Origin of the sequence: Streptomyces noursei ATCC 11455 (assembly GCF_001704275.1) — a bacterium.
Classification (GTDB): domain Bacteria; phylum Actinomycetota; class Actinomycetes; order Streptomycetales; family Streptomycetaceae; genus Streptomyces; species Streptomyces noursei.
The window spans coordinates 4,106,758-4,219,299 of the sequence record NZ_CP011533.1 but is presented as its reverse complement, the minus strand read 5'-3'; the positions used below and the strand labels follow the sequence as shown (position 1 = coordinate 4,219,299).

At 72.9% G+C, this 112,542-nt stretch carries 103 protein-coding genes, 1 tRNA gene and 1 riboswitch (1 of these 105 only partly in view); of the genes, 56 read left to right on the top strand and 48 right to left on the bottom strand.

All coding sequences use genetic code 11. The features are described from left to right. Positions 1–119 precede the first annotated feature (119 nt). Positions 120–485, top strand: a complete 366-nt coding sequence (locus SNOUR_RS17590; RefSeq protein ID WP_039633976.1) for a DsrE family protein — start codon at positions 120–122, stop codon at positions 483–485. A 51-nt stretch (positions 486–536) separates the two neighbouring features. Here the strand turns inward: SNOUR_RS17590 and SNOUR_RS17585 are convergent, their stop codons facing one another. The 7 genes from SNOUR_RS17585 to SNOUR_RS17560 all read right to left on the bottom strand — a co-directional run bounded on the left by SNOUR_RS17585 (position 537) and on the right by SNOUR_RS17560 (position 5,217). Further along, on the bottom strand, positions 537–836 hold the full coding sequence (locus SNOUR_RS17585; protein WP_079142744.1) for a DUF3099 domain-containing protein: 300 nt from the start codon (positions 834–836) through the stop codon (positions 537–539). A gap of 163 nt (positions 837–999) precedes the next feature. Beyond that, a complete protein-coding gene (locus tag SNOUR_RS17580; RefSeq protein ID WP_067348157.1) occupies positions 1,000–1,287 on the bottom strand; it encodes a DUF1416 domain-containing protein in 288 nt (95 codons plus the stop codon). A gap of 45 nt (positions 1,288–1,332) precedes the next feature. Beyond that, entirely contained in the window at positions 1,333–2,178 is an 846-nt protein-coding gene (locus SNOUR_RS17575) for a sulfurtransferase (RefSeq protein WP_067348154.1), read from the bottom strand. 209 nt (positions 2,179–2,387) lie between these two features. Continuing rightward, positions 2,388–2,495, bottom strand: coding sequence for a putative leader peptide (locus SNOUR_RS49265; RefSeq protein ID WP_350309850.1), 108 nt, complete (start codon positions 2,493–2,495; stop codon positions 2,388–2,390). Between the two features lie 216 nt (positions 2,496–2,711). Next, the gene (locus SNOUR_RS17570) at positions 2,712–3,413 is read right to left on the bottom strand and encodes an LmeA family phospholipid-binding protein (protein WP_067348152.1); all 702 of its coding nucleotides are present in this window, start codon (positions 3,411–3,413) and stop codon (positions 2,712–2,714) included. Positions 3,414–3,611: 198 nt separating this feature from the next. Continuing rightward, on the bottom strand, positions 3,612–4,904 hold the full coding sequence (locus SNOUR_RS17565; protein WP_067348151.1) for a hypothetical protein: 1,293 nt from the start codon (positions 4,902–4,904) through the stop codon (positions 3,612–3,614). Between the two features lie 10 nt (positions 4,905–4,914). Then, on the bottom strand, positions 4,915–5,217 hold the full coding sequence (locus SNOUR_RS17560; protein ID WP_067358434.1) for a MoaD/ThiS family protein: 303 nt from the start codon (positions 5,215–5,217) through the stop codon (positions 4,915–4,917). 131 nt (positions 5,218–5,348) lie between these two features. Here SNOUR_RS17560 and SNOUR_RS17555 point away from each other — a divergent pair, with 131 nt between their 5' ends. The 7 genes from SNOUR_RS17555 (at position 5,349) to SNOUR_RS17520 (ending at position 15,595) form a co-directional block, all read left to right on the top strand. After that, positions 5,349–7,082, top strand: coding sequence for an ABC transporter ATP-binding protein (locus tag SNOUR_RS17555; RefSeq protein ID WP_067348149.1), 1,734 nt, complete (start codon positions 5,349–5,351; stop codon positions 7,080–7,082). Then, positions 7,079–9,112: an ABC transporter ATP-binding protein gene (locus SNOUR_RS17550; protein ID WP_099055704.1), complete on the top strand. Its 2,034-nt coding sequence runs from the start codon at positions 7,079–7,081 to the stop codon at positions 9,110–9,112. Before SNOUR_RS17555 ends, SNOUR_RS17550 begins: the two co-directional genes overlap by 4 nt. An 819-nt stretch (positions 9,113–9,931) precedes the next feature. Beyond that, positions 9,932–10,774 carry a response regulator transcription factor gene (locus tag SNOUR_RS17540; RefSeq protein ID WP_067348145.1) on the top strand — a complete coding sequence of 281 codons (843 nt, stop codon included), beginning with the start codon at positions 9,932–9,934 and terminating at the stop codon, positions 10,772–10,774. A gap of 24 nt (positions 10,775–10,798) precedes the next feature. Then, positions 10,799–11,824, top strand: a complete 1,026-nt coding sequence (locus SNOUR_RS17535; protein ID WP_067348143.1) for a LacI family DNA-binding transcriptional regulator — start codon at positions 10,799–10,801, stop codon at positions 11,822–11,824. 117 nt (positions 11,825–11,941) lie between these two features. Next, the gene (locus SNOUR_RS17530) at positions 11,942–13,060 is read left to right on the top strand and encodes a S1C family serine protease (protein ID WP_067348142.1); all 1,119 of its coding nucleotides are present in this window, start codon (positions 11,942–11,944) and stop codon (positions 13,058–13,060) included. Between the two features lie 151 nt (positions 13,061–13,211). Then, complete coding sequence (locus SNOUR_RS17525; RefSeq protein WP_067348139.1) at positions 13,212–13,952, top strand: response regulator transcription factor; 741 nt, start codon at positions 13,212–13,214, stop codon at positions 13,950–13,952. Next, complete coding sequence (locus tag SNOUR_RS17520; protein ID WP_312632616.1) at positions 13,949–15,595, top strand: ATP-binding protein; 1,647 nt, start codon at positions 13,949–13,951, stop codon at positions 15,593–15,595. The genes SNOUR_RS17525 and SNOUR_RS17520 overlap by 4 nt, the downstream gene beginning before the upstream one ends. Positions 15,596–15,615: 20 nt before the next feature. Here the strand turns inward: SNOUR_RS17520 and SNOUR_RS17515 are convergent, their stop codons facing one another. After that, entirely contained in the window at positions 15,616–17,040 is a 1,425-nt protein-coding gene (locus tag SNOUR_RS17515; RefSeq protein WP_067348136.1) for an LmeA family phospholipid-binding protein, read from the bottom strand. A 191-nt stretch (positions 17,041–17,231) separates the two neighbouring features. Here SNOUR_RS17515 and SNOUR_RS17510 point away from each other — a divergent pair, with 191 nt between their 5' ends. Then, positions 17,232–18,089: an SDR family oxidoreductase gene (locus SNOUR_RS17510; protein ID WP_067348134.1), complete on the top strand. Its 858-nt coding sequence runs from the start codon at positions 17,232–17,234 to the stop codon at positions 18,087–18,089. 241 nt (positions 18,090–18,330) lie between these two features. Here SNOUR_RS17510 and SNOUR_RS17505 read toward each other — a convergent pair whose 3' ends face one another. Then, positions 18,331–18,513 (bottom strand): hypothetical protein, encoded by a 183-nt coding sequence (locus SNOUR_RS17505; protein ID WP_067348127.1) that lies wholly within the window; start codon positions 18,511–18,513, stop codon positions 18,331–18,333. 149 nt (positions 18,514–18,662) lie between these two features. Between SNOUR_RS17505 and SNOUR_RS17500 the strand changes: the two genes are divergently transcribed. From SNOUR_RS17500 to SNOUR_RS48365, 5 genes are all read left to right on the top strand, one after another. Further along, entirely contained in the window at positions 18,663–19,430 is a 768-nt protein-coding gene (locus SNOUR_RS17500) for a helix-turn-helix domain-containing protein (RefSeq protein ID WP_079142742.1), read from the top strand. A gap of 283 nt (positions 19,431–19,713) precedes the next feature. Continuing rightward, a complete protein-coding gene (locus SNOUR_RS17495; protein WP_067348122.1) occupies positions 19,714–20,043 on the top strand; it encodes a WXG100 family type VII secretion target in 330 nt (109 codons plus the stop codon). Next, positions 20,040–21,191 (top strand): WXG100 family type VII secretion target, encoded by a 1,152-nt coding sequence (locus SNOUR_RS17490; RefSeq protein ID WP_312632615.1) that lies wholly within the window; start codon positions 20,040–20,042, stop codon positions 21,189–21,191. The genes SNOUR_RS17495 and SNOUR_RS17490 overlap by 4 nt, the downstream gene beginning before the upstream one ends. 3 nt (positions 21,192–21,194) lie before the next feature. Next, positions 21,195–21,458: a hypothetical protein gene (locus tag SNOUR_RS17485; protein WP_067348115.1), complete on the top strand. Its 264-nt coding sequence runs from the start codon at positions 21,195–21,197 to the stop codon at positions 21,456–21,458. A gap of 133 nt (positions 21,459–21,591) precedes the next feature. Further along, the gene (locus SNOUR_RS48365; RefSeq protein ID WP_312632614.1) at positions 21,592–21,720 is read left to right on the top strand and encodes a hypothetical protein; all 129 of its coding nucleotides are present in this window, start codon (positions 21,592–21,594) and stop codon (positions 21,718–21,720) included. A 101-nt stretch (positions 21,721–21,821) separates the two neighbouring features. Here SNOUR_RS48365 and SNOUR_RS17480 read toward each other — a convergent pair whose 3' ends face one another. Next, entirely contained in the window at positions 21,822–23,639 is a 1,818-nt protein-coding gene (locus SNOUR_RS17480) for a bifunctional metallophosphatase/5'-nucleotidase (RefSeq protein WP_067348112.1), read from the bottom strand. A 186-nt stretch (positions 23,640–23,825) separates the two neighbouring features. Here SNOUR_RS17480 and mshD point away from each other — a divergent pair, with 186 nt between their 5' ends. Then, entirely contained in the window at positions 23,826–24,743 is a 918-nt protein-coding gene (gene mshD / locus SNOUR_RS17475) for a mycothiol synthase (RefSeq protein ID WP_099055703.1), read from the top strand. Between the two features lie 52 nt (positions 24,744–24,795). Here the strand turns inward: mshD and SNOUR_RS17470 are convergent, their stop codons facing one another. Next, on the bottom strand, positions 24,796–25,431 hold the full coding sequence (locus tag SNOUR_RS17470) for a GNAT family N-acetyltransferase (protein ID WP_079142741.1): 636 nt from the start codon (positions 25,429–25,431) through the stop codon (positions 24,796–24,798). Positions 25,432–25,749: 318 nt separating this feature from the next. On the opposite strand from SNOUR_RS17470, the gene SNOUR_RS17465 reads away from it, so the two are divergent. From SNOUR_RS17465 to SNOUR_RS17450, 4 genes are all read left to right on the top strand, one after another. Next, positions 25,750–28,047 carry an RNA degradosome polyphosphate kinase gene (locus SNOUR_RS17465; RefSeq protein ID WP_067348098.1) on the top strand — a complete coding sequence of 766 codons (2,298 nt, stop codon included), beginning with the start codon at positions 25,750–25,752 and terminating at the stop codon, positions 28,045–28,047. Between the two features lie 133 nt (positions 28,048–28,180). Further along, entirely contained in the window at positions 28,181–29,425 is a 1,245-nt protein-coding gene (locus SNOUR_RS17460; protein WP_376738590.1) for a CHAD domain-containing protein, read from the top strand. Between the two features lie 18 nt (positions 29,426–29,443). After that, the gene (locus SNOUR_RS17455) at positions 29,444–29,929 is read left to right on the top strand and encodes an NUDIX hydrolase (RefSeq protein ID WP_079142740.1); all 486 of its coding nucleotides are present in this window, start codon (positions 29,444–29,446) and stop codon (positions 29,927–29,929) included. 48 nt (positions 29,930–29,977) lie between these two features. Next, positions 29,978–30,856: a helix-turn-helix transcriptional regulator gene (locus SNOUR_RS17450; protein ID WP_067348096.1), complete on the top strand. Its 879-nt coding sequence runs from the start codon at positions 29,978–29,980 to the stop codon at positions 30,854–30,856. 5 nt (positions 30,857–30,861) lie between these two features. Here the strand turns inward: SNOUR_RS17450 and SNOUR_RS17445 are convergent, their stop codons facing one another. Then, on the bottom strand, positions 30,862–31,725 hold the full coding sequence (locus tag SNOUR_RS17445) for a class I SAM-dependent methyltransferase (protein ID WP_067348094.1): 864 nt from the start codon (positions 31,723–31,725) through the stop codon (positions 30,862–30,864). 220 nt (positions 31,726–31,945) lie between these two features. On the opposite strand from SNOUR_RS17445, the gene mshA reads away from it, so the two are divergent. Further along, entirely contained in the window at positions 31,946–33,352 is a 1,407-nt protein-coding gene (gene mshA, locus SNOUR_RS17440; RefSeq protein ID WP_376738523.1) for a D-inositol-3-phosphate glycosyltransferase, read from the top strand. Continuing rightward, on the top strand, positions 33,345–33,878 hold the full coding sequence (locus SNOUR_RS17435; protein WP_067348085.1) for a type III secretion system chaperone family protein: 534 nt from the start codon (positions 33,345–33,347) through the stop codon (positions 33,876–33,878). The genes mshA and SNOUR_RS17435 overlap by 8 nt, the downstream gene beginning before the upstream one ends. An 18-nt stretch (positions 33,879–33,896) precedes the next feature. Here the strand turns inward: SNOUR_RS17435 and SNOUR_RS17430 are convergent, their stop codons facing one another. From SNOUR_RS17430 to SNOUR_RS17420, 3 genes are all read right to left on the bottom strand, one after another. After that, positions 33,897–35,207: an alpha/beta hydrolase family protein gene (locus tag SNOUR_RS17430; RefSeq protein ID WP_067348083.1), complete on the bottom strand. Its 1,311-nt coding sequence runs from the start codon at positions 35,205–35,207 to the stop codon at positions 33,897–33,899. A gap of 221 nt (positions 35,208–35,428) precedes the next feature. Continuing rightward, positions 35,429–35,695 (bottom strand): hypothetical protein, encoded by a 267-nt coding sequence (locus tag SNOUR_RS17425; RefSeq protein ID WP_376738522.1) that lies wholly within the window; start codon positions 35,693–35,695, stop codon positions 35,429–35,431. A 141-nt stretch (positions 35,696–35,836) separates the two neighbouring features. Then, on the bottom strand, positions 35,837–37,231 hold the full coding sequence (locus SNOUR_RS17420) for an MDR family MFS transporter (RefSeq protein WP_067348080.1): 1,395 nt from the start codon (positions 37,229–37,231) through the stop codon (positions 35,837–35,839). A gap of 243 nt (positions 37,232–37,474) precedes the next feature. On the opposite strand from SNOUR_RS17420, the gene SNOUR_RS17415 reads away from it, so the two are divergent. Next, a complete protein-coding gene (locus tag SNOUR_RS17415; protein WP_067348075.1) occupies positions 37,475–38,236 on the top strand; it encodes a phosphoglyceromutase in 762 nt (253 codons plus the stop codon). Positions 38,237–38,553: 317 nt separating this feature from the next. On the opposite strand, the gene phoU is transcribed toward SNOUR_RS17415, so the two are convergent. After that, positions 38,554–39,231 (bottom strand): phosphate signaling complex protein PhoU, encoded by a 678-nt coding sequence (gene phoU / locus SNOUR_RS17410; protein WP_067348073.1) that lies wholly within the window; start codon positions 39,229–39,231, stop codon positions 38,554–38,556. 358 nt (positions 39,232–39,589) lie between these two features. Here phoU and phoR point away from each other — a divergent pair, with 358 nt between their 5' ends. Both phoR and phoP read left to right on the top strand, forming a co-directional pair. Further along, positions 39,590–40,858, top strand: coding sequence for a two-component system sensor histidine kinase PhoR (phoR, locus tag SNOUR_RS17405; protein ID WP_067348071.1), 1,269 nt, complete (start codon positions 39,590–39,592; stop codon positions 40,856–40,858). Positions 40,859–40,863: 5 nt separating this feature from the next. Then, complete coding sequence (gene phoP, locus SNOUR_RS17400; RefSeq protein WP_466869767.1) at positions 40,864–41,535, top strand: two-component system response regulator PhoP; 672 nt, start codon at positions 40,864–40,866, stop codon at positions 41,533–41,535. A 79-nt stretch (positions 41,536–41,614) separates the two neighbouring features. Here the strand turns inward: phoP and SNOUR_RS17395 are convergent, their stop codons facing one another. Beyond that, positions 41,615–42,214 (bottom strand): copper chaperone PCu(A)C domain-containing protein, encoded by a 600-nt coding sequence (locus tag SNOUR_RS17395; RefSeq protein WP_067348069.1) that lies wholly within the window; start codon positions 42,212–42,214, stop codon positions 41,615–41,617. A 751-nt stretch (positions 42,215–42,965) separates the two neighbouring features. Between SNOUR_RS17395 and SNOUR_RS17390 the strand changes: the two genes are divergently transcribed. The 7 genes from SNOUR_RS17390 (at position 42,966) to SNOUR_RS17360 (ending at position 49,993) form a co-directional block, all read left to right on the top strand. Beyond that, a complete protein-coding gene (locus SNOUR_RS17390; protein WP_003953493.1) occupies positions 42,966–43,448 on the top strand; it encodes a CarD family transcriptional regulator in 483 nt (160 codons plus the stop codon). Positions 43,449–43,805: 357 nt separating this feature from the next. Beyond that, the gene (gene ispD, locus SNOUR_RS17385; RefSeq protein WP_067348065.1) at positions 43,806–44,552 is read left to right on the top strand and encodes a 2-C-methyl-D-erythritol 4-phosphate cytidylyltransferase; all 747 of its coding nucleotides are present in this window, start codon (positions 43,806–43,808) and stop codon (positions 44,550–44,552) included. Beyond that, positions 44,539–45,075: a 2-C-methyl-D-erythritol 2,4-cyclodiphosphate synthase gene (ispF, locus tag SNOUR_RS17380; protein WP_376738521.1), complete on the top strand. Its 537-nt coding sequence runs from the start codon at positions 44,539–44,541 to the stop codon at positions 45,073–45,075. Before ispD ends, ispF begins: the two co-directional genes overlap by 14 nt. A 141-nt stretch (positions 45,076–45,216) precedes the next feature. Continuing rightward, a complete protein-coding gene (locus tag SNOUR_RS17375; protein ID WP_067348060.1) occupies positions 45,217–45,621 on the top strand; it encodes a PPOX class F420-dependent oxidoreductase in 405 nt (134 codons plus the stop codon). 114 nt (positions 45,622–45,735) lie between these two features. Next, entirely contained in the window at positions 45,736–47,130 is a 1,395-nt protein-coding gene (cysS, locus tag SNOUR_RS17370) for a cysteine--tRNA ligase (protein ID WP_067348058.1), read from the top strand. A 151-nt stretch (positions 47,131–47,281) separates the two neighbouring features. Beyond that, a complete protein-coding gene (rlmB, locus tag SNOUR_RS17365; RefSeq protein ID WP_067348057.1) occupies positions 47,282–48,235 on the top strand; it encodes a 23S rRNA (guanosine(2251)-2'-O)-methyltransferase RlmB in 954 nt (317 codons plus the stop codon). 177 nt (positions 48,236–48,412) lie between these two features. Beyond that, positions 48,413–49,993, top strand: a complete 1,581-nt coding sequence (locus tag SNOUR_RS17360) for a DoxX family membrane protein (RefSeq protein ID WP_167739050.1) — start codon at positions 48,413–48,415, stop codon at positions 49,991–49,993. Between the two features lie 243 nt (positions 49,994–50,236). Here SNOUR_RS17360 and SNOUR_RS17355 read toward each other — a convergent pair whose 3' ends face one another. The 3 genes from SNOUR_RS17355 to SNOUR_RS17345 all read right to left on the bottom strand — a co-directional run bounded on the left by SNOUR_RS17355 (position 50,237) and on the right by SNOUR_RS17345 (position 52,880). After that, complete coding sequence (locus SNOUR_RS17355) at positions 50,237–50,965, bottom strand: nucleotidyltransferase family protein (RefSeq protein WP_067348053.1); 729 nt, start codon at positions 50,963–50,965, stop codon at positions 50,237–50,239. A 30-nt stretch (positions 50,966–50,995) separates the two neighbouring features. Beyond that, positions 50,996–51,412: a hypothetical protein gene (locus SNOUR_RS17350; protein ID WP_039633868.1), complete on the bottom strand. Its 417-nt coding sequence runs from the start codon at positions 51,410–51,412 to the stop codon at positions 50,996–50,998. Between the two features lie 337 nt (positions 51,413–51,749). After that, positions 51,750–52,880 (bottom strand): ABC transporter ATP-binding protein, encoded by a 1,131-nt coding sequence (locus SNOUR_RS17345; RefSeq protein ID WP_067348051.1) that lies wholly within the window; start codon positions 52,878–52,880, stop codon positions 51,750–51,752. A 314-nt stretch (positions 52,881–53,194) separates the two neighbouring features. Here SNOUR_RS17345 and SNOUR_RS17340 point away from each other — a divergent pair. Together SNOUR_RS17340 and SNOUR_RS17335 are read left to right on the top strand one after the other, a co-directional pair. Continuing rightward, positions 53,195–53,268: transfer RNA gene (locus tag SNOUR_RS17340), tRNA-Thr, on the top strand. Positions 53,269–53,548: 280 nt separating this feature from the next. Next, a complete protein-coding gene (locus tag SNOUR_RS17335) occupies positions 53,549–54,652 on the top strand; it encodes an aminopeptidase P family protein (RefSeq protein WP_099055702.1) in 1,104 nt (367 codons plus the stop codon). A 120-nt stretch (positions 54,653–54,772) separates the two neighbouring features. On the opposite strand, the gene SNOUR_RS17330 is transcribed toward SNOUR_RS17335, so the two are convergent. Both SNOUR_RS17330 and SNOUR_RS17325 read right to left on the bottom strand, forming a co-directional pair. Continuing rightward, positions 54,773–55,771, bottom strand: coding sequence for a zinc-binding dehydrogenase (locus tag SNOUR_RS17330; protein WP_067348046.1), 999 nt, complete (start codon positions 55,769–55,771; stop codon positions 54,773–54,775). A gap of 265 nt (positions 55,772–56,036) precedes the next feature. After that, positions 56,037–57,215 (bottom strand): FAD-dependent oxidoreductase, encoded by a 1,179-nt coding sequence (locus SNOUR_RS17325; RefSeq protein WP_067348044.1) that lies wholly within the window; start codon positions 57,213–57,215, stop codon positions 56,037–56,039. Between the two features lie 272 nt (positions 57,216–57,487). Between SNOUR_RS17325 and SNOUR_RS17320 the strand changes: the two genes are divergently transcribed. After that, on the top strand, positions 57,488–58,159 hold the full coding sequence (locus SNOUR_RS17320) for a pentapeptide repeat-containing protein (RefSeq protein WP_312632611.1): 672 nt from the start codon (positions 57,488–57,490) through the stop codon (positions 58,157–58,159). A 31-nt stretch (positions 58,160–58,190) separates the two neighbouring features. Here the strand turns inward: SNOUR_RS17320 and SNOUR_RS17315 are convergent, their stop codons facing one another. Further along, positions 58,191–58,688 carry a hypothetical protein gene (locus SNOUR_RS17315; RefSeq protein WP_039633841.1) on the bottom strand — a complete coding sequence of 166 codons (498 nt, stop codon included), beginning with the start codon at positions 58,686–58,688 and terminating at the stop codon, positions 58,191–58,193. Between the two features lie 112 nt (positions 58,689–58,800). Between SNOUR_RS17315 and SNOUR_RS17310 the strand changes: the two genes are divergently transcribed. Continuing rightward, positions 58,801–60,132: an SGNH/GDSL hydrolase family protein gene (locus SNOUR_RS17310; RefSeq protein ID WP_067348039.1), complete on the top strand. Its 1,332-nt coding sequence runs from the start codon at positions 58,801–58,803 to the stop codon at positions 60,130–60,132. Positions 60,133–60,293: 161 nt separating this feature from the next. On the opposite strand, the gene map is transcribed toward SNOUR_RS17310, so the two are convergent. Beyond that, positions 60,294–61,061, bottom strand: coding sequence for a type I methionyl aminopeptidase (gene map / locus SNOUR_RS17305; protein ID WP_067348036.1), 768 nt, complete (start codon positions 61,059–61,061; stop codon positions 60,294–60,296). Between the two features lie 134 nt (positions 61,062–61,195). Here map and SNOUR_RS17300 point away from each other — a divergent pair, with 134 nt between their 5' ends. Then, positions 61,196–61,492, top strand: coding sequence for a helix-turn-helix domain-containing protein (locus tag SNOUR_RS17300; protein WP_067348033.1), 297 nt, complete (start codon positions 61,196–61,198; stop codon positions 61,490–61,492). A 118-nt stretch (positions 61,493–61,610) separates the two neighbouring features. On the opposite strand, the gene SNOUR_RS17295 is transcribed toward SNOUR_RS17300, so the two are convergent. Further along, positions 61,611–62,186, bottom strand: a complete 576-nt coding sequence (locus SNOUR_RS17295; protein ID WP_067348031.1) for a TerD family protein — start codon at positions 62,184–62,186, stop codon at positions 61,611–61,613. Between the two features lie 270 nt (positions 62,187–62,456). Between SNOUR_RS17295 and arfB the strand changes: the two genes are divergently transcribed. After that, positions 62,457–62,885 (top strand): alternative ribosome rescue aminoacyl-tRNA hydrolase ArfB, encoded by a 429-nt coding sequence (gene arfB / locus SNOUR_RS17290; RefSeq protein ID WP_067358424.1) that lies wholly within the window; start codon positions 62,457–62,459, stop codon positions 62,883–62,885. A 99-nt stretch (positions 62,886–62,984) separates the two neighbouring features. Here arfB and SNOUR_RS17285 read toward each other — a convergent pair whose 3' ends face one another. Further along, entirely contained in the window at positions 62,985–63,599 is a 615-nt protein-coding gene (locus SNOUR_RS17285) for a flavin reductase family protein (protein ID WP_229921746.1), read from the bottom strand. A gap of 357 nt (positions 63,600–63,956) precedes the next feature. Here SNOUR_RS17285 and cdgB point away from each other — a divergent pair, with 357 nt between their 5' ends. Further along, on the top strand, positions 63,957–65,639 hold the full coding sequence (cdgB, locus tag SNOUR_RS17280; protein WP_067348030.1) for a diguanylate cyclase CdgB: 1,683 nt from the start codon (positions 63,957–63,959) through the stop codon (positions 65,637–65,639). 264 nt (positions 65,640–65,903) lie between these two features. Next, positions 65,904–66,821: a carbohydrate-binding protein gene (locus SNOUR_RS17275; RefSeq protein WP_067348028.1), complete on the top strand. Its 918-nt coding sequence runs from the start codon at positions 65,904–65,906 to the stop codon at positions 66,819–66,821. Positions 66,822–66,885: 64 nt separating this feature from the next. Here SNOUR_RS17275 and SNOUR_RS17270 read toward each other — a convergent pair whose 3' ends face one another. The 3 genes from SNOUR_RS17270 to SNOUR_RS17260 all read right to left on the bottom strand — a co-directional run bounded on the left by SNOUR_RS17270 (position 66,886) and on the right by SNOUR_RS17260 (position 70,203). Next, positions 66,886–67,815, bottom strand: coding sequence for a 1-phosphofructokinase family hexose kinase (locus SNOUR_RS17270; protein WP_067348025.1), 930 nt, complete (start codon positions 67,813–67,815; stop codon positions 66,886–66,888). Positions 67,816–68,026: 211 nt separating this feature from the next. Continuing rightward, on the bottom strand, positions 68,027–69,271 hold the full coding sequence (gene nagA, locus SNOUR_RS17265; protein WP_067348023.1) for an N-acetylglucosamine-6-phosphate deacetylase: 1,245 nt from the start codon (positions 69,269–69,271) through the stop codon (positions 68,027–68,029). Continuing rightward, entirely contained in the window at positions 69,271–70,203 is a 933-nt protein-coding gene (locus SNOUR_RS17260; protein ID WP_067348021.1) for an ROK family protein, read from the bottom strand. Before SNOUR_RS17260 ends, nagA begins: the two co-directional genes overlap by 1 nt. 347 nt (positions 70,204–70,550) lie before the next feature. Here SNOUR_RS17260 and SNOUR_RS17255 point away from each other — a divergent pair, with 347 nt between their 5' ends. From SNOUR_RS17255 to otsB, 3 genes are all read left to right on the top strand, one after another. Then, positions 70,551–71,819 (top strand): ABC transporter substrate-binding protein, encoded by a 1,269-nt coding sequence (locus SNOUR_RS17255; protein WP_067348014.1) that lies wholly within the window; start codon positions 70,551–70,553, stop codon positions 71,817–71,819. A gap of 87 nt (positions 71,820–71,906) precedes the next feature. Next, complete coding sequence (locus tag SNOUR_RS17250) at positions 71,907–72,161, top strand: DUF3263 domain-containing protein (protein WP_039633817.1); 255 nt, start codon at positions 71,907–71,909, stop codon at positions 72,159–72,161. Between the two features lie 99 nt (positions 72,162–72,260). Next, positions 72,261–73,238 (top strand): trehalose-phosphatase, encoded by a 978-nt coding sequence (gene otsB / locus SNOUR_RS17245; protein WP_067348013.1) that lies wholly within the window; start codon positions 72,261–72,263, stop codon positions 73,236–73,238. A gap of 33 nt (positions 73,239–73,271) precedes the next feature. On the opposite strand, the gene SNOUR_RS17240 is transcribed toward otsB, so the two are convergent. From SNOUR_RS17240 to SNOUR_RS17225, 4 genes are all read right to left on the bottom strand, one after another. Then, complete coding sequence (locus SNOUR_RS17240) at positions 73,272–73,961, bottom strand: hypothetical protein (protein WP_067348011.1); 690 nt, start codon at positions 73,959–73,961, stop codon at positions 73,272–73,274. Positions 73,962–74,052: 91 nt separating this feature from the next. Next, positions 74,053–75,141: a cytochrome c oxidase assembly protein gene (locus tag SNOUR_RS17235; protein ID WP_312632606.1), complete on the bottom strand. Its 1,089-nt coding sequence runs from the start codon at positions 75,139–75,141 to the stop codon at positions 74,053–74,055. Positions 75,142–75,238: 97 nt separating this feature from the next. Beyond that, positions 75,239–76,732 carry an alpha,alpha-trehalose-phosphate synthase (UDP-forming) gene (locus tag SNOUR_RS17230; protein ID WP_067348008.1) on the bottom strand — a complete coding sequence of 498 codons (1,494 nt, stop codon included), beginning with the start codon at positions 76,730–76,732 and terminating at the stop codon, positions 75,239–75,241. A gap of 49 nt (positions 76,733–76,781) precedes the next feature. Further along, positions 76,782–77,750 carry a glucosyl-3-phosphoglycerate synthase gene (locus tag SNOUR_RS17225; RefSeq protein WP_067348006.1) on the bottom strand — a complete coding sequence of 323 codons (969 nt, stop codon included), beginning with the start codon at positions 77,748–77,750 and terminating at the stop codon, positions 76,782–76,784. Between the two features lie 176 nt (positions 77,751–77,926). Next, positions 77,927–78,082, top strand: a riboswitch (SAM riboswitch). Between the two features lie 17 nt (positions 78,083–78,099). Here SNOUR_RS17225 and thrC point away from each other — a divergent pair. From thrC to groL, 4 genes are all read left to right on the top strand, one after another. Continuing rightward, a complete protein-coding gene (thrC, locus tag SNOUR_RS17220) occupies positions 78,100–79,377 on the top strand; it encodes a threonine synthase (protein WP_067348004.1) in 1,278 nt (425 codons plus the stop codon). 55 nt (positions 79,378–79,432) lie between these two features. Continuing rightward, positions 79,433–79,711 carry a MoaD/ThiS family protein gene (locus tag SNOUR_RS17215; RefSeq protein ID WP_067348001.1) on the top strand — a complete coding sequence of 93 codons (279 nt, stop codon included), beginning with the start codon at positions 79,433–79,435 and terminating at the stop codon, positions 79,709–79,711. A 467-nt stretch (positions 79,712–80,178) separates the two neighbouring features. Continuing rightward, positions 80,179–80,382 (top strand): cold-shock protein, encoded by a 204-nt coding sequence (locus SNOUR_RS17210; RefSeq protein ID WP_004986573.1) that lies wholly within the window; start codon positions 80,179–80,181, stop codon positions 80,380–80,382. Between the two features lie 478 nt (positions 80,383–80,860). Further along, entirely contained in the window at positions 80,861–82,483 is a 1,623-nt protein-coding gene (groL, locus tag SNOUR_RS17205) for a chaperonin GroEL (RefSeq protein WP_039633792.1), read from the top strand. A gap of 89 nt (positions 82,484–82,572) precedes the next feature. Here the strand turns inward: groL and SNOUR_RS17200 are convergent, their stop codons facing one another. Together SNOUR_RS17200 and SNOUR_RS17195 are read right to left on the bottom strand one after the other, a co-directional pair. Further along, positions 82,573–83,013 (bottom strand): hypothetical protein, encoded by a 441-nt coding sequence (locus SNOUR_RS17200; protein WP_312632605.1) that lies wholly within the window; start codon positions 83,011–83,013, stop codon positions 82,573–82,575. Between the two features lie 180 nt (positions 83,014–83,193). Continuing rightward, positions 83,194–83,592 carry an Ig-like domain-containing protein gene (locus SNOUR_RS17195; protein WP_067347999.1) on the bottom strand — a complete coding sequence of 133 codons (399 nt, stop codon included), beginning with the start codon at positions 83,590–83,592 and terminating at the stop codon, positions 83,194–83,196. A gap of 514 nt (positions 83,593–84,106) precedes the next feature. On the opposite strand from SNOUR_RS17195, the gene SNOUR_RS17190 reads away from it, so the two are divergent. Further along, entirely contained in the window at positions 84,107–85,060 is a 954-nt protein-coding gene (locus tag SNOUR_RS17190) for a DUF998 domain-containing protein (RefSeq protein ID WP_067347997.1), read from the top strand. A gap of 1,835 nt (positions 85,061–86,895) precedes the next feature. Here the strand turns inward: SNOUR_RS17190 and SNOUR_RS17180 are convergent. From SNOUR_RS17180 to SNOUR_RS17170, 3 genes are all read right to left on the bottom strand, one after another. Further along, on the bottom strand, positions 86,896–88,590 hold the full coding sequence (locus SNOUR_RS17180) for a PTS transporter subunit EIIC (protein ID WP_067347985.1): 1,695 nt from the start codon (positions 88,588–88,590) through the stop codon (positions 86,896–86,898). 100 nt (positions 88,591–88,690) lie between these two features. Next, positions 88,691–89,638 (bottom strand): N-acetylmuramic acid 6-phosphate etherase, encoded by a 948-nt coding sequence (murQ, locus tag SNOUR_RS17175; protein ID WP_067347983.1) that lies wholly within the window; start codon positions 89,636–89,638, stop codon positions 88,691–88,693. A gap of 271 nt (positions 89,639–89,909) precedes the next feature. Further along, the gene (locus SNOUR_RS17170) at positions 89,910–90,854 is read right to left on the bottom strand and encodes a MurR/RpiR family transcriptional regulator (protein ID WP_079142734.1); all 945 of its coding nucleotides are present in this window, start codon (positions 90,852–90,854) and stop codon (positions 89,910–89,912) included. A 130-nt stretch (positions 90,855–90,984) separates the two neighbouring features. Here SNOUR_RS17170 and SNOUR_RS17165 point away from each other — a divergent pair, with 130 nt between their 5' ends. Together SNOUR_RS17165 and SNOUR_RS17160 are read left to right on the top strand one after the other, a co-directional pair. Beyond that, a complete protein-coding gene (locus SNOUR_RS17165; RefSeq protein WP_067358418.1) occupies positions 90,985–91,347 on the top strand; it encodes a DUF8819 family protein in 363 nt (120 codons plus the stop codon). 1 nt (position 91,348) lies between these two features. Next, complete coding sequence (locus SNOUR_RS17160; RefSeq protein WP_067347981.1) at positions 91,349–91,609, top strand: DUF4031 domain-containing protein; 261 nt, start codon at positions 91,349–91,351, stop codon at positions 91,607–91,609. Positions 91,610–91,734: 125 nt separating this feature from the next. Here SNOUR_RS17160 and SNOUR_RS17155 read toward each other — a convergent pair whose 3' ends face one another. From SNOUR_RS17155 to SNOUR_RS17140, 4 genes are all read right to left on the bottom strand, one after another. Then, positions 91,735–93,135: a Cmx/CmrA family chloramphenicol efflux MFS transporter gene (locus SNOUR_RS17155; RefSeq protein ID WP_312632604.1), complete on the bottom strand. Its 1,401-nt coding sequence runs from the start codon at positions 93,133–93,135 to the stop codon at positions 91,735–91,737. Positions 93,136–93,274: 139 nt separating this feature from the next. Then, positions 93,275–93,931 carry an HD domain-containing protein gene (locus tag SNOUR_RS17150; protein ID WP_067347980.1) on the bottom strand — a complete coding sequence of 219 codons (657 nt, stop codon included), beginning with the start codon at positions 93,929–93,931 and terminating at the stop codon, positions 93,275–93,277. Positions 93,932–93,948: 17 nt separating this feature from the next. Beyond that, positions 93,949–94,806 (bottom strand): transporter substrate-binding domain-containing protein, encoded by an 858-nt coding sequence (locus tag SNOUR_RS17145; protein WP_067347977.1) that lies wholly within the window; start codon positions 94,804–94,806, stop codon positions 93,949–93,951. Between the two features lie 70 nt (positions 94,807–94,876). After that, on the bottom strand, positions 94,877–95,608 hold the full coding sequence (locus SNOUR_RS17140; protein ID WP_067347974.1) for a hypothetical protein: 732 nt from the start codon (positions 95,606–95,608) through the stop codon (positions 94,877–94,879). 44 nt (positions 95,609–95,652) lie between these two features. On the opposite strand from SNOUR_RS17140, the gene SNOUR_RS17135 reads away from it, so the two are divergent. The 4 genes from SNOUR_RS17135 (at position 95,653) to SNOUR_RS17120 (ending at position 100,180) form a co-directional block, all read left to right on the top strand. Beyond that, a complete protein-coding gene (locus SNOUR_RS17135; RefSeq protein WP_159425872.1) occupies positions 95,653–96,075 on the top strand; it encodes a hypothetical protein in 423 nt (140 codons plus the stop codon). A 351-nt stretch (positions 96,076–96,426) separates the two neighbouring features. Further along, the gene (locus SNOUR_RS17130) at positions 96,427–97,149 is read left to right on the top strand and encodes a copper homeostasis protein CutC (RefSeq protein ID WP_067347970.1); all 723 of its coding nucleotides are present in this window, start codon (positions 96,427–96,429) and stop codon (positions 97,147–97,149) included. A 245-nt stretch (positions 97,150–97,394) separates the two neighbouring features. After that, positions 97,395–99,695 carry an FG-GAP repeat domain-containing protein gene (locus SNOUR_RS17125; protein WP_067347968.1) on the top strand — a complete coding sequence of 767 codons (2,301 nt, stop codon included), beginning with the start codon at positions 97,395–97,397 and terminating at the stop codon, positions 99,693–99,695. 125 nt (positions 99,696–99,820) lie between these two features. After that, positions 99,821–100,180: an ArsR/SmtB family transcription factor gene (locus SNOUR_RS17120; RefSeq protein ID WP_067347965.1), complete on the top strand. Its 360-nt coding sequence runs from the start codon at positions 99,821–99,823 to the stop codon at positions 100,178–100,180. A gap of 30 nt (positions 100,181–100,210) precedes the next feature. Here SNOUR_RS17120 and SNOUR_RS17115 read toward each other — a convergent pair whose 3' ends face one another. Beyond that, positions 100,211–102,313 carry a HelD family protein gene (locus SNOUR_RS17115; protein ID WP_067358416.1) on the bottom strand — a complete coding sequence of 701 codons (2,103 nt, stop codon included), beginning with the start codon at positions 102,311–102,313 and terminating at the stop codon, positions 100,211–100,213. A gap of 480 nt (positions 102,314–102,793) precedes the next feature. Between SNOUR_RS17115 and SNOUR_RS17110 the strand changes: the two genes are divergently transcribed. Next, the gene (locus SNOUR_RS17110; RefSeq protein WP_067347963.1) at positions 102,794–103,003 is read left to right on the top strand and encodes a hypothetical protein; all 210 of its coding nucleotides are present in this window, start codon (positions 102,794–102,796) and stop codon (positions 103,001–103,003) included. Positions 103,004–103,243: 240 nt separating this feature from the next. Continuing rightward, on the top strand, positions 103,244–104,542 hold the full coding sequence (locus SNOUR_RS17105; RefSeq protein ID WP_067347961.1) for a glycosyltransferase 87 family protein: 1,299 nt from the start codon (positions 103,244–103,246) through the stop codon (positions 104,540–104,542). Between the two features lie 18 nt (positions 104,543–104,560). Here SNOUR_RS17105 and SNOUR_RS17100 read toward each other — a convergent pair whose 3' ends face one another. Continuing rightward, positions 104,561–106,246 carry a DNA repair helicase XPB gene (locus tag SNOUR_RS17100; RefSeq protein ID WP_067347958.1) on the bottom strand — a complete coding sequence of 562 codons (1,686 nt, stop codon included), beginning with the start codon at positions 106,244–106,246 and terminating at the stop codon, positions 104,561–104,563. Positions 106,247–106,382: 136 nt separating this feature from the next. After that, entirely contained in the window at positions 106,383–109,034 is a 2,652-nt protein-coding gene (locus SNOUR_RS17095; RefSeq protein ID WP_067347955.1) for a helicase C-terminal domain-containing protein, read from the bottom strand. Between the two features lie 163 nt (positions 109,035–109,197). On the opposite strand from SNOUR_RS17095, the gene SNOUR_RS17090 reads away from it, so the two are divergent. Then, positions 109,198–110,337, top strand: coding sequence for a hypothetical protein (locus tag SNOUR_RS17090; protein WP_067347952.1), 1,140 nt, complete (start codon positions 109,198–109,200; stop codon positions 110,335–110,337). An 89-nt stretch (positions 110,338–110,426) separates the two neighbouring features. Here the strand turns inward: SNOUR_RS17090 and SNOUR_RS17085 are convergent, their stop codons facing one another. The 3 genes from SNOUR_RS17085 to SNOUR_RS17075 all read right to left on the bottom strand — a co-directional run. Continuing rightward, on the bottom strand, positions 110,427–111,548 hold the full coding sequence (locus tag SNOUR_RS17085) for an ABC transporter substrate-binding protein (RefSeq protein WP_067347950.1): 1,122 nt from the start codon (positions 111,546–111,548) through the stop codon (positions 110,427–110,429). Between the two features lie 61 nt (positions 111,549–111,609). Continuing rightward, positions 111,610–112,440, bottom strand: coding sequence for an ABC transporter ATP-binding protein (locus SNOUR_RS17080; RefSeq protein ID WP_067358415.1), 831 nt, complete (start codon positions 112,438–112,440; stop codon positions 111,610–111,612). A gap of 71 nt (positions 112,441–112,511) precedes the next feature. Continuing rightward, a protein-coding gene (locus SNOUR_RS17075) for a FecCD family ABC transporter permease (RefSeq protein WP_067347947.1) crosses the window boundary here: on the bottom strand, positions 112,512–112,542 show its 3' portion. Its footprint extends 1,067 nt past the window's final position; 31 of the gene's 1,098 nt are visible here — the last part of the coding sequence; its start codon lies off the right edge, out of view — the gene reads right to left on this strand; its stop codon occupies positions 112,512–112,514.

Sequence of the window (112,542 nt, the reverse complement as noted above, 5' to 3'; positions counted from 1 at the left end):
AGTCTAGTCGGCGCCGTCGGGGGCGGCGCTGTGAGGTCCACCGTGGCCGTGCGTCCGGTCGTCGGACTCCCCGCAGGGCGTGCGCGCCCCGGCGGCCCGGTCGCGCCTACGCTGGGCCCATGGCGAAGAAGCTGGTGATCAAGGTGACGGCGGGCGCGGACGCGCCCGAGCGGTGCTCGCAGGCGTTCACGGTGGCGGCGGTGGCGGTGGCCAGCGGCGTCGAGGTGTCGCTGTGGCTGACCGGGGAGTCGGTGTGGTTCGCGATGCCGGGGCGGGCGGCGGAGTTCGAGCTGCCGCACGCGGCGCCGCTGCCGGAGCTGATCGACGGGATCCGCGCGGGCGGCGGGGCGATCACGGTCTGCACACAGTGCGCGGCGCGCCGCGGTATCGAGGAGAAGGACCTGATCGAGGGGGCGGGCATCGCCGGTTCCCAGCTGTTCGTCAGCGAGATCATGCCGGAGGGCGTGCAGGCGCTCGTCTACTGAAGTCGTCTACGGAAGCGGGCCGGCTGCCGGAGCGGGCCGGGCGATCGGGCGTCAGCTCCGGCGGCGGTCCTCGTCGTCGCGGTCGTCCAGCTCGCGCCACCAGCGGTCGGACTCCGGGTCACCGGACTCGTCCCACCAGCGCTCGCCCGGTTCCCGGCGGTTGCCGATGACGGCCGCGACGGGCGGGATGACCATGGCGACGACGCACATCGCGACCGCGACCGGCACGGACCACAGCCGCACCACGCTCCACGCCAGCACGAACAGCACCAGGCACACGCCCATCAGGACGAAGTACCGGCGATGGCGGCGCTGCGGCGGGGTGAGCCGGCGGTGCGCATGCGCGTACATACGTCCACGGTAAGTCCGTCGCGGCCCGGAAAGAAGCCCGGACGGGCCCTTCCGCGCCGGGGCGACACGGAGGGCCGCACCCCTCAGCCAAGGCGTCCAAACCCCTGGGGCGCGGCCCTCCGGCCGTACGGACCCGGGTCCCGGGTCCGTACGCGCGTTGCCGTCAGACGGCGATGGCGACCTCCGACAGCCCGCCCTTCTGGGCGACGACCTTGCGGTCCGCGCTGCCGCCCGGCACGAGGGCGCGCACCGTCCAGGTGCCCTCGGCCGCGTAGAAGCGGAACTGTCCGGTCGCGGAGGTGGGGACCTCGGCGGTGAACTCGCCGGTGCTGTCCAGCAGGCGGACGTAACCGGTGACGGGCTGGCCGTCGCGGGTCACGCTGCCCTGGATGGTGGTCTCACCGGGCTTGATGGTCGAGGCGTCCGGGCCGCCGGCCTGTGCTCCACACATAGCGGTACTTCCTTGAGGGGTAGGGAGGAGAGGGGGCTCTCGGGCTTACTTGTTGGCGCCGAGCTCGATCGGGACGCCGACCAGCGAGCCGTACTCGGTCCAGGAACCGTCGTAGTTCTTGACGTTGGTCTGGCCGAGCAGCTCGTGCAGCACGAACCAGGTCAGCGCGGAGCGCTCACCGATGCGGCAGTAGGCGATGGTGTCCTTCGCCAGGTCCACGGCCTCCTGCTGGTAGAGGGCGGTGAGCTCCTCGTCCGACTTGAAGGTGCCGTCGTCGTTGGCGTTCTTCGACCACGGGATGTTGCGGGCGCTGGGCACGTGGCCGGGGCGCTGCGACTGCTCCTGCGGGAGGTGCGCCGGGGCCAGCAGCTTGCCGCTGAACTCGTCGGGGGAGCGGACGTCGACCAGGTTCTTGGTGCCGATCGCGGCGACCACGTCGTCGCGGAAGGCGCGGATCGAGGTGTCCTGGGCCTGGGCCTTGTACGCGGTGGCCGGGCGGGCGGGGACCTCGGCGCCGTCGACCAGGTCGCGGGAGTCCAGCTCCCACTTCTTGCGGCCGCCGTCGAGCAGCTTGACGCTGTCGTGCCCGTAGAGCTTGAAGTACCAGTAGGCGTAGGACGCGAACCAGTTGTTGTTGCCGCCGTAGAGGACGACGGTGTCGTCGTTGGCGATGCCCTTCGCGGAGAGCAGCTTCTCGAAGCCCTCCTGGTCGACGAAGTCGCGGCGGACCGGGTCCTGGAGGTCCTTCTTCCAGTCGATCCGGACGGCGTTCTTGATGTGGTTCTTGTCGTAGGCCGAGGTGTCCTCGTCGACCTCGACGATGACGACCTTCGGGTCCTCCAGGTGGGCCTCGACCCAGTCGGCGTCTACCAGGACGTCGCTACGGCTCATGTCGTTCTCTCCTCCGGGGCAGTTGCGGGGGGGGGGGGGGGGATTGAGGGGTGCACACGGGTACGCCGGACGGCGCGGCGCGACGGGATGCGCGCGGCGCTGTGCTGGGGACACGTGAAGGGGCGCGGCCTTGGGGAGACGGCCGGCCGGGACGGTGGGTCACCCCCGCTTCCGTTGCGGAAGAGCGCGGGGAGGGAGCCAACGGCCCGTCAGACAGGGCGACAGAGCATGGCGGCGACGCGGCACAGGTCGACTGCCCGCCGCTTCGTCAGTACCGCCTGTCTCCGTGGACGGAGACCGCTCAATGCGCTCTGCATGGCACCGATCGTAGGGAGGGAGAGCGCGGCATGTCACCGGTGTGTCAAATGGCGAGATGTGATTGTCCGCGATACGGGATGCGTGTGCCGGGAAACGAGGCCGGGAGGGCCCGGCGGGGGCGCCGCCGATGAGGGGGTCTGGTTTACGGACTGGGATGTCTCAGGGTGTGGACGGGTGGCGGTCCGGTGGGGCGGTCCGCCACCCGCCGGGGCGGGTCAGCCGGTGAGCTTGACGTCGGTGCCGGACGCGGTGACCGTGATGCCCTGCGCGGTCGTGGTGACCTTCTCCAGCTTCAGGCTGCCCGGCAGCTGGTCCAGCTTCCAGCCGTGGTCGGTCTGGGCCCGCACCTTGCGCTCGCAGCCGGGGATCGCCTGGCACATCGCGGGGATGCGCTCGGCCCGCACCTGGACGGTGTCGCCGTGGACGATGTCGATCGTGCCGGTGACGTCGAACGAGCTGAGCAGCGGGATGTTGGGGGAGATCTTGACCTGGGCGCGGCCGTTCTTCTCGCCGCCGTAGGAGATCTTGACGCCGCCGCCGGCCGCGTTGGTCATGTCCGCGTAGGAGATCTCGGCCGTGGCGGTGGCCGAGGCGGCGCTCTGGATGGAGGTGTAGTCGCTGGTCAGCGCGACGTCGTGGAACTGCGCCGAGAGATGCTTGAGGGTCAGCGTGCGCCCCTCGGAACGGGCCGCCACATGGTCGAGTTCGGCGTCGACCTCGTCGAGGTTCCGCCCGGCGACCTGGGTCAGGAACGGGAAGCCCTTGATGGAGACCTCGGGCGTCGAGGTGATCCCGTTCATACTGCGGAGCTTGTCCGCGGCCTTGCTCTCGGCGAGATTGACCGCGACGCGGTCGGCCGCCACGAACAGCCCGCCGAATATCACGACGAGCACCAGCAGCACCTTCAGTGCGCGCATCGAACCACTACCCCCACTTGTGGCCGCCGGGCCGGGGTGCGTCCCGTCGGCCGATTCGTCCAATCCGGTACGCGAGCCCCCAGCCCGCGCTCCGGGAACCCTAGACGAACCGGTCGCCGGAACGGGAGCGGCGGCCGTACCGAGCGCCGAACCCTGCGCTCCGTACGGCCGCCGCGGCGCTGCGTGGCGGGCCTGGGGCTACCCCAGCGCCCGGCCCAGCACGTAGACCGCCGGGGCCGCGAGGGCCAGCGGCAGGGCGACGCCCGCGGTCATGTGGACGAACTTCGACGGGTAGTCGTAGCTGGCCACCCGCAGGCCGATCAGGGCGCAGCCGCCGGCGGCCAGGCCCAGCAGTGCCGCGGTGGCCCCCATGCCGGTCAGCTGGCCGGCCGCGATGCCGCCGCCGGCGCCGGCCAGCAGGCCGAGCACCAGGGTGAGCGGGCCGGGCAGCGGCAGCGCCCGGGCGAGCGTCGCCAGGGCGACCGCGGCGGCGCCGACCGCCACCGCGTCCGGGTCGGCGGCCAGGTGGCCGGAGGCGAGCACGGCCAGCGCGGACGAGGTCAGGCCCGCGGTCAGCGCGTACATCCGCTCGTCCGCGCTGCTGCGGTTGCGCAGCTGGAGGACGATGACCAGCAGGCACCACACGCCGAGCGTGCCGATGGCCACCAGCGGCGCGTCCTCGTGCGGGGTGGCCAGCAGACCGACGTCGGTGGCCACGCCGCCCAGGAAGGCCAGCGCGATGCCCTGGCGGGCCGGCCACATGCCGTTGAGCCGGAACCAGCCGGCGGCGGTGACGGCCTGGAGCAGCACCACCGGGACCACCAGGACCGGGCGGGCCACCGGCGCGGCCAGCGCCAGCAGCAGGGCGAGTAGCGCGGTCAGCGCGGCCGGCTGGATGCCCGGCGGGATGATCGGCGAGCGGCCCTCGGCGCGGGCGATCTGGTTGGGCTTGAGCGGCGCGGCGGGGGCGGGCGCGGCGGCCTCCGCCTCCGGGTGGCCGACCGGCACCGGCTCGACCGGCACCGGCTCGGCGGTGGCGGTGGTCCCGTGCGCGGCGCCGTGGGCACCCTGGTGCGCGCCGTGCTGCTGTGCGGCTGCCGGGACCGGGGCCGCGTAGGCGTCCGAACCGTAGGCGTCGTTCCCGTAGGCGTCCGGTCCGTAGCCGTCCTGCCCGTAGGGGGCGGCGGACTGGTGCTGCGGCTGCCCGTACGCGTCGTAGCCGTAGGGCTGCTGTGCGTGCTGCGCCTGTTGGGGATGCCGGTGCTGCGGGGCCGGTTGGGTCGGCTGCTGCGGCTGCTGCTGCATATAGGGGTCGTAGGGCTGCTGCCCGTACGGGGTGCCGTAGGCCGTCTGCGGGTCGTACCCGGGGTGCGGGGACGGGGGAGCGTAGCCGGGGGTGTCGCCGTGCGGCGGCGCCGTGGGGTGGTGGCCGGGTGACGGGTCGGTGTACGGGTCGTACGGGTTCTGGTGCTGCGGCTGGTTGTCGCTCATGACCCTCTGCTCATCCTCCGGCGAACGGCGGCAGGACCTCGACGGTGCCGCCCTGGGTCAGCGGTACCTCCGCATGATCGCGGGAGCCGACCTGGACGCCGTCCACCAGGAAGGAGCAGCGCAGCAGGACGCGGGCGAACTCCGGGTTCGCGGTGTGCGCGGTGCGCGCCGCGTCCAGTGCCTCGGCGAGCGTCGCCGCCGCGTACGGCTCCTCTGCGGCGCCGGCGGCGGCCTTGGCCGCGGCCCAGTAGCGCACGGTGCCAGTTGTTGTCACGGCGGCCTCTTCACGTCGGGGGGCTCTTGCCGCCTCCATGATGGCGTACGCGGCGGCCGGCCCGGTTCCGGGCAAGTTCGGGTAAAGAGTTTGCGGCGGTCCGGGACGATTCCTGCACGGTTCGGGGAAATTCGATTGCCGAAGGCAAGTGTTCGCATAGGCTCCGGCCTGTGTTGGTCCGACTCGCGCGGGCGCATCTGCGGCCCTACAGGCGCTCCATATCCCTGATCGTCCTGCTCCAGCTGATACAGACGCTGGCCACGCTCTATCTGCCGACCCTCAACGCCGACATCATCGACAACGGTGTCGTGGCCGGCGACACGGGCTACATCTTCCGCGTCGGCGGCTTCATGATCGCGGTGACGGTGCTCCAGATCGCCTGCGCGATCGGCGCGGTGTACTTCGGCGCCCGCACGGCCATGGCGCTGGGCCGGGACATCCGGGCCGCGGTCTTCGACCGGGTGCAGTCGTTCTCCGCCCGCGAGGTGGGGCGCTTCGGCGCGCCGTCGCTGATCACCCGCACCACCAACGACGTCCAGCAGGTCCAGATGCTGGTCCTGATGACGTTCACGATGATGGTCTCGGCGCCGATCATGTGCGTCGGCGGCATCGCCATGGCGCTCAACCAGGACGTGCCGCTGTCGGCGCTCCTCCTGGTCATCGTCCCGGTCCTCGGGATCCTCGTCTCACTGATCGTGCGTCGGATGCGTCCGCTGTTCCGCGGCGTGCAGGAGCGCATCGACACCGTCAACCGCGTGCTGCGCGAGCAGATCGCCGGCATCCGCGTCATCCGCGCCTTCGTCCGTGACCGGTACGAGCGCGAGCGGTTCGCCGGGGCCAACACCGGTCTCTACGACATCTCGATCCGCGCCGGCCGGCTGATGTCGATGATGTTCCCGCTGGTCATGCTGATCGTGAACCTCTCCAGCGTGGCCGTGGTCTGGTTCGGCGGGCTGCGCATCGACGCCAAGGAGATGGAGATCGGGGCGCTGACGGCCTTCCTCAGCTACCTGATGTACATCCTGATGTCGATCATGATGGCGACGTTCATGGTGATGATGCTGCCGCGCGCCGAGGTCTGCGCCGAGCGCATCCAGGAGGTGCTGACGACCGAGTCCAGCGTCACCCCGCCCGCCGCACCGGTCGGCACGCTGCGCCGGCACGGCGAACTGGAGCTGCGGGACGTGGAGTTCCGCTTCCCCGGCGCCGAGCAGCCGGTCCTGAAGGACATCTCCCTGACCGCCCGCCCCGGCGAGACCACCGCCGTCATCGGCTCCACCGGCTCCGGCAAGTCCACCCTCCTCGGGCTGGTGCCCCGGCTCTTCGACGCCACCGGCGGCACGGTCCTGGTCGACGGCGAGGACGTGCGCACCCTGGCCCCGGAGACGCTGGCCGCGGTGATCGGCCTGGTGCCGCAGAAGCCGTACCTCTTCTCCGGCACGGTCGCCAGCAACCTGCGGTACGGCAACCCGGACGCCACCGACGACGAGCTGTGGCACGCCCTGGAGATCGCGCAGGCCCGGGACTTCGTCGAGCGGATGGAGGGCGGCCTGCACGCGCCGATCGCGCAAGGGGGCACCAACGTCTCCGGCGGTCAGCGACAGCGCCTGGCGATCGCCCGCGCCCTGGTCCGCAAGCCGGAGATCTACCTCTTCGACGACTCCTTCTCGGCCCTGGACTACGCCACCGACGCGGCTCTGCGCGCCGCACTGGCCCGGGAGACCGACCGGGCCACCGTGGTGATCGTCGCCCAGCGGGTCTCCACGATCCGCGGCGCCGACCGGATCGTGGTCCTGGACGAGGGCCGGATCGTGGGCACCGGCACCCACGGCGAGTTGATGGCCGGCAACGAGACCTACCGGGAGATCGTGCTCTCCCAGCTCACCGAGCAGGAGGCGGCATGACCACCGCGGACAAACAGGGCTTGGCCACCGACCGGGCCCCGGGGGCGACGCCCGCCGGTGCCTCCCCGGAGGCGCCCACGTCGGCCCCCCGCCGCGGCCCGGCCCCCGGCGGCGGTCCGATGGCCCGCATGATGGGCGGCCCGATCGACAAGTCCCTGAACTTCAAGGGCTCCGGCAAGCGGCTGCTGGCCCAGATGCGGCCGGAGCGCGGCCTGATCACGGTCGCGCTGCTGCTCGGCGTGCTCAGCGTGGCGCTGACCGTCGTCGGCCCCAAGGTGCTGGGCCGGGCCACCGACCTGATCATGGCCGGCATCGTCGGCCGCGACCTGCCCGCGGGGCTGACCAAGGAGCAGGCCGCCGACCTGCTGCGGGCGCACGGCCAGGGCGGGCTCGCCGACCTGGTCGCCAGCATGCCGGTGGCCCCCGGCCCGCACACCGACTTCGGCGCGGTGGGCATGGTCCTGCTCTTCGTCGCGCTGATCTACGTCGGCTCCTCCGTCTTCGGCTTCGTCCAGGCCCGGATCGCCACCCGCGTCGTGCAGCGCACCGTCTTCCGGCTGCGCGAGCAGGTCGAGGAGAAGCTCGCCCGGCTGCCGCTGAGCTACTTCGACAAGCAGCAGCGCGGCGAGGTGCTCTCCCGCGCCACCAACGACATCGACAACATCCAGCAGACGCTCCAGCAGACCCTCAGCCAGATAGTGGCCTCGCTGCTGACGATCGTGGGCGTGCTGGGCATGATGTTCTGGATCTCCTGGCTGCTGGCCCTGGTCGCCCTGGTCACGGTGCCGGTCTCGGTCGTCGTCGCCACCAAGGTCGGCAAGCGCGCCCAGCCCCAGTTCGTCCAGCAGTGGAAGACCACCGGCAAGCTCAACGCGCACATCGAGGAGATGTACACCGGACACTCCCTGGTCAAGGTCTTCGGCCGGCAGAAGGAGTCCGCCGCGCTGTTCCGCGAGCAGAACGACGCGCTCTACTCCGCGGGCTTCAAGGCCCAGTTCATCTCCGGCATCATCCAGCCCGCGATGATGTTCATCGGCAACCTCAACTACGTCCTGGTGGCCGTGGTCGGCGGCCTGCGCGTCGCCTCCGGCGCGCTGTCCATCGGCGACGTCCAGGCGTTCGTCCAGTACAGCCGCCAGTTCAGCCAGCCGCTGACCCAGGTCGCCTCGATGGCCAACCTCGTCCAGTCCGGCGTGGCCTCCGCCGAGCGGGTCTTCGAACTCCTCGACGCCGAGGAGCAGCACCCCGACGCCGAGCGGCCCGCCCGCCCGGAGCAGGTCACCGGCCGGGTCGCCTTCGAGGGCGTCTCCTTCCGCTACGACGAGAACAAGCCGCTCATCGAGGACCTCTCGCTGTCCGTCCGCCCCGGCCAGACCGTCGCCATCGTCGGCCCGACCGGCGCCGGCAAGACCACCCTGGTCAACCTCCTGATGCGGTTCTACGAGGTCCGCGACGGCCGGATCACCCTCGACGGCGTGGACATCGCGGAGATGTCCCGTGAGGAGCTGCGCGGCCACATCGGCATGGTCCTCCAGGACACCTGGCTCTTCGGCGGCACCATCGCCGAGAACATCGCCTACGGCGCCCCCGAGGGGACCTCCCGCGACAAGGTCGTCGAGGCCGCCAGGGCCACCCACGTCGACCGCTTCGTCCGCACCCTTCCCGACGGCTACGACACCGTCATCGACGAGGAGGGCGCCAACGTCTCGGTGGGCGAGAAGCAGCTCATCACCATCGCCCGGGCCTTCCTCGCCGAGCCGGCCATCCTCGTCCTGGACGAGGCCACCAGCTCGGTCGACACCCGCACCGAGGTGCTGATCCAGCACGCCATGGCCCAACTCCGCAGCGGCCGCACCAGCTTCGTCATCGCGCACCGCCTCTCCACCATCCGGGACGCCGACGTCATCCTGGTGATGGAGAACGGCTCGATCGTCGAACAGGGCACCCACGACACCCTGTTGTCCGCGGACGGTGCCTACGCCCGCCTGTACGCGGCCCAGTTCGCGGAGGCCGTGACGGAGGCGGGGTAGCGACGCCGTGCCCCGGTGGTGCCACCGGGGCGGGGCACTGACAGCGGCCACGACATCGGGGAACGCATCCGTGCGCTCCCCGTGCTCCCCCCGGCCGTCGGCGGCCCGCCGGCGGCCGTGCGGGGCGGCCCGCCGGAGCGCGACCGGGCCGCCCGGGGAGGCGCCGACGGTGCCGGTCCGGCGGTGGCCCGGGGAGCGGGCCCGGCGGACCGCGGCGGTCGGGGCGTGGCTCTCGTGGCCGCCGGCGGTGGACCGGCCGGCGCCGCCGCCGTGGCCCCGGAGGGAGAACGTGATCACGTCCGCATGCTGGGACAACGCGGCGGCGGCGCGGCGGAGCGCGGGCCGTTCGAGGGAGCCGGTGAAGCCCTGCGCGAGGACGGAGGCGAGGCCGCTCGCGGGGCGGCGGAGGGGGTCGACGAGGGCCCGGAAGGCCCTGCCGCGAGCGGAATTCGGGGGCTGCGGGCGGCCTCGACACGGACACCGTCGGCCGTCAACAGGATCGCGCGGTGACCACTCGAAGTGATCGACGGAACACAAGAACGGGCAAAATCGGCCTCGGGTCCACAACTCAGGTGAGCTATTCTGCTGGACAAGAAGGATCCGGGCAGCGTCGCCCCCGGGTCCTTTTGTGCTTTCACGCACGCGAAGAGTGTGATCGGAAGCACCCCGTACGAAGCAGTGCCGCAGACCCCCGGCCAGGCCGGGTGGTGCCCCCGTCGCAGGGACCGAGGAGGAACCAGACGTCATGGGCAAGCGAAGCGTGCAGGACAGTGAGCCGCACAGGATGAAGCTCGTCGGAAACCGGGTAGGTGGTCGGAAGTGAGTTCGCTTCTGCTGCTGACCAATGCTCTCCAGCCGTCGACGGAGGTGCTTCCGGCGCTCGGCTTGCTGCTGCACAGCGTCCGGGTGGCCCCCGCCGAGGGCCCGGCCCTGATCGACACCCCAGGGGCCGACGTCATACTGATCGACGGCCGCCGCGATCTTCCACATGTGCGGTCCTTGTGCCAGCTGCTGCGGTCCACCGGGCCGGGCTGTCCGCTGGTGCTGGTGGTCACCGAGGGCGGGCTGGCCGCCGTCACCGCCGACTGGGGTGTCGACGACGTGATGCTGGACACGGCCGGTCCGGCCGAGGTCGAGGCGCGGCTGCGGCTGGCGATGGGCCGCCAGCAGATCACCACCGACAACGGGCCCATGGAGATCCGCACCGGCGACCTGTCGGTGGACGAGGCCACCTACAGCGCCAAGCTCAAGGGCCGGGTCCTGGACCTGACCTTCAAGGAGTTCGAGCTGCTGAAGTACCTGGCGCAGCACCCGGGCCGGGTCTTCACCCGCGCCCAGCTCCTCCAGGAGGTGTGGGGCTACGACTACTTCGGCGGTACGCGGACGGTGGACGTGCACGTCCGGCGGCTGCGCGCCAAGCTAGGCCCCGAGCACGAGTCGCTGATCGGCACGGTCCGGAACGTCGGCTACCGCTTCGTGGTACCGGAGAAGGTGGAGCGGGCGGCCGCGGAGGCCCAGGCCCAGGCGGACACCACGAAGGCGGCGAAAGCGGCGAAGCCGGTCGGGGACGGCGACGGGGGCACACGGGCCGACGGGCCGGCGTCGGTGCGTTCGTCCTCGTCGGGCGCGGGATCCACGTCCGCGCAGCCTGCCCGCCGGTAGGACCACCCGCGTAGACTGCCGCGCGTGGCCAAGGTGACGCGGGATGATGTGGCAAAACTGGCGGGGACGTCCACCGCCGTCGTCAGTTACGTCATCAACAACGGACCGAGGCCGGTCGCCCCGGCCACGCGCGAGCGGGTGCTCGCCGCCATCAAGGAGCTCGGCTACCGGCCCGACCGGGTCGCGCAGGCGATGGCGTCCCGCCGTACGGACCTCATAGGTCTGATCGTGCCGGACACCCGACAGCCGTTCTTCGCGGAGATGGCGCACGCCGTCGAACAGGCCGCCTCCGAGCGGGGCAAGATGGTGCTGGTCGGCAACGCCAACTACATCGACGAGCGCGAGGTGCACTACCTCCGCGCGTTCCTCGGGATGCGGGTGGCCGGGCTGATCCTGATCAGCCAGGGCCCCAGCGAGCACGCCGCCGCGGAGATCGAGGCGTGGGACGCCCGGGTGGTGCTGCTGCACCGCCGGCCGGACGCCATCGACGACGTCGCGGTGATGACCGACGACATCTGGGGCGCGCAGCTGGCGACCCGGCACCTCCTGGAGCACGGCCACCCCTACGTCGCCTTCCTGGGCGGCACGGAGGAGACCCCGAAGTCCGGCGACCCGGTCACCGACCACGTCGAGGGCTGGCGGCGGGCCATGCTGGAGTTCGGGCGGTCGCCGGAGGGGTGCTACTTCCAGGCGCCGTACAACCGCTACGACGCCTACCAGGTCGCGCTGCGGGTGCTGGCCGGGCCGGACCGGCCGCCGGCCATCATGTGCGCCACCGACGACCAGGCCATCGGGGTGCTGCGGGCCGCCCGCGAGCTGCGGATCGACGTCCCCGGCGAGCTGGCGGTGGCCGGCTTCGACGACGTGAAGGAAGCGGCGCTCACCGATCCGCCGCTGACGACGGTGGCCTCGGACCGGCAGGCGATGGCCCGGGCCGCGGTCGACCTGGTGCTGGACGACGGGCTGCGGGTGGTCAACTCGCGCCGCGAGCGGCTGCGGCAGTTCCCGTCGCGGCTGGTGGTGCGGCGCTCCTGCGGCTGCGGCGGCTGAGCGGGCCGCTGAACGGGGCCGCGCCGGGGGCTTCCTTATACCGGGCATACCCACTTCTGTTGGGTCTCTCAGGGCCTTCTCAGACGGTTCTCATGCAGCGGCCGCAGAGTCGTGGGCATGACCGAGAGCTACCGCCGCAGCGGCGAAGAGATGCCCCAGGACCGGCCGTACGCCTACGGCACCGAATACGGCACCGGCCACCACAGCAGCGACCACGGCGCGGACCGCGCGCGCGGCGACGTACCGCCGCCGCCCCCGTACGCGCCGGGCATGCCCGCGGCCGACGGCCCCGGCGCGGGCGAGCCGCGGCGCCGGGCCCGCCGACCGATCGCGCTGATCGCGGCGGTGGCGCTGGCCTCGGGTCTGATCGGCGGTGGCAGCGCGGCGCTGATCGCCGGTGCCACGCAGCAGGGCAGCACGTCCGGCGGCATCTCCACCCCGCTGGTCAACGCCGGGCAGAACTCCGGCGGCACCGGGGTCGCCGGGGTGGCCAAGGCGGTCAGCCCGGCCATCGTGGAGATCAAGGCGCGTACCGGGGGCGGCGAGTCCACCGGCTCCGGCGTGGTGATCACCAGCAGCGGCGAGATCATCACCAACAACCACGTGGTGGCCGGCGCGCGCCAGGTGAGCGTCACCTTCAGCGACGGCAGCAAGAAGACCGCGACGGTCGTCGGCACCGACCCGGACAAGGACCTCGCGCTGATCAAGGTCCAGGGCGCCAAGGGGCTGACGCACGCGGTGCTCGGCGACTCCAACAAGCTCGCGGTCGGCGACCCGGTCGTCGCGATCGGCTCGCCGGAGGGCCTGACCGGCTCGGTGACCAGCGGCATCGTCTCCTCGCTCAACCGTGATGTCACCGTCCCCAAGGAGGACGGCCAGGGGCAGGGCCAGGGCCAGGGCCAGGGCCAGGGCGGTCGCGGGGGCTTCGGCGGCGGCGGTGGCTGGCCGTTCGAGTTCGGCGGCAACCAGTACAACGGCGACACCGGCTCGTCCAAGACCACCTACAAGGCGATACAGACCGACGCCGCGCTCAACCCGGGCAACTCCGGCGGTGCCCTGATCAACATGCAGGGGCAGATCATCGGCATCAACTCGGCCATGTACGCGCCGGGTTCGTCGGACAGCAGCCAGGCGGGCAGCGTCGGCCTCGGCTTCGCGATCCCGATCAACACCGTCAAGGCCGACCTCGACGCGCTGCGCGGCGGCGGCAGCGGGGGCGGGAACAGCGGGGTCTGAGGGCGGCCGGCTCCGGGCCGGGCCGCCGCCGGGCGGTGGATATCCACAGGCGGTCGTCCACAGGTCGTCCGTCCGTGCGGCATCCGTGTCAGGCTGAAGCCAGCAAAGGTCCAGCCGGTCGTTCGCAATGTCATCCGAGGTAGTCACGCACATGAGCCCCGCCGAGCACGGTGATCACCCCGCCCGCATCCTCATCGTCGACGACGAGCCCGCGGTCCGCGAGGCGCTGCAGCGTTCGCTCGCCTTCGAGGGGTACGGCACCGAACAGGCCGTCGACGGCCTGGACGCGGTGGAGAAGGTCGCCGCCTACGACCCCGAACTGATCGTGCTGGACGTGCTGATGCCCCGGATGGACGGGCTGACCGCGGCCCGCCGACTGCGGGCGAGCGGGGTGACCGTACCGATCCTCATGCTGACCGCGCGGGACACCGTCGGCGACCGGGTCACCGGCCTGGACGCCGGCGCCGACGACTATCTCGTCAAGCCCTTCGAACTGGACGAACTGCTGGCCCGGATCCGCGCGCTGCTGCGCCGCAGCTCGTACGCGACGGCGGCCGGCACCGCCCGCCCGGACGAGAGCGAGCTGCTGGGCTTCGCCGATCTGCGGATGAATCTGGCCACCCGCGAGGTCACCCGCGGCGACCGCCCGGTCGAGCTGACCCGTACGGAGTTCACGCTCCTGGAGATGTTCCTGGGCCACCCCCGGCAGGTCCTCACCCGCGAGCAGATCCTCAAGGCCGTCTGGGGCTTCGACTTCGAGCCGACCTCCAACTCCCTCGACGTGTATGTGATGTACCTCCGCCGCAAGACGGAGGCGGGCGGCGAGCCGCGGCTGGTCCACACCGTGCGCGGGGTCGGCTACGTACTGCGGCTGGGGGGCGGTCCGGAATGAGCGGCACCGGCGACGTCCACGCCCCGCACGGCCGCGAGACGCACGGTCATGAGGCGCACGGTCATGAGACGCACGACGCGGGCGGCGGGGGCGCGGCGCCCCGGGCGGGCGGCTCCTTCGGCCTGACGCGGTTCCACCAACTGCCGCTGCGCTCCCGGCTGGCGCTGCTCACCGCCGTCGCGGTCGCGTTCGCGGTGGCGCTGTCGGCCGCCGCCTGCTGGCTGATCACCCGCGACCGGCTCACCGAGCAGCTCGACACCAGCCTCGGCACGGTCGAGGTGAACTCCGACTACGTCCAGGCGATCAGCGCCCGCTGCGCCGGCAGCCCGCTGAACGCCCGCTTCCTGCCCACGCCGTACACCATCCAGCTGGTCTCCGCGAGCGGTTACGTCTGCACCTCGCCCAACAAGGCACCCATCCCCGCCCAGCGCGTGGACCAGGCGGTCGCCGACGGGCGGCTGGCCAGAGCCGTCCACACCACCAAGGACGAGAACGGCGCCTCGATGCGGGTCTCGACCGTCCCCTACCGCGGCCCGGTCGCCGACGCCCAGGGGAACCGGGTGGCGATCTCGGTGGCCGCGCCGATGGACCAGGTCACCGACCCGCTCAACCAGCTCGCGCTGGTGCTGCTGGTGGTCGCCGGGGTCGGGGTGCTGGGCGCGGCGACCGCCGGCCTGTGGGTGGCACGGGCGGGCCTCAAGCCCGTCGACCGGCTGACCGCCGCCGTCGAGCACGTCGCCCGCACCCAGGACCTCACCATCCGCATCCCCACCGACGGCGAGGACGAGATCGCCCGCCTCTCCCGGTCGTTCAACGCGATGACCGCCGCGCTGGCCGCCTCCCGCGACCTCCAGCAACAGCTGATCGCCGACGCCGGCCATGAGCTGCGCACGCCCCTGACGTCCCTGCGGACCAACATCGACCTCCTGGAGCGCAGCGAGCGCTCCGGTAGGCCGATCCCGGCCGCGGACAAGGAGGCGCTGCTCGCGTCGGTCAAGGCCCAGATGGGCGAGCTGGCGGCGCTCATCGGCGACCTCCAGGTGCTCTCCCGCCCACCGGAGGCAGGAGCCGGCGACGGCGCGGCGTCCGTCCGGGTGGTCGCCCTCCACGACATCGTCGGCACCGCACTCGAACGGGCCCGGCTGCGCGGCCCCTCCCTCACCATCACCGCCGACCTCGACCCGTGGTACGTCCGTGCCGAACCGGCCGCGCTGGAGCGTGCGGTGGTCAACCTCCTCGACAACGCGGTGAAGTTCAGCCCCTCCGGCGGCACGGTCGAGGTCCGCTTGGCGGGCGGCGCGCTCACCGTCCGGGACCACGGCCCCGGCATCCCGCTCGAGGAACTCCCGCACGTCTTCGAACGCTTCTGGCGTTCCCCCTCCGCCCGCAGTCTGCCCGGCAGCGGACTGGGCCTGTCCATCGTGGCCCGCACGGCGGAGCAGGCCGGCGGCGGCGTGCGCCTGCGCAACGCCCCCGGCGGCGGTACGGAGGCCCTGCTGACCATGCCGGGTGCGCCCGCACCGCCGCCGGACATACCGGGGGCGGCCGACGGGCCGGCCGGCGAGCCGGGCGCGCCGGGCCGTCAGGCCGCGCCGGGGGACGGTGCGCAGTCGGGGGAGCAGGGGGCGCCGCCGGGCGCGTAGGCGCGGTCCGGGCGGGGCCGTTACTTCCCCTTCCCCCCGCCCTTCGCCGCGTCGCCGAACGGCAGGTTCGCGCCGGTCAGATCGACCCGGATGCCGTCGCTCTCCACGGTGATGTCGCGCAGCCGCACGTCCCCCGGCGTCTTGGGAAGCTGGAAGGAGAGCGACAGCCGGTCCGCCAGCTGGGGCTTCGTCAGGTCGGTCAGGGCGCCGAGCATCTTCGCGTCGAGGCCGACCTTCTGGAGCAGCCAGGGGTGCTCCATCACCACGTCGACGAGGTTGACCTGCATCAGCTGATGGACGAAGCGCGGCGAGCCGATCAGCTCGTGCAGCTTGTCGTCGCTGCGCAGGGCGTCGTCGATGTACTCCTTGGGGATGCCGATCCGCTGGGCGATCGCCGGGATGCTGAGCATCGACTTGACCTTGGCCGCCTGCCGGCTGAGCTCGGCGGCGCCCTTCTGGGTCAGCCGCAGGCCCTCCTCCTTGCCGGTGCCCGGGCGGTAGACCGCGACATCGCCGATGTCCAGCCGCATCTGCCCGATGTCGGTGGAGATCCCCCGCTCTCCGTTGCGCTGGATGCGCGCCTCGGCCCGCACGCGCAGGGTGTGTCCGGCGATCGGCAGCTCGCCGACCGCACGCACCCCGTTGCTCCCCATCCCGCTGAACTTGACCTGGGACGCGCCCAGTTCACGGTTCATGTCGTCGAAGGCGAGCAGCACACTGCCGTGCATCGAGCCGATGGTGGCGCCCTTGATGGCGGTCGGCAGATCGCCGTTGAGCCGGATGTCCCGGGCCGTGGCCTCCACCTTCGCCAGCGAGACCCGGTCCGCGGCGACGTCCGGGATCACCACGTCGACCTGGTCGAGCCGCTTGTCGAAGACCTGGGTGAGGAACGGGAACCCGTGGATGTCCACCTCGGGCCGGGCGTGCAGGTGCAGCGCCGTCTTCACCTGCTCCTCGGCCTTGTTCTGCGCGTACAGCACGGCGAACCGGTCGGCGAGCGCGAGGACCCCCGCGCAGGCCGTCAGCGCGACCAGCGCCTTGATGGTGCGCGGGACGGCGGCGAAGCGGCTGATGCCCCGCTTCGACTTCCGGTGGTTCGGGGGCGCCCAGGTGTCCTCGTCGCCCTCGTCGTCCGAACGCAGGCCCAGGCCCAGCGGATCGTCGCTGTGGTCCCGCTCGTTGAGGTAGGTGCGCCGCACGGGCGACGGGCCGTACCCCGCCCCGGCCTCCCGGGCGTACGCGTCGTCCGCTCTGGGTTCCGGGTCGGCGAGCGCGGCCAGATCCGCGTACGGATTGGCGGCGTCGACCGGCGGGAGCTCCCTGGTGTCGCCCTGCGGATCGTCCGGGTGCCCGGCTATGTGGGGCCGGTCACCGGCCTCGGGAGCGGAGGCGGTCGGACGGGCAGGTGGGGACGAGGGTGAAGCTATGCGTGTGGGGGTTCGCATCCGCACATCCCACCACGAGCGGGACCCAGGAGCGCAAGTCGCACCCGCGGAATGTGAGGAACGCGAAAGTCGTCCCGGCGTCCTTGGCGAAATCTTGCCGCGTCCTTGTGCCTCGCTGAACTACCGTCAATCTTCAGCGAATCTCCCGGCAGGCGTCCGCCGCCGCGCTCGCGTTCCTCTGGAGGGGCACCGTGATCGTCGTAACCGGAGCAACCGGCAATATCGGCCGCAGTCTTGTGGGCCGCCTTCTGGAGGAAGGTGTTCCGGTTCGCGCGCTCACTCGGGACCCGGCCCGCGCCGGCCTCCCCGCCCGGACCGAGGTGGTCCGCGCCGACCTCACGACGGACACCGCCCTCGTCCCGCTGCTCAGCGGTGCCGATGCCCTCTTCCTCAACCTCGCGGCCGGCGACGGCGAGTCCGCGCGGCGGCTGATCGACGCCGCCGTCGAGGCGAAGGTCCCGCGCCTGGTCTTCAACTCCTCCCTCGGGGTGACGGACACCCCCGTCGACGAGACCAACTTCATCTCCCGCTCGCACGCCGCGGTGGAGCGCGCGGTACGCGCGTCCGGCCTGGAATGGACCTTCCTGCGCGGGGGCAACTACGCCACCAACGCCCTCGGTTGGGCCCCGGCGATCCGCGGCAACGGCGTGGTGCGCGACCCGCACCCGGGCTCCCAGGGCGCGCCGATCCACGAGGCCGACCTCGCGGACGCCGCCGCCGTCGCCCTCCTGGACCGCACCGGCGCCCACGTTCACCAGGTGCACCGCCTGACCGGCCCCGAGGTGCTCACCAACGCCCAGCAGGTCGCCGCCATCGCCGAGGCCATCGGCCGCCCGGTGCGCATCGAGCAGATCCCGGAGGACGAGGCCGCCGAGGCGATGGCTGGCCCCCACCTCCCGCTGGCGGCCGCCCGCGAACTCATCGGCCTCTTCGGCCGGGCGGTGGACGCCCCCGTCTTCCCCGTCACGGACACCGTCGAACGCGTCACCGGCCACCCGGCCCGCCCCTTCGCCCAGTGGGCGCGGGACCACGCGGGCGACTTCTCCTGACGGCGGCGCTCGCACCCGGTGACGACCACGTCGTCGTCGCCTGTTCTGCCGGTGCCCACGGTGTGCCCATACACCGTGGGCACCGGCATGGCGGATAGGCCAGGCAGAAGGCGTCGGGACGGCCCGCTCTCCGATCACGACCCGTCTCGGGCGCTCCGGCAACCCCGTGTCCCCCATCAACCGCGCCACGGGACCGCATCACCGTCCAGCGGTTCGGTGCCGCGAACGGGCAGCGAGACGATCACGAGTGCGCCTCCCGAAGATGCCGGCGCAGCATGACGTTGCAGTCGGTTTCGACGCTGCGGTCGTACTCGTTCCGGGCAGTGGCGCGCCGGGCTTCGAGCTCGGCGCAACGCGCGCAGTCGGGCCGCGGGTGGTGCGGGGCGGGCCAGGGGGCCGGGACCGGGGTGAGGGGTTTCGGCATGGAGGTGTCCTTCCGTGAACCGGGGCTGTTCGTGAATCGTCGCCCGTGGGCCGATCATCGAGAGCTGATCCTGGCTGCCCATATGAGGCACTTGATGGGCAGGGAGCGGACAGTTGGGCCGTATCGGCAGTACGGTGAAGAACGCCCAAATGTCCGTGGGGAGTGCCTTGAACGCGACATTGAGGTCTGCTATGCAGGCCGCTGGTTTATCGCCCCGTCAGCTCGCCATGCGGGTCGGTGTGTCCACCAAGACCATTGAACGATGGCTGGCAGATGTCGAGCTCATACCGCATGCCCGAAATCGCGAGGATGCCGCTCAGGCGCTGGGAGTTGACGTTGAAATGCTGTGGCCGAAGTCCGTCGCGGAGAGAGTGAAGATCGGCGCTGACCGGGAGATCGTCCGTAGCTACCCGTACCGTTCGGCGTGTCCGTCCACGGTGTGGGCGGATCTGGTCGGCCGGGCGAACGACGAGCTGTTCTTCGCCGGGTACACGAACTACTTCCTTTGGACGCAACAGCCCGCGTTTGCGGCGACGTTGCGGACCAAGGTCAAGGCCGGCTGTCGAGTCCGCTTCCTGGTCGGGGATCCGGAGGGGGAGGCGGCGCGTCAGCGTGAGGCGGTGGAGGACGTCGCCCTCTCGGTTTCCGCGAGGATCAGGATGACGCTGGACGAGCTGGAGAAGATGGGCGCAGTGGAGGGACTGGAGGTGCGGACCTCCGCGGCCGTGGATGCGCCGTCGCACATCGCGCTGTCGGTCTTCCGGTTCGATGACGAAGCACTGGTCACCCCGCACCTTGCCCGTCTGGTCGGCCATGACTCACCGTTGCTGCACCTGAAGCGGTACGAGCCGGGCGGGATGTTCGACCGGTTCGCGGAGCACGCGGAGCAGCTGTGGACGGGGGCAACGGCGGTTTGACTTCGATGCCCTCGACAAGCCGAAGGAAGTGAAACAGTACGGCGCCGCTTTCCAGGAAATCTGGGATGTGGTGCTCGATGAACAGGCGTCGCGGCGCCTGAGCGCGCGGCCACGCAGAAGGCGCGGGCCCGAGGCCGGATTTAACCACGCTCGGGTATGGGCAGGGCCATGAACGTAAAGCGCACCCCAATCCCGTATTCGAAACCCGTTAAAGATCCTTTCCCCGCGGTCGCCCCCCGACGTACTCCTGGAGTCACGTAGGTGAGCGAACAGGGGGAGCGGGATGAGCGGGCAGTTCGGCGTGGAGCCGACGGCGCTGACGGATCTGGCCGGCAAGTTCGACCTTCAGGCGAAGGACCTCGACGGCCCGATCCGTTCCTTCGCCGCGACATCGGCGGAGGTCGGGGAGGCGTTCGGGATCCTCGGCGCCTGCGACGGCGCGATGCAGAAGTACCAGAAGCTGCTGAACAGCACGGTCGAGGCGCTGAGCCAGCTGCCCCAGGTGCTCACCAGCGACGCCGACCGGCTGCGGATCAACGCGTCCCAATACGCGGATGCCGACCAGGCGGCCGTCGGACACCTGCAGTCCGTGCCCCGTTACCAGGCGGTGTGACGGTGAACATCAACGGCTGGATCGACGGCAAGGTGCTGGAGATCCTCCAGGCGTTCGGGGTGGAGCTCCCGGGTGGCAACGGCGACACCCTGCGCTCCATCGCGCACGCCTGGGACTCCATGGGTAACGACCTGACCAAGGTCGTAGGGGCCCTCGACCGAGCCATCGATGGCGTCGACAAGCAGGGCTGGCACGGCGCGGCCCGCGACGCCTTCGAGAAGCACTGGCAGGACCAGAAGAAGACCATCACCGACATCGCGAAGAACTTCCACCATGTCGCGGACGGTCTGCGGGAGTTCGCCGACGAGATCGACAAGATCAACGAAGAGATCATCGACATCTGCGTCCAGATCGCCGAGATGGAAGTGCTCGGCGCCGCACTGTCCGTGTTCACCGGATTCCTCTCCGACCTCGTCGCCAATGCTGCCGTGGCCGCGAAGGTCACCAAGATCATGGACCTGGTCAAGCTGTTCACGTCGGCGGCGGAGAAGGTGGCGGCGCTGCTGGAGCGGTTCGGCGGGATGAGCGCGGAGACGGCGGCGACGCTGGAGAGGATGCTCACCGCCATCGCCCGATTCAGTGGCAAGTTCCTCGCGAAGGGTGTGGAGAGCTACGCCACGAACTTCGTGGCCGACTCTGGCAGCCAGATGCTCAACCAGGCGCTCACGGGGCAGCCGGTGACGGTGGGCAAGGATTTCGCCACCGCCAACCAGGAGGCCCTGGGCACGGCCGCGTTCACGGCGGGTGGCGCGTCGCTGGCGGAAGGTGCCAAGCTGACGGGCGCGGTCGGCAGGATGCTCAGCGGCGAAGGCCGGGCCGGCAACGCCGTCAACGGTGCACTCGGCAACATCGCCGGTGGCCTCACCACCGACGTGTGGAACGAGAAGGACGGCGGGACCACCCTGTGGGACGCGGGTACGAATGCCGCTACCGGCGCCCTCGGGAACCACGTCGGCGGCACGCTCCTCGGAAAGATGGAGCGGCACAGTCTCGGCGGAGAGAACGTCGCCGAGGGGCATGAGGTCTTTGATGTGGCGTACCGGGACGGCTTCGGAACCGGCCTCAACACGGCTATCTACTCAGGTGGCTCGGGGATCGAGTCGGATCTGCAGGACCTGGCCAAGGAAGCCCAGAAGGGGGACGAGTGACCCGTGCCGGGTGAAGTCGGTGGCCTGATTCTGGCCGGCGTCGCGCACGTCAAGCCGAACTATGACGCAGGCTGGGGCCCCGGACTGCTCCTGATCCTCGGGGTCTTCGGGGGCCTGGTCGTCTGTGCCGGTGTCGCCGTGACCAGGGCCCTCCTGCGTGTCGAGGGCGAGAAGAACTGGGTCGGCTGTGCAGTCGGGCCGGTGATCTTCGCCATGGGTCTCGCCATGACCGTCGTCGGCTTCGGCTTCTCCTTCGGGCTGCTGTGATGGGGCTGTCTGCGGCGTGATCCTTGCGGCAGTCGTGCGCATCGACCCGAATCACCCTGACCCTGGCTGGGGTTCCTTTTTCCTGGTGCTCCTTGGGGTCTTCGGGTGCCTGCTCGTGTGGGCAGGTGCCTACTTGCCCAACGGCCTCTGGCGTTTCGAAGGCGAGAAGCCCTGGCTCTTCTACGTGCTCGGGCCGGTGGTCCTCGCCATCGGCTTCGCCATCGCCGTCCCCTCCCTCTGCTTCGCCTTCCACCTGCTGTGAGGCGTGCGTCGAGCGCGGCGGCCCCGGCTGCCCGCCGTACAGGCGGACGACCGGGGCCGTAGGCATAGGGATAGGCGAGCCGAACGGCCGGCCACAGGCGGCTACTTCACCACGGTAATGCGGTCCGCCTTCGGCGGGGCCAGCGGGTCGGTCGGGGACGAGTGGGCCGTCAGGTAGGCGGTGAGGGCGTCGAGGTCCGACGGGCCGACGTACTTGTTCGTGCCCTGCTTGAGGGCGGGGAAGCCGTCGCCGCCGCCGGCCAGGAACTCGTTCATGGCGACCCGGTAGGTCTTGGCGGGGTCCAGGGCGGCGCCGTCGAGCTTGACGGAGTCGGCGACGACGCGGGCGGCGCCGGTCTTGGTCATGTCGAGGGTGTAGGTGAGGCCCCGGGAGATCTGGAGGATCTTGGGGGAAGCCTCGTTGGGGCCGCTGACCTGCTGCTGGAGGGCGGTCAGCAGCTGGGCGCCGGTCAGGTCCACGACGTTGGTCATGTTGGTGAACGGCTGGACGGTGAACGCCTCGGCGTAGGTGACGACGCCGTCGCCCTCGTCGCCCGACGCCTTGTAGGCGAGGTCGGAGCGGATGCCGCCGGGGTTCATCAGCGCGAGCTGGGCGCCGCCCTTGCCGGTGTCCTGGGTGGCCGCCAGTTGGGCGTCGGCGATGACGTCGCCCAGGGGTTCCTCGGGGGTGCCGGCGCCGCGGCCGTTGATGTCGGCGGAGATGTAGCCGACGGGCTTGTCGGCGACCGGGGCGGCCAGCTTGTTCCAGCGGGCGATCAGGGACGTCATGTCCGCGGCCTTGGGCTGGGTGCGGTCGACCACGTGGTTGGCCGCGTGCGGGCCGTGCACCGCGGTGCGGACGATGTCGTGGGTCCGGCGGTCGTAGGTGAGGGTGGTGTCGGTGTAGAGGCGGCCGTAGGAGGCGGCGGAGGTGACCGTGCGGGGGTGACCGGCCGGGTCGGGGATGGTGCAGGTGTAGGACTGGTGGGTGTGGCCGGTGACGAGGGCGTCGACCGTGGGGCTGACGTGCTTGGCGATGTCGACGATCGGGCCCGAGATGCCCGCGCCCGGGCCGGGGCTGTCGCAGTTGGCGTTGTAGGACGTGGAGGCGGGCAGGCCGCCCTCGTGGATGAGGGCGACGATCGCCTTGACGCCCTGGCGGTCGAGGACCTTGGCGTACTTGTTGATCGTCTCGACCTCGCCGTGGAAGGTCAGGCCCTTGACGCCGTCGGCGTTGACGATGTCCGGCGTGCCCTTGAGCGTCACACCGATGAAGCCGATCTTGACGCCCTTGTGCTGCCAGACCGTGTACGGCTTGAGGATCGGCTTGCCGGTCCGGTCGTCGGTGACGTTGGCGGCGAGGTAGGGGAAGTCGGCGCCCTTGAAGGTCTTCCCCTTCTCGTAGCAGCCGTCCTTGGGATGGCAGCCGCCGTGCTGCATCCGCGTCAACTCGGTCCGGCCCTCGTCGAATTCGTGGTTGCCGACGGAGGTGACGTCGAGGCCGAGCTTGTTCATCGCCTCGATGGTCGGCTCGTCGTGGAAGAGGCCGGAGAGCAGCGGGCTGGCGCCGATCATGTCGCCGGCCGCCGCGGTGACGGAGTACGGGTGGCCCTTGCGGGCGGTGCGGAGGGACTGCGCCAGGTACTCGACGCCGCCGGCCGGGACGGTCTTCTTGGTGCCGTCGGCCTGGAGCTCCTCGACGGTGCCGGAGGAGCCCTGCGGCGGTTCGAGGTTGCCGTGGAAGTCGTTGAAGGAGAGCAACTGGACGTCGACCGTGCCGGCCGGGCGGTGCGCGCGGCCGCTGTCGGCGCCGGCGGGCAGGGCGGTGGTGGTCAGGGTGACGCCCGCGGCGGTGGCGAGCACGGCGGCGCCGGCCGCCAATCCGCGGGCGAGACGGCGCCGTTGAGGTGTCGGTGGCATGGTTCCCCTCCATGGATGGTGCTGAGCGGACGGCAGCATATTGTCGACGCGCGTAGAGGTACAGGGGGTGCGGTTTACGGCTCGGTGACCCTGCGGTGGCGATGCGGAACGCGGCGGCGCCCGCGACACCCGCGTGACGCCGCGGCAGCGTCGTACGCTTCAGGCATGACTGACGCTGCACAGGAGATGGGTCGGACCGGTCGCAGGATCCAGGTGGTCGACGAGCTCGCGCCGGAAGGGGCCGCGGCCGTCCTTGAGCTGATCGAACGGGCCGCGCGGACGGACGGGCAACCGGCCGTGTCCGAGCAGGGGCGGCTCCAGCTGCGGGGCGGTCGGCGCGAGGGCGTGCGGCATCTGATGGTGTACGCGCCCGGCGAGAGCGGTGAGGAGCTGGTCGGGTACGGGCAGCTGGAGGACACCGACCCGGTGGAGGCGCCGGCCGCCGAGCTGGTCGTCCACCCGGGGTACCGCGGTCGCGGCCACGGCCGGGCGCTCGGCGGCGAGCTGCTCGTCCAGTCCGGGCGCCGGCTGCGGGTGTGGGCGCACGGCGGGCACCCGGCCGCCCGGCACCTGGCGCAGACCCTGGGGCTGACGATGTTCCGCGAGCTGCGGCAGATGCGGCGGTCGCTGGCGGACCTGGACCTGCCGGAGCCGGTGCTCCCCGACGGGGTGACGGTGCGGACCTTCCAGCCGGAGACCGACGACGCGGCCTGGCTGGAGGTCAACGCGGCGGCCTTCGCGCACCACCCCGAGCAGGGCTCGCTGACCCAGCGCGACCTCGACGACCGTAAGGGCGAGCCGTGGTTCGACCCCAAGGGCTTCTTCCTCGCGGAGCGGGAGGGCTCGCTGGTCGGCTTCCACTGGACGAAGGTGCACGCCGAGGAGGGCCTGGGCGAGGTGTACGTCCTCGGGGTGCAGCCGGGCGCGCAGGGCGGCGGCCTGGGCAAGGCGCTGACCGCGATCGGGCTGCGGCACCTGGCGGCGCAGGGGCTGGCGACCGCGATGCTCTACGTGGACGCGGACAACGTGGCCGCGGTGACGGTCTATGAGCGGCTGGGGTTCGTCACCCACGAGACCGACCTGATGTACCGGTCGGAGACGTGACCGGTGCGGTGCGGGGCGGGCACCTGGGCCCGCCCCGCACCCGCCGTCACGGTCAGGGGGACTCCGAGGGGCGCTCCCGCCCGGCGCGCCACTCGCGCGCCAGCATCGCGTAGACCACCTCGTCGCTCCACTCGCCGTCCAGGAACTCGTTCTCCCGCAGATGGCCCTCGCGGCGCATGCCCAGGCGCTCCAGCAGTGCGGCGGAGGCGGTGTTGCGACCGTCCAACTCGGCCTGGATGCGGTGCAGTCCGAGCTGCTCGAAGCCCAGCTCCAGCAGGGCGCGGGCGGCCTCGGTGGCGTAGCCCCGACCGGCGTGCTCGGGGTTGAAGACATAGCCGATGCCGCCCTGGCGGTGCCGGCGGCTGGTGTAGAAGAAGGTGACGTCGCCGACCAGGGTGCCGGTCTCATGGACGACGACGGCGAGCTGGAGGTAGTCGCCGGACTCGCGCAGCGTGGTGCGGGTCGTCTTGTCGGCGACGGAGGCGCGGGAGGCGGCCTCGTCGTGCGGGCCCCAGTAGAGGTAACGGCAGACCTCGGGGCGACGCTGGTAGGCGTAGACGGCGTCGAAGTCGTCGTGGCGTACGGGGCGGAGGTCCAGGCGCTCGGTCCGCAGTGGGTAGGCGGGGGTGAACGGGAGCGGCGGCAGCGGGGGGAGCGGCGGTATGGGCGGTGTGGAAGGTCTGAGCACGCGCTCAGCCTAGGGAGCGGGGGCGGGCCGCGCAGCGGACTTTCCGGATACCGGCGGCGGTGCCGGTCCGGCTTCCGGTGCTTCGCCCGGATTGGCGGGTGTGAAGATCGCCGGCGGGCGGGTGACCGGAAATCACCTCGGAGTGGTTTCCCGCTTCCCTGGCCGCCATGTTCGCGTTACCGGCCATTCAATATCGCTTGCAAGCATCACTGAATGCAGCCCGCTGTGCCGAACGTCCCGAAACCGCGGCCGGAGATCGCGATCGCGCCGTCTCCTCCTGACGCGCCTGGAAGCGCCCGAGCGCGGAAGAATAAGGACATGACCCAGCAGCGCAGCGCTCAGGCCCCGGCCCAGCCTGAGATGCCGTCCCAGGAATCGCCGAGGGTGGCAGACTCCTCGGTGCAGCAGCCCTCGGTGCAGCCGTCGGTGGGCTCGATCGCCGCGCACCGCCCGAACGCCGTTCGTCGCGCCATCTCCGGGCTGGAGCCCGACCTGGACGCCGATCCGGATGCCTACGACGACCACGGCGTCCCGGGTGCGAACGGCGAGGAGCTGCCCAGCGGGCGTTTCCTGGACCGGGAGCGCAGCTGGCTGGCGTTCAACGAGCGGGTGCTGGAGCTGGCCGAGGACCCGGCCACCCCGCTGCTCGAACGGGCGAACTTCCTTGCGATTTTCGCCAGCAATCTGGACGAGTTCTTCATGGTCCGGGTCGCCGGCCTCAAGCGGCGGATCGCGACCGGGGTCGCCACCCGCTCCGCCTCCGGGCTCCAGCCCCGCGAGGTGCTGGAGCAGATCTGGACGCGCTCCCGGGAGCTGATGGCGCGGCACGCCGCCTGCTTCCAGCAGGACATCGCCCCGGAACTCGCTGACCAGGGCATTCACCTGATCCGCTGGCCCGAACTGACCGAGAAGGAGCAGGCCCGGCTGTTCACGCTGTTCCGGCAGCAGATCTTCCCGGTGCTCACGCCGCTGGCGGTGGACCCGGCGCACCCCTTCCCGTACATCTCCGGGCTGTCGCTGAACCTCGCCGTGGTCGTCCGCAACCCGGTCAGCGGGCATGATCACTTTGCGAGAGTGAAGGTTCCGCCGCTGCTCTCCCGCTTCCTGGAAGCCTCCCCGCAGCGCTACGTCCCCATCGAGGACGTGATCGCCGCCCACCTGGAGGAGCTGTTCCCGGGGATGGAGGTGCGGGCGCACCACATGTTCCGGGTGACCCGCAACGAGGACCTGGAGGTGGAGGAGGACGACGCCGAGAACCTCCTCCAGGCCCTGGAGAAGGAGCTGATGCGGCGGCGCTTCGGGCCGCCCGTCCGCCTGGAGGTCGAGGAGTCCATCGACCCGGCCGTGCTGGACCTGCTGGTCCAGGAGCTGAAGGTCTCCGAGTCCGAGGTCTACCCGCTGCCCGGCCCGCTCGACCTGACCGGCCTGTTCGGCATAGGGGCACTGGACCGCCCGGAGCTGAAGTACCCCAAGTTCGTGGCGGGCACCCACCGCGACCTGGCGGAGGTGGAGTCGGCGTCCGCGCCCGACGTCTTCGCCGCGCTGCGCGCCCGCGACGTCCTGCTGCACCACCCCTACGACTCGTTCTCCACCTCCGTGCAGGCGTTCCTGGAGCAGGCCGCGGCCGACCCGAACGTGCTCGCCATCAAGCAGACCCTCTACCGCACCTCCGACCACTCCCCGATCGTGGACGCCCTGATAGACGCCGCGGAGTCCGGCAAACAGGTGCTGGTCCTGGTCGAGATCAAGGCGCGCTTCGACGAGCAGGCCAACATCAAGTGGGCCCGCAAGCTGGAGGAGGCCGGCTGCCACGTCGTCTACGGCCTGGTCGGGCTGAAGACGCACTGCAAGCTGTCCCTGGTGGTCCGCCAGGAGGGCGAGACCCTGCGCCGGTACTCCCACGTGGGGACCGGCAACTACCACCCCAAGACGGCCAGGTTGTACGAGGACCTGGGGCTGCTGACCGCGGACCCCCAGGTGGGAGCCGACCTCTCCGACCTCTTCAACCGGCTCAGCGGCTACTCCCGGCGGGAGACCTACCGCCGGCTGCTGGTGGCGCCCACCTCGCTGCGCGACGGGCTGATCCAGCGGATCAACAAGGAGGCCGCGCACCACCGGGCGGGCCGCCCCGCCTATGTCCGCATCAAGGTCAACTCGATGGTCGACGAGGCGGTCATCGACGCGCTCTACCGGGCCTCGCAGGCCGGTGTGCCGGTCGACATCTGGGTGCGCGGCATCTGCGCGCTGCGCCCCGGGGTCGCCGGGCTGAGCGAGACCATCCGTGTCCGCAGCGTGCTGGGTCGCTTCCTGGAGCACTCCCGGGTCTTCGCCTTCGGCAACGGCGGCGAGCCCGAGGTGTGGCTGGGCAGCGCCGACATGATGCACCGCAACCTCGACCGGCGGATCGAGGCGCTGGTACGGGTCACCGACCCGGCCCACCGGGCGGCCCTCAACCGGCTGCTGGAGACCGGTACTTCGGACTCCACCTCGTCCTGGCACCTGGGCCCGGACGGCAACTGGACCCGGCACGCGGTGGACGCGGACGGCACCCCGCTGCGGAACGTACAGGAAATGCTCATCGACGCCCGGAGGCGCCGGCGTGGCCCAGCGACATGACCAGCCGGCCGGGGGGCCGTGGCCCGGTCACCTCGGTACCGGCTCGGGGAGCGGAATGGTCAGCGGAATCGGATACGAGCCCGGCCGCGCGCCGGGGGCCCGTGCGGCAGTAGTGGACGGGCCGGGGGACGGTGTGTACGGGGACGGGATGTACGGGGAGGCGCTGCACGGGGCGGACGGCGGTCCGTTCGGGGCGGTGGGGGGTTACGGCGCCGGGGCGCCGTACGGGCTGGCCGAAGGGCCGGTCCACGGCGGCGGGGTGGAACTCGCCGGACGGACGGCCGAGGAGGTGCTGGCCGGCTATCTGCACCGGCAGTCCGCGGAGTTCCTGCGCAGTCTGCGGCTCCATCGGGAGGCCGGCCCGGACGCGGCGGGCGCGGGCGAGGCGGCCCGGCAACTGCGCCGCGCCGCCCGCCGGATCAGCGCCACGCTGCACACCTTCCGGCCGCTGACCGAGGAGATCTGGGCCGACCAACTCCGCGCCGAACTTGGCTGGTTGAGCGGCACGCTGGCCCGGGAGCAGGCGTGCACGGCGCGCCGCGACCGGCTGATGGCGGCGTTGCAGCGGCTGACCGGGCGGGGCGAGCGGACCGAGCGGGCGGCGGAGCGCGGCGGCCGGGGCGGACGGGGCGCCCGGAGCGCCCGGGAGGCCCGCCCGGCCGCGTCCGTCGCGCCGGGTGCAAGCACCGGCTCCACTGGAGCGGTTTACGCCGCGCCCCCTGCCGCCACCGTGCCGGCCGCCGCCACCGAGCCGGGCGCCGAGAGCGCGCTCGCCGCCGGTGCGGCCCGCGCCGGTGCCCTGCTCGACCGGCAGCTCACCCTCGCCCGTACGCGGGCGCACTCCGCCGCCCTCCAGGCGCTCGGCTCGTCCCGCTTCCACGCCGTCGCGGACGCGCTCGCGGTGCTGGCCTCCGAGGCGCCGCTGGCCCGCCGGGCCGGTGAGGTGTCCGCAGCGGAGGCGCTGCCGCCGCTCGCCGAACAGGCGCACCGACGGCTCGCCGAGGCGGTCGCCACCCTGCCGCTGGCCCGCGCCGGCCACCCGTACAACGCCGCCGCGCTCGCCGTGGACCCGCACCAGGACGTGCCCTGGCACCAGGTGCGGCTGCTGGTCCGGCTGAGCCACTACGGCCAGGAGGTGGTCGCCCCGGACGCGATCGACTCCCGGCTGACCGAGTCCGGCCGGGCCCTGGAGCACCACCGGGACGCCGCCGAGGCCGCCGCCGCTGCCGCCGCCGCGGCCCGTACGCCGCGGATCGCGCCGGCCACCGCCTACGCACTGGGCGTGCTCCACGCCGACCAGCGCCACGAGGTCGAGGCGGCCCGCTACGCCTTCGGCCGGGTGTGGCTGCCGGGCCCGTCCGTCGAGCGCACCGGCTGAAGCGGGGCGAGGGGAGCGATGGCCAGGACGGCGGGCCGCAAGGACGGCGGGGCGGCCGGTGACCGGCCGCCGGCCGGGCCGATCCGGGCGGCGGGCTGTGTGCTGTGGCGCCGTGCGCCCGGCGGCGACGGGATACGGCTGGCACTGGTGCACCGGCCCAAGTGGGGCGACTGGTCGCACCCGAAGGGCAAGCTGAAGCCGCGCGAGGACCCGCGGCGGGGCGCGCTGCGCGAGGTGCTGGAGGAGACCGGGGCGACCTGCGAGATCGGCCCGGAACTCCCCACCGTCCGCTATCTCGTCGGCGGTCGCCCCAAGGAGGTGCGCTACTGGGCGGCCGAGGCCACCGGCGGCGGGTTCATCCCCAACAAGGAGGTGGACCGGATGCTGTGGCTGCCGCCGGACGTGGCCCGCGACCTGCTCACCCGGGACCGCGACAAGGAACTGGTGGCGGCCCTGCTCAGCGCGCTGCACGCGACCGGCCGGGTGCCGGACGAGGACGGCTGAGCGACACCACGGAATTTCTCGTTCCGCCCCTCGGCGCATACTGGAGTGATGCTGCACGGGGAAATCGAGATCAGCGCCTTCCTCAAGGCGCGCCGTGCCGCGCTCGATCCGGCCGAGGTCGGCCTGCCCGACGGGTTCGGCCGCCGCCGGGTGCGCGGGCTGCGGCGCGAGGAGGTCGCCCAGCTCGCCGGGATCAGCGTGGACTACTACACCCGGATCGAACAGGGCCGGGCGCCCGCGGTCTCCGACTCCGTCCTGGACGCCGTCGCGCGGGCGCTGCGGCTGTCGGACGGCGAGGTGGCGTATCTGCGGAACGTCGCGGTGCCGCGCCGCCGGCCGGCCGAGGGGGCCGGCGACTGCTGCCCGCCGCTGCCGGCGCAGACCGTCCGCCCGGAGATCCGGCGACTGCTGGCGGCGATGGCCCCGACCGTCGGCGCCGTGGTGCTGGGCCGCGGTCTGGACATCCTGGCCTGGAACACCACCGGCGGCCGGCTCTCCTGGGACATCGAGACGCTGGCCCCCGAGCGGCGGAACACCGCACTGCTGGTCTTCCTCGAACCGGCCTCGCGGGAGCGGTACCCGGACTGGGAGAACAAGGCCGAGGAGGTCGTCGGCAATCTGCGCGCCGAGAGCGGCCGGCACCCGGACGACCCGCGGATCTGCGAGGTGGTCCACGAACTCCTCGACCGCAGCCCGGAGTTCCGGCGGCTGTGGGCGGCGCAGGGGGTGCGCGAGTGCCTGCGCGGCACCAAGCGGGTGCGGCACCCGGCGGTCGGCGAGCTGACCGTCACCTTCGAGAGCTTCCGGCTGCCCGTGGACCCGGAGCAGGTGCTGGTGACGTACACCGCGCCGGCCGGCTCGGTCTCCGAGGACCGGTTGCGCGAGCTGGCGGCGGGCACGGCCGTCCCGGCCGGGAGCAGACCCTAAAGTCCCTACCCGTCGGACAGGCCCCGGCGCGGGGCCAGCGCCTCCCACCGCACCGTGACCTCGCCCTGGCGCCGCCGGCGGGGGTCCCCGGCCAGCGGCCAGTCCGCGGCCAGCGAGGCGACGGCGGCGCGCCACCGCTGGCGGGCGCCCAGCGCGCCGAGCGGGGCGGCGCTCGCCCAGGCCCGGTCGAAGTCGCGCAGGAAGGCATGCACCGGCTCGCCCGGGACATTGCGGTGGATCAGCGCCTTGGGAAGACGTTCGGCCAGGTCGGAGGGGGTGTCGAGGGAGCCGAGCCGGGTCGCGAAGGTGACCGTGCGGGGGCCCTCGGGACCCAGCGCGACCCAGACGTGGCGCCGCCCGATCTCGTCACAGGTGCCCTCCACCAGCAGCCCGCCGGGCGCCAGCCGGGCGCACAGCCGCGCCCAGACGGCGGCGACCTCGTCCTCGTCGTACTGGCGCAGCACGTTCGCGGCCCGGATGAGGACCGGGGCGCGGCCGGGCCCGCCGGGCAGCGGCACCTCGAAGCCGCCGTGGACGAAGTCCAGCCCGGCGCGGGCGTACGGCAGGGCGGCGGCCACCCGGGCCGGGTCTATCTCGATGCCGACGACCCGGGCGTCCGGCCGCACCGTGCGCAGCCGCCCGAGCAGCTCCAGCGCGGTCCACGGGGCGGCGCCGTAGCCGAGGTCGACGGCGACCGGGTCGGCGGTGCGGCGCAGCTCCGCGCCGTGCTCGGCGGCGATCCAGCGGTCCATGCGGCGCAGCCGGTTGGGGTTGGTGGTGCCGCGGGTGGCGTTTCCGACCGGCCGGGACGGCGCGGGGGCCGGGGCGGCGGCGGTGCGGGAGGCGGAAACGGGGGAGCGGCGGGCCATGCATCGAGGGTATGGGGTCCCGGCGGGAGGGCCGCTCGGGAGCCCTGACCTGGGCCGCTCTGCGGGGCGCGGGCATGCTTTGGCAGAGTACGAAGGGAAGTACACGGACCACCACGAACAAATTTCGAAGACGTCGGGCCGGACGGAAATGGATGGCGGTCCGGTGTTGTTGGAGGGGGGCGGAGGCGCACCGCCCGCCTCGCCTAGGAGGTAGCTCGCAGTGAGCCAATACGTGTCCAGGCTCCGCAGCCGGCATGGGGGTCCCCCGGGGCCGTCCAGGCAGTTCGCGGGCCCGTCGCGGCTGCGCCTGCCCGGAGCCCGCCGCCCCCGCCGGGTGGCGATGCTCAGCGTGCACACCTCCCCGCTCCACCAGCCCGGCACCGGCGACGCCGGCGGGATGAACGTCTACATCGTCGAGCTGGCCCGCAAGCTCGCCGTGCTCGGCATCGAGGTGGAGATCTTCACCCGGGCCACCACCGCGGCCCTGCCGCCCGCCGTCGAGCTGGTCCCCGGCGTGCTGGTCCGGCACGTCGCCGCGGGCCCGTACGAGGGGCTGGCCAAGGAGGAGCTGCCGGCCCAGCTGTGCGCTTTCACGCACGGCGTGATGCAGGCGTGGGCCGGCCACGGCCCCGGCTACTACGACCTGGTGCACTCCCACTACTGGCTCTCCGGCCACGTCGGCTGGCTCGCCGCGGACCGCTGGCGGGTCCCCCTGGTGCACGCCATGCACACCATGGCCAAGGTCAAGAACGCCGCGCTGGCCGACGGCGACACCCCCGAGCCGGCCGCCCGGGTGATCGGCGAGACCCAGATCGTCGGGGCCGCCGACCGCCTGATAGCCAACACCGCCGAGGAGGCGGACGAGCTGGTCCGGCACTACGACGCCGACCCCGGCAAGGTCGCGGTGGTCCACCCCGGCGTCAACCTCGACCGCTTCCGGCCGCTGACGGACGGCGGCGGGGGCAGCGCCGGCAGCGTAGCGGCCAGCCGGGCCGCCGCCCGGGCCCGCCTGGGGCTGCCGCAGGACGCGGTCATCCCGCTCTTCGCCGGTCGGATACAGCCGCTGAAGGCCCCCGACATCCTGCTGCGCGCCACCGCCGCGCTGGTCGACGCGGACCCGTCGCTGCGCTCCCGGCTGGTCGTCCCGGTGGTCGGCGGGCCCAGCGGCAGCGGCCTGGCCAAGCCCGAGGGCCTGCAGAAGCTGGCCGCCCGGCTGGGCATCGCCGATCTGGTCCGGTTCCACCCGCCGGTCGGCCAGGAGCAGCTCGCCGACTGGTACCGCGCCGCGTCCGTGCTGGTCATGCCCTCGTACAGCGAATCGTTCGGGCTGGTGGCGATCGAGGCCCAGGCGTGCGGCACCCCGGTCGTCGCGGCGGCGGTCGGCGGCCTGCCGGTGGCCGTGCGGGACGGCGTCAGTGGCTTCCTGGTCGCCGGCCACGACCCGGCCGACTACGCCCGCGCGCTGCGCCGTTTCGTCGACGACGCCTCGCTGGCCGCCCGGATGGGCGGCGCCGCGGCCCGGCACGCCCAGTCCTTCGGCTGGGACACCGCAGCCGGGGCGACCGCGGACGTCTACACCGCGGCGATGCAGGAGCGCCGCCGTCACCTACGATCACTGCATGGGTGAGGAACGGCGGCCCGCCGAGGGCGAACGGCAGGCGACGGACGCCGGTGCGGTCATCGAGCGCACCCTGAAGGACGCGGACCTCGACTGGGAGTCGCCGGCCGCCGGCAACTACGTCGTCAAGCTGCCCGGCACCCGCAAGCTGTCCACGACCTGCTCGCTGGTGGTCGGCCGCCACTCGCTCTCCGTCAACGCCTTCGTCGTCCGCCGGCCGGACGAGAACCACGAGGCCGTCCACCGCTGGCTGCTCGAGCGCAACACCCGCCTCTACGGCGTCAGTTACGCGATCGACAAGCTCGGCGACATCTACCTCGTCGGCAAGCTCCCGCTGGTCGCCGTCACCCCCGCCGAGCTGGACCGGATCCTCGGCACCGTCCTGGAGAACGCCGACGGCAGTTTCAACACCCTGCTGGAGATGGGCTTCGCCTCGGCGATCCGCAAGGAGTACGCCTGGCGGGTGGCGCGCGGCGAGTCCACCCGCAACCTGGCCGCGTTCGAGCGGCTGACGCGGGGCGACGAGCAGGAGTAGCCGCCCGGCGGTGGCGGCTCACGGTACGAACCGCACCTCCGGGTGGCGCGCGGACGGCCCGTCCAGCAGGTCCCCCCGGTCCCGGCCGCGCAGCCAACGGTCGAAGAACGCGGTGACGTAGGCCCGCTCGGCGGCGACCGCGCGCTCCGGCCGGACCGTCCCGATCATCTCCGTGACGTCCTTGCGGGACAGCCCCAACTGCCGGGCGACCTGCGGGATCAGCGCCTCGGCGTCGGTGAAGGAGGCGTGCCGGCCGCCCCGCAGCGTCAGGTCCCGCAGCCAGGTTCCGCGCGCCGCGCCGTGCCGCCACACCGCGTCCCAGGACGCGACCGAGTGGTGATCGTCCCCGGCCATGCCCATCAGCAGCAGCGGGCGGTCCACCCCGTCCCGTCCCACGGTGGACGGATGGGACGGATCGTCGTCGCGCTGGGTGTAGCCCATCACCCCGTCCATGTTCACCGCGGCCCTGATCCGCCGGTCGTCGTGCATCGTCTGCGCGGCGGTGAAGCCGCCCGCCGACTGCCCGAACATCCCCACCGCGGTCAGGTCCAGCACGCCGCGCAGTCCGGGCGGCAGCACCGTGTCCCGCCCCGTCCGGGCCAGCGCGTCGAGGACGAACCGGGTGTCGGCGACCCGCACCGCACCGACCTTCTCCAGCAGCTCGGTGATCCGCCCGGTTCGCTGTGCCGTCGCCAGCTCCGCCCGCATCACGCTGTGCGCCAGCCGGCCGTCCGGGAACTGCACGGCGGGCGCCTCGTAGGTGTGGTCGACGGTCACCACCGCGTAGCCGCGGGAGGCCAGTTCGTCGCAGAGCGTGCTGCCGAGCGCGCGGGGGTCGCCGGCGCCGGGGGAGTAGAGGACCACCGGCAGCCGGCGCCCGGCCGGCCGGGCCGCCGGGGCGCCCTGGTGCGCGTGGGTGAGGGTGGCGCCCCAGGCCACCTTTCCCGCCGGGACGTGGTCGGCGAAGTTGTTCAGCCCGTCGAACCCGGCCGCCTCGGCCCGCGTCATCTGCGGCGCCCGCGGGAACCGCCCGGCGTCCCGGGTGGCCGGGTAGCGCACGCTCACCATCAGCTCCCGGTGCCGCCGCGCCGCGACCCAGGGATCCGAGCGGTGACGGTCCGTCAGATGCAGGGCGGTGGTGCCGACGGGATACCGCCCGGTGGGCGCCGGGAGCGTCAGTGCCGGCGCGCCGGCCGACGCCCGCGCGGCCCCCGCCCCGCTCGCCCTCCCCGGCTCCGCCCCCGGCGCCCCGGCCGCCGCCGCGACCGCCACCGCGATCGCCGTCAGTGCCCCGATGCCCGCGGCCCCCCGCCGCACCCTGCTGCCCATCGCCGCTCCCCGTGGCTCGGTCCTCGGGCGCGGTGTGCGCCCGACGCGCGGCTCACCGCCCGTACGCAGCACGATTCCCGGTCGGCGCGCCCCGATCGACCGTGCCGGCACCCGTCTTCGGGGTGTGGCCACCACGAAGAGCCGCGCCCGCCGCGCGGTCCGGCGGGCCCCGCGGCCACCTCGCCCGGCCGCGCGGTCCTCCGGGGTGAACGCCGTCGCGGTCATCGCCGGCCCCGCGTCCCGCGGGCGGCGCCCGCCGTCTCCGGGAGCGCGCGCCGGACCAGCGGCTCGCCGGTGGCGTCCGCGTACGCCCGCCGCTCGCGGACCTCGCGGGCCTCGCGGAGCGTGCGCGGGCGGTAGCCGGGCCCCTCGCCGCAGCAGCCCGTGGTGGGGAAGCGGACTCCCGCGGTCAGCAGGACGTCGAGCACCCGCCGGCCCTCGGCGTCGCGGCGCGGCGGCGCGGCGAACGCCGACCCCACATGGATCAACTGCCGCGCGCACCGCGGACGGTGCCGCGGACGGCCGCCCGCACGGGCCTCGGGGGGCGGCTGTTTGCAGGAGGCCCGGCAGGGGAGGCAGACGAAGCACGACTTCCGAGGCGGCATGCGGGGAGGCCAGCGCGCGCCGTCCTACGAGCTCGACGGGATTTCCGCCCGCCCGGTCCCGGTCCGCTCGTCGGCGGGCGGCGTCGCGTCGGCGGGGTCCTGGCCGGCGGGTTCCGCCCGGTTGCCGGCGACGGTGGCCGTGCCGCCGGACGGTGCCGGCTTCCCCGGCAGCCGGCGCAGCAGCAGCCCGTACCCCAGCGCCGCCACCGTGCCGACGGCCGCGCAGCCGGCCCAGAGCGCGTCGGGGCCGTAGCGGTCGATGACCGTGCCGCCGAGCAACGGGGCGGCCAGCGAGGCGACGGACCAGGACAGCGCGTACATGCCCTGGTAGCGACCGCGGCCGTGGAGCGGCGACAGGCGGATCACCAGCCCCATCTGGGTGGGCGAGTTGATGATCTCGCCGAGGGTCCAGACCGCGACCGCGACCGCGTACAGGGCGACCGAGCCGGCCAGCGCCGTCATCCCGAAGCCGTAGCCGGCGAGCAGCGCCGAGCCGATGAGCAGCACGGCCGGGCTGCGGTGCTCGATGAAGCGGGTGACCGGGATCTGGAGCAGCACGATCAGCACCCCGTTCACCGCGATGACCAGCCCGAAGTCGGCGCTGGAGAAGCCGGCCCGGCCCATCGACACCGGCATCGAGACGTACGCCTGCTGGAACAGCAGCGCCAGCAGGAGGTTCAGCCCGACGACGGTCATGAAGCGGCCGTCGCGCAGCACGGTCAGCATCGAGACCCGCTCGGCGCCGGCGGCCGACGCCCCGGTGGACGCCGCGTCGTCCGCCGTCCCGCCCGGCTCCGGCCGGGACTCCGGCAGCTTGAAGAACACCACCAGCGCGCAGGCCAGCACCAGCGTGGCCTCGCCCAGGAAGAGGGCCAGATAGCCGTGTTCGGCGATGAGTCCGGCGGCGGTGGAGGAGAAGGCGAAGCCGAGGTTGATCGCCCAGTAGTTCAGGGAGAACGCGCGGACGCGGTCCTCCGGGGCGACGATGTCGGCCATCATCGCCTGCACGGCGGGGCGCGAGGCGTTGGTCGCCATGCCGACCAGGCCGGCCACCACCGCGATCGCCACCGGGTCGGTCATGAAGCCCAGCAGCGCCACCGTCACCGCCGTGGACACCTGCCCGATCAGCATCGTCGGCCGCCGCCCGAGCCGGTCGGTGAGCACCCCGGCGCCCACCGACGAGACCACCCCGCCCAGCCCGTACAGCGCCCCGACCAGGCCCGCGTACGAGGCCGAGTAGCCGCGCTCCACGGTGAGGTAGAGGGCCAGGAACGTGGCGACGAACGCCCCCAGCCGGTTGACCAGCGTGCTGGTCCAGAGCCACCAGAACTGCGGGGGCAGACCGGAGACGCTCTCCACGGCGGCCCGCCGTATCCGGGACGGGCCCCGCCCCCGGGGCTCACTGATAGGCGCGGACATGACATTTCCCCCTCGGATGCCGGCCCGCACCCGCACGGGCGGGTAACCGCGACGGCCGGACGGCGTGCGACGACGTTCGATGCAGTAAGTGGCGAAAGCGCCAAGCGCACACTACAAACCGACGGGTCGGCCAGCCACTCGTTTGACGGGAAACGTCAAACGTCAACGACCCCGCCGCCCCCGGATCCGCGCAGGTGACGGCCGCACGCGGGGTCACCCCCGACGTCGATTACGCTCGACGGCATGGCCACCGCACCGTACAAGCTGATCCTGCTCCGCCACGGCGAGAGCGAGTGGAACGCGAAGAACCTGTTCACCGGCTGGGTGGACGTCAACCTCAACGAGAAGGGCGAGAAGGAGGCGGTCCGCGGCGGAGAGCTGCTCAAGGAAGCCGGCCTGCTCCCCGACGTCGTCCACACCTCCCTCCAGAAGCGCGCGATCCGCACCGCGCAGCTGTCCCTGGAGGCCGCCGACCGCCACTGGATCCCGGTCCACCGCAGCTGGCGCCTGAACGAGCGGCACTACGGCGCCCTCCAGGGCAAGGACAAGGCGCAGACCCTGGCCGAGTTCGGCGAGGAGCAGTTCATGCTCTGGCGCCGTTCGTACGACACCCCGCCGCCCCCGCTGGCCGACGGCACCGAGTTCTCCCAGAGCGGCGACGCGCGCTACGCGTCGATCCCGCCGGAGCTCCGCCCGAAGACGGAGTGCCTGAAGGACGTCGTCACCCGCATGCTCCCGTACTGGTACGACGGCATCGTCCCGGACCTGCTGGCCGGCCGCACGGTCCTCGTCGCCGCGCACGGCAACAGCCTGCGCGCCCTGGTCAAGCACCTCGACCAGATCTCCGACGCGGACATCGCCGGCCTGAACATCCCCACCGGCATCCCGCTCTCCTACGAGCTCGACGCCGACTTCCGCCCGCTCACCCCCGGCGGCACCTACCTCGACCCGGAGGCCGCCAAGGCCGCCATCGAGGCCGTGAAGAACCAGGGCAAGAAGAAGTAAGCCCGCACGCACAAGCCCCCTGCCTGCGGTTTCGCCGCAGGCAGGGGGCTTGCTTCCGTGCTGTCGGTGGCTGCCGCTCGTCAGCAGCTGCCGCCGCATTGGCACGGGCCGCCGGACTGGCAGCCGCAGCCACAGCCCGGTCCGCAGCTGCATCCGCTCAGGAGCGGGAGCAGCGGCCGGCCGGCGGCCGGCGGCTCGTTCGGGGACGCGGGGATGGGGGAGTCCGCCATGAGTGCCATGTATTCGCCTCCTAGGGGTCACCTGGTGCTTATTGCAAGCCCGGGTGCACAGGCGCGTCAACGGCGCGTGGGCGCACGTTACGCGCCCTCCACCCCCGTCGACGAGGCGATCTCGTCGGCGTGTTCGCCGGTCACGAGGTAGACGACCCGCTTGGCCACGGACACCGCGTGGTCCGCGAAACGCTCGTAATAGCGGCCCAGCAGGGTCACGTCCACGGCCGTCTCGATGCCGTGCTTCCAGCGGTCGTCCATCAGGTGCTGGAAGAGCGTGCGGTGGAGCAGGTCCATCGCGTCGTCGTCCTGCTCCAGCTGGAGCGCGAGGTCGACGTCCTTGGTGATGATGACCTCGCCGGCCTTGGCCATCAGGCGCTGCGCCAGCTGCCCCATCTCCAGGATGGTGGCGTGCAGATCGCGCGGCACCGCCCGCTCCGGGAAGCGCAGCCGGGCCAGCTTGGCGACGTGCTGGGCCAGGTCGCCGGAGCGCTCCAGGTCGGCGCTCATCCGGAGCGAGGTGACGACGATCCGCAGGTCGGTGGCGACCGGCTGCTGGCGGGCGAGCAGGGCGATGGCCCGCGCCTCCAGGTCGCGGTGGAGGTCGTCGACCTTCTCGTCGGCGGCGATGACGTTCTCAGCCAGCTTCAGGTCCGCGTCGAGTATCGCCGTGGTGGCGCGCCCGATCGCGGAGCCGACGAGCCGGGCCATCTCGACCAGGCCCTCGCTGATCGAGTCCAGCTCCTCGTGGTACGCGTCCCGCATCAGTGACCTTCTCTCGCTTCGAGGATTCCGAGTGCTCCCGGGGGATTCCGGGGGGCGTTGCGTGGTGATGAATGGGAGGTGGCCGTGGCGCCTACGCTCCCACGGACCGGGCGCCGGGAGGTCCCCGCACCCTCAATGTGCGGCCGGATCGCGACGTACGGGACCACCCGGGGTGAACCACCACCGACCTGAAGGTGAACTCTGGGAGACGCCGCCGCAGCCGCGAGGGCGCCCGGCCGGCCCGGCCGTCGCGGTGAGTGAACCGTCACCGACGCCTCGGTGAACTCTGGGCGAAGGGTGGCCGAGCAGCACCTCCGACCGCTGGGGGAGTGTCGGAATCGGCACATACTCTGGATTCATGAACGTGGACGCGGCCGTCGCCGCGATGGCAGCGATCGCTGGGCTCTGCACCGGCGTCTTCGCCATGCTGGCGTTCCGCTGGAGTGAGCGGGATCAGGCCAAGCCCACCCGTACGTCCCTGCACACCGAGGCGGTCCTGCCGCCCGGTGTCGACACCGTCCTGTCGGTGCTGCGCTCCTCCGCCGTCGTCCTCGACGAGGCCGACACGGTGGTCAAGGCGAGCTCCGCCGCGTACGCCCTCGGGCTGGTCCGCGGCGGTCGGCTCGCCGTCGAACCGATGCTCCAGATGGCCCGCGACACCCGTCGCGACGGGGAGATACGCCAGGTGGAACTGGACCTTCCGCGCCGCGGCACCGGCCGCGGGGACGCCCTCGCGGTCTCCGCCCGGGTCGCCCCGCTCGGCTCCCGGCTGGTCCTGCTGCTGGTCGAGGACCTGACGGAGGCCCGCCGCATCGAGGCGGTCCGCCGGGACTTCGTGGCCAACGTCAGCCATGAGCTCAAGACCCCCGTCGGCGCCCTCTCGCTCCTCTCCGAGGCCGTGATGGACGCCAGCGACGACCCGGAGGCGGTCACCCGCTTCGCCGGCCGGATGCAGAACGAGGCCACCCGCCTGACCAACCTCGTCCAGGAGCTCATCGACCTCTCCCGGGTGCAGAACGACGACCCGCTGGAGGACTCCGAGCCCGTGCCGGTCGACGAACTGGTCGCCGAGGCCGTCGACCGCTGCCGCCAGCAGGCCGGCACCAAGCAGATCACCATCGCCGCCGGCGGCACCGCCGACCTCACCGTCTGGGGGAACCGCGGTCAGCTCGCCGCCGCCCTGGGCAACCTCGTCGAGAACGCCGTCAACTACTCCCCGGCGCGCACCCGCGTCGGGATCGCCGGCCGCCGGGTCTCCGTACCGGGCGGCGACCTGATCGAGATCGCGGTGACCGACCAGGGCATCGGGATATCCGAAAAGGACCGGGACCGCATCTTCGAGCGGTTCTATCGCGTGGACCCGGCGCGCTCGCGCGCCACCGGCGGGACCGGCCTCGGACTCGCCATCGTCAAACACGTGGCCGCCTCGCACGGCGGGGAGGTCACGGTGTGGAGCGCTGAGGGACAGGGCTCCACCTTCACCTTGCGTCTCCCGGAAGCCGGGGCCGTCCGCGACCGCGAGCGGCCCTCGGACCTCACCGCGGAGGGCCTCGACGACGAGGACCGCCCGTACGAGACCTTCAACGATCCGCTCCCAGCTCACCCAGCCCCGGAGGTCCTTCCGTGACCCGAGTGCTTGTCGTCGAGGACGAGGAATCGTTCAGCGACGCACTGTCGTACATGCTTCGCAAGGAGGGCTTCGAGGTCGCCGTGGCGGCCACCGGGCCCGACGGCCTGGACGAGTTCGAGCGCAACGGCGCCGACCTCGTCCTGCTGGACCTGATGCTGCCGGGCCTGCCCGGCACCGAGGTCTGCCGCCAGCTGCGCGGCCGCTCCAACGTCCCCGTCATCATGGTGACCGCCAAGGACAGCGAGATCGACAAGGTCGTCGGTCTCGAAATAGGGGCCGACGACTACGTCACCAAGCCCTTCTCCTCCCGGGAACTGGTCGCCCGGATCCGCGCCGTGCTGCGCCGCCGCGGCGAGCCGGAGGAGGTCGCCCCGCAGGCCCTGGAGGCCGGCCCGGTCCGGATGGACGTGGACCGCCACGTCGTCACGGTCTCCGGCGGCAAGGTGGACCTGCCGCTCAAGGAGTTCGACCTGCTGGAGATGCTGCTGCGCAACGCCGGCCGGGTGCTGACCCGGATGCAGCTGATCGACCGCGTCTGGGGTGCCGACTATGTGGGCGACACCAAGACCCTCGACGTCCATGTGAAGCGGCTGCGCGCCAAGATCGAGCCCGACCCGGGCGCCCCGCGCTATCTGGTGACGGTCCGCGGCCTGGGCTACAAGTTCGAGCCGTAGGCCGCCGCCCGCGAGCGATGTGCGTGAAGGGGCGCCCCTCCCGACCGGAGGGGCGCCCCTTCACCTGTTGCTGCGGGCCTCAGTGGCCGGCGTGCGCCGACTCCGAGGGCGAGGCGGAGGTCGACGGGGAGGCCGACTCCGAGGGCTTGCCGCTCGCGGAGGTGGACGGCTGCGGCGTCACCGACGGGCCGTAGTTCTCGAAGATGTTCTTCGCCGGGACGACGAAGGCGTTCAGCGTCACCTTGCCGGTCGAGCTGAAGGTGAAGGTCAGCGGCTGGGCGTTGCCGTCCTGGACGGCCTCCCGGCCGCTCGCCAGGACGGCGCTGGGGTTGCCCTGGCCGCCGATCACGACGGAGCCGCCGGCCGGCACGTTGATCTTGGCGGACGACAGCTTGGCGGACTGGCCCGTGCCGTCGACCGAGATCCCGGTCAGCTGCTGGTCCTTGTCGCCGGAGTTGAACAGCGTCGCGGTGATCGCGGCCGGCCCCTTGGCCTTGGGGTCGGGCTGGGTGACGACGTTGGCGTTCTGGACCTTGATCGTGCCGACGCTGGTCTCGGCGTTGTCCGGCTTGACCCCCAGCGTCTGGGCGTCGTTCCCGGCGCCGCACGCGGAGAGCGTGGCGATCGAGAGCGAGAGGACGGTGGCGGCGAGGACGCCGCGTCGAAGGCTGCGGCTCACGGCGGCGGCATCTCCTTGACGAGCTACGGCGGCCGAACGTTCGTGCCCGGTCGCGGATGGACGGCTGTGGGCGGACTCGCGTACGCGTCATGGCGACGCGCACGTAAAGCCGCCCTAAGGGTTGGTCAGCGCCGCTAGGTTACCGAGCCGTCCTCGCGGTGCCGCACCCGACCCGCCTCCTGCGCGATCACGCACCCGGCGCCCGGCCCGGCCGGCCCGCGACGGGGGTGCCGGCCGGACGGTCCGAACGTCCCCCCCGGACGGGATTTCCGGAAGTCGATCTCGGGCGGATCTCGGTGGCGATCTCCGGAGAACTGGGAGGCATATTCCGGTGCGCGGCCGTTCGAGTGGCGGCCGTGGTGTTTCCCCCGGTGAAAAGCGGTATTCACAAGGAATGCACATGCCGCCCGAAATTGATCACACACCGGCGCGCGGGAGTGTTGATCAATTCCGGGAAACGCACCCGACTCGTCACCAAGCGTCCGAACGGAGTAGCGGAACTCGCTCATGCGGATCGGTGCAAATCGGGACGTACAACTCATTGATCACCGGGTTTCCGGTGTGCCGCGGGTGGCATTCCGGGCACCCGTGAAGCCCCTCCCACCTGCGAATACCTGCACCGAGTGCCCCCTCGCAGCACGTTCCGGGCGCTGTTGTCAAGCCCCGAGATATGCCCTGACCTGCGAAAACGCCATTCAGAACGGCCCGTTCCCGTGTTAGCATGGATAGCCACGGAAGGGGTACCTGTCACATGACGTTCAAGGTTGGCGACACCGTGGTCTATCCCCATCACGGGGCCGCGCTGATCGAGGCCATCGAAACTCGCCAGATCAAAGGCGTGGACAAGACCTACTTGGTGCTGAAGGTCGCGCAGGGCGACTTGACTGTTCGTGTGCCAGCGGACAACGCGGAGTTCGTCGGCGTACGCGACGTGGTCGGTCAGGACGGGCTGGACCGGGTCTTCGAGGTGCTGCGTGCACCGTATGCGGAAGAGCCGACGAACTGGTCCCGTCGCTACAAGGCAAATCTTGAGAAGCTCGCTTCCGGCGACGTGATCAAGGTCGCCGAGGTCGTTCGCGACCTGTGGCGGCGCGAGCGTGAGCGCGGACTTTCCGCCGGTGAGAAGAGGATGCTCGCCAAGGCCCGCCAGATCCTGGTGAGCGAGCTGGCCCTCGCGGAGAACACCAACGAAGACAAGGCCGAGGCCCTGCTGGACGAGGTCCTCGCGTCCTGACGACGCGCAGCACGCTGACTGCGACACAGCGGTGTGACGACGCAGCAGCAACGTAGCAATGCCGCGGTGCCCGAGTGACGACCGTCTTCCGGAAACGGAGGGTCTGTTGCCGGGCGCTGCGGCATATCTGCGGGCGGTGCGTGGGAAGGCCGGAGGTCGAGCCGGCGGCGGCTTCCTCGGTGAAGCCCGCCGGGCCCCATGGTGGCGTGCCGGGCTCGGGCTGATGCCCCGACCGATGTCACGGAAGGGTTCCGGTCAAGGCGTAACGCCCGGCACTCCCAGGCCATACCCACCTCGCCCGAGGAAACAAACCTGTCTGCCCCAATTCCGGGCCGAGCCCGGACTCCGGAGCCATCGATGTCAGATCCTTCCCGCCCGGTCCGTACCGCGGCGGTCATCCCCGCAGCCGGCCTCGGCGTCCGGCTCGGTCCCGGCGCCCCCAAGGCCCTGCGCACCCTCGGCGGCACCCCGATGCTGGTCCACGCGGTCCGCGCGATGGCCGCCTCGCGCGCCGTCACGCACATCGTCGTGGTCGCCCCGCAGGACGACCCCGAAGAGGTCCGCCGCCTGCTCGACGCCCATCCGCTCGCCGACCGCACCGGGCTGACCGTGGTCCCCGGCGGGACCACCCGCCAGGAATCCGTCCGGCGCGGGCTGGCCGCGCTGCCGGACGGCATCGACGTGGTGCTGGTCCACGACGCGGCCCGCCCGCTGGTGCCGGTCGAGACGGTGGACGCGGTGATCGCGGCGGTCCGCGACGGCGCCCCGGCCGTCGTCCCCGCGCTGCCGCTGGCCGACACCGTCAAGCAGGTCGAACCGCGCCCCCAGGGCACCCCGGAGCCGGTGGTCGGCACCCCGGAGCGGTCGCTGCTGCGCGCCGTGCAGACCCCGCAGGGCTTCGACCTGCCGACGCTGCTGGCGGCGCACGAGGTCGTCGTGGAGGGCGAGGGCGCCACCGACGACGCCGGGCTGGTGGAGCGGCTCGGGAAGCCGGTGGTGCTCGTCCCGGGCCACGAGGAAGCGTTCAAGGTGACCCGGCCGCTGGACCTCGTCCTGGCCGAGGCCGTACTCGCCCGCAGGAGGGCCACCGATGGCTATGTCTGATCCGTCCGGGACCGTTCCCGCGCCGCCCGCGGTGCCCGGCATCCCGCTCGTCGGGGTCGGCACCGACGTGCACGCCTTCGAACGGGGGCGCGAGCTGTGGTGCGCCGGACTGCTCTGGGGCGCCGCGGAGAGCGACGGCTACGGCCTGGCCGGGCACAGCGACGGCGACGTGGCCGCGCACGCCGCGTGCGACGCGCTGTTCTCCGCGGCCGGCGTCGGCGACCTCGGCGCGCACTTCGGCACCTCCCGCCCGGAGTGGTCCGGTGCCTCCGGGGTGACGCTGCTGGCCGAGGCGGCACGGATCGTCCGGGCCGAGGGTTTCGCCATCGGCAATGTCGCGGTGCAGGTCATCGGCGTCCGCCCGAAGATCGGCAAGCGCCGGGACGAGGCGCAGCGGGCGCTGTCCGCGGCGGTCGGGGCGCCGGTCTCGGTCTCCGGCACCACGACCGACGGGCTGGGGCTGACCGGTCGCGCCGAGGGGCTAGCCGCGATCGCGACCGCCCTGGTGGTGCGCACCGGCTGAGGCCGCCGGCGGGCCGGGACGAGGTTCCGCCGATCGGCCGTACCGCTCGGGAATGCCCGGCGCAGCAAAGGGCGTTGAGGAAGAATCCGGGTAGTCGTGTCCATCGGAAGTCCTCGGTTCGGCCCGCGGGAAGGATCCTTCGTGACTGCAACGCTCTCCGACGCGCTCAAGGAGCTGCTCGACTCTCCCGTCTTCGTGACGGTGGGGACGATCCAGCCGGACGGCAGCCCCCAGCTCTCCCCGGTCTGGGTCAAGCGGGACGGCGACGACCTGCTGATCTCGACGACCGTCGGCCGGCGCAAGGAGCGGAACATCCGCCGCGACCCGCGGGTCTCGGTCGTCCTCCAGCCCTTCGACGCGCCGTACGGCTACGCCGAGATCCGCGGCACCGCCAGCCTCAGCACCGAGGGCGGGCAGGAGCTGATCGACGAGCTGTCGAGGAAGTACACCGGCAAGCCGTACGCGGAGTTCAACCCGGCCTCGGCCGACGACGACCAGCGCGTCGTGGTCCGGATCACCCCGCGCAAGGTGGTCGGCCGGATCTGAGCCGCCCGCGAAGGCGCGTCCGCAAGTACGGGCGAATCGGACGGCTGTGACGCTTCGGTGTCCCCGTGTCCAAGAGGGCACGGGGCACTGCCGCGTTCCGACTACCCTGGTCCCGTGACGATTCGCCTGTACGACACCAGCGCCCGGCAGATTCGCGATTTCACCCCGCTCCGGCCGGGCTGTGTCTCGATCTACCTCTGTGGCGCGACCGTGCAGGCCGCGCCGCATATCGGACACATCCGCTCCGGACTCAACTTCGACATCATGCGCCGCTGGTTCGCCCACCGCGGCTACGACGTGACGTTCGTCCGCAACGTCACGGACATCGACGACAAGATCATCCAGAAGTCGGTCGAGCAGGGCCGCCCGTGGTGGTCGATCGGCTACGAGAACGAGGTCGCCTTCAACACGGCCTACGATGCCCTCGGCTGCCTGCGCCCCACCTACGAGCCGCGCGCCACCGGCCACATCCCCGAGATGATCGAGATGATGCGCGGCCTGATCGAGCGCGGCCACGCCTACGCCGCCGACGGCAACGTCTACTTCGACGTGAAGTCCTTCCCGGAGTATCTCCAGCTCTCCAACCAGGAGTTGGCCAACCTCCTCCAGCCGTCCGGCGAGGGCGAGACCGGCAAGCGGGACCCGCGCGACTTCGCCATGTGGAAGGCGGCCAAGGAGGGCGAGCCCAGCTGGGAGACCCCCTGGGGCCGCGGCCGGCCGGGCTGGCACCTGGAGTGCTCGGCGATGGCCCACAAGTACCTGGGCACGGTCTTCGACATCCACGGCGGCGGCGTCGACCTGGTCTTCCCGCACCACGAGAACGAGATCGCGCAGGCCAAGGCGTACGGGGACGACTTCGCCCGGTACTGGTCGCACAACGCCTGGGTGACCATGAGCGGCGAGAAGATGTCCAAGTCGCTGGGCAACTCCGTGCTGGTCTCGGAGATGGTCAAGCGCTGGCGGCCGATCGTGCTGCGCTACTACCTCGGCACCCCGCACTACCGCTCGATGATCGAGTACAGCGAGGAGGCGCTGCGCGAGGCCGAGTCGGCGTTCGCCCGGATCGAGGGCTTCGTCCAGCGGGTCGTCGAGAAGGTCGGCGTCGTCGAGCCCGCGGCCGAGGTGCCGCCGGCGTTCGCCGAGGCGATGGACGACGACCTGGGCGTCCCGCAGGCGCTGGCGATCGTGCACACCACCGTCCGGCAGGGCAATTCCGCGCTGACCGCCGACGACAAGGAGTCCGCGGTGGCCCGGCTGGCCGAGCTGCGCGCCATGCTCGGGGTGCTCGGCCTGGACCCGCTCGACGAGCGCTGGTCGAGCGGCGGCGCGGACCGCGGCGAGGACCTGCACGGGGTCGTGGACTCCCTCGTCCGCCTCGTCCTGGAGCAGCGGCAGAGCGCCCGCACCCGCAAGGACTACGCCACCGCCGACGCCATCCGCGACCAGCTCCAGCAGTCCGGTCTGACCATCGAGGACACCCCCTCCGGCCCGCGCTGGTCGCTGTCCTGAGCCCGTCCCCGGGGGTTCCCCGGGGACCGGCCGTACCCCCGGCCACCAGCCGGATTCGCCCTTCCCGGTGGCCACGGGCGACACTCAATCCATACGTACGTACCCACTCCACGTCGCGAGACGTCGAGAGCAGTGAAGAAACAGGTGACCCATGGCCGGCAACAGCCAGCGCAGGAACCGCCGCACGTCGAACAAGAAGGGCGCTCAGGTCGGCAGTGGCGGTAAGCGGCGCCGGTCCCTGGAGGGCAAGGGCCCGACCCCGCCCGCGTCCGCCCGCAAGGGGCACGTGAAGAACCGCGTCGCCAACGCCCAGGCGAAGCAGGCCGCGAACCGCCGGCCGGCGCCGCGGCGCGGCGGCGCCAAGGGCACCGCGGAGCTGGTCGTGGGCCGCAACCCGGTCGTCGAGGCGCTGCGCGAGGGCGTCCCCGCGACCACCCTGTACGTGCAGCAGTTCATCGACAACGACGAGCGGGTGCGCGAGGCGCTCCAGCTCGCCACCGAGCTCGGGCTGAACCTCCTGGAGGCGCCGCGCGCCGAGCTGGACCGGATGACGAACGGCCTGAACCACCAGGGCCTGGTCGCCCAGATCCCGCCGTACGACTACGCGCACCCCGAGGACCTCTCCGCCGCCGCCCTCGACGCCGGCGAGGACCCGCTGATCGTCGCGCTGGACGGCGTGACCGACCCGCGCAACCTCGGCGCCGTCGTCCGCTCCGTCTCCGCCTTCGGCGGCCACGGCGTGGTCGTGCCGGAGCGCCGCGCCGCCGGGATGACGGCCGGCGCCTGGAAGACCTCCGCGGGCACCGCGGCCCGTACGCCGGTCGCCCGCGCCACCAACCTCACCCGGGCCCTGGAGTCGTACCAGAAGGCCGGGCTGACGGTGGTCGGCCTGGCCGCGGACGGCGATGTGGAGCTGCAGGACCTGGAGGTCCTGGACGGCCCGGTCGTCATCGTCGTCGGCAGCGAGGGCAAGGGCCTGTCGCGGCTGGTCGGCGAGACCTGCGACCTGCGCGTGCGGATCCCGATGCCGGGTGGCGCGGAGTCGCTGAACGCCGGTGTCGCCGCCGGTGTGGTCCTGTGGGAGGCGGCCCGCCGCCGCGGCTGAGGCGGCCGCCGCCGGGTGCTTCCGGCGGTGCCCCGGGCCGGGCGGGCCGCACCGCCGCCCGGTCCGGGGCACAGCATGACGCTCCGTACGCCTCTGCCGTATCACGTGATCTTTTGACGGGTCTCGGACAGATCGGGCCGGTCAAGGCAGTGTCTTAACCGCGGGTCACTCGGTTAGATGAGCGTGGACACCAGAACACCCCGCACGCCTACGGGGGGACGCTCGTCGTCGACCTTCGACGACGAGCCGGTCCTGAGCTCGGTCAAGGTGCCGTGCGATCCCGCGCAGGTCATCGTCAACCACGCCAGCTTCCGCGTGCAGCTCGCCGCTCCCGTGGTCGCCGGCCGCCTGGCAGAGACCACGCGCGTCCCCGCCCTCCGGGGATCGCCGCCCAGACGCCGCACGCCCGTGGTCTGGAGCGGTCGCACCGAGCCGGGCGGTACCGCCGGCGCCACCACCCAGCTCCTGCACGCGGTGCGCGACGCCAGCGTCGGCCTGGACCGCGGACCGGCCGAGGACGTCGGCACGACCCAGGTCCTGCCCCGGGTCAGGCTCGGTGGCTCCCCCGCCTCCACCGTCGTCGGCCCGCGCGGCCCCGCCGACGGCGAGGACACCCTGCCGCGCGGCACCCGCGCCGTCGCCGCCCGGTTGCCCGGCCAGCGGTACGACGACGAGGACGGCCGCGACGACGAGCGCTTCGAGACGCGCGACAGCTACGACACCGGGGTCCGGCGGCGCGGCGGCGACAGCGTCCGGCACGCCTACTACCCCGGCCGCCGGATGAACCTCGGCGTGGTGCTGCTCCCGCTGCGGATCTTCCTCGGGCTGATCTCCGTCTACGCCGGCATGGGCAAGCTCTGCGACCCCGTCTACTTCGACGGCGGCCAGCGCGGCTCGATGGTCACCTGGCTGCTCTCCCTCCACCCCTGGGAACTGGCCGTGCCGCTGCGGGACTTCGCGGTCGCGCACCCCGTCGGCGCCGGGCTGACGGTGGCCTTCCTCCAGGTCGTGGTGGGCGTGCTGACCATCTGCGGACTGTGGCAGCGGGTCGCCGCCTCGTTCGGCGCGCTGCTCTCCGCGGCGCTGCTGATGACCGTCAGCTGGCGCACCCTGCCCGCCTACGACGCCCCCGACATCATCTACCTCGCCGCCTGGAGCCCGCTGATCATCGCCGGCGCCCCCGTCTACTCCATGGACGCCCGGCTGGCCGGTGAGGCATGGCGGCGGCTGGGCCCGCGCGTCGAGGTCGGTGCGCTGCGCCGCCGGGTGCTGCGCCGCGGCGCCGTGATGACCGCGGTGGTGGCCGGGCTGACCCTGCTCATCGGTTCCCTGCTGGGCGGCGCCGTACGGACCGCGCGGGTGCCGACCGTGCCGCGGCCCGGCGAGCCCGCCATCAACAACCTCCCCGGCTCGCCCCTGCCCCGCCCCGGCCACCACGCCGCCCGCCCCGGCCACCACATCCCCGGCCACCCCGGCGCGCCCTCCACGAGCGCCTCCCACAAGGCCCACAAGCCGGGCACGCCGTCGGCCTCGGCCCCCGGCAGTCCGTCGGCGGGCGGTCACACGGGCAGCTCGGCCCGCCGGCCCGGCGCGACCAGCAGCGCCCCGCAGCTGTCCGGCCCGAGCCGCACCCCCGGCCGCACCCAGTCGCCGACCGGCTCGGGCGGCACCGGCGGGGGCACGAGCGGCAGCTCCAGCAGCGGCGCCCCCGGAAGCGACTCCGGCCGCGGCAGCACCCTCGGCGGCCTGCTGGGCTGACCCACCCGGGCCCACGCCGCCCCGCTCCCCCACACCGCCCGCCTCACCGGTCCCCGATCGCTCCGCCCCCTTCACGGCCTCAGGCCGGGGCGAGCGGTCGGGGACCAGTGATGCGGGCCGCTTCTCGTCGCGGCAGGGGGCGGGGAGCGCGTCGTGGGCGGGGGCTCGGCGAGTTCGACGCGCCGCCGGCATCCGAAGCACCCCCGAAGCATCCGAAGGCCCGCCGCCGCCGTCGACGGCGGCTCAGCGGCCGTGTGCGGCCATTTCCTCGGCGGCCTCGGTGAGGTCCTTGGCGGTGTCGATGGCGCGCCAGTAGGCGCCCTGGGGCAGCGGATAGCCGGCCAGCCGGCGTTCCCTGGCGAGGCGCGGGAAGGTGGTGCGCTCGTGGTCGCCCCGGGCGGGCAGCAGCTCGGCGAAGGTCGCGGCGAAGACGTAGACGCCCGCATTGATCAGATACGGGGAGGGCGGGGCCTCGATGAAATCCACGACGTGCCCGAAGGCGTCGGTCTCGACGGCGCCCCAGGGGATGCGCGGGCGGGCGAGTGCCAGAGTGGCCGCGGCGTCGCGCTCGTCGTGGAAGGCGGCCATCTCGCGCAGCGGGAAACGGGTCCAGATGTCGCCGTTGGTGGCGTACCAGGGCTCGTCCGGGCGGGGCAGGGAGCCGGCGGCGTACTTCAGGCCGCCGCCGCGACCCAGCGGCTCGGTCTCGACAACAGTCGTGACGCACAAGGGGAGTTGGGCCTGGTCCAGCCAGTCCTGGAGGACCTCGGCGAGGTGCCCGCAGGAGATGACGACGTCGGTGACGCCCTCTTCGGCGAGCCAGTTCAGCTGATGGCCGATGATCGGGGTTCCGGTACCGGGAATCTCGACCATCGGCTTGGGGCGGTCGTCGGTATACGGGCGAAGACGGGAGCCCTGGCCGCCGGCCAGGACCACGGCCTGCGTGGGGTGGGAATGCGGGGCACCTGTCATGTTTCGCACCCTATGCGGTGCGAGCGGCGGTCACTGGGCGGCGGCCACACCGGAGGCGAAGGAGGTGTCGCAGACCGGCCGGGAGAACGCCTGGGCGCGGTGTGCGGCACCGTACTTGGCGACCGCGGCACGGCCGAGGGCACGGGCGATGGAGGCGCAGTGCTTGGCCAGCGAGGGCCGGGCGGTGGTGGCCTCCTGGAGGTGCGTCAGGGCGACGCCGGGGTCCTTCTCCTGGAGTTCGACGAGGAGACGGTCCCGGAGCACGTCCTGGGCGGCGCGGGGGCCGGCCTTGGTGGAGACCTTGCCGGAGGACGCGGCGAGCACCTGCGACTCGGTGGTCTTCGATGCCCACGGGACGCGGGTGACCGCGAGGGTCCCGGAGAGCACGAGGACGACGGGCAGGACGAGGGCGAGAGTTCGGCCGATACGGCGGGCTGCGGAGTTCACGGTCGTGATGGTAGCGAGGGGTGATGATTTGGCGACATTTGGTCACCTTATCGGGGGACGGAATGGCTCGTCGGTGCGGTTGTTGGGTTGACGGATTGATGCGAAAAGCCGCTTCCGGGCGGGCTTCGCGGGGTGCGGCGAGGGCGCCCGTCGTCCCGTTCCCGGGCTTGGGAGCGCTGGTCCGCCGCGGCCCGGACGCGCCGCGGCGGCGGTGCGGGGACGCGCAGTACCCCACACCGCCGCCGCGGTAAACCAGATGGGTCGGGGGCGGGCGGATCAGGCCGGAGCGGGCCGGAGAAGCACCCCCGCCGCCCGGCTCCGCCCGTCCGCCGGCCGGTCAGTCGGTGAGCCGCTTGCCCGTCGAGGTGGAGAAGACGTGCGTCTCGCCCGGCTGCGGCACGACGTGCAACTGGGTCCCCTTGGCCGGTACCTGGCGGCCGTTGACCCTGACGACCAGGTCCTTGACCGCCCCGCCGACCTCGGCCGTCCCGTAGACGTAGCCGTCGGCGCCCAACTCCTCGACGACGTTGACCGTCACCGCCAGGCCGGCCGGGGAGTCCGTGGCCTCCTTGGACAGCGACTTGGTGGCCGCGCCGTTCTGCTCGACGATGTCGAAGTGTTCCGGCCGGATGCCGACCGTCACCGTGCGCTCGCCCTCGGCGCCGGCGAGCGCCTCCCGACCGACCGGCACCACGCTGTTGCCGAACTTCACCCCGCCGTCGGTGATCGGCACCTCGATGAGGTTCATGGCGGGCGAGCCGATGAAGCCCGCGACGAAGAGGTTGGCCGGGCGGTCGTACATGTTGCGCGGCGAGTCGACCTGCTGGAGCAGCCCGTCCTTGAGGACCGCGACCCGGTCGCCCATGGTCATGGCCTCGACCTGGTCGTGGGTGACGTAGACGGTGGTGATGCCCAGGCGGCGCTGGAGCCCGGCGATCTGCGTACGGGTCTGCACCCGCAGCTTGGCGTCCAGGTTGGACAGCGGCTCGTCCATGAGGAACACCTGGGGCTCGCGGACGATGGCGCGGCCCATCGCGACCCGCTGGCGCTGGCCGCCCGAGAGCGCCTTCGGCTTGCGCCCCAGGTACTCCGTCAGGTCCAGGATCTTCGCCGCGTCCTCGACCTTCTGCCGGATCTCGGCCTTCGGCACGCCGGCGATCTTGAGCGCGAAGCCCATGTTGTCGGCGACCGTCATGTGCGGGTAGAGCGCGTAGTTCTGGAACACCATGGCGATGTCCCGGTCCTTGGGCGGCAGGTGGGTGACGTCCCGGTCGCCGATGCGGATCGCGCCCCCGTCGACGTCCTCCAGTCCCGCGAGCATCCGCAACGAGGTGGACTTGCCGCATCCGGAGGGCCCGACGAGCACGAGGAACTCGCCGTCCTCGATGGTGATGTCGAGCTTGTCGACGGCGGGCTTGTCGGAGCCCGGGTAGATCCGGGTTGCCTGGTCGTAGGTGACCGTTGCCATGGTGTGTCCCTTCACCGGCAGGAACGTGCCGGACGATCCGAGTAAAGGAGAGCGCGCCCCATGGAGGAGTGCGCGCGGCCCACCCCCGGGGCCCACCACACGAAGTGGTGTAGTCCACAGCGGCAAGCCGCTGGTGACGCTACCTGCGCCGGGGCCGGGTGTCAGTAGGTCCGCGGTCACGAAATCGCCGGGCGACGCCCGGGCGGGCCGGAGCGAGGTGGGCGGCGCGAACGGTGTCCGGGTGACGCCTGAACCAGGCGTCCCCGAATAAGGCAACCGGCACCGGGTGCGCCTAGGTACACTTCTTCCGGTACGCCTCCTTAGCTCAGCTGGTCAGAGCGCCGCTCTTGTAAAGCGAAGGTCGTCGGTTCGAATCCGACAGGGGGCTCTGGGAAGCCCAGGTCACAGCTATGTTGACCTGGGCTTTTTGTTGTCCGGTGGGGTGGGTGTCCCGGGGGGGGGGGAAGTCGGGGCGGGCGGGCGCCAGTTGTTTCTGGCGACGCGGAGGCCGGGGCCGCGAGAGCGGACGGCATGACCTCCTGGCCCGGACCGGGGTGTCGACCCGATCCGAGGCGTCGGCCCGGACCGGCCTGTTGATCTGTTGACCTTGTCGAGATCGCCGGGGCCGACGGGCAGGGCGGCGTAGATTTCGCGGCATGGTGACTTCGATGACGCGGGACGCGTACGAGCAGCGGATGGCGCGGGCCGGGCAGGCCGCGGCGGCGGCCGGGCTGGCCGGGGTGATCGTGACGCCGGGACCGGACCTGGTGTGGCTGTGCGGGTACCGGCCGACGGCCGTGACCGAGCGGCTGACGGCGTTGGTGATCGAGCCGGGGCGGGCCGGGCGGCTGCTGGTACCCGTACTGGAGCGGCCGGACGCGGAGCGCGCCGCGGGGGCCGGGGCGCTGGAGGTGGCGGGGTGGTCCGACGGGGCGGACCCCTACGCCGAGCTGGCCAAGTGGCTGGCGCCGCAGGGGCGTTACGGGGTGTCGGACGGGATGTGGGCGCTGCATCTGCTCGGGTTGCAGCGCACGGTCCCCGGGGGCGGCTACGCGGCGCTGACGGAGGCGCTGCCGATGCTGCGGGCCGTGAAGGACGCGTACGAGGTGGAGCGGCTGGCGGCGGCGGGGGCGGCCGCGGACGCGACGTACCAGGACATCCTGGGGGTGCGGTTCGCCGGGCGGCGGGAGCGCGACGTGGCGGCGGATCTGGCGCGGCTGCTGACCGAGCACGGGCACAGCCAGGTGGACTTCACGGTCGTCGGGTCGGGGCCCAACGGGGCCAATCCGCACCATGAGGCGGGGGAGCGGGTCATCGAGGACGGCGACATGGTCGTGCTCGACTTCGGCGGGTTGAAGGACGGCTACGGGTCGGACACCACGCGGACCGTGCACGTCGGGGAGCCGAGCGCCGAGGAGCGGACGGTGCACGAGATCGTGCGGGAGGCCCAGCAGGCGGCGTTCGAGGCGGTGCGGCCGGGTGTCGCGTGCCAGGAGATCGACCGGGTGGCCCGGCGGGTGATCAAGGCGGCGGGCTACGGCGAGTACTTCATCCATCGGACCGGGCACGGCATCGGGGTCACCACCCATGAGCCGCCCTACATGGTGGAGGGCGAGCATCTGCCGCTGGTACCGGGGATGTGCTTCTCCATCGAGCCGGGGATCTACTTGCCGGGGCGGTTCGGGGTGCGGATCGAGGACATCGTGGCGTGTACGGAGACCGGCGGGCGGCGGCTGAACGTGACGGGGAGGGAGTTGGCGGTGGTGAGCTAGGCCGCTTCTGACGGATCTCCGCGGCGTCCTGGGCCGCCGCGCGGGGCGGGGTGGGGCCCGCGCTGGTGGCGGGCCGTGGCACCTCGACGGCGGCCGGGCCGGGGCCGGTGCGCGGCCGGCCTACGGCACCAGGACGACCTTGCCCATCGTGCCGCGGGACTCCAGGGCGCGGTGCGCGGCCGCGGCCTCGGAGAGGGGGAAGCGGTGGACGGTGGGGACGAGCCGGCCGGCGGCGGCTTCGGCCAGGGCGGCGGTCTCCAGGGTGCGGATCGGGTTGATGCCGCCCACCCGGGCCAGCATCGGGGGGCCGAGGACGGTTTCGGAGGTGATGCCGCGTTCGGCGCGTTCGGCGTCCGTGAGGTGCAGCGGCCCGCCGGAGGACCAGCCGAAGACCAGGTGGCGACCGCCGCGGGCGAGGAGGTCCACGGCGGCGCGGCCCGCGGCGCCGCCCACCGAGTCGAAGACGAGGGTGGCCCCGGTGGCGCCGCGCTCGTCGAGGAAGCGGCGGGTGCGGGTCGGCCAGTCGGCCTCGGTGTAGTCGAGGGCGAGGTCGGCGCCCAGGTCGCGGACGTGGGCCACCTTGGCGGGGCCGCCGGCCAGGCCGATGACGGTCGCGCCGACGTTCCTGGCGTACTGGACGAGCAGCGAGCCGATGCCGCCGGCGGCCGCCGGGACGATCGCGATGTCGTCGGGGGTGAGGGCGGCGAAGAGCAGGATGCCCATGGTGGTGCGGCCGGTGCCGATCATGGCGACGGCCTGGGCCGGATCCAGCCCCTCGGGGATGGCGTGCAGCCGGTCGGTGCCGGTCACGGCCAGTTCGGCGTAGCCGCCCGGGACCATGCCGAGGTGGGCGACGACGGGTCGGCCGAGCCAGCCGGGATCGGTGCCCTCGCCGATGGCGTCGACGGTGCCGGCCACCTCCCGGCCGGGCACGGTCGGCAGGTCGGGCAGCGGCGCGGGGCCGCCTTCCAGGCCCTCGCGCAGGGCGGTGTCCAGGAGGTGGACGCCCGCCGCGGCCACCGCGATACGGACCTCGCCCGGCCCCGGGGCGGGGTCGTCGAGGGTCTCGTGGACGAGGTTTTCCGCGGGGCCGAAGGTGTGCAGCCGTATTGCGCGCATGGCGGAGTCGTTTCCTTTGGAGGAGGGCGGTGGGGCGGGCACCGGTGAAGGACGACCGCCCCGCCGCGGGGGATGATCGACTGCCGCCACTCTGGTACCTCAAGCTGAGTTGAGGTCAACGCCGGGGTGCGGGCGGTGGAGTTGGGACGAGGGGCGACTCCCGGGGTTCGTGGGTGTTGTGGGTGTCGTGGGTGCTGTCGCGCCGTGGGTGTCGTCGCGTCTTGGGTGGGATGGCGCCGTGGGCGTCCTGGAGGCGGTGGGGGGATCAGCGCGTGCGGTCGACAGGGGCGGGGGTCGGGCGGCGGGGGTTGGCCTGCAGTGCGAGCGAGACCGCTTCCAGGGCGCTGGTGAAGGACACCTCGCACAGCACGCCGGGAGCCGCGACCTGGTCGCCGGCCAGATAGACCCCGTCGCCGCGGTCGATCGCCGGGCGGTCGCGCCAGGTGGTGCCCGGCAGGTCCACCGCTCCCGTACGGCCGGTGGACAGTGCGGTGCGGCGCCAGGTGGTGCGCTCGCGCCAGTGCGGGAAACCGGCGTCCAGGAGGCGTTCGGCGCGGGCCACGCCGTCGGCGCGGGTCTCGTCCGGGCCGATGCCGATCTGGCCCTGGAGGAGTTGTTCGCCGCGGGGCGCGAGGCCCGGGTCCTGGCTGGTGAACCGCTCGATCCAGCCAGGGAAGTCGAGCCCGGACAGCGCGAACGGATCGCCGCGCCGGGTCCGGACGGCGAGGTCGAGCAGCACCGTCCGCGCGCCGGTCCAGCTGAGGCGGTCGTCGCGGAGGAGAGCGCGGGCGGAGTCGAGGTGGGTGGCGACGATGACCGGGGCGTCCTCCGGGAGGGCATCGACGCGGGCCCCCGTCTCGATGCGTACGCCCAGGTCGCGGGCGTGGTGCGCCATCCGCTCGATGAGCGTGCCCCAGCCGCCGGCGAGGTAGTGGGCCTCCGGCGGCAGGCTGGTGGTGCGGCGCAGGCGTTCCTGGACGAAGGCGGCGGAGAGGCTGCCGGGGTCGTGGTGGAAGGTGGCGACGCCGACGTAGTGCGCCGCGGCGCGGACGGTGCTCTCGCCGGCGTGGGTGCGCGCCCAGGTGAGGAAGTCCTGGTCGACGGGGGCGTCGCGGTGCCTGCGCAGCCCGAGCATGCCGAGCGGGGGCAGCCGGTGCAGGGTGCCGCGGTGGAAGAAGCGCAGCCGGGCGGCGTCCCGGAGGGGCAGCGGGGCGAGCGGCTTGAGCAGGCCGCGCTGCCGGAGCCAGGGCCAGTGCGGGCCGCGGTTGTAGAGGGCGTGCGGGCCGTCGTTGGTGAGGTAGGGGCCCTCGGCGGTGCGGGCGCGGCCGCCGAGCGTGCGGTGGGCTTCGTAGAGGGTGACGGTGGCGCCGGCCTCGGCCGCGGAGATGGCCGCGGTGAGGCCGGCGAAACCGCCTCCGATGACGGTGAGCGGGCGGCGGTTCATGGCAGTTCCTTCGGTCGTGGGTGGGGCGAGGGGGCGGCGTCCGCCGGCGGGCGGGCGCTCGCTGAGGGGACGGATGGGGGTGCCACGGATGTGACATGCCGCCGCACCGGAGAGGGATTTCGCAGGTCATCGGGGTTTCAGGGGGATTGTCAGTGGGGTGGTCCAGGATGGGGGTGGATGTGGAGCGGTCCGCGGAGTGCGGGCGGCCGAGCCGGTCCGCGGCACGGGGACGAGACCGGGGCGGGTCGGTACGGATGGGAGGCGGTGCGCGCATGGCAGGGCGTGGCAAGGAGGCGGCGGTGCGGCCGGTGCGGCGGCCCGAGGTGCGGTTGCCGGAGCTGCGGGCGTACGACGGCGGGGAGCTGGAGCCCGAGGGGGACTACGACGGCCTGGAGTTCACCGAGGTGGACTTCGCGGGGCAGTCAGCGCGGGGCGCCCGGTTCATGGACTGCGCGCTGCGGCGGTGCGCGCTGGACGAGGCGGTGCTGAGCCGGGGGCGGCTCATCGACTGCGTGCTGAGCGGGGTGCGCGGGGTGGGCACGGACCTGTCGCAGGCGTCGTTGCGCGACGTGGAGGTGGTGGACGCCCGGCTCGGCGGGATACAGCTGCACGGTGCGGTGCTGGAGCGGGTGGTGGTGCGCGGCGGGAAGATCGACTTCGCCAATCTGCGCAAGGCCAGGCTGCGGGACGTCGCGTTCGAGGGGTGCGTGCTGGTCGAGGCGGACTTCGGGGGCGCGCAGCTGGAGCGGGTGTCCTTCGAGGACTGCACCCTGACGCGGGTGGATTTCTCGGCGGTGCGGATGACGGACGTCGATCTGCGCGGGGCGGTCGGGCTGGACGTCGCACGGGGCATCGACTCGCTGGGCGGCGCCGTGATCAGCACCGCTCAACTGATGGATCTGGCGCCGGCGTTCGCGGCCCAGGTGGGCGTGCGGGTGGAGTGAGCCGGAGGACGGTGACGGGGGCGGGGGTGGATCAGATGCGGGGGAAGCGGGCCTGGAGCGCCCAGACGGCGGCGTTGTCGGCCAGGCCCTCGTGCATATCGGCGAGGTCGGCGATCAGGTCGTGCAGGAAGTCGCGGGCCTCGCGGCGCAGCGCGGCGTGATTGAAGGTGAGGGGGGCTTCCTCGACCGGCATCCAGTCGGCGGCGACGTCGACCCAGCCGAAGCGCCGCTCGAAGAGCATCCGGTCGGTGGATTCGGTGAAGTCCAGCTCGGCGTGGATCGGGCGGGCGGAGCGGCTGCCGCGGGGGTCGGTGTCGAGCTGCTCGACGATGTCGCACAGCGCCCAGGCGAAGTCGAGCACCGGTACCCATCCCCAGGCTGTGGACAGCTCGCGGTCGGTCTCGGTGTCCGCGATGTAGACATCGCCGCAGAAGAGGTCGTGCCGCAGGGCGTGCACGTCCGCGGTCCGGTAGTCGGTCTGCGGAGGGTCCGGAAAGCGGCGGGAGAGGGAATAGCCGAGGTCGATCACCTCTTGATGGTGTCACGCGCGCTCGCGCGCCGACGCGGCGGAGGGTCCGGACGGCCGGCCCACGCGACCGGCGGCGCGCCGACGCAACGGCGAACGGGCGGAGGGTGGGGCAATGATCATGTCTGGTTCCTTGGTGCGGCGTTCGGGGGTCGCGCTGGTGTCGGCGGCCGCGCTGGTGGCGCTGCCGGCCTTGCCGGCGCTGCCGGACGGGACGGGGGCGCCGGGTGCGGCGTATGCGGCAGGTCGGGCGGGCGCCGCGGACCGCGGTGGTGCCGCGCAGGCCGGGGAGCACTGGCGCGGTGGCTGGGCCGCCGCGCCGCAGCGACCGACCGAGGTGTTCGGGAAGAACTGGTCCGGGGAAGGCTTCGCGCGGCAGACCGTCCGCCAGGTCGTCCGGGTCGGCGCGGGCGGCGCGCAGGCCCGGATCAGGCTGTCGAACCGCTACGGCACGGCGCCGCTGAAGGTCGCCGGGGCGACCCTCGCGCGGGCCGACCAGGGCGCCGCCGTGCGGGCCGGCTCGGTGCGACAACTGACCTTCGGGCACGGGAAGTCGGCGACGATACCGGTCGGCGGCGAGCTGCTCAGCGACGGGGTGGGCCTGCGGGTGCGCGCCCTGGAGTCGGTCACCGTCACGCTGTATTTCGACGCGCCGACCGGTCCGGCCACCCTCCACGCGCTGGCCGGCGCCACCAGCTACCGCGCGGCCGGTGACCACCGGTCCGACGTGGGCGCCGCGGCGTTCACCGAGACCTCGCAGTCCTGGTACTACCTCTCGGGCGTCGAGTTCGCCGGCGGCGGGCCCGCCCGGCGGGACGGCATCGTCGCGTTCGGGGACTCCATCACGGACGGGTACGGCTCCACCTTCGGCACCAACCGCCGCTATCCGGACGCCCTGGCCGACCGGTTCGCCGCCGCGGGGCGCCCGCGCGGCGTCCTCAACGAGGGCATCGCCGGCAATCAACTGGTCAACACCACCGCGGACTTCGGCGAGAAGGCGACGGCCCGCTTCGCCAAGGACGCGCTCAACGGGCCGGACGTGGGCACCGTCATCCTGCTGGAGGGCATCAACGACATCGGGATGAGCGAGGTGGCGGTCGGGCCGGGCGGGCCGACCCCTGAGGTGTCGGTGCGGCAACTGATCGACGCACAGCGGGAGTTGATACGCCAGGCGCACCGCCGGGGCGTCAAGGTGATCGGCGCGACGCTGGCGCCGTTCAAGGGGGCGGCGTATTACACCGAGCGCGGCGAGATCAAGCGCGAGGCGCTCAACCGCTGGATACGCACCTCCGGCGAGTTCGACGGGGTGGTCGACCTGGACCGGGCGCTGTCCGACCCCGCCGACCGGGGGCGGATGGCCGCCGCGTACGACCAGGGGGACCATCTGCACCCGAACGACGCCGGGTACCGCGCGATGGCCCGGGCGATCGACCTCGACGCGGTCTGAGGCGGGACGGGAGGCACTCACCGGCGGGGCGTGGCGGCACTCACGGGTGGGGGCGGGCGACGTACCGCGCGGCGTGCCGCTCCCCGGCCCGCCGCCCCGGCCCGCGCCGTACCCCGGTCCGCGCGCCGCACCCGGTCGCGTGCCGCACGCCCGCGGCTCCCCTACGGCAGGGTGAGGACGCGCGGCCCCTCGTCCGTCACCGCGACGGTGTGCTCGAAGTGGGCCGCCCGGCTGCCGTCGATGGTGCGCAGGGTCCAGCCGTCGGCGTCGGCGGCGTAGTGGTTGCTGCCGCCGGCCAGGAACATCGGCTCGATGGCGATGACCAGGCCGTGGCGGAGCACGAGGCCGCGGCCCGGCCGGCCGTCGTTGGGGACCGGCGGGTCCTCGTGCATCGCCCGCCCGATGCCGTGGCCGCCGAAGTCCTCGGGGATGCCGTAGCCGGCCGCGCGGCCGATGCTGCCGATGGCGTGTGCGACGTCGCCGATCCGGGCGCCGACCACGGCCGCCGCGATGCCCGCCTCCAGGGCCCGCCGGGTGGTCTCCATCAGCCGGCGGTCCTCGGGCCGCTCGGTGCCGACCGTGAAGCTGAGGGCCGCGTCCCCGGCCCAGCCGTCGACGATCGCGCCGCAGTCGATGCTGACCAGGTCGCCGTCGCGCAGCCGGTAGCCGTTCGGGATGCCGTGCACGATCGCGTCGTTGACGGACGCGCAGATCACCGCGGGGAAGGGGGTGGGGGCGAAGGAGGGGCGGTAACCGAGGAACGGCGAGGTGGCGCCGGCCTCGCGCAGCACCGTGCGGGCCACCTCGTCCAGTTCGGTCAGCCGCATCCCGGGGGCGGCCGCGGCCCGGGCCGCGGCCAGCGCGTCCGCGACCACCCGGCCGGCCACCCGCATCGCGTCCAGTGACGCGTCGCTCTTGATCTCCACCATCGGTACGCCCTCCCTTTCCGCCACCCGGCGCTGCGCCCGGACGGCGTTCCGTCCCCGGGGTCGGAACCGCGTGTTCCGCCATCGGGCCGGTATTTGTTTACCGGTATTTGTTTACCGGTATTAGTATCACGGGCATGGTGCGAACTCCACTGACCCCCTGGGAGCGCGAACGCGGCGAGCGGCTGGGCATGCTGCTGCGCGCGGCACGCGGCGAGCGCAGCATGGTCGAGGTCGCCGCGGCGGCCGGGCTGTCGGCGGAGACGCTGCGGAAGATCGAGACCGGCCGGGCGCCGACGCCGGCGTTCTTCACGGTCGCCGCGCTCGCCGGGACGCTCGGCCTGTCGCTGGACGAGGTGGCCGTGCTCGCCACGCCGGCGGAATCGCCCCCCGGGACCGCCGACGACACCGGACACGGCAGCGCGGCCGCCTAGGGCTCTTCCGGGGGGCGCGAACGCCGAGGGCCGGCCCCTCTCGGGAGCCGGCCCTTGGTGCCGGAGGTTTCCGGCGGTGGTGTGCCGCGGTGCGGCCGCGCCTCGGTGGCGTGGTGTCTCAGACGTTGACGCCGAAGTCCTGCGCGATGCCGCGCAGGCCGGACGCGTAACCCTGACCCACGGCGCGGAACTTCCACTCCGCGCCGTTGCGGTACAGCTCGCCGAAGACCATGGCGGTCTCGGTGGCGGCGTCCTCGCTCAGGTCGTAGCGCGCGATCTCGGCGCCGCCGGCCTGGTTGATGATGCGGATGAAGGCGTTCCGTACCTGGCCGAAGTTCTGGCCGCGGTTCTCCGCGTCGTAGATGGAGACCGGGAAGACGATCTTGTCGATCTCGGCCGGCAGCGCGCCGAGGTTGACGTTGATCGACTCGTCGTCGCCCTCGCCCTGGCCGGTGGTGTTGTCGCCGGTGTGGACGATGGTCTGGTCCGGCGTCGCCTTGTTGTTGAAGAAGATGAAGTGCTGGTCGGAGTGGACCTTGCCGGTCGCGTTGACCGCGATGGCGCTGGCGTCGAGGTCGAAGTCCGTGCCCGTGGTCGTGCGGACGTCCCAGCCGAGGCCGACCGTGACGGCGGACAGGCCCGGTGCCTCCTTGGTGAGCGAGACGTTGCCGCCCTTGGACAGGCTTACAGCCATGGGAAGTCCCTTTCCTCGTCGAGTCGCGCCGACCTGGGGCCGGTGGTGCCGCTGCTGCGGGTGGTGTGGTGATGCCGCGGCGGACCCGCCCGGGAGCGGAGCCGCCGTCACCCACCTCAACGCCCCGGGACGACCGGGTGGTTCCAGCTCTCTTTACTTTCTTTGCCGAATCCTGATGGCCGTGCCGTGCCCGCTCCTCGAAGGCGGCGGCCCGTTCCGACCAGGAAAACCGAGGTGACGGACGGCCGTGGGCGCGGGATCATGGGGGGCATGTCCGGGCCCCATGTCATCCGAGGTTCGGTCGTCCTCCCGGAGGCCGAGCTGGTCTGGCGGTTCTCGCGCTCCTCCGGCCCGGGCGGCCAGCACGTCAACACCAGCGACAGCCAGGTCGAGTTGCGCTTCGACCTGGCGCGGACGAAGGCGCTGCCGCCGGTGTGGCGCGAGCGTGCCGTGGAGCGGCTGGCGGGCCGGCTGGTCGACGGGGTGCTGACGGTGCGCGCCTCCGAACACCGCTCGCAGTGGCGCAACCGCGAGATCGCGGCCGTGCGGCTGACCGCGCTGCTTGCCGAGGCCACCGCCCCGCCGCCCGCGCCGCGCCGCAAGACCCGCATCCCGCGCGGCATCAACGAGCGCCGGCTGCGCGAGAAGAAGCAGCGCGGCGACACCAAGCGGGGCCGCTCCGGCCGCGATTGGGGCTGACGGCGGCGTCCCTGCTCGGCGCCGGGCCGCCCCGCGCCCGGCCCCTGCGTCGGACCGCACCGGACCGCCCCGCACCGGACCGCCACGTCGGGCTCCCGTTCACCCCAGCTGTCGGTACTTCCCCCGGAAGTACGTCAGCGGACCGTCGTCCTCCCCGGACGTGGTCGTCGCCAGGACACGGCCGATGACGAGGGTGTGGTCCCCGGCCACCACCCGCTGCTCGGTCCGGCACTCCAGCGTCGCCAGCGCGCCCTCGATGAGCGGCGCACCGGACGCTTCGCCCTGTACGGAGGGAATGTCCTGGAAGAGCAGTCGGTCGCTGATCCGGCCCTTCATGGCGAATCGCGCCGCTACCTGTCGTTGGTGGCCCGACAGCACCGAGACCGCCCACAGCGGCTGCTGCGCCAGCAGGTCGTCCATCCGCGAGTCGTTGCGAACGCTCACCATCACCAGCGGCGGATCGAGCGACACGGAGAGGAACGCCGTCGCGGTCATCCCGACGCCCTCGCCGCGCGGTCCGGCGTCCGGATCGTGGGCGGTGATCAGCACCACGCCGGCGGCGAGGCGGGACAGGGCGGCGCGGAACTCGTCGTCACTCACCCCAACAGCATGCGCGATCGACCCGTCGCCCGGCAGGGAGGCGAGGGCGACGGTGGGGGCGGCGGTGGCGGCGGAGCCGGCGGCCGGGGTGGTGGCAGGAGTCTTCGTGAACACGCCACGAACGCTAACGCCGCTCGGGCGGGGCGCGCATCGGGCCTCCGGACCACCCGCGTCCTAGGTCCCGCGGCGGAGGCGGCGGCCGGCGGGTCCGGGGTGTGGATCACGCCGCCGGGTGGCCGGAATTTGCGTTCAGGAAGTTTTCAGGAGGTGTCCGGACGCCGTTCGCACGCTCGGACGAGCCCCTGGTCGGCGATCCGTAACGACCCGTCACTGCTTGTGACTTGAGTCACATGGGCCGCTAATTGTTGACCCTGTGTACCGGGTGAACAGCTCACTGTGATTCAGTGAGCGTGGAATCGGACGACGAAGAAACCGGTGGAGTTGCTGTCGAGGTCTCAGGGAGAGCGAGCGATGGAGACCGAGTCGGAGCCCTATGTCCGTCTTGCGACCCTGCGGCAGCTGCACCAAGTGGTCGCCGAACTGAACACCGCACGCAGCCTTGCGGACACCTTGCAGTGCGTCGCCGACGGGGCGATCGCCGGGCTCGGCTACGAGCTCGCCGCGGTCAACCTCGTACGGCCGGACGGTGATCTCGTGGTCGCCGCGGTGGCCGGCAGCGCGGGCGCGGAGGCGCTGATGGCCGGGCGGGTGGGCTCGCGCGCCTCATGGGAGCGCCGGCTGTCCATGGGGGAGCGCTGGGGCGAGCTGTGCTTCATCCCGTACACCGAGGGCTGGGTGCTGGACGACGACGACGTGCCGCAGTGGCACACCGCCGGGCCGGCACCGCGGTTCCCCGACGAGTGGCACCCGATGGACCGCCTCTTCGCGCCCATGTACACCGCCGCCAACGGCAACGGCGAACTGCTCGGCGTGCTCTCCGTGGACCGGCCGCGCAACGGCCGGCGCCCCGGCCCCTGGGGCCAGGAGGCGCTCCAGATGTACGCGTTCCAGTCCGCCATCGCGATCAGCAACGCCCGGCTGCGGGCCAACATGCAGCGGGCGCTGGTCCGCCTGGAACGCGAGCAGCAGGCGCTGCGGGCGAGCGAGGAAAGCTTCCGGCAGGCGTTCGAGTACGCGCCGAGCGGGATGGCCGTCGCCGAGATGGGCGGCGACCAGCACGGACGACTGCTGCGCACCAACGACGCGCTGTGCCGGCTGCTGGGCCGCCCGGCCTCCGGGATGCGCCGGCTGTCGTTCTCCGACATCTGCCACCCCGAGGACATCGGCACGCTGCTGCGCACCTCCGCGGAGGGCGGCCGGGCCGAACTGCGGCTCCAGCGCCGGGACAGCACCTATGTGTGGGTCTCGCTGCGCAACTCGGTGGTCGCCGACACCACCGACGGCCCCCGCTACCTGCTCACCCACGTCGAGGACATCGAGGAACGCAAACGGCACGAACTCCAACTCGCGCACCGGGCCAGCCACGACTCGCTGACCGGCCTGCCCAACAGCGCCGAGCTGCGGGCCCGGCTCTCCGCCCGGCTGTGCTCCCGCCCGCCGAGTGCGCCCGCCGACGCCTACGCCGCCTCGGGAGGCGGCGCCGACCCGCGCGCCCCGCACGGCTTCGTGGGAGACGGTTCGGAGGCGTTCGAGGGGCTCGACGGCTTCGAGGGCGAGCCGACGCCCCGCGGCGCCCTCCCCTTCGACCACCACGTCCACCTCTCCGCGCTCGCCGACGGCGCCGAGGACGACGGCGCCAAGGGCCTCGCGGTGCTCTTCTGCGACCTGGACGGCTTCAAGTCGATCAACGACCGCTTCGGCCACAACACCGGTGACGCGGTGCTGATCGAGGTCGCTCGCCGGCTGACCAGCGGTGTCCGCGACGGCGACACCGTCGCCCGGCTCGGCGGCGACGAGTTCGTGGTGCTCGCCGACGGGCTGGGCACGGCCGACGCCCAGGACCTCGCGGTCCGGCTGCGGAACGCGATCATCCCGCCGATCCGGGTCGAGGGCCGGGCCGTCCGGGTCGGCGCCAGCTTCGGCATCGGCTGGGCGAGCTGCGGGATGACGGCCGAGGAGGTGCTGGAGTCGGCCGACCAGCGGATGTACGTCGAGAAGCGGCGCTCGAAGAGCGGCCGGCGGGCGGCCGGCTGAGCCGCCCGCGACCGCCCGGCACCGGCCGCCCGGCCCGATGCCGCGCATCTCACACCCGCGGTGTCCTGCCTGGGCATCGCACGTTCACCGATCTGTAGCGATCTTGTGAACCTCCGGGGACGGCGTGGCCCGGCCCCGACGGGGTAGGCTGCGCCGATGCGGCGCGGCGGCGCCGGGAGGCCCGGAAGAGGCAGTTCGCGCGGAGCCCCGCGCACGCGTACGGACGCGCACAGACGCGTAGAGACCGCTTGGGAGTGACACGGAATGACGGCCGGCAACAACGGCGCGGACACGCCGGAGAACGACGACCCCTTCGCCCACCTGTACCGCTCGGAGGGCGGCGAGGGCGGCGCGGGCGCGTCGGGCGCCGGCACACCGCGGCAGCCAGGCGTCCCGCGAACCTCCTACAACCAGGTGCGCGCGGTCGGCGAGCGCCAGTACGGCACCCAGCAGGGCCAGCCCGGCTACGGCCGGCAGAACCCGCGCTCCGCCTCGGCGCACTACGCGGCCCCCGAGACGCTGCCCGGCGGCGGTGCCGCCGACCGCACCCGTCCGGCCCCGATGGCCCCCGAGCCCCGCAAGAGCCGCAACGGCCTGCTGATCGGCGCGGTCGCGGTGGTCGCGGTGGTGTGCATAGGCATCGGCGCGGCAATGCTGACCAACTCCGGTCAGTCCAAGGACGAGAGCGGCGCGAAGGACCCGGGCCCGACGGCCGCGGACTCGGTCGAGCCCAGCAAGCAGCCCTCCAGCAAGCCCACTCCGGGCGCCCTCCCCAAGGACGACGCGGGCGCGCTGCGCCTCGAAGGCGGCGCGACCACCGCCAAGGACGTCCCCGGTGCCCGCACCGCCAGCGGCTCGTACGTCGCCGGCATGAACACCCCCGGCGCGTCGGCCACTTGGACCCTCGACGTGGAAACCGCCGGCCAGTACAAGCTCTGGGTCGGCTACGGCGTACCGGGCAAGGACGCCAACCTCACGCTCAACATCAACGGGCAGGCGCTGACCCGGCCGATAAGCCTGCACAACTTCGCCCACGCCCCCGAGGGCGCCTGGGACAAGGGCTGGACCAAGTCCTGGTCGCTCATCCAGCTCAACAAGGGCACCAACACCATCAAGCTGTCCTGCGAGAACGGCAACCAGTGCGAGGTCAACCTCGACCAGGTCTGGCTCGCCCGGCCCTGACGGCGCCGCACCCCGCGGGACGGGGCCGGCGGTCCCACCCGAGGAGCGCGGCCCCGAGGGGCGCTCAGGCCGCCGCGGGACGGGCCGTCACCACCACGTGGGGCAGCAGTTCCTGATAGGTCGTGGCGTCGAACTCGCCCGCGGCGGGGGACCGTACGGTCGCGGCGGACAGTGCCACCGCGCGGCACAGCCGGTCCGGCCAGGGCAGCTCCTCGACCAGTCCGGACAGCAGGCCGGCCACCGCGGAGTCGCCGGCCCCGGTGGGGTTGCCGGCGAACCGGCGGGGCGGGGTGGCCTGCCAGGCACCGTCGGCGGTCACCGCGAGCATCCCGTCCGGGCCGAGTGAGGCGGCCACCGCGTGGGCGCCGCGGCGGCGGGCGTCGCGAGCGGCCCGCAGCGGTTCGGTGCTGCCGGTGAGGGCGGCCAGTTCGTCGGCGTTGGGCTTGGCGAGGTCGGGGCGGGCGGCCAGGCCGCGGCGCAGTGGTTCGCCGCTGGTGTCCAGCAGGACGGGGACCCCGGCGGCGTGGGCGGCGCGGGTGAGCCGGGCGTAGACGTCCACCGGGACGCCGGGCGGCAGGCTGCCGCAGAGCGCCACCGCCCGTGCCTCGCCCAGCAGTTCGCGGTAGGTGCCGAGGAAGGCGGCCCACTCGGTCGGGGAGACCGTCGGGCCCGGCTCGTTGAGCTGGGTGGTGTCGCCGGTGCCGGCGTCCACGACGGCGACGGTGCGGCGGGTGGCGCCGCCGACCGGGACCAGCGCGTCGGTGACGGCGGTCTCCTGGGCGAGCAGGGCGCGCAGCGCCTCGCCGGTGCCGCCGCCCGCGAAGCCGGTGGCGACGGTGCGGTGGCCGAGCGCGGCCAGCACGCGGGCGACGTTCAGGCCCTTGCCGCCGGGGCGTTCGGCGACCTCGGTGACGCGGTGCGTGGTGTGCGGACGGAGCCGGGGGACGCGGTAGGTGATGTCCAGGGCGGCGTTCAGCGTGACCGTGAGGATCATGGTCTCCCCTCCGGGAGGAGGCCGGCCGGACGGCCGTGGGTGAGGGCCCCGCGTTCCGCGGCGGCATACGGACAAGTGCGCGAGCGATCATGCCATCGCGGACGGCCGTAGGCCCAGACCCGGGTCGGCCACCCTGCCCGGCCCGGCCGCCGGGGCGGCGGTCGGGCCGGGGGTGCCCCCGGTGGTGGCGGGGGAGCGCCGGTCCGGTCGGTCAGACGCCGGGCGGGCGGCGCAGCCAGGAGCCCTGCCGCAGCACGCCCACCACGTCGTGGGCGGCGTCCAGGACGACCAGGTCGGCGTCCTTGCCGGTCTCCAGCGAGCCGGTCCGGTCGGCGATGCCCAGCAGCCGGGCGGGGTTGGCGGAGAGCGCCTGCACGGCCTGCTCGACGGTGAGGCCGTCGAGGGTGACGGCCCGTTTGAAGGCGCGGTCCAGGGTGAGCGTGGAGCCCGCGATGGAGCCGGCGGTGGGGCCCTCGCTGATCCGCGCGACGCCGTCCTTGACCTCGACCCGCATGGGGCCGAGCGGATACATCCCGTCGCTCATGCCGGCCGCGCCCATCGCGTCGGTGATGAAGGCGACCCGTTCGGCGCCCGCCGAGCGGAACGCCATCTGGAGGATCGACGGGTGCAGATGGGTGCCGTCGTTGATCAGCTCGACGGTGATCCGCTCGTCCTCCAGGAGCGCGGCGACCGGGCCGGGGGCACGGTGGCTGAGCGCGGGCATCGCGTTGAACAGGTGGGTGGCGACGGTGGCACCGGCGTCGATGGCCCGGCGGGTGGCGTCGTAGTCGGAGTCGGTGTGGCCGATGGCGGCGATCACCCCGGCGTCGGCGAGCAGCCGCACGGAGTCCAGCCCGCCCGGCAGTTCGGGGGCGACGGTCATCATCGCGGCGGTGCCGCGGGCGGCCTCGACCAGCCGGCGGACGTCCGCGGGGTCCGGGTCGCGCAGCAGCTCGGGCTGGTGGGCGCCGCAGCGGTGCGGGGAGATGAACGGCCCCTCGAAGTGGATGCCGGCCAGGTCGCCCTGCTGCACCAACTCGGCCAGGACCGCGGCCTGTCGGGCCAGGTCGTCCAGGTCGCCGGTGACGGTGGAGGCCACCATCGAGGTGGTGCCGTGCCGGCGGTGGGTGTCGACGACGGTCAGGCACTCCTCGGGGTCGGCGGACGAGAAGGAGCCGCCGCCCCCGCCGTGCACGTGCAGATCGACGAAGCCGGGGACGATCAGATGCCCCGTCAGGTCGAGGACGGTCGCGGTGTCGTCGTGGAGGTCCTGCGGCTCGGTCGCGTCCGGCGACCGGCCGCGGTCCTTGTCGCGACTGTGGACGGCGGTGATCCGGGTGCCCTCGATGGTGATCCGGCCGTGGTCGGTGACGCCGGAGGGCCGGGCGATCCGGGCGCCGGCCAGGATGGTGCGCCCGGCGTCCGAGGGCCGTCCCGCGGACTGTTGCTGTGCCATCAGGCGGTTACCTCCGTGGAGAGAAGATCCCAGGCGAGCAGTCCTGCGCCCAGGCAGCCGGCGGCGTCCCCGAGGGCCGCCGGGACGATCGTGGGGAGCTGCTGGAAGGTGACGCGCGCGCGGACCGCCTCCCGCAGTGGCGCGAACAGCGTGTCGCCGGCCTCCGCCAGCCCGCCGCCGATGATCAGCATCCGCGGGTCGAGCAGGGTGAGCCCGGCGACCAGGCCGTCGGCGAGCGCGTCCACGGCGCCCTGCCAGACCTCCCGGGCGCGCGGGTCGCCGGACTCCACGGCCTTGGCGCAGTCGGCGGCGCCGGCCCGCGGATCGCCGCAGACCGCGGCCCAGTCGCGGCCCACCGCCGCGGCCGAGGCCACCGTCTCCAGGCAGCCGCGCTGACCGCAGCCGCAGGTGTGACCCCCCGGCCGGACGACGAGGTGGCCGATCTCGCCGGCGCTCCCGTGGGCACCGGCCTCGATGCGGCCGTCGAGTCCGATGGCGCCGGCGATCCCGGTGCCCAGGGGGACGAACAGGAAGCGGTCGGCGTTCCGTCCGGCGCCGATCCGGCCCTCGGCCAGGCCGCCGGTGCGGACGTCGTGGCCGAGCGCGACCGGCACTCCGCCGAGGCGTTCGGAGAGCAGCGCCCGCATGGGCACGTCCCGCCAGCCGAGGTTGGCGGCGTAGACGGCGGTGCCGGTGGTCTCGTCGACGATGCCGGGGACGGCGACGCCGGCGGCCAGCGCGGTGCTGCCGAACCGCTCCCGGCCGACGTCGCGCAGCTCGGCGGCGAAGCCGAGGATCGTCTCGACGACCGCCTCGGGGCCGCGGTCGCGCCCGGTGGGGCGCCGCGCCTCGTACAGGAGGGTGCCGTCCGCCCCGGCGAGGGCGGCCTTCATTCCGGTGCCGCCCACATCAAGGGCGATGACGTGTTTCACGGGGGACAGTGTCGCGCGATCGGCCAATAAAGGTCTAGTCCACTCACCGTGCTGATCACCACGTACCGAAACGTCACCCACCCGTTCGTCGGCGGTCGGCCGTGTCCGGACGCCGCCGCCCGCGTCCGGACACGGATACGCGCCGGTAGCCTCTGTGTTCAGCCCTCCCGCGGGCCTCTGACCTGCGCAAGGGCGGGCCGATACGGAAGGTGGGGGGAGGGTGGTGTAGACCTTGTGGGGGACAGTGGGGAGATCCGCTGCTCTGCGTCGATCGCGGGCGATCCCCGAGACGGCGGAGGGAACACCCGCAAGCACGGAATTTTCGGGACAAAGGGGCGGTAACAGCGGTGCGACGGCGGTACGTGAGCCTGGCGGCGGCAGGACTGGCCGCCACCATGACACTGACTCTCACCGGCTGCGGCAGCGGCTCCGGGGGCAAGGACGTCGCCCTCACGCTGATCGCCGCGGACTACGGCGACAGCAAGACCAACAGCTCGCAGCACTACTGGGACGGACTGGTCCGCGCCTTCGAGGAGCAGAACCCCGGCATCAAGGTCGACGTCAAGGTCTACAGCTGGACCGACGTCGACAAGAAGGTCGAGGAACTGGTCGACTCCGGCAAGGCCCCCGACATGGCGCAGGTCGGCGCGTACGCCGACTACGCCGCCCGCGGCAAGCTCTACGGCGCCGACGACCTGCTCTCCATCCCCGTCCAGGCCGACTTCACCCCCTCCCTCGCGGAGGCCGGCGAATACCAGCGCAAGCAGTACGGCATGCCCTTCGGGGCCAGCACCCGGCGCCTCTTCTATAACAAGAAGCTGTTCGCCGCCGCCGGCATCACCGCGCCGCCGCAGAACTGGAGCGACATCCTCAGCGACGCCCAGGCGCTCAAGGCGCACGGCGTGAAGATCCCCTTCGCGCTGCCGCTCGGCCCCGAGGAGACCCAGGCCGAGACGCTGGAGTGGATGCTCGCCGGCGGCGGCGACTACACCGATCAAATCGGCAAGTACACCGTCAACTCGCCCGAGAACGTCAAGACCTTCGAGTGGCTCCAGAAGGAACTCGTCGGCAAGGACCTCACCGGAGGCGACCCCGCCAAGCTCAACCGCGAGGACGCCTTCGCCGGCTTCGCCGACGGCGACGTCGGCATGCTCAACGGCCACCCCACCCTCATGAAGCAGGCCGAGGCCAAGGGCATCGACTACGGCACCGTCGAACTCCCCGGCACCACCGGCAAGGCGAAGGCCACCATGGGAGTCGCCGACTGGATGATGGCGTTCAAGCAGAACGGCCACCGCACCGAGGTCGGCAAGTTCCTGGACTTCGTCTACAGCAAGAAGAACGTCCTCACGTTCTCCGCCGACTACAACCTGCTGCCGGTCACCAGCTCCGCCTCCCAGGCGATGCTCGCCGACGACCGCTTCAGCAAGCTGCACGGCTTCCTCAACCAGCTGCCCAACGCCCACTTCTACCCGTCCAACAAGACGTCCTGGCCGCTGGTCTCCAAGACCGTCAAGGCCCGGATGGGCGCCGCGGTCGGCCCGCAGGGCAACCCCTCGGCGACCCTCACCGACATCCAGAACATCGCGGACACCGCCGACAACTCCACCGAATAGCGCCGCCCGCGGGCCCGGCGGACCACCCCCGGGCCCGTGTCCGCGGTGGGCTTATCGTGGGAAACAGACGACGGACGGTGGAGTGGGATGACGGACGGCACCGATGCGGGCACCGAGCGCGGGCTCTCGGCCCGTGACGAGGCGGTGCTCGCCGTCGAACGCCGCTCCTGGCCCGGCCCCGGCGCCAAGGAACGCGCCATCCGCGAGCAGCTCGGCATCTCCCCGACCCGCTACTACCAACTCCTCAACGCCCTGCTCGACGACCCCCGGGCACTGGCGCACGACCCGGTGACGATCAACCGGCTGCGCCGCGTACGGGACGCGCGACGGGCGCGGCGCTGACCCGAGCCGGCCCCCGTCTCCGCACCGCGCGCCGCATCCCCCGCCCGATGCGCCCGTACACCCGCCGTGCGCCCGTGTCCCGCCGGTAGGGTCGGCGTCATGGGCACCCCGAACGCCGCGCCACCTCCCGAACCAGCGCCGGACCCCGCGCCGGCGCCGCCCGCCGTCCCGATCCCGGACGCCCCCGCCGGCCGGGCGGGCCTCGCCGCCCTGCTGGCCCACCCCGAACGCGCCGTCGTCGCCCTCGACTTCGACGGCACCCTCGCCGACATCGTCCCCGACCCCGCCAAGGCCCGCGCCCACCCCGGCGCCCCCGAGGCCCTGGCCCGACTCGCCCCGCACCTGCGCGCGATCGCGGTGATCACCGGCCGTCCGGCCGGCGTCGCGGTCCGCCTCGGCGGCTTCGACAAAGTGCCGGGCCTGACCCACCTCGTCGTCCTCGGCCACTACGGTGCCGAACGCTGGGACGCCGCGACCGGCGCCCTGCACGCCCCCGCCCCGCACCCGGGCATCGCCGCCATACAGGCCGAACTCCCCGGCGTACTGGACCGATCCGGCGTCTGGCACGGCACCTGGGTCGAGACCGCCGTCGAGCGCAAGGGCGGCCGGGCCATCGCCGTGCACACCCGCCGCGCCGCCGATCCGCAGCGCGCCTTCGAGCGGCTGCGGGAACCGCTCACCGCGCTCGCCGAGCGCCACGGCCTGATCGTCGAACCGGGCCGGCTGGTGCTGGAGCTGCGCCCGCCCGGGATGGACAAGGGCGTCGCGCTCGCCGAGTGGGTCGCGGAGACCGGGGCCGCCGCCGTCCTGTACGCCGGCGACGACCTCGGTGACCTGGCCGCCTTCGCCGCCGTCGAGAAGCTGCGCTCCGACGGCACGGCCGGCGTGCTGGTGTGCAGCGGCAGCAGCGAGGTCACCGAACTCGCCGAGCGCGCCGACCTGGTCGTCGACGGCCCGAAGGGCGTGGTGGCCCTGCTCAACGCCCTCGCGGACCACATCGAGAACCCGCCACAGCAGCCGGACGGGCCGGGTGAGTCGGACGAGCCGCATGGGACGGACGAGCCGGACAGGCCCTAGGGGGCGGAGGGAGCCTGCGGGAAGGGCCCGGGGCTACTCCTTGAGGCCCAGGGAGGACAGCGCCGTCGTCCAGTCGTGCGCGATGGCCTGCTGCGCCTTGCCCAGATCGGCCTTGCCGGAGCAGATGGCAGCCTTGAGCTTGTTCTCCACGCCGTCCTTGGGGTTGTTGGGCCCGGCGCCCGGCTTGTGCCCCGGGGACGGCGGCTCGACCCAGAGGTTGCGCGGGTCGTTGGGGTCGCCGCCCAGCTGGAGGCTGATGAGGTGGTCGTACTCGGCGTCGTGCGGCGAGCCGGTGTAGCCGTAGGACTTGGCGTTGGCGGTCTTCTCGCGCCCGGTGATGCTCACCGGCGGCCGGATGCCCTTGGTGTACCCGCTCTGGCAGATCGTGGTCTTCAGCGTCTGCGGGGTGACCTTGGGGTTGGTCGCCCCGGGGGTGCACGTGGGGTCGGGCAGGGGCTGCTTGTCCGCGGTGTAGCGGAAGTGGCAGGTGCCGGGGGCGGGTTGGCGCTGCACCGTGTACGCCGACTGCGGCCCGGGGCCGACGGGTATCGACCCCGACGGTGCGGAGGCGGACGCCGACCCGGACGGCGGCGTGCCGCCCTTCGGGTCGGTGCCGCCCTTCCCGGTCTTCCCGGACGAACAGCCGGCGACCGCGGTCGCCAGGACGGTGACGGCCGCAACCGCGGCCCACCGTGCGGAGTATGAACGTGTGCTGAGGCGCATGGGAAAGAACTACCCCGTTCCGGCCCGCCGCAGCCACGGCACGGGAGCGCGGGGGAGCCCCGAAGGGGCGGACGAGGCGGGACGACAGGTCCTAGCGCCCCCGCCGGAACCGTTCCCCGACCTCCCCCTGGTCGGTCTCCCACCAGGGCCGCGTCAACTCCGGCTGCGGCACGGCCGCCTCGCCCGGCGACGTGGCCGTGGCCGTGGCCGTGGTCGTAGCCGTGGACGCGGCCGTCGTCGTGGTCGTCGCGGTCGTCGTGGGCGTCGCCGCGGCCACCGCCAGCTCCCGGTCCAGCCGCTCGTCCAGCGCCCGCGTCCTGCGCCGCTCGTCGCGCACCCACTCCGCGAACACCGCGATCAGGAACGGCAGTCCGACCAGCTCGGCGATGGTCAGCATCAGCCCGCCGCCGATCATCTGGTCCTGCTGCGGGCTCGGATCCCACGGCCGGTGCTGGGACGCGTACCAACCGCCCGCGATCAGCGTCCCGCTGGTCATCACCACGATCCCCGGCACCGCGTCCACCAGGCCGTCCAGCAGCACCAGCAGCGCCCGCACCGGATGGCTGCACCACGACGGCAGCAGCTCCTGGCGGGTGAGCATCGGCAGCACGAAGAGGCTGCCGGTGACGAGCAGTTGCAGATACATCAGCTCGTGCAGCGGACCGTGCCGCAGCGCGGTCGGGAAGTACGGCGTGAAGTAGATCGCCAGCTCGGAGGAGAGCACCAACACCGTGCTGACCAGCGGAAACGTCAGGAAGCGGAGGAGTCGACCGGAGAGCGCCGCGCGCAGCCGGCGGGCCGCCGGCCGCTCCTGCGACAGCGCGGCGAGCGCCAGCGACAACGGGTCGCCCAGCGCCAGCCCCAACGGCGCGATCAGGTCCAGCACGATGTTCTGCACCGCGGCCGGCCAGAACAGCTCATGGTCGTAGACCGCCAGCCCCGACATGGTGGCCAGCGCGATCGCGCCCAGCCCCAGCCCGGCGAACGCCACCGTCCGGGCCACCGGCCAGCGCTCCCCGCGCCGCGCCAGCCGCACCACGCCCCAGGCGTAGAGGCCGCCCAGCACGAGGATCAGCACCAGCGCGTACGGGTCGAGCCGCCAGCTGTCGATCAGCCGCCCGGCGGTCAGCTCCGGCAGACCGGACGCGACCGTCGTCGAAGCAAGCGTTGTCACTGTCACGGCCCACCACGCTAGACCCGCGCGTCGACGATCTACCGGCGGGGTTCCCTCTCGCCCGCCCCCGGGGCCGGCGGCCCGGCCGGCGCCCGCCCGCCGGTCACTCGCCCAGCGCCTGCAACTGCTCCAGGAACCACCGCGCCGGCGGCAGCGCGGTCGCCGCCGCGGCCAGCCGGGCGGTGCGCGCGGCCCGCTCCTCGGCCGACATGGACAGCGCGGTGTGCAGCGCCTCGGCGGTCTGCCCCACGTCGTAGGGGTTGACCGTCAGCGCGTCCGCACCGAGCTCCTCCCAGGCACCGGCCTCCCGGGAGAGCACCAGGGCGCACCCGGCGTCGGAGACCACCGGGACCTCCTTCGCGACGAGGTTCATCCCGTCCCGGATCGGGTTGACCAGCGCCACGTCCGCCAGCCGGTACGCCGCCAGCGACCGCGCGAAGTCGTCCTTGACGTGCAGCACGACCGGCTGCCAGCCCGCCGTCCCGTATTCCGCGTTGATCTCCTCGGCGAGCGCGCCGACCTGCGCGGTGTAGTCGCGGTAGACGGCCAGGTCCTGCCGCGAGGGATAGGCGAACGCCAGGTGCACCACCCGCTCGCGCCACTCCGGCCGGTCGGCCAGCAGCCGCCGGAAGGCCAGCAGCCCGCGCACGATGTTCTTGGACAGCTCCGTCCGATCCACCCGGACGACCGTCTTCCGGTCGGTGCCGCCGATCTGCCCGCGCAGCGCCGCCATCCGCTCCTCGACGTCCGGCCGCCGGGAGCGCTCCCGCAGGAACTCCGCGTCCGCCCCGAGCCCATGGACCCCGATCCGGGTCCGGTGCGCCTTCCGGTCCGGCGGCACCGCGACCACGCTGGGCGCCTCGTGCCGCGGCCAGTGCGCCGTGCAGTCCGGCCCCAGCGCCCGCTCGCAGCACGCGGTGAACGCCCGCGCCCACCGCTCGGTCAGGAAGTTCGCCCGGTCGGCGCCGAGAATGCCCAGCAGCAGCTGCCGCTGGACGTCGTCGGGCAGCATCGCGAAGTACTCCGGCGGCGCCCACGGGGTGTGCGAGAAGTGCGCGATCCGGACGTCCGGCCGCACCGCGCGCAGCATCGCCGGCACCAGCGCCAGGTGGTAGTCCTGCACCAGCACCGCCGCCCCCGGGCCCGCACTGTCCGCCAGCGCCGAGGCGAACGCGGCGTTGTACGCCTCGTACGCCGCCCACTGGCCCCGGAAGTCGGCGTCGAACACCGGCTCCAGCGGCGTCTGGTACAGCATGTGGTGGACGAACCACAGCACGGAGTTGGCGACGCCGTTGTAGGCCGCGGCGTGCACATCCGCCGGGATGTCCAACATCCGGACGCGCTGCCCACCGGCGTCCGCCACGTCCAGCAGCCCGCCGGTCCGCCGAGCCGCCTCCCGGTCGCCGTCCCCCAGCGCCGAGCACACCCACAGCGCATCGGTGTCGGCCCCGATCGCCGAGAGCCCCGACACCAGCCCCCCGCCACCCCGCTTGGCGCTCAGCTCACCGCCCTCTCCCAGGGCGTACGACACGGGCCCGCGGTTGGACGCGACGAGGACCTCGGCACCTGGCTGGACCGCACTGCGCTCGGAGACCATGTCGCGACATTAACCCGTCACGGATCCGCGCAAACGTACGGATCGCCCCTCAGGCCGCCCGCCGTTCCGCGTACTCCGGTATTTCGGCCATCGGCGGACGCTCCTCGGTGTCCACCCCCGTCGTCCGCGGCACGAAGCCGTGCTCGCCGCGCTCGAACTGGGTCAGCCGGGGCCGCACCAAATGGCCGCGGGCCAGCCGGAGTTGGGCGGTGCGGTAGATCGCCGCGGCCATCCGGCCGAGCGCCTGGCCGCCCTGGTGGCGGTGCCTGCGCACCCCGACGTCCACCTGCGCCAGGGCGTCCAGCCCGACGGTGTGCAGCGCGTCCACCAGCAGACCCAGCTCCACGCCGTAGCCGACCGGGAACGGCAGCCGCTCCAGCAGCGAGCGGCGCGCCGCGTACTCCCCGCCCAGCGGCTGCACGAACCCGGCCAGCCGCGGCCAGTGGAGGTTGAGCAGCGGCCGGGCGACCAGCTCGGTGACCCTGCCGCCCTGCTCGCCTCCGGCGGGACGCCCGCCCTGGCCGGTGTCCAGCGGCCGGTCGTACATCGCCTTGACGAACTGGACCTCCGGGTCGGTCAGCAGCGGCCCGACGATCCCCGAGACGAAGGTGGAGGAGAACTCCCGCAGGTCGGCGTCGACGAAGCAGACGATGTCGCCGCTGGTCACCAGCAGTGAGCGCCACAGCACCTCGCCCTTGCCGGGCAGCGCCGGGATCCGGGGCAGCACGCTGTCCCGGTGGACGACCCGGGCGCCGGCCGCCGCGGCGACCTCGGCGGTGCGGTCGGTGGAGCCCGAATCCAGCACCACCAGCTCGTCGACCAGCGGCACCTCCTCGGTCATCAGATCGGCGCGGATCGCCGCGACGATCGCGCCGACCGTCGCCTCCTCGTCGAGCGCGGGCAGCACCACGCTGACCGTCCGCCCCGTCTGGCGCTTGGCCTCCAACAGCTGCTCCAGGGGGCGGTCCGCGGCGGACCAGGAGCGGCCGGCCAGCCAGCGCTCCACTTCTTCCAGCACGTCTACGACTCTCCTCGGCGGCCCCCCGAACGGGAGCCCGTTATGTGATCCATCTCGCGGACCGGACGACTATCTCAACGGTGAGTGCCTTCGGTTACAGTCTTGAACAACGCGGAGGACCCTCGCATGTCGGGGTCGCCGCGCAACAAACGCCTGGGTTCCACCCAGTGCCATACCGCTCATCCAGAGGGGCAGAGGGACACGGCCCGTTGAAGCCCCGGCAACCCTCCAGCCGGTCTCCGCCGCACGGCAGCACAGTGCGCGCGAGGCTCCCGGCTAGGGAAGGTGCCAAATCCGTCTCACGGCGAAATGCGTCGTGAGGAAGATGAGGAGAAAGGGCCTCGCCTCCATGGCTGTGCAAGCAACCGAATCCACGCCTTCTGTCGCACTCGGTCCCGCCGTCGCCCTGTCCTGTCGCGAATGCGGCGAGCGCTTCCCGCTCGGCCCGATCTTCGCGTGCCAGGAGTGTTTCGGCCCGCTGGAAGTCGCCTACGCGCTTCCCACCGGCGACCCCGAGGCACTGAAGAAGCAGATCGAGGCCGGTCCCGCCAACATCTGGCGCTATGCGCCGCTGCTGCCCGTCCCCGCGGACGTGGCCGACAAGCCCAACCTCAACCCCGGTTTCACCAAGCTCGTCAAGGCCGACCGGCTCGCCGCCGAGCTGGGTGTCACCGGCGGCCTGTACGTCAAGGACGACTCCGGCAACCCCACCCACTCCTTCAAGGACCGGGTCGTGGCGATCGCCGTCGAGGCCGCCCGCGCCTTCGGCTTCACCACCCTCTCCTGCTCCTCGACCGGCAACCTCGCCGGTGCGGTCGGCGCCGCGGCGCGCCGCGCGGGCCTGAAGTCCTGCGTCTTCATCCCGCACGACCTGGAGCCCGGCAAGGTCGTGATGGCCGCGGTCTACGGCGGTGACCTGGTCGCCATCGAGGGCAACTACGACGACGTCAACCGCTTCTGCTCCGAGCTCATCGGCGACCCGCTGGGCGAGGGCTGGGGCTTCGTCAACGTCAACCTCCGCCCGTACTACGGCGAGGGCTCCAAGACGCTGGCGTACGAGATCTGCGAGCAGCTCGGCTGGCGGCTGCCGGACCAGCTGGTCATCCCCATCGCGTCCGGCTCCCAGCTCACCAAGATCGACAAGGGGCTGAAGGAGCTGATCGCCCTCGGCCTGGTCGAGGACAAGCCGTACAAGATCTTCGGGGCGCAGGCCGAGGGCTGCTCGCCGGTGTCCGCGGCCTTCAAGGCCGGGCACGAGGTCGTCAGGCCGCAGAAGCCGAACACCATCGCCAAGTCGCTGGCGATCGGCAACCCGGCGGACGGCCCGTACGTGCTCGACATCGCGCGCCGCACCGGCGGGGCCGTCGAGGACGTCACCGACCCGCAGATCGTGGACGCGATCAGGCTGCTGGCCCGTACGGAGGGGATCTTCGCGGAGACCGCGGGCGGCGTGACCGTCGGCGTGACCAGGAAGCTCATCGAGAACGGCGTGCTGGACCCGTCGCTGACCACCGTCGTGCTGAACACCGGTGACGGCCTGAAGACCCTCGACGCCGTCGCCGCCGGGCCCACCGCCACCATCCGGCCGGACCTGGACGCGTTCCGCGCGGCCGGCCTGGCCGGCTGAGCCGTCCCTCCGCCCGCCCGTTCCGCACCCCCCGTACCTCCTGGAAGGCAGAACCATGAGCGTCAAGGTCCGCATCCCCACCATCCTGCGCACGTACACCGGCGGCGAGGCCGAGGTCACCGCCGAGGGCGCGACCCTCTCCGAGGTGATCGCCGACCTGGAGAAGAACCACCAGGGCATCGCGGCCCGGGTGCTCGACGACGCGGGCAAGCTGCGCCGCTTCGTGAATGTCTACGTCAACGACGACGACGTCCGTTTCGAGCAGGGACTCCAGACGCCGACCCCGGAAGGCGCGGGCGTCTCCATCATCCCGGCGGTCGCCGGAGGCTGCTGATACGCCCGACGACTGTCCGGTGCGGCGCGATATGGATCGTATTCGCGCCAACTCTTTGCCGGTAGTGACCGGAAATTGCCCCGTCCGAGCTAAACGGACGGGGCAATTCCGTGTTGTGAAAGGCGATACCATTGGGGTGATCCCCCTCCGGTTATCTCCGTGCGCATGCCGAACGCATATGAGATCGCGGTGACTTGTGCGCAAGTTGTGTGCGCGATTTGTCGTTTGTGCCGCCTATTCCCGGCCCGACTTGGCCTGAGATAACGGGATTTGAGTGCATACGGCCGTTTCTCTGGCGCAAGAATTCTCGTCCGATTGACCTGTTGCGCTGGGCATTGGTCCGGATACATTCAGCGGCGGTCGACGCGTTCCGGCGCACGCCCCACGGGCCATTCCCGGGGGGTGAGGTCTGACCCGGGTCCGCGGAGTGCGGTCCTGTGCAAGGGCCAGTAATAGGGGAGTTAGGCATGGCTCAGGGCACCGTCAAGTGGTTCAACGCGGAGAAGGGGTACGGCTTCATCGCGGTCGACGGTGGTGCGGATGTTTTCGTCCACTACAGCGCGATCCAGATGGACGGGTACCGCACCCTGGAGGAGGGTCAGCGGGTCGAGTTCGAGATCTCGCAGGGCCAGAAGGGGCCACAGGCGGACATGGTCCGGGTCACCGCCTGAGGCGGCGGCCGACTGCATCGTTTCGCGGAAGGCCCGCATCCCCGAGTACGGGGTTGCGGGCCTTCTGTCGTTCCCGGGGGCCGCGCGCCTCGCGGGCGCGCGCGGGCGGAGCCAAGGGGCGGTGAGCAGGGGCTGGCGCTCGTCCCACGGACGGGGCCCGGCCCTCTCGCGGGCGGGCGGCCCACCGCCCGTCAGGCACCTGTACCCACCCCCGGCCCGAGTGTCACCACCATGGGAGACATCTCCGGAGCCGCTTGCACTCGATGGGTGCGAGTGCTAATCATTGCGTTAGCACTCTCCCCGTGAGAGTGCTGAATACGGACCGGGTCGGTGAGGCCCGCACGCCAGGTGGGGCAAGGAACCACACGGCATGCAGGCCGTCCGTCGCGGGCGCCAGCGCGGTCCGAGCTTTCCTCCCCCGAACTCGACTTCGTTCGAGCCAGGGGGTACCCCCATCAGCCCGGAGGGACCACTTCACATGGCCAAGATCATCGCGTTCGACGAGGAGGCGCGGCGCGGCCTTGAGCGCGGTATGAACCAGCTCGCCGACGCCGTCAAGGTCACCCTCGGCCCCAAGGGCCGCAACGTCGTCCTTGAGAAGAAGTGGGGCGCCCCCACGATCACCAACGATGGTGTTTCCATCGCCAAGGAGATCGAGCTGGAGGACCCGTACGAGAAGATCGGCGCCGAGCTGGTCAAGGAGGTCGCGAAGAAGACGGACGACGTCGCCGGTGACGGCACGACGACCGCGACCGTTCTGGCCCAGGCGCTGGTCCGCGAGGGCCTGCGCAACGTCGCCGCCGGCGCCAACCCGATGGCCCTGAAGCGCGGCATCGAGAAGGCCGTCGAGGCCGTCTCCGGTGCGCTGCTCGACCAGGCCAAGGAGATCGAGACCAAGGAGCAGATCGCCTCCACCGCCTCCATCTCCGCCGCCGACCCGCAGATCGGCGAGCTCATCGCCGAGGCCATGGACAAGGTCGGCAAGGAAGGCGTCATCACCGTCGAGGAGTCCCAGACCTTCGGTCTGGAGCTGGAACTCACCGAGGGTATGCGCTTCGACAAGGGCTACATCTCGGCGTACTTCGCGACCGACATGGAGCGCATGGAGGCGGCGCTCGAGGACCCCTACATCCTCATCGTCAACTCCAAGGTCAGCAACGTGAAGGACCTCCTTCCGCTGCTGGAGAAGGTCATGCAGTCCGGCAAGCCGCTGCTGATCATCGCCGAGGACGTCGAGGGCGAGGCCCTGTCGACCCTGGTCGTCAACAAGATCCGCGGCACCTTCAAGTCCGTCGCGGTCAAGGCGCCCGGCTTCGGTGACCGCCGCAAGGCCATGCTCGGCGACATCGCCATCCTCACCGGTGGCACCGTCATCTCCGAGGAGGTCGGCCTCAAGCTGGAGAACGCCGGTCTCGACCTGCTCGGCCGCGCCCGCAAGGTCGTCATCACCAAGGACGAGACCACCATCGTCGACGGTGCCGGTGACAGCGAGCAGGTCCAGGGTCGCGTCAACCAGATCCGCGCCGAGATCGAGAACAGCGACTCGGACTACGACCGCGAGAAGCTCCAGGAGCGCCTCGCGAAGCTGGCCGGCGGCGTGGCCGTCATCAAGGCCGGTGCCGCGACCGAGGTCGAGCTCAAGGAGCGCAAGCACCGCATCGAGGACGCCGTTCGCAACGCGAAGGCGGCCGTCGAGGAGGGCATCGTCGCCGGCGGTGGCGTGGCCCTGCTGCAGGCTTCCTCGGTCTTCGAGAAGCTGGAGCTGGACGGCGACGAGGCCACCGGTGCCGCCGCCGTGAAGCTGGCCCTGGAAGCCCCGCTCAAGCAGATCTCCGTGAACGCCGGCCTCGAGGGTGGCGTCATCGTGGAGAAGGTGCGCAACCTGACCCCGGGTCACGGCCTGAACGCCGCGACCGGCGAGTACGTCGACATGATCGCCGAAGGCATCATCGACCCCGCCAAGGTGACGCGCTCCGCGCTGCAGAACGCCGCCTCCATCGCGGCGCTGTTCCTCACCACCGAGGCCGTCATCGCCGACAAGCCGGAGAAGGCCGCCGCGGCCGCTCCGGGCGGCATGCCGGGCGGTGACATGGACTTCTGATCGACCTCTGGTTGATCAACGTCCGCTCGTTCGCCGGGGCGGTACCCCTCTCCCAGGGGTACCGCCCCGGCGGCGTTGTGCACCGGGCGTCACGGCAGGCGGTCCAGGAGCCAGGCGGACAGCTCCTCGGTGATCAGGGTGTGCTCCTCGCTCCGCGAGGCCAGGACGGAGTCGTCCAGGGGGCTCCCGGCCGGCGTCAGGTCGTCGATCGGGGTGTAGAGGTCGGCGTGGTGGGCCGGCTCCCGCACGGCGACGGCGCTCACCGCCGGGACGAAGCAGTGCTCCCGGATCGGATTGTCCACGGCGAAGCCGTAGAGGGGCTTTAGCTCGTTGAGCGCGTCGGCGAGGATGCCGAAGCCTTCCAGGGTGCCGCCGGGCGCGCCGTCGATGTCCGGCAGCCCGCTGGTACGGACCTCACGGGTCGGGACGGTGACCACCCGGAACTTGGCCACCAGGGCCTCGTCGCCCTCGGACTGGGTGCGCAGCTCCGTACCGCTGACTGCGTGGCCCCTGCCGATGACGGCTTCCACACCGGGCCGGATGCCGTTGCCGGAGCCGTCGCCGGGCCCGTTGGCGAGGGCCAGGAGCCGGGGGCCGCTTCGGTGGCGGTCCTGGCGCCGGTCGTCAGGAGGACCGCGGCGGCGGCCCGCAGGGCCCCGGCGGCCTGCTCTTCGGTGATGTCCATACGTGTTCCTTCCTTGAGGAGTCGGCTACTTCCCTTGAGGAGCTGGCCACTTCGCGGGGGTGACGACGAAGGCCGCGGCGGTGGCGGTCAGGCCGCGGCTGTCGGCGACCGCGTGGGCGAAGGAATCGCAGCCGGAGAAACCGGAGTCGGGGGTGTGGGCGACCGTGCCGTCCGGCACGGCGGCGGTGCCGTCGGCGGGCGCGTCCAGCCCGCTGACGGTCAGGCCGCGGGCCGAGCTGTAAGCGCCGTCGGTGTCGTCGGCGAGCACGTCGACGGTGACCGGGGTGCCCGGACGGGCCCGGACGGCGTCGTCACCACCGAGCCGACGACCGCCGCGCAGACCACGACCGCGCCGACGCGGCGGTCGACCCTCCCCCACCCACCCCGCCGCGCGCTGCCGGACGATGCCCCGTGTCTGGACCATTGCCGCTGTTCCTCCCCCTGTTCCTGCCCCGTGGAGCCGATGCCGGTGCGCGGGCCCTTCGCCGTCGCGTCCGTTCCCGGCGAGGCAATGACAGCGGCATGGTCACGCTCCGCGCCAGTCCGTATGTGGACAGTCACGATCGCCGCTATACGGAAGAGCGATCGTCGACCGATCGGGAATGGTGCATTGCTCACGCGAACGCCCGTTCGTTCGATCAGGAACAGTCGGCAACCGCACGGCCGACGATCGCCCGACTCGCCGACGACGCTTCAAACCCGATGCCGTAAATGGCCGGATCAGTCGATCAGGGGACATGTTCCGCCTGTCGAGTGGCGGCTCGGCGCGCCTCCGAACGGCGCGCCAACGTGGCGGGCCCCACCGGGGGGAACCTCGCCTAGGGCCCGTCGTCACACTCCCGCACGCCACCCACCGCCCGGCCCGCCCTCCCGGCGAACGACGGGAGCCCGACGACAGGCCCCAGGACCCCCGCCCCCACCCGGAACAGGACCCGCCCGTGCCGAACGTCCCCAACCCCACGACGACCGGTGCCCGCACCGTCTACGAGCCCGTGGTCGCCCCCACCACCCGCTACGCCGGACGGGAGGCGACGGCGGCCCTCCTCTTCGCCGCCGCCGCCCTGCTCTACAACTGGTGGCCGCTGGAATTCCTCCTCCCCACCGGCCTCGACCCTCGCCACTCCTACGTCAGCGAGCTCTACGCCGCCGACCAGCCACTGCGCCGCCTCTTCGGCAGCCTGGAAGGGGCCTGCGCCCTCCTCGTCATCACCGGCGCCCTGCTCGCCCGCAGCACACCCTCGGGCCACGGCCGCTGGGCCCGCGCGGGCTGGCTCTCCCTGGTCGGCCTCGCCCTCTCCTCACTGGCCGACGTCCTGCTGCCCATGGCCTGCGCCCCCTCGGTGGAACACGACTGCATCGCCGTCCACCCCTGGCACACCGCCACCAGCGCCTTCGCCCACTTCTTCCTCTTCGCCTCGATGGCCTTCCTCAGCAGGGCCGCCGCCGTCCAACGTCCCCCCATGCCGGCGGTCCGCCGCTGGGGCCCACGCGTCCTGGCCGTGGCCATGCCCGCCGCGATCCTCACCGTCGGCCCGCTCGTCGGCCACCCCGGCTGGCACGGCGTCCCACAACGCGTCCACCTCACCCTGGTCGGCGCGTGGTTCGCCCTCCTGGCCTGGGAGTTGGGCCGCTCGGCCCGCCGCCGACGCCGCTGGGCCGGCCACTGGGACGGCCCCTGGGCCCGCTACGTGGAGGGACTCAGGCGCGCATGGCGGACCGAACCCGCCGGGCGCGCGAACGGACCTGCTGGGGAGCCAGCCACCCCGGAGCCGGGAACTGCGGGGCCGGGAGCTGCGGAGCAGGGGAACCCGGGACCGGGGAATCCGGGACCGCGGAATCCGGGACCGGGGACACCGGGGGCAGGACCAACGCATCCGAACGCCCCGGAGTGAGCCGATGCGAAGCGCGGTGGCGGTCCGGTGCGGGGCGGTCCCCGGGGAGACGGTCCTCGGTGAGACGGCCCTCGGTGGGGCGATCCCCGGTGGGCCGGTCGTCGGTGAACTGAGCTCCGGTGGGCTGGTCGCCGGTGGGTCGATCTCCAGTGGGTCGATCTCCAGTGGGTCGATCCCCGGTGATTCGCTCCCCGGCGAGTTGGTTTCCGGTGAGTCGACCCCCTGTGCGGGGGGCTTCGGCGTGCCGGTCGACGTGCCGGTCGGGTGGGGTTTCTCCCCGGCAGTCGCGGCAGATGCCGCCGGGGAGCGCTTCGGGGCGCCCTGGCACGCGACAGACCGTGCACTCCATGATGCGCGGTCCGGCCGGCCTGGCAGCCGGTGTGCCCGGGGCCGGGATCGGGACCTGGCTGACGGGCGGCAGCTTGGCCGTCAGCCGGGACAGCGCGAACCGGGCCGGGTGGTGGACGTGGGCCGGTAGCCCGGCCGTCAACGCGGCCAGGACTTGTTCCGGCGAGGCGCCCCTGGCCAGCCAGTCCGCCGCGAACGGCTCCAGGGCCGCGCAGTCGACCGCGGAGAGCGTCAGGCGCGGCTCGGCCCGCCCGAGGCCCGCGAGGAGGCCGTAGGCGGCGCTGCGGGGGCTGGACGGGGAGAGGGAGGACGAGGGGGAGGGTGCGGGAGAGGGGAAGGGCGAGGGAGAGGGGACGGCGGCTGGGTGCTCCGGCCGGTCGCTCTCCTGCGGCATGTGCGGCAGGTGCGGCGCGCTCCCGGCGTGCGCCTCGGGGGAGCCACCGACCTGCGCGATCGCTACGCCCACGGGTACGTCTCCGGGCACGTTCCCGGGTACGTTCCCGGCGTGCAGGGCCGCCCACCAGGTGTCGTCCCGCGCTGTACGGGAGAAGTACGTCCGGGTCACCCACTGGGGGCTGCCGGCGGTGCCGATGTACGTCTCGGTGATCCGCCGCAGGTGGCCGGCCTCGGAGAGGCGCCGAAGGGCGGTCCGCAGGGCGCACTGCCCGTAGTCCGGTAACACCTTGGCCAGCGTCTTCACGGAGACGTCGGCCCCTTCGGGGAGTCGGTCGAGGTACGCGGCGATCGACGCCTCGCGGCGGGGGAGGTGGTCGAAGTCGGTGGGGTGGGCCGGACGTTGGTCCGGTGCGCCACGTTTGCCGAAACCTGGTTTGGCACGGGGGTGGGGGGCTGCGGACGCGCGCGCAGGAAAGCTAGAGTTTTCGTACGTCATGAGATCGCTGCTTTCGATCTTGTGGCGAGACCCCGGCGTGGTGTTGGCGCACCTGCCGGGGTTGATTTGTTGCTGCGCACGCTAGACGGGCGGGACGCCACGTGGCAAGCCCGCTACGGAACGTCATCTCGCCTGGTATGCGAGGCAGTTGAGGCGGAGGGGGAGGGTGGGTGGGTACTGGCCCGTCCACCCGTTCCTTGGAAAGAGGGCTCGAACGACGAGGCTTGAGCCCCGGGCGATGCCCCGTCACTCCGGGACGCCTGCGGCCGGACCGCGGCTGGGCCGAGGCCGACCTGCGACCAGGCCGCGGCTGGCCTGCGGCCGACGGGGGCGGGTCGGCCCGCCTTGACGCCACGAAGCCTCGACGCCTTTTGACGCTGCGACCGCCTTGACGCCTTGACGCCACGACGCCTTTTGGTGCTTTGACGCCTTGACGGCGTCGATGAACGCGCCCCCGCCGCCGCCCGAAGCGCGAGCGCCGGACGCCGGGCGCCGGGCGCAGCGCAACTGCCCCCTGGGGCTGCTGCCGTCGGTCCTGCCATCGGCCTCCCTCGGGGTTGCTCCGTGCGGGGCGAGGGGGAGGACTCGTGGGCGGCTATCCGACGCCTTCGAAGGCGGGGCCCCGGGCCTCCGGGCTCCCTCCTCGGGGCGTGCCGGGAGCCGGGACGTCGGCTTCGCCCTCTCCCTGCGTTTCGTCCTCTCCCCGCGTGCGGGGCGTGTCGTGGGGCGTGTTGAGGTCCGCGCGCTGCTGTCTGCTGAGGCCGAAGAGGTAGGTGCCGGCGAAGCCGACCGCGTAGCCGACGAGGAGGCCGAAGGCGTAGACGGTGATCGTCGTGCCGAGTGCGTGGTTGCCCTTGACCAGCGGGAAGAGGGCCAGGCCGGACGGGCCGATGGCGGTGGAGCCGACGGCGTCACCGAGTTGGTTGAACAGGCCGACGAAGCCGCCGCCGAACGCGCCGCCGACGCAGGCGGTGACGAAGGGGCGGCCGAGCGGCAGCGAGACGCCGTAGATCAGGGGCTCGCCGACACCGAGGAAGCCCGCGGGGAGGGCGGAGCGGATCGTCGTGCGGATCGAGTGGTTGCGGCGGAGGCGCGCGTACAGGGCGAGGGCGGCACCCACCTGGCCCGCGCCGGCCATGGCGAGGATCGGGAGGAGGGTCGTATAGCCCTGCTGCTGGATCAGGGTGGTGTGGATCGGGATGAGGGCCTGGTGGAGGCCCAGCATCACGAGGGGGAGGAACAGGCCGCCGAGGAGGAATCCGGCGAGCGCGCCGCCGTGGGCGAGCAGCCAGTTGGAGGCGGTGCCGATGGCGAGGGAGACCTCACCCGCGGCGTACATCAGGCCGAAGACGGTGACCAGGCCGGTGAGGAGGACGGTGAGGGTGGGGGTGAGGAGGACGTCCAGGGCCTCGGGGACGCGTCGTCGGAGCCGCTTCTCCAACTGTGCGGCGAGGAGCGCGGCGGCCAGGGCGCCGAGGACGCCGCCCTGCCCGGGCGCGAGCTTCTGGCCGAAGGCAGTGACGTTGGCGATGCCGGGGAAGACGATCACCGCGGCGACCGCGCCGCCGAGGACCGGGGTGCCGCCGAATTCCTTGGCGGTGTTGTAGCCGACGAAGACCGCGATCAGCGACATGAAGCCGGAGGCGATGGCGGTCAGGGCCGGCACCAGCGCGGGGAGCCAACCGGCGTTGGTGAGCAGGCCGTTGAGGCCGGCGATGACGCCGCAGCCGATCAGTGCGGGGATGAGCGGGACGAAGATGTTGGCGACGCGGCGGAGGAAGAGTTTGACGGGGGTGGCGTTGCGGGCCTTCTGGCGGGCCTTGAGGGTGGCGCCTTGGGTGGCGAGGTCGGCGGCGGTGGTCTCGGTCGGGGGCGTGGTGCTTTGGGGGGCGGGATTTGGGGGGCCTGCCTGGGGGGCGCTGCCGTCTTCCTTATTACGGCAACGATTACGGAGCGTGATTTGTTCCTGCGGAGTGTCACCGATGTGTTGGGTGTCCGCGGGGGAGGTGGCGGGGGAGGCGGCGAGGTCGCCGGAGCCGGCCAGTAGGCGTTCGAACTCGGGGGTGACCCGGGCGACGGTGCCGGGTCCCAGCACGATTTGGTAGGTGTCGTCCTCGACCAGGCCCAGGACGACGGGGAGCGCCATGAGGGCGGCGTCCTGGACGAGGGAGCGGTCCCGGATGCCCAGGCGGAGGCGGGTCATGCAGTGGGCGACGGAGGTGACGTTGTCGGCGCCGCCGACCAGGGGGAGGAGGGCGGCGGCGGTGGCGCGGTTCTTGTCTGCGGTCATGTGTGGCGCCTTGCTGTGTGGACAACGGGGTGGGGGTGACCTCTGGGATGGGATGGGGTGTGGTGTGGTGGATGGGCTGGTGGGGTGGGCTGATGATGGGTCAGGGAGTGGGGGTGGTGGCGGACTGGAGGGCGGCGCGGAGGTGGCCCTTGGAGGCGTTGAGGAGGCGGGTGGCCTCGTGGCCGTCGACGCCGGCCAGCAGGACGAGGATGGCGTTCTTCACCTCGCCGTCGGTCTCGACGAGGGCGGCCTCGATCTCCAGGTCGGTGGCGCCGGTGGCGAGCGCGACGATGCGGCGCGAGCGGGCCCGCAGCTTGTCGTTGGAGGCGCGGACGTCGACCATCAGATTCCCGTAGGTCTTGCCCAGGCGGATCATGGTGATCGTCGAGATCATGTTGAGGACGAGCTTCTGGGCGGTGCCGGCCTTGAGGCGGGTGGAACCGGTGATCAGCTCGGGGCCGACGACGACCTCGATGCCGTGCTCGGCGGCCGAGGCGAGGGCCGAATCGGCGTTGCAGGAAAGGCCGATGGTCAGAGCGCCGATGGCACGGGCGTGTTCGACCGCGCCGACGGCGTAGGGGGTGCGGCCGGAGGCGGAGACGCCGACAACGATGTCGCGATCGGCGACGGCGAGCGCGGTGAGGTCGCCGGCGGCCAACTCCTTGCTGTCCTCGGCGCCTTCGACTGCGGTGACCATCGCGGACGGGCCACCCGCGATCAGGCCGAGCACCTCGGAGGGGTCGGTGTTGAAGGTGGGCGGGCATTCACTGGCGTCCAGGACGCCGAGGCGGCCGGCCGTACCGGCTCCGGCATAGATCAGTCGGCCGCCGCGGGCCATCCGGGCTGCGGCGGCGTCGATCGCGGCGGCGATCTCGGGGAGGCGCTCGGCGACGGCGGCGGGGACGGTGGCGTCCTCGTCGTTCATCAGGCGGGCGATGTCGAGGGTGGCGCGGCGGTCGACGTCGGCGAGGTCCGAGCGGAACGCCTCCGTGGTGAGCGTCGCCAACTGGGTACGAAGGGTCGTGTAGTTGGGGTCGATGGGTGGCATGGGTGGCTCCTTGGCGGAGGGGCGGGGGCTGTGTCGGGGGGACGGCGGAGGGGCGGTGGCTTCCGTGTGGCTGCTCGGTGGGTACGCCGACGGGTTGCTGTCGGCTGCCCGTCGGCGGGGTGAAGCTGCCGGCGGGGTGAAGCTGCGCTCGCCCTCCTCCGGGCTTTGGGTGAGCGGGGGACCTGCATGGCCCGGGAGGCGCGGCCGTCACGGCCGGGCGGCACGGCTGTCTGCGGCGGGCGGGGTGGTGTGCCGCGGGGCCCCGGTGTGGTCAGTGGCGGGGGTTGTGGCGGTGGGCCAGGGCCTCGTAGGAGGCGGAGAGGGCGGGGGCGGCGGTCTCGTAGGTGCGCTGGGCGACGCCTATGAAGAGGCAGTCGATGACGAGGAGTTGGCTGGTGCGGGAGGACATCGCCGCGGGGCGCAGCTCGCTCTCGCGGGCCGTGGAGGTCGTCAGGATGTGGTCGGCGTAGGCGGCGATCTCACCGTCCGGGCGGCCGGTGATGGCGATCGTCGTCGCGCCGTGGTCGAAGGCGACTCGCAGCGGCTCTATGACGTCCGTCGTGCGGCCGGAGTGCGTGATGGCGATGGCCACGTCACGGGCCCGCATCTGCACGGCGTTGGTCACGGCGAGGTGCGGGTCGGAGTGGGCATGCGCGATCAGGCCGATGCGCAGCAGCTTCTGGACCAGGTCCTGGGCGACGAGGTTGGAGGCGCCTATGCCGTAGACGTCGATCCGGCGGGCGGAGGCGAGGGCGGCGACGGCCGCTTCCAGCTGGGTGACGTCCAGCGCGGCGGCGGTGTCGGCGAGACACTGCTGCTCTTCCTGCGCGAGCTTGGTGACGACGTCGATCAGGGAGTCGTCGACCGCTATGTCCGCCGTGACGGCGGGTGCGCTGCCCGTCGCCTGCTGCGCGGCGAGCGCGGCGAGAGCGAGGCGCAGATCGCGATAGCCCGGATAGCCGAGCAGGCGGGAAGTGCGGACGACGGTGGCCTCGCTGGTGCCGGTGCGCTCGGCCAGGCCGGTGACGGTGAGGGCGGCGCAGCCGGCCGGGTCGCCGGCAACGGTCTCCGCGACCCGCTGCATGGAGCGGGTCATCGTCGGCGCGAGCGTGCGGACCTTGGCGGCCAGGGCCGCGGGGGCCGGTGGGGCGGGGGGCGATGTCGGAGCCGAGGCCGGTCTGGCGCCGATGAAAGTTTCCTTCACTCCGCTATTCATGACTGAAAGATATTTTCAGTGCGGTGGTGCGTCAACACCCTCCGTGAAGCCTGTGGACAGGCCGGCACGGCCACCCCGGCCGCCTGTGGACAACTTCGGCCGGTCCGCGGCTCCGCGCGAGAATGAGGTCATGGAGCTTGAACAGGCATTGCACGCCGCGCGGGCGCTGGTGCTCGCCGACCTGATAGCGGATGACGTAGCCGACGCCGAGATCGTCTCGCTCGTCGAGAATGCGGTCGCGCATCGCCGATGGTGGGTGGAGCAGTGGCCTGAAGGCGCTTCGTTCGTCGCGGGACTGATAGCGCAGGACGTCCAGGACGCACTGCTGGAGCGGTACGGTCGCTGGCCGCTGTGTCCGGTGTGCGCGGACTCCGGCGATCCGCATGCGCTCGATGTGGAGCCGGAGTTGGGACCGGATCCGCACTGGGTGTGCCCGAAGACGGCGGTCGCCGTCGCCCCCGTCGGGCGGCTGCGCACGCCGACGGAGGGCTGAGGTGACGATCTACATCGACCCGCCTATCTGGCCAGGGCACGGTCGTATGTGGTCACACCTGGTGAGTGACCGGTCCTTCGACGAACTGCACCGCTTCGCGGCGGTGCTCGGCGCGCCGCCCCGGGCCTTCGAACGCGACCACTACGACCTCCCGGCCGAGCGGTACGACGACGCCGTGCGGGCGGGGGCGGTGGAGGTCGGCTCGAAGGAGCTGGTGCGCCGCCTCACCGAGGCGGGGCTGCGGCGGCCGAAGGGGAGGTGAGGGGTGGGGCGGGGCGGGGGGCGGGGGAGCCCCCCGGGCCCCTGGGGGGCAGGGCGACCGCGAGCTGCTCAAGCCTCCCGCCCCGCCCCGCCCCACCAGTGGCGTTCTGCCGACGCATGTAGCCGTCAGTGGTGCTCCGCGGCCTCCGAGGAGCGACCGGCGGACGCCGGGGGCAAGGTGTCGCCGGCGGTGGCACTGGAGCGGCTGCCGGCGTCGGCGATGGCGCTGGAGCGGGAGTCGGCGTCGGCGTCGGCGATGGCACTGGCGCCGGAGCGGCTGCCGGCGTCGGTGTCGGTGGTGGTCGTGGGTGCGGAGGCCGCGACCACGCGGGAGCGGGTCGACGTGTGGTGGAGGCGGTAGGCCAGGGCCGTGGTGAGGACGGCGACGGCGGCGAGGGCCGAGCCGGTCCAGGCGACCGAGGGGTAGCCCCAGTGGGCACTGATGGCCAGGCCGCCCAGCCAGGGGCCGAGGGTGTTGCCGATGTTGAAGGCGGCGGTGGTGGTGGCGCCGGCGAGGGTCGGGGCCGCGTTCGCCACGTTGAACATCCGGGCGTTGAGGGCCGGGGCCGTGGTGAAGGCCGTGACGCCGAGCATCAGGGAGAGGGCCACGGCGGCGATCGGGCTGTGTGCGGTCAGCGCCAGGACGGCGAGGACGATGGTGGAGGCCGAGATGCCGCCGAAGAGCGTGCCGAAGAGGTGGGCGTCGGCGATCCGGCCGCCGATGAAGGTGCCGATCAGCGCGCCGACGCCGAAGAGGGCGAGCACCGTCGGGACCCAGCTCTCGGCGAGGCCGGCGGTGTCGGTCAGGAGCGGCGAGAGGTACGAGAAGAGGGCGAAGACCGCGGCGCCGTTCATGGCGGTGGCGATCAGTGCCAGCCAGACCTGCTTGTCCTTGTAGATGGACAGCTCGCGGCGGAGCTGGGGGCGGTCCTCGCCGGTGGGGACCTCGGTGCGCGGTACGAGGGTGATGACGCCGATGAGGCCGATCACGGTGAGCCCGGCGACGGCCCAGAAGGCGGAGCGCCAGCCGGCGTGCTGGCCGAGGAGTGCGCCGGCGGGGACGCCGGCGATGTTGGCGATGCTCAGGCCGCCGACCATGACGGCCATGGCGCGGGCCCGGGCGGTGACCGGGACGAGCGAGACGGCCACGGCGGCGCCCACCGCCCAGAAGCCTGCGCAGGCCAGGGCGCTGATCACTCGGGACGCGAAGAGGACGGCGTAGGAGGGGGCCAGGGCGCCAGCGGCCTGGCCGAGGCCGAAGATCGCGAGCAGGGCGATGAGGGTGGTGCGGCGGGGGAGGCGGAGCGTCGCGGCGGCCAGTACGGGGGCGCCGACGACCATGCCGATGGCGAAGGCGGAGACCAGCAGTCCGGCTTGCGGGATGGAGACCTGAAGATCGCGGGCGAGTGGCTGGAGGATGCCGGAGAGCATGAACTCGCTGGTGCCCAGGGCGAATACGGACAGGCCGAGGACGTAGACGGCGAGGGGGAGGCGGGCGTGGGGACGGGGGGCGGATGGTGCTGGCATGACAGGTGTGAACGCGGGAATGGGTGCCGTCATTCCCGCGTCGAGGGGTGTCGTTCGCCACGTGGCGGACGGTTCGCCGGTGGGGCGGTGGGGCGGTTCGCCGGCGGTGACGGTGTGTGCTGCTCCCGGTCGGGCCCGTTCAGGCGCCGCCGCCCTCCAGGAGGGTGAGTTCCGTGGAGAGGTTGTGGCGGGCCGCGGTCTCCCAGCGGTCGTGTGCCTGTGCGGTCATGAACAGCCGGGGGAGCGCGAGGAGTTGGCGGAGGACGGCGGCGCGGCCGGCCCGGAAGTCCGGGTCGGGGACGAAGGCGTACTCGGCGCGGACCGCGGCGGCGTAGTCGGCGTAGGCGTCGGGGGAGCCGGCCAGGACGGCCAGGTCGGCGTCGCACAGGACGGCGCCGTTGCGGTCGTCGGGGGCCGGGTCGTGGGTGACGGTGAGCCGGACGAGGCGGGCGACCTCGGCCGTGCGCGGGGCGGCGATGCCCAGTTCGGGGAGGGCGCGTTCGGCGAGGGCGGCGCTGCGTTCCTCGTTCTCGGAGCGGTCGGGCCGGTACACCGCGTCGTGGAACCAGGCCGCCAGTTGGACGGCGGGCAGGTCCTCGGCGTGCGCGGCGAGTTCGTCGATCCGGTCGAGGACGGCGGTGAGGTGGTCGGTGGTGTGGTAGTGGCGCTGTGGCTCGGCCCAGCGGCGGAGGAGGTTGGCGGCGTACGGGGCGGGGTCGGGGCCTTCCTGGGTGCCGCGGGCCTGGGCCACGGTGGCGGCCCAGCGGGCGGCCAGGTCGGGGCGGGACTCGGTCATGGCGTCATTGTGCCGGGTCAGGGGGCCGACTTGTCGCGGCAGGAGTATTTGTCGAGGTCGTCCGCGTTGGGTTTGTAGTGCGCTTCCCAGTGGGCGTCGGCGTCGGGTACGGCGTGGAGTTCGGTGGTGAAGTCCCTTTTCCAGTCGCTGCTGTTGAGGTAGTCGCGGAGGGCGTCCCGGAGTTTGTAGCAGTCTTCCCGGTGGCCTTTTGGCATGGCGATTCCGTAGCGGTTGGTGGAATCGATGTCGATGCCGGGGACGACCTTGAGGTTGGGGTACTGCTTGCTCTGTGCGAATCCGTAGAGGATCAGCGTGTCGGTGGAGACCGCGTCGACCTGGTGGTTCTCCAGGGCGCGGACGCAGCCGTCGGCGGTGGTCTTCCCGGAGAAGACGAGTCCCGGGATCTTCTGCAGCGCGGTGCCGGAGGTGGTGCCTGACCATGCGCAGACGGATTTGCCGCGGAGGTCGGAGAGGTTGTTGATGCGGTGGTCGTCCGCGCGGACCATGACGCCTTGGGGGGTGGTGGCGTAGGGGCCGACGAAGTCGACTTTCGCGCTGCGTTCGTCGGTGATGGAGAAGGTCGCGATGACCAGGTCCTGGCGTCCTTCGGTGACCGCGGTGGTGCGGCGTTCGGAGGGTACGGCGGCGAAATTGGGTTCGGTGCCGAGTTTCTTGAGGAGTTGCCTGGCGACGGTGATGTCGAAGCCGTTGAAGTCGTAGCCGTCGAGATAGCTGGTGCCGGGTTGGTCGCTCTTCACGCCGACCGAGACCTGTCCTTTGGTGAAGAGGGAGGGTGGCTGGTTCGTTCCGCAGGCGGTCGCGGTGAGCGTGGCGAGTGCGAGCAGGGCCGCGGTTCTGGTGATGCGTGTGGTCATGGTCCCCGTTTTCTGTCACTTTCGTCGCCGGGTGCGGGGTGGTGTGTTCTTCCGCCGCGGGCGGTGCGGGTCAGGTGTCGTGGAGTGTGGCCTCCGTCGTGGTGACGTCCATGCGGCAGCCGTGGTCGGTGTGGAGGGTGAGGTCGATGCGCACGGTGCGGGCCTGGGGGTCGACGGGGATGTCGAAGGTGCCGCCGTCGTGGATGGCCGCCGGTGTGGCGGCGCCCCCGTAGGGCGGCGAGGTGAGGGCGACGGAGGAGACCGGGCGGCAGGCCGGGGCGGTGGGGTCGTGGTCGTCGATGGCCAGGGTGAGGCGGAGGGCGTCGCGGGCTTCCCCGGGGGAGACGCGCAGGGTCAGGGTGAGGGGGGCGCCGTCGACGAGGTCCGGCGCTTTCGAGGTGATCTTGCCCGTGGCGTCGATCTCGCCGTGGGTGGCGACGTCCCGGAAGGCCAGCCAGGCGCCGACGGTGGCCAGGACGGAGACGAGGGAGAGCGTGGCCACGATCCGGGCGTCGCGGGGCCGCTGGACGAGGACGCGGGCGGCGGCGGTGCCGAGGGCGACGGCGACCAGCGCGCCCCAGAGGACGTACTGGGAGGCCGGGCCGTCCGGCCAGGTGGTGCCGGTGACGACCAGGGCGGCGCAGGCCAGGAGCAGGGGCAGCCAGCGGGCGCTGGGGTGTTGGAGGGCCCAGCGGATGACGACGTTCCGGATGTTGCCGGCGGCGATGGAGTGGTCGCCGGTCGCGGTGGCCTCGTTGTGGAGGTGCTCCGGCTCGGGCCGGGGCGGTCTCCGGGGGGTCATGCGTCGTCCCGGGGGCGGGGGGCGCCTCCCATGGTGATGGTGCCGTGGATCTCGCCGGCGGCGAGGGAGTGGTCGCCGGTCGCGGTGACGTGGTGGTGGACGGTCCGCGGGCCGGTGGACGCGGCGAGCCGGTCGACGTGGTGGCGGAAGCCGGCGGCGTCGCGGTCGGCGTCGGGGGCGTTCAGCCAGGCGGTGAGGGCGTCGGCGAGCAGTTGGCGGTCGTGGTCGTCGAGGGTGGCCAGCAGGTGGTCGAGGGCGTCGGCGCGGGTGGTGTCGAGGGGTGGCCGGGTGGTGCCGCTCGGGTCGTCGAGGGGGGCCGTGGTGTTGTCGCGGCGGTGCAGCAGGCGGCGGAAGAAGCCCTAGCCGGCGGTCACGGTGTGTTCGGCGATCCGGTCCTGGGCGGCGGTGAGGACGGAGGTGCCCAGGCTGTTGGCCGCCAGGGCGAGATAGGGCGCTATTTCGGCTGAGACGGTCGCGAGGTCGGGCATCCGGTTCCTCCGTGCTGGGGCCATGGGTGGGCGTGATGGTGTGGCAACACCCTTATGGGAAGGGCGTGTTACCCATGTGAGGGGTGATCCACACTCGCATCATCGGGTGGTTTCGGGGCGGTGAGGGGGGAGGGGTGCGGGTGGATTCGGGCCGCGTCGCGGGGCGGATGGCGGTGTGGTGGTCGGGGAGCGCTTAGGCTGGGTATTGGACTAGACCTGTGTGGGATGCGAGGGCGGGACGGTGGGCCGCGGCGACAGCGCGCGGCGCCGCTCCGGCCGCACGTCCCGCGCGCTCTCGCCACGTCGCTCGTCATCGGAAGGTTGGGTCGTATGAATCAGCGCGCGCTCCTGGAGGTGATCGCGCTCGGTCCCGAGGACGCGGTCGCCGCGCAGGCCGGCGGTGCCGACCGCCTGGAACTGGTCGCGGACATGGCGGCGGACGGGCTGACGCCGCCGCGCGCCACGTTCGCCGCGATCCGGGCGGCCGTCGACATTCCGCTGCGGGTGATGCTGCGCGCCGCCGACGGCTTCGCCGCGGGCGACGTGGGCGCGCTGTGCGCACAGGCGCGGGCGCTGCGCGCGGAGGGCGCCGAGGAGTTCGTGCTGGGCTTCCTGACGCCGCAGGGGCGGCCGGACCTCGCGGCGGTGAAGGCGCTGACCGAGGTGATCGACGGATGCCGGTGGACGTTCCACCGGGCCGTCGACCGGGCCGCCGACCGGGACGCGCTCCGCAAGGAACTGGCGGGCTCCGCCGGGGCGGCCGGGCTCGACACCTACCTGACCGCCGGTTCCGCGGACGGCGTCGACGCGGGGCTGGCGACGCTGGTCGCCGAGCAGGCGCGCACCGCGGCGGGCGAGCCCGGGTACGCACCGCGGATCCTGGTGGGCGGCGGGCTCCGGCTCGACCACCTGCCGGAGCTGCGGGCGGCCGGGCTCGACGCGTTCCACATCGGTGGCGCGGCCCGCCCCGGAGGGTGGTCCGCGCCGGTGGCCGCGGCAGCCGTACGGGAGTGGCGGGCGGCGCTGGACGCGCCGGTGGCGTCGAGGGTCTGACGAGCACCGGAGGGCGGAGGCCCGACGTCGGAGCCGGGGCGCGGCCCGGATCGGCGGTGGCGGCGCGGCGCGGTGCGCCAGTGCCGCAAACCCCGGGGCGGTGCACGGAAAAGGGCAAGCGCGCCGGAACTACCTGTTGGTAGGATTTGTGCGAATCAGCAGGGGGGAGCGCATTCCGTCGGCTCGGGGGGATTCGCTTCCTTCCGGCCGCCCTCCGGCCCGCACGCGCCTTGCCAGGAGGGCAGATGCCCCGTTCCGCCGTACCTCGTCGCCCGCGCACCCAGGGGCCGGCCGGCCGTTCGCGCCGGCTGGTGACCACTGCCGTCGCACTGGCCCTGGCGGTCACCGCCGGTCCGTTCGTCGCGCCCGCCGTCGCCGCCCCCGCCGCCTCCGCGAGCACCGAAGCCCCCGCCCGGACGCTGAAGATCGCCGCCGGTTCCCAGATCGTGAGCGCGGGCCGCACCGGCTTCCTCTCCGTCGACGCCCAGCACCACGTGCTGTGGACGCGGTACGCGGACGGCGTGACGACGAAGCTGGCCCAGGACGACCCCACGTCCCGGTACGACACGGAGCACGGCACCGCGTCCGACGTCGTGGCCCTCGGCGACAACCCGGTCATGGGCGCCTCCCGCAAGATCACCCTGCGGGACATGACCACCGGGTCGTCCACTCTCGTCGACCTCACCACGTACGGCTACTTCTACCTGGGCACCGTGGGATCGCGGGTCCTGGCGTACGAGCGGGACAAGGACAAGGGCACCGTGCGGGCGCACGTCCTGCAGGCCACGGGCGGGACGGTGACCGACCGGGTGATCACCGGACTGCCCGACAGGACGCGGGAGGTCGACCTGGAGTCGGGCCTCGGCGACCGTGCCGTGCTGCGCTACTCGACGACGGCGCCCGGCGTGGACGACCGGGGCATGTACGACTACGCGGTGGCCGACCTGGCCGCCGCCACGGTCGACACCGACCACGGCATGGTCGGCGGCTACACCTCCCGGACCGCACTGTCCAGCACGCACCTGGCGCTCGCCGGCGGCCTGTTCATGCTCGACGGCGAGTCGTCGTTGCGCACCATGGAGCTCGGCGGGGACCACAAGCGCTGGAGCATGGACCTCAACCATGTCGTCGGCCCGCTGGTCGGCCTGGTGGGCGACTGGGCGCTGTACGGGAACAGCTGGCAGCTCAACGAGGGCACCACCTACACCGGGGCGGACGGGCGGATCCGCGCCGTACCGATCGGTGGCGGCACCCCCCGCACGCTCCTGGAGCACGCCAGCTCCGCCGCGCCCACCCCGGACGGCGACCTGCTGGTGATGGGCGGCACGGTGGAGAACGGGGAGGGGCTCTACCGCGTCTCCCCCGGGGCCGACGGCGCCCCCGTCGCCAAGCTGATGGCGAGCACCGGCGAGCGGACCGGCCTCACCCTGGTCGGGACCGAGGCCCCGGCCGTGGCCGAACTGGACAAGGGCCACTGGCGGCCGCGTTGGCAGCTGTCGCACGGCAACGCCGACGTGACCGTCACCCTGCGCCACACCGCCTCCGGCGCCACCCGGGAGTTCGAGCTCCGGATCGACCCCGCCAAGTGGGAGGACAAGGGCCCGACCTGGGTGGACCTGGACTGGGACGGCCTGCTCGGCCCCTCCTACGCCCCCGACCGGGCCGCCCCCAACGGCGGTTACACCTGGAAGCTGACGGCCAAGCCGCGCAACGGCATCGGCCCGGTCCTCGACGCCGGCGGCACCTTCACGGTGACGCGCCGGCCCGCCCCGCACGACTACGACGACAACGGCACGCCGGACCTGCTGCTCCGCAACAGCTGGGGGGACATGGAGCGCCAGGACACCTACCGCGACCCCGAGGACGCACGGCTCAAGGGCCGGGACGCGGCCCGGATAGGCGGCGGCTGGGACATCTACGACCAGGTCACGGCCGTCGGGAACGTCGCCGGAGCGGTCCACGGCGACCTGGTCGCCCGGGACAAGGCCGGCGTGCTGTGGCTGTACCTGGGCAAGGGCGACGGCAACTTCGACGGCCGCGTCCGGATCGGCGCCGGCTGGGGCGACTACACCCAGCTCACCGGCGGAGGCGACGTCGACGGCGACGGCCGCGGCGACCTGCTGGCCCGTGACTCCGCCGGGGTGCTCTGGCTCTACAAGGGCACCGGCAGCTGGAAGGCGCCGTTCGCCCCCCGGGTGAAGATCGGCGGTGGCTGGAACGTCTACGACCGGATCACCTCGGTCGGCGACGTGGCCGGCGGGCCCGCGGGCGACGTGGTGGCCCGCGACAAGAGCGGGGTGCTGTGGTTGTACCCGGGCAAGGGCGACGGCAACTTCGAGGGCCGGGTGAAGATCGGCGGCGGCTGGGGCGGGTACACCCAGATGATCGGCATCGGTGACGCGAACAGCGACGGCAAGGCCGACCTCCTGGTCACCTCGTCGGGCGGCGACGCGTACGTCTACCACGGCACCGGCGACCGGGGCGCGCCGTTCGCCCCGCGCGAGCAGACGGGGATCTCGGTCTATCCGGGCCAGACGCTGTCCTGAACAAGGGAGTTGGGGGGCGGGCGCCTGCCGGGCGCGCGCCCCGTCCGCAGCCGGAGGGCGCCGTGCCGAGCCCTAGGGTGGGCGCGGGGGAGAGGTCGTGTTCTCTATCGGTGAGGCCGGATTCCATGGCTGAGGACAGGGGCGAGGGCGAGCTGCTGGAGCAGCCGGACGTCGCGGACATCGAGCTGGTGAAGGTGCTGCACGCGCTCGGGGACCCGACGCGGCTGCACCTGCTCGGGGTCTACGCGAACGGCGGGCGGTACGACTGCTCGTCGGAGCGGCTGGGCGTCGCGCACCTGCACAAGTCGACGGTGTCGCACCACATGCGGATCATGCGGCAGGCCGGGATCACCTCGACCCGGGTGGTCGGGCGCAACCGCTATGTGCGGCTGCGCCGCGCCGAACTCGACGCACGGTTCCCCGGGCTGGTGGACACGCTGGTACGGGCGATGGAGGCCGGCGACGGGCCGGCCGCCGGGAACTGACGGCCGTCGGGAACCGGCCCCCGCCCGCCGTCAGGCGTTCCCCAACTGCTCCGGCAGGTCCGCCGCGTGGACGATCGTCAGGCCGGAGACCGGGCGGGTCAGGCACACGTACAGGCGGCGCAGGCCGGTCCGCTGGTCCGGTTCGCCGTCCACGATCGCCGCCGGCTCGTCGACCACCACGTAGTCGTACTCCAGGCCCTTGGCCAGGGTGGCCGGCACCAGCGTCAGCCGGGCGTCGGCCGAGGTCTCCGCCCCCGGGGGCAGAGCGCTGATGCCCGCCTCCTCAAGTGCCGCACGCAGCACCGGAATACGGGCGTCCGCGGCGATCAGGCCGATCGAGCCCTCCTTGGCCAGCGCGTCGTGGCAGGCCGCGAGGACCGTCGCGTCCAGGTCCGCGGGCCGCACCGTACGGATCGCGAAGTCGCCCGCCGACTCGCGGATGGAGGTGGCCTCCTTCAGGTCGGGCGCGATCGCCGGCAGCAGACGGGACGCGTAGGCGATGACCTCGCGCGGCACACGGAAGCCCTGGGTCAGCTCCTCGACGGCGGCACCGGGCTTGCCCAGATGGGCCAGCGCCTGCTGCCAGGTGTCGGTCGACCAGGGGGTGGTGCCCTGGGCGATGTCGCCCAGGATCGTCGCCGAGCCCGTGGTGCAGCGGCGGCCCACCGCGCGGTACTGCATGGGGGACAGGTCCTGCGCCTCGTCCAGCACCACATGGCCCAGCGAGTGCGTGCGGGTCACCAGGTCCGTCGCCTCGTCGACCAACACCGCGTCCGCCGAGGACCACTTGGCGCTCTTGACGCTGCGCGGCGCCCGCTTTCCCGATCCGGGCAGCGGCCACAGGATCGCCTTCTGCTCCTCGTCGGTGAGGATCCCGTCCGCGTGCGCGGCGAGGAAGTCGGCGTCGCTCAGCAGCCGCAGCACCAGCTTCGCCGGATCGACCGGCGGCCAGATCGCCTTGACCGCCGCCTTCACCGCGGCATTACGGGCCACCGCGTCCTGCACCCGGTCGTCGGGCGCCTCGCCGGCCTGCTCCATCCGCACCAGGACGGCGTGCGCGATCCGCTGCGGCAGCGCCTCGCGGGCCGCGCCGTAACGGATGTCGCGGTCCCGCAACTCCTGCACGATCTCTTCGAGTTCATACGCCGGAACACGCCAGCGGCGGGACCCGCGGATCACCACACAGGGCTCCTGCGGCGACGCGATGTGCGAACGGAGCGCCCGACGCAGCACCTCCGCCATCCGCGCGTCGCCCTTGACCGTGGCCGCGGTGGCGTCGTCCGTGCCGCGCACCTCCACGTGGTCGACCAGGTCGTCGATCGTGGCCTGCTTGACCTCCAACTCCCCCAGGGCGGGCAGCACCTGCTCGATGTACTGGAGGAAGGAGCGGTTCGGGCCGATCACCAGGGTGCCGGAACGGGCCAGCCGCTCCCGGTGGGCGTACAGCAGGTACGCGACCCGGTGCAGGCCCACCGCGGTCTTGCCCGTACCGGGTGCCCCCTGGACGCAGACCGTGCCGCCGATGCCGGCCCGGACGATCTCGTCCTGCTCGGGCTGGATGGTGGCGACGATGTCCCGCATCGGGCCGACGCGCGGGCGCTCGATCTCCGCCTGGAGGAGGGCGCTGGTGGTCTCGGCCTCGGCCGGGTCGGTGAGGTGCTCGTCCTCGTAGGCGGTCAGCTCGCCGCCGGTGTAGCCGAAGCGGCGGCGCAGCCTGAGGTCCATCGGGTCCTTCTTGGAGGCCCGGTAGAACGGCTGGGAGACCGGCGCGCGCCAGTCGATGACCATGGGGTCGCCGTCGGCGTCGTGGACATGGCGCCGGCCGACGTAGAAGCTTTCCCCGGCGGCGCCCTCGGCGAGATCGACGCCGGGGGCGTGGAGGTAGTCGAGCCGGCCGAAGAACAGCGGGGTGCCGGAGAGGTCCGCGAGGGCCTTGATGCGGGCGTCGATCTCGCCCTGGAGGACCTCGGCGTTGACCCAGTTCGCGGTGACGTCCGCGATGTTCAGGGACTCGGCGTCCTCGCGCATGGCGCGGAGGGCGGCACGGGAGGCGGCGAGGTGCGCGCGCTCCCGCCGCAGCGGGCCGGCGTCCTGCGCGGCGTCCTGGGAGGGGCGGTGGTCGGGTGGCGGGATGAGGCTTTCGGCGCTTGGCGCCGGCGTGGGGGGGCGGTGGTCGGGTGGCGGGATGAGGCTTTCGGCGCTTGGCGCCGGCGTGGAGGGGTGGTGGTCGGGTGACGGGTGGGCGTGCGAGGGCACGGCTTGCCTCCGATAGCGGGTCTTTCCTTGGTGTGCGGCGCGACGGCAGGCGTCCGGCGACGGGGCGACGGCGTGCGACGGCGTGGTGCGAAGGCCGACCGGTTTCCGACCGGACGGTGGCACTCCCCTGACGGGAGGCAGGCAGGCGGGCGATTGTAGTGCGCAGCTATCCGGGGCGCCAACGGATTTGTGCCGGGCCCCGCCCCGGTGGCGGATCACCGTGCTCGGGAGGGAGAGCGCGCCAGGAGCGTAGGTCTCCCGTAGGGGACGGTGTGGACCCAGAGGTGGATGCCGGGGCGCCGGGAGATGGAACCGTGGGGCGATGTGCGCCGATCGCGTGAAACGGATGATGGAGACATGAGCAGCGCAACGATCTCCTCAGTCTCCGTCCACGCCGTCCCCCGCCGCTCGGCCAACGGTGCCACGGCTCTCGGCACCGATGCCGCCACCGGTTCGGCGGCCGTCCGCGAGCACCGTCACCCGGTGGGCGGCGCCCTTCGCGCGGTGAAGGTCTTCGCCGCAGCCGCGTTCAGTGTGGTGGTGATGGGCGAGTACGCCGAGGGATGAGGCGCGGCACGCCGCGGGAAGCACCACCGCGCGCCGCCGGCGAACCTTCTAGCCACGCGCGTCCTGCCACCGTCACGGGCACCGAACGGTCGGGCAGGATCGGAATTACGCACCATTCGTGTGCGTGAGCGCCGATTCCGCATGGACATCCGGTTGACCGGAAAGCGTTACGGGCGGTCGGTCTCTGTCCGTTAGCGTCGCCACAGAGAGCGCGCTCAGGGCGACGAGGAGGGGTCAACGGTGTCTGCCGCCGACGGGACGGGGACGTGGACGTGGAGACGCACCTGGGCGCAGAGCATCGCCAGCCCCGGCCGACTGGCGCTGGGGGCGGGCCTGCTGGTGCTGTCCTTCGCCGCGCTCTATGCGCTCTCCCTGGTCGTGCAGCTCCCGATGTCCGACATAGAGGTGTACCGCGCCGAGGGCCAGGCCGCCGCGACCGGCGGTGATCTCTACGGCTTCACGGTCACCAAGTGGGCGCTCCCGGCGACGTACCCGCCGTTCGCCGCCCTGCTGTTCATCCCCACCACCTGGGTCTCGCTGACCACCCTCAAGGTCACCTGCGTCCTGGTCAACGCCGCCCTGCTGGCGCTGCTGATCCACCTCTCCTGCAGGGCCGCCGGGCTGCGCCGGGCCGCGTACTCCGCGCCGCTCGTCCTCGTCACCACCGCCCTCGGCCTCTGGCTCGAACCGGTCTTCCAGACCGTGGTCTTCGGGCAGATCAACCTGGCCCTGGCCTGCCTGGTCCTGTGGGACCTCTCGCGGCCGGACGGCGCCCGCTTCAAGGGCTTCGCCACCGGCCTCGCCGCGGGCATCAAGCTCACCCCCGCGATCTTCGCGGTCTATCTGCTGATCACCGGGCGGGTGAAGGCGGCGTTCACCGCCCTCGCCGGATTCGTGGTGTCGGTGCTGCTGGGCGCGCTGGTGCTGCCCGCGGCGAGCGTCGAGTTCTGGACGCGGCGGATGTTCGAGACGCAGCGGGTCGGCAAGGTGTGGATCGTCGACGACCAGTCGCTCCAGGGGCTGCTGGCGCGGCTCCTGCACACCACCGAACCCGGGATGTGGTGGCTGGCGGCGGCCGCGGTCACCGGCGCGGCCGGGCTCTGGATCGCCCGCCGGGTATATGTCCGCCGCGGCCTGGACCTGTGGGGCGTGCTCGCCACCGCCGTCGTCGCGCTGCTGGTCTCGCCGATCAGCTGGTCGCACCACTGGGTCTGGTGCATACCCCTGGTGGCCGCGCTGGTCGCGCACGCCCGGCGGGATGTGTGGCGCTGGGCGCTGGCCACCGCCGTCACGGTCGCCTTCGCCGCCCGTTCGATGTGGGCGCTCCACCACCGGGGCACCCTGGCCCTGCACTTCAGCTGGTGGCAGCAGCCGCTCGCCGCCCCCTACCCGGTGCTCGGGCTGGCCCTGCTGGCCGCGCTGGCCTGGTGGACGCGCGGGGCGCCCGGCCGTGCCGACGCCCCCCGAGGCCGCTCGGCCGCCCGCGTCCCCGCGCCGCGCGTCGACGCCCGCCGACCCACCGGCAGCCCGACGAGCTGACCCCGCCGCCGCCCGGCATCACGCCGGGGCGGGATCGTCCTCCCCGGCGGTGAGGTCGTCCCCACCGGTGGTCAGCAGTTCGTGGGCGTCCATGATCCGGTAGGCGTAGCCCTGTTCGGCCAGGAAACGCTGGCGGTGCGCGGCGAAGTCCTGGTCGATGGTGTCGCGGGCGACCACCGAGTAGAAGCGGGCCTCGTGGCCGTCGGCCTTGGGGCGCAGCACCCGGCCCAGCCGCTGGGCCTCCTCCTGGCGGGAGCCGAAGGTGCCGGACACCTGGATCGCGACCGTGGCCTCCGGCAGGTCGATGGAGAAGTTCGCGACCTTGGACACCACCAGCACCGAGATCTCGCCCTCCCGGAAGGCGTCGAAGAGCTTCTCGCGCTGCGCGTTGCTCGTCTCGCCCTTGATCACCGGCGCGTCGAGGTGCTCGCCCAACTCGTCGAGCTGGTCGATGTACTGCCCGATGACCAGGGTCTGCTCGCCCGCGTGCCGGCGCACCAGCGCCTCGGTCACCCGCTGCTTGCTGTCCGTGGTCGCACAGAAGCGGTACTTCTCCTCCGCCTCGGCCGTGGCGTACGCCAGCCGCTCCGAGTCGGTCAGGTCCACCCGCACCTCGACGCAGTCGGCCGGCGCGATGTAGCCCTGCGCCTCGATCTCCTTCCACGGGGCGTCGAAGCGCTTGGGCCCGATCAGCGAGAAGACGTCCGACTCCCGGCCGTCCTCCCGCACCAGCGTCGCGGTGAGCCCCAGCCGCCGCCGCGCCTGGAGGTCGGCGGTGAACTTGAAGACCGGCGCGGGCAGCAGGTGCACCTCGTCGTAGACGATCAGGCCCCAGTCCCGGGAGTCGAACAGCTCCAGGTGCGGGTAGACGCCCTTCCGCTTGGTCGTCAGCACCTGGTAGGTGGCGATGGTGACGGGACGGATCTCCTTCTTCGTCCCGCTGTACTCGCCGATCTCGTCCTCGGTCAGCGAGGTGCGCTTGACCAGCTCGTGCTTCCACTGGCGGGCCGAGACGGTGTTGGTGACGAGGATCAGCGTGGTGGCCTTGGCCTGCGCCATGGCGCCCGCGCCGACCAGCGTCTTGCCGGCGCCGCAGGGCAGCACCACGACGCCCGAGCCGCCGTGCCAGAAGCCCTCCACGGCCTGCGACTGATAGGGGCGCAGCGCCCAGCCGTTCTCGTCCAGCTCGATCGGGTGCGCCTCGCCGTCGACGTAGCCGGCCAGGTCCTCGGCCGGCCAGCCGAGCTTGAGCAGCGTCTGCTTGATCTGCCCGCGCTCGGAGGGGTGCACCACGACGCTGTCCGGGTCGATCCGCGCGCCGACCAGTGGCTGCACCTTCTTCGAGCGGAGGATCTCCTCCAGCACCGGGCGGTCGGTGCTGGACAGCACCAGGCCGTGCGCGGGGTGCTTGGTGAGGGTCAGCCGGCCGTACCGCGACATGGTCTCGGCGACGTCGACGAGCAGGGCGTGCGGCACCGGATACCGCGAGTACTGCACCAGCGCGTCGACGACCTGCTCGGCGTCGTGGCCGGCGGCCCGCGCGTTCCACAGTCCGAGCGGCGTCAGCCGGTAGGTGTGGATGTGCTCCGGCGCCCGCTCCAACTCGGCGAACGGCGCGATGGCCCGCCGGCAGGCGTCCGCCAGCTCGTGGTCCACCTCCAGCAGCAGCGTCTTGTCGCTCTGGACGATGAGGGGTCCGTTCACGCGCCTCGCCTTTCGCTTTCCGGGGCCGAACCGTCGGGCCGCGGCCGCCGGAACGGCCGAACGTGCCAAACGTCCAGTGTGCCGCATTGCGCCGACACGGTGGCCCGGTCCGCGGGAGGGTCTGTTCCCGCGCAGGTCAGACCGCGTCGTCGGCCAGTTCCGAGACGCCGGTGATGCGGTGTAGGGGGTAGGTGCGGACCTCGTCGGAGGTGTGGTCGTAGGCGGTGACGTAGCCGCCTTCGACGCGGACGGGGGCGATCACCCGCTGGCTGGCGGCGCCGTCCGCGTTGACGTAGCCGATCCAGACGGGGGAGCTGGTGAGGACCGCGGCCTGCATGGTGGCCAGCGTCTCGGCGGAGGTGGTGCGGGGCAGTGCGCCCGGGGTCGACGGCGCGGTGTCGGCGGGTGCGGCGGCGGGCTTGCGTGCGGCGGTGGCGGCGAGGTCGCCGGCGCGGATGGCGCGCACCGCCGCCTCCAGCAGGGTGCGGTCGGGCGGTGGCGGGCCGTCGGGCACCGGGGTCGGGGCCGTCCGGGGCGGGGTGCGGTAGGAGTCGGCGCGGGCCACCAGGACGTCGCCGGCGGCGGATTCGGCGGCCGGGGCGTAGCCCATCGCCCGCAGGCCGTCGAGGAGTTGCTCGGGGGCGGACTGGGCGGCCAGCACGGTCGGGGCCAGCCGGCGCAGCCGCAGGGCGGCGGCGCGGCGGTCGGCGAGGATCTCGGAGAGCAGCGCGTCGTCGTCGCAGCGGACGTAGGCGCTGGCCGCGCCGACCCGCAACTGGCCGTGTTTGCGGGCCACATCGTCGATGAGGTACGCGAGCGGCTGGGGGACCGGGGTGCGGGAGTGGGTGGTGAGGAACTCCTGGAGCTCGGCGGCGGACCGGCCGGCGTCCAGGGCGCGGCGCACCGAGGCCGGGGTGAAGCGGTAGACCGTGGCGCCGCCCTTGGACTCGATGTCGGCCAGCACCGCGAGCGCCTCGGCGAGCGGGCGGCGCAGCGGGCCGGGCGCGACGGCGGTCAGGTCGGCCTGGAGCAGGATGTGGTCGAGCGGTTCGGGGAGCAGCGGGGCGAGCAGGGCGGCGGCGCGGACCGCGGTGGCGGTCGCCTCGGCGGGGGTGAGGGGGGTGAGGGGGGTGAGGGCGGCCGCGGTCGTGCTCGCGTCCGTGTCCGCGTCCGTGTCCGCGCGTGGTCCGGTGTCCGCTTCCGCGCTCGGGCCCGTGTCGCCGGTGGTGCGGAGCAGGGTGCGGCCGTGGGCGGCGAGTGCGCCGCGGCCCGTGACGCCCAGCAACTCGGCCTCGACGAGGGTCCATTGGGCGAGTCGGGAGCGGAGGTCGTCGGTGGGGGTGGGGCCGGCGGCGCCGTCCGCCGCGGTGGACGGGGGCGCGGCCTGGGCCGGTCCCTGGGGCGGGGACGACGCGGCCGGGGGCTGGGTGGCGGGGGCGGCGGCGCGCAGCGGGCGTTCCCAGCGCAGTCGGGAGAGCAGGGCCCGTTCCGGTACGGAGGTGCCGGGCGGGAGGGTGGCCAGCAGGGTCAGTACCCGGTGGCGGACCTCGGGGGCCGGGGAGCGGTCCAGGTGCGGGCCGAGGGCGGCCAGGGCACGGCCCTTGGCGTCGGCGGTGCCGACCACGCCGGGGGTGCGGGTGGCGGGGAGCCAGGCGGCGACCAGGGCCGCCCAGCGCTGGTGGTCGGGCAGCTGCAGCCAGTCCTCGGCGGCCGGGGTGGCGGCGTAGCGCTCGTCGGCCTCGCCGTCGGAGGCGATCAGCCCGGCCGCGTGGGCGAGTTCGAGCCAGAAGGCGGCGAGCGGCTCGGTGGTGTCCAGGGCGACCGCGGTCCGCTTGAGGTCGCGGACGCTCAGACCGCCGGCGCGCAGGACGGGCGGGCCGCCGAGGTCCCACTCCTTGAGCAGCTCCTCGACGGTGGCCAGGGCGGTGAACGCCTGGCTCGCGGCGGCGTTGTCCACAAGCTGTGGATCGCGGGCGGTGGCCGGTTCGAGGGCGGGCGGCACCGGCTCGGGCGCGTGGTGCGCACGCCCGGCGCGCAGGTGGAGCGCCGCCTCCCGGGGCAGCACGACGTTGCGGGCGCCCGCCGGGAGCAGCAGCCCGCGGTCCAGCAGCCACTGCAGATGCGCGGCCGGTCGGTCGGTGACCGCCCCGTACGGCGGGCCCCACAGCAGCTTGTCCAGGACGGCGACGGCCTCGGCGGGCGCGGTGTCCAGCAGCGCGGCCATCCGGGCGCGGTCGCGGAAGAGGCCGGTGAGGGCGGCGACCGCGGACACCGGGTCGTGCGTGGCGGGCAGGCCGGCCGCATCCAGGATCTCCTGGATGCGGCCCGGCGACATCCCGGCGGTGGCCTCGGCGACGGTCGGGCCCAGCCCGGTCGGGGAGGGGCGGGCGGGGCTCGGGGTGAGGAGTTCCCGGGCGGTGCGCACCAGCCGCAGCCGGTCGTCCGGGCCCCACACCAGGGCCTGGGCGCGCAGCGCCGCCACCGCCCGGGGCAGCGCCGCGGCGACCGCGGTGTCCCCGGCGTCCCCGGCCATCAGCGCCGCCAGCGTCGGGTACGGGCAGGGGTCCGGGGCGATCGCCAGCGCCTCGGCGGTCTGCAGGGCGAAGGTGTCCAGCCGCTCCACCGCCCGGACCACCGACGCCCGGGTCCCGGCCCGGGTGGCCAGCTGCGTCAGATCGCCCGGCACCGGGTTGAGCAGGTCGGGCCGGGCCCGCAGCAGGCCGGCGAGCCCGCGGTCCGAGCGGGTCCTGAGCTCCTCGGCGAGGGTGCGGGGGGTAGCGGTGGTCATTCGTCCTACGTTAGCCGGGCCGGGAAGACGGCGGGAGGAGGTGACCGCGGTGCGCGGTGGCCCGCCCCCGGTCCGTGCGCCCCTCCGCGGGCGGCCCGGGGCGGTGGCGCGGGCCCGCGCGGTACCGTCGGGGCAGCAACCAGCGCACGCCGCAGGGGATTTCGTGGGGATCGAGAGCGAGCAGCTCGTCTTTGACTATCTGAGCCGGGTGGGCGACCTGGCCCAGCAGCGGGGGCTGTCGTCCGGCGCCCGGATGCGGCTGGTGATCTCGCTGCGCGCCGAGATCGACGCGCAGAAGGCCGACCAGAAGGCCGATTCGGTGCCCGGGGTGAAGCGGATGCTGGCCCGGCTGGGCACGCCGGAGGCGGTGGTGCGGGCCGCGGCCGACGCGGACGGTGCCGGCGGCGGGGCCGCGGCGCGGCCGGTCGGGCCGCAGGGAGGGCCCGCGGAGCCGGCCCGACCCGCGCAGTGGGGCGGCGCCCGCGAGAAATTCGGCGGGCTGATCGGCAAGGTCCCCGGGCCGCGCGACGAGGCCGTGCCGCAGGAGGGCGGGCGGCGGCCGGGTTTCCTCAAGAAGCGCGGTGCCCGGCCGGCCGTCCCGGAGGCGCAGCCGGCCGCCGCACCGCCCCATCTGGCCGGCGCCGACGAACTGGGGGACGCGGAGGACCCGCCCGACTGGTGGCGGCTGGAGGCCGCGCCCCACGAGGCGGCGGACACGGCGGACGCGGTGCCCGGGTTCGTCGGCGGTATCGAGATCCCGGAGGTCTGGGAGCGGCCGGAGGAGAAGGACAAGGGCGGCGAGGGCGCGCCGGCGGAGGAGGAGGGCGGCACCGGGCGCCGGCGGGTGCCGCCGGGCCTGCTGCGGCGGACGCTGGGCCGGCGGCCCGCCCAGGAGGCGGCGGCCGAGTCGGCGGGCGAGCCGGAGGACGCGGCGGACGGGACGCCCGCACCGGTACCCCTGCGGGCGTGGCTCAGCCCGGTGTTGACGCTGGCGGTGCTGCTGCTGGTGGCCGGTGCGGTGGTCGGCTCCTGGCTGGCGCTGGCCGGCGGCTGGGGCCTCGCCTACGTCTCGCGCCGGCTCAGCCGCACGGAGACCAAGTTCGCCGCGCTGGGCGTCCCGGGCATCGTCGCCGGCGGCCTGGTGATCTGGATCTGGGGCCGCAACGACGGCCGCTGGGGCGCCCCGATCGCCCCGGGCCACCTGGGCGGGGAACTGCTCGCCGGCCTGCCGGGCGTGGTGCGGGTGGCGGCGGTCGCCTCGGCGCTGTTCCTGCTGTGGCGGATGCGGCGGGCGGCCGGCTGAGGCGCGGGCGGCGCGCGCCGGGGCGGGCGCCGCGCCCCGCGGCCGTGCCGACACCCGACCGCCGGGGCCGGCCGCCGCCCGTGCCACCGCTACTTCTTGGCCAGCCGCTGCTGGATCTCGTCCAGGATCTTGTCGGCCGCGGTGTAGCCGATGCCCTGGATCCACAGCTGGTCGTCGACGCGGATCGACCTGCCGTCCTTGACGGCCCGGAGGTTCTTCCACAGGGGGCCGGCGGTGATCTGGGCCTCCTTGGACTTCTCGGGGCTGCCGTAGGTGGAGTAGAAGACGGCGTTGGCGTCGGCCTTGGTGATCTGCTCGGGGCCGACCTCGACCATCAGGCCGTTCCGTGCGCCGTCGACGACGGAGGTGGGGCCGGTGCCGATGTCGTCGAGGACCGTGCCGATGTAGCTCTGGCAGCCGTAGATGCGGGTGTCGGCGCCCTCGACGAAGCGGACGACGTTGGCGCGCAGGGCGCGGGCCTTGGCCGGGCCGCCCAGGGCCTGGGTGACGCGCTCGGCGTGCGACCGGTAGGCCGCGACGACGCGCTCGGCCTCGGGGATCTTGTTCAGCGCGGCGGCGTGGACGGCGAAGTTCTGCTTCCACGGGTAGCCGGTGGTCTCGGTCATGACGGTGGGGGCGATCTTCTTCAGCTCGGCGTAGCGCTGGCCGTCGCGGACCTTGCTGGTGAGGATCAGATCGGGCTTGAGGGCGGCGATCGCCTCCAGGTTGGGGGCGCCGATCCTGCCGACGTCCTTGATGCCGGCGAGCTTCTGCTGCGGCAGGTAGTCGAGGAAGCCGGAGTCGACGTCGGAGCGGGTCGCGCCGACGGGGGTGACGCCGAGGGTGAGCGCGGAGTCCAGCTCGGCGCTGTCCAGGACGACGACGCGCCGCGGGGTGTCGGGGACGGTGACCTCGCCCGCCGCGGTGCGGACCGGGTGGCTGCCGCCGCCCTGGGGGGCCGGCTCGGGCCAGGTGGTGGTGGGCTGCGCGGGGCAGGTGGCCGCCTTGAAGGTGCCGTCGGGGCCGGCGGCGGAGGCGCCGGAGTCCGTGCCGCTGCCGCAGGCGGTGAGCAGGAGCGCGCCGGCGGCGGCGACCGCGGCGGCCCGGGCGGTGCCGCCGCGGCGCGGCCGCGCGCCGGCTGTGGGGACGCACGGGGCCGGGTGGGAGGAAAGGTGCGAGCGGGACGTAGCCGGGTGGGTGGAGCGGGTCATGGCGGCCCTTTCGGCTCGGCGGCGGGGAGGTCGGCGGGGCGGGAGCCTCGCCGAGCAGACGTCACTGCCGGGGTTCCCTTTCCCAGGGACGGCCCGGAACCACCAGGGGCGAGCCGGTCACCGGGTCCGGGACGACCACCGCGTCCAGGCCGAAGACCTCCCGGACCAGGTCGGCCGTGACGACCTGCCCGGGGCGGCCCTGGGCGACGATCCGGCCCGCCTTCATGGCCACCAGGTGGTCGGCGTAGCGGGCGGCCTGGTTGAGGTCGTGCAGGACGGCGACGACGGTCCGTCCGCGCTCGTGGTTGAGCTGGCGCACCAGGTCCAGGACCTCCACCTGGTGGGCGATGTCCAGATAGGTGGTCGGCTCGTCCAGCAGGAGCAGATCGGTCTCCTGGGCCAGCGCCATGGCGATCCAGACCCGCTGGCGCTGGCCGCCGGAGAGCTCGTCGACCGCGCGGTCCGCCAGCGCCGCCACGTCGGTCCGCGCCATCGCCTCGGAGACCGCCCGTTCGTCCTCCGTCGACCACTGCTGCCACCACCGCTGGTGCGGCTGGCGACCGCGGGCCACCAGGTCCGCGACGGTGATCGCCTCCGGTGCGACCGGGGTCTGCGGCAGCAGGCCGAGCGACTGGGCGATCTTCCGGGTGGGGATCTTTGCCAGGTCCGTGCCGTCCAGCAGGACCGTGCCGCGGCGCGGTCGCAGCAGCCGCCCCAGGGCGCGCAGCAGTGTCGACTTGCCGCAGGCGTTGGGGCCGACGACGACGGTGACCGCGCCGTCGGGCACGTCCACGTCCAGGCCCTCGACGACGGTGCGCTCCTCGTAGGAGAGGGTCAGGTCGCGGGCCGTCAGACGGGCGGTGGTCTGTGGTGCGGTGGTCCCCTGGGCGATGGGTTCCTCGGCGGTGGTCTCCGGGGCGGCGGGGCCCGTCCCGGCCGCCGGCCGCGGTGTGCCGGTACCGGTCACGCGTTTCCTCCTGTGGCCCGGCCACGG

Bases quoted from the DNA above. Each gene is read 5' to 3' on its own strand.
- SNOUR_RS17110 (WP_067347963.1), top strand. From the start codon at position 102,794: ATGAGCAGCGCAACGATCTCCTCAGTCTCCGTCCACGCCGTCCCCCGC.
- SNOUR_RS17550 (WP_099055704.1), top strand. From the start codon at position 7,079: ATGACCACCGCGGACAAACAGGGCTTGGCCACCGACCGGGCCCCGGGG.
- SNOUR_RS17515 (WP_067348136.1), bottom strand. From the start codon at position 17,040: ATGCGAACCCCCACACGCATAGCTTCACCCTCGTCCCCACCTGCCCGT.
- SNOUR_RS17450 (WP_067348096.1), top strand. From the start codon at position 29,978: ATGCTGCACGGGGAAATCGAGATCAGCGCCTTCCTCAAGGCGCGCCGT.
- SNOUR_RS17345 (WP_067348051.1), bottom strand. From the start codon at position 52,880: ATGGCAACGGTCACCTACGACCAGGCAACCCGGATCTACCCGGGCTCC.
- SNOUR_RS17585 (WP_079142744.1), bottom strand. From the start codon at position 836: ATGTACGCGCATGCGCACCGCCGGCTCACCCCGCCGCAGCGCCGCCAT.
- SNOUR_RS17210 (WP_004986573.1), top strand. From the start codon at position 80,179: ATGGCTCAGGGCACCGTCAAGTGGTTCAACGCGGAGAAGGGGTACGGC.
- SNOUR_RS17230 (WP_067348008.1), bottom strand. From the start codon at position 76,732: ATGGTCTCCGAGCGCAGTGCGGTCCAGCCAGGTGCCGAGGTCCTCGTC.
- SNOUR_RS17580 (WP_067348157.1), bottom strand. From the start codon at position 1,287: ATGTGTGGAGCACAGGCCGGCGGCCCGGACGCCTCGACCATCAAGCCC.
- SNOUR_RS17590 (WP_039633976.1), top strand. From the start codon at position 120: ATGGCGAAGAAGCTGGTGATCAAGGTGACGGCGGGCGCGGACGCGCCC.
- SNOUR_RS17565 (WP_067348151.1), bottom strand. From the start codon at position 4,904: ATGAGCGACAACCAGCCGCAGCACCAGAACCCGTACGACCCGTACACC.
- SNOUR_RS49265 (WP_350309850.1), bottom strand. From the start codon at position 2,495: ATGCAGAGCGCATTGAGCGGTCTCCGTCCACGGAGACAGGCGGTACTG.
- SNOUR_RS17150 (WP_067347980.1), bottom strand. From the start codon at position 93,931: ATGACCGAGTCCCGCCCCGACCTGGCCGCCCGCTGGGCCGCCACCGTG.
- rlmB (WP_067348057.1), top strand. From the start codon at position 47,282: ATGGCCGGCAACAGCCAGCGCAGGAACCGCCGCACGTCGAACAAGAAG.
- SNOUR_RS17095 (WP_067347955.1), bottom strand. From the start codon at position 109,034: ATGACCACCGCTACCCCCCGCACCCTCGCCGAGGAGCTCAGGACCCGC.
- SNOUR_RS17170 (WP_079142734.1), bottom strand. From the start codon at position 90,854: ATGAATAGCGGAGTGAAGGAAACTTTCATCGGCGCCAGACCGGCCTCG.
- SNOUR_RS17165 (WP_067358418.1), top strand. From the start codon at position 90,985: ATGGAGCTTGAACAGGCATTGCACGCCGCGCGGGCGCTGGTGCTCGCC.
- SNOUR_RS17325 (WP_067348044.1), bottom strand. From the start codon at position 57,215: ATGAACCGCCGCCCGCTCACCGTCATCGGAGGCGGTTTCGCCGGCCTC.
- groL (WP_039633792.1), top strand. From the start codon at position 80,861: ATGGCCAAGATCATCGCGTTCGACGAGGAGGCGCGGCGCGGCCTTGAG.
- SNOUR_RS17335 (WP_099055702.1), top strand. From the start codon at position 53,549: ATGACGCGGGACGCGTACGAGCAGCGGATGGCGCGGGCCGGGCAGGCC.
- SNOUR_RS17180 (WP_067347985.1), bottom strand. From the start codon at position 88,590: ATGACCGCAGACAAGAACCGCGCCACCGCCGCCGCCCTCCTCCCCCTG.
- SNOUR_RS17355 (WP_067348053.1), bottom strand. From the start codon at position 50,965: ATGACAGGTGCCCCGCATTCCCACCCCACGCAGGCCGTGGTCCTGGCC.
- SNOUR_RS17445 (WP_067348094.1), bottom strand. From the start codon at position 31,725: ATGGCCCGCCGCTCCCCCGTTTCCGCCTCCCGCACCGCCGCCGCCCCG.
- SNOUR_RS17360 (WP_167739050.1), top strand. From the start codon at position 48,413: ATGAGCGTGGACACCAGAACACCCCGCACGCCTACGGGGGGACGCTCG.
- SNOUR_RS17215 (WP_067348001.1), top strand. From the start codon at position 79,433: ATGAGCGTCAAGGTCCGCATCCCCACCATCCTGCGCACGTACACCGGC.
- SNOUR_RS17560 (WP_067358434.1), bottom strand. From the start codon at position 5,217: ATGGAGGCGGCAAGAGCCCCCCGACGTGAAGAGGCCGCCGTGACAACA.
- SNOUR_RS17085 (WP_067347950.1), bottom strand. From the start codon at position 111,548: ATGACCCGCTCCACCCACCCGGCTACGTCCCGCTCGCACCTTTCCTCC.
- SNOUR_RS17140 (WP_067347974.1), bottom strand. From the start codon at position 95,608: ATGACCCCCCGGAGACCGCCCCGGCCCGAGCCGGAGCACCTCCACAAC.
- SNOUR_RS17195 (WP_067347999.1), bottom strand. From the start codon at position 83,592: ATGGTCCAGACACGGGGCATCGTCCGGCAGCGCGCGGCGGGGTGGGTG.
- SNOUR_RS17455 (WP_079142740.1), top strand. From the start codon at position 29,444: ATGGCCAGGACGGCGGGCCGCAAGGACGGCGGGGCGGCCGGTGACCGG.
- SNOUR_RS17525 (WP_067348139.1), top strand. From the start codon at position 13,212: ATGAGCCCCGCCGAGCACGGTGATCACCCCGCCCGCATCCTCATCGTC.
- map (WP_067348036.1), bottom strand. From the start codon at position 61,061: ATGGTGGAGATCAAGAGCGACGCGTCACTGGACGCGATGCGGGTGGCC.
- phoR (WP_067348071.1), top strand. From the start codon at position 39,590: ATGAACGTGGACGCGGCCGTCGCCGCGATGGCAGCGATCGCTGGGCTC.
- mshD (WP_099055703.1), top strand. From the start codon at position 23,826: ATGGGTCGGACCGGTCGCAGGATCCAGGTGGTCGACGAGCTCGCGCCG.
- SNOUR_RS17320 (WP_312632611.1), top strand. From the start codon at position 57,488: ATGGCAGGGCGTGGCAAGGAGGCGGCGGTGCGGCCGGTGCGGCGGCCC.
- SNOUR_RS17300 (WP_067348033.1), top strand. From the start codon at position 61,196: ATGGTGCGAACTCCACTGACCCCCTGGGAGCGCGAACGCGGCGAGCGG.
- SNOUR_RS17500 (WP_079142742.1), top strand. From the start codon at position 18,663: ATGTCCGTGGGGAGTGCCTTGAACGCGACATTGAGGTCTGCTATGCAG.
- SNOUR_RS17125 (WP_067347968.1), top strand. From the start codon at position 97,395: ATGCCCCGTTCCGCCGTACCTCGTCGCCCGCGCACCCAGGGGCCGGCC.
- ispF (WP_376738521.1), top strand. From the start codon at position 44,539: ATGGCTATGTCTGATCCGTCCGGGACCGTTCCCGCGCCGCCCGCGGTG.
- SNOUR_RS17130 (WP_067347970.1), top strand. From the start codon at position 96,427: ATGAATCAGCGCGCGCTCCTGGAGGTGATCGCGCTCGGTCCCGAGGAC.
- SNOUR_RS17295 (WP_067348031.1), bottom strand. From the start codon at position 62,186: ATGGCTGTAAGCCTGTCCAAGGGCGGCAACGTCTCGCTCACCAAGGAG.
- SNOUR_RS17250 (WP_039633817.1), top strand. From the start codon at position 71,907: ATGACGGACGGCACCGATGCGGGCACCGAGCGCGGGCTCTCGGCCCGT.
- murQ (WP_067347983.1), bottom strand. From the start codon at position 89,638: ATGCCACCCATCGACCCCAACTACACGACCCTTCGTACCCAGTTGGCG.
- SNOUR_RS17465 (WP_067348098.1), top strand. From the start codon at position 25,750: ATGACCCAGCAGCGCAGCGCTCAGGCCCCGGCCCAGCCTGAGATGCCG.
- SNOUR_RS17390 (WP_003953493.1), top strand. From the start codon at position 42,966: ATGACGTTCAAGGTTGGCGACACCGTGGTCTATCCCCATCACGGGGCC.
- SNOUR_RS17270 (WP_067348025.1), bottom strand. From the start codon at position 67,815: ATGATCCTCACGGTCACGCTGAACGCCGCCCTGGACATCACCTACCGC.
- SNOUR_RS17330 (WP_067348046.1), bottom strand. From the start codon at position 55,771: ATGCGCGCAATACGGCTGCACACCTTCGGCCCCGCGGAAAACCTCGTC.
- arfB (WP_067358424.1), top strand. From the start codon at position 62,457: ATGTCCGGGCCCCATGTCATCCGAGGTTCGGTCGTCCTCCCGGAGGCC.
- SNOUR_RS17145 (WP_067347977.1), bottom strand. From the start codon at position 94,806: ATGACCACACGCATCACCAGAACCGCGGCCCTGCTCGCACTCGCCACG.
- SNOUR_RS17520 (WP_312632616.1), top strand. From the start codon at position 13,949: ATGAGCGGCACCGGCGACGTCCACGCCCCGCACGGCCGCGAGACGCAC.
- SNOUR_RS17420 (WP_067348080.1), bottom strand. From the start codon at position 37,231: ATGTCCGCGCCTATCAGTGAGCCCCGGGGGCGGGGCCCGTCCCGGATA.
- SNOUR_RS17415 (WP_067348075.1), top strand. From the start codon at position 37,475: ATGGCCACCGCACCGTACAAGCTGATCCTGCTCCGCCACGGCGAGAGC.
- SNOUR_RS17155 (WP_312632604.1), bottom strand. From the start codon at position 93,135: ATGCCAGCACCATCCGCCCCCCGTCCCCACGCCCGCCTCCCCCTCGCC.
- SNOUR_RS17505 (WP_067348127.1), bottom strand. From the start codon at position 18,513: ATGCCGAAACCCCTCACCCCGGTCCCGGCCCCCTGGCCCGCCCCGCAC.
- SNOUR_RS17495 (WP_067348122.1), top strand. From the start codon at position 19,714: ATGAGCGGGCAGTTCGGCGTGGAGCCGACGGCGCTGACGGATCTGGCC.
- SNOUR_RS17480 (WP_067348112.1), bottom strand. From the start codon at position 23,639: ATGCCACCGACACCTCAACGGCGCCGTCTCGCCCGCGGATTGGCGGCC.
- SNOUR_RS17530 (WP_067348142.1), top strand. From the start codon at position 11,942: ATGACCGAGAGCTACCGCCGCAGCGGCGAAGAGATGCCCCAGGACCGG.
- SNOUR_RS17430 (WP_067348083.1), bottom strand. From the start codon at position 35,207: ATGGGCAGCAGGGTGCGGCGGGGGGCCGCGGGCATCGGGGCACTGACG.
- SNOUR_RS17575 (WP_067348154.1), bottom strand. From the start codon at position 2,178: ATGAGCCGTAGCGACGTCCTGGTAGACGCCGACTGGGTCGAGGCCCAC.
- otsB (WP_067348013.1), top strand. From the start codon at position 72,261: ATGGGCACCCCGAACGCCGCGCCACCTCCCGAACCAGCGCCGGACCCC.
- thrC (WP_067348004.1), top strand. From the start codon at position 78,100: ATGGCTGTGCAAGCAACCGAATCCACGCCTTCTGTCGCACTCGGTCCC.
- SNOUR_RS17310 (WP_067348039.1), top strand. From the start codon at position 58,801: ATGATCATGTCTGGTTCCTTGGTGCGGCGTTCGGGGGTCGCGCTGGTG.
- nagA (WP_067348023.1), bottom strand. From the start codon at position 69,271: ATGGCACAGCAACAGTCCGCGGGACGGCCCTCGGACGCCGGGCGCACC.
- SNOUR_RS17275 (WP_067348028.1), top strand. From the start codon at position 65,904: ATGACGGCCGGCAACAACGGCGCGGACACGCCGGAGAACGACGACCCC.
- phoU (WP_067348073.1), bottom strand. From the start codon at position 39,231: ATGCGGGACGCGTACCACGAGGAGCTGGACTCGATCAGCGAGGGCCTG.
- SNOUR_RS17570 (WP_067348152.1), bottom strand. From the start codon at position 3,413: ATGCGCGCACTGAAGGTGCTGCTGGTGCTCGTCGTGATATTCGGCGGG.
- cdgB (WP_067348030.1), top strand. From the start codon at position 63,957: ATGGAGACCGAGTCGGAGCCCTATGTCCGTCTTGCGACCCTGCGGCAG.
- SNOUR_RS17435 (WP_067348085.1), top strand. From the start codon at position 33,345: ATGGGTGAGGAACGGCGGCCCGCCGAGGGCGAACGGCAGGCGACGGAC.
- SNOUR_RS17240 (WP_067348011.1), bottom strand. From the start codon at position 73,961: ATGCGCCTCAGCACACGTTCATACTCCGCACGGTGGGCCGCGGTTGCG.
- SNOUR_RS17120 (WP_067347965.1), top strand. From the start codon at position 99,821: ATGGCTGAGGACAGGGGCGAGGGCGAGCTGCTGGAGCAGCCGGACGTC.
- ispD (WP_067348065.1), top strand. From the start codon at position 43,806: ATGTCAGATCCTTCCCGCCCGGTCCGTACCGCGGCGGTCATCCCCGCA.